Consider the following 93,098-nt stretch of genomic DNA (forward strand, 5'->3'; position numbering starts at 1 on the left):
TCGATTCGCGCACCACCGCCTGCCAGTAGCTGTACTCGCGTCTCTCCCCGTCGAGAATGGTCTTGTCCTTGGAAACGCTGGCGAAAGCCCGAGCGAAACCCGCCTGCAGCTCCTCCTTGCCGTAGTCGAGGCCATGGCGCTGCATCACCTCGCGATAGATCGCTCCTACCGAAGGGTGCGGATGGTAGAGGGTGTGGGCCGCGTCGAAGGTGACGGCTCGGATTTCGGAAGATGGCATGGCGAATCGCATCGGGACGGGCTTGCTTGTTTGCTCGCTTGCTCGTGTTCTGGTGGGCCGCTGTTCCGCGACCGGAGGCGCGTCTACTGGTCGCCTAGGCTCTTGAGCAGCTCGAAGCTGTACAGGCCGGTGGCGTGGCCGTCGGAGAAGCGGAACCGCAGGGCGTAGTTTCCCACCGGCTGCCAGTCCCGGATCTCCACCTGCGAGTAGTCCTTGCCGAACTCCCCGCCATGCTGCTTGCCGAAGATGTCACGCTCGCCCGCAGTCTCGGCGCTGGGCGAAGCGGCGCGCAGCTTGGCGCTGGAAATGTAGGTCTCGGCGCCGTCTTCCCAGAGGATTGCGAGTTCGGAGCCAATGAGCTGAATGGTCTTCGGTCGTGTCATGGTGGGTTGGTGGGGAAATGTGGGGGAGCGCCGAGACATGGCAAGTTTGGAAAACGAGCCAGCGATGGCGCGTTTCCGCCCACGGAAGCCCAAGTGGGGAGAAGTGGGGCGGGCTTGGGGCGAGCCTCCTTTATTCCGCTTATGCCCAAGTTATTCACAGGCGCGGGACCATGCGCGCCAATCGCGCGCTTTTCGGGCCCATAAGCATGGTCAATAACTACCAACTTGTTGCCCGTCTATTCCCATTTCGGCCCTCTTGGCGCGGCGTTTCTAGAGGGAAGTCCCCGGGATATGTAAATCCCGCGTAAACGAATGGCCTGTTAATAACTTGTGGATAGCCAAAATGGGCTCTTGTGGCGGAATTTAATTGCAAAGTGGGGGAAAGTGGGGAGTTTTGGGGAAGTTTTTCACAGCTTTTCCGGAAACAGTTTGAAATGAGCGCCCTTGGCAGACCGATTTTCGTTGGCAAGCACCAGCGAAACCTCGACTCGAAGAATCGTTTGACGATTCCTTCGAAGTGGCGCTTCGACGGAGACACGGAGGACGTGTTTCTGGCTCTCCCCGATCCCAGCGGATCGATTCTGGTGCTGCCGCCCAAGCAGGTGGACAAGCTCTTCGAGGAGATCGAGTCCCAGCGCATCAGCGACGAGGACGCCCAGCTTTTGCAGGACAAGCTGTTTTCTCAGGCCTATTCCTTCGGCTGCGACAAGCAGGGCCGCATGAACCTGACCGAAGAGCTGCTCGAGCACTCCGGCATCACCAAGGAAGCCATCGTGGTGGGCCGCATGACAACTTTCCGCATCTGGTCTCCAGAGCGTTGGCAAGGCATTGATCCGAAGTCGAACAACGACGACATCGGCAAGCTGATGAAACGTGTGAACCTCTAGGAAAACGAGAACAGGATGAAAAACCGCACGCAAAACTCGTCTTTAGTATCCGTGATCATGGAGGCCGTCGGCCTCTCGCCTCGCAAGAAGCTCGCTCCCAGCGGAGTGCGCTACTTGGGCATGGGAGGCGCCTTCGGCAAGGGGCAGGTGCGTCACTGCTCCACTTGGGATTTCGACTACAAGCTGCCCCGCGTGGCGGCTCGCTCGCACTACAGTGATTTCAACCATCGATAGTCTATTTGGCATCGCCCCCGAAATGGAAGGACATGTGCCAGTACTCGCCCAGGAAACGCTCGAGCACCTCGCTCCGCGTGACGGTGGCCTGTACCTGGACTGCACCTTTGGAGGCGGAGGCCACACCGAGCTGATCCTGCAGGCAGCGCATTGCTCGGTGGTCGCTATCGATCAGGACCCGTTCGCGGCCAAGCGAGCGGAGGAAGTGAAGGCCCGCTACGGCGAGCGCTTCATCTTCCATCGCATGAATTTCGAAACGCTCGACCAGCTGGAGGAAGGACCGTTCGACGGCATCCTATTCGACTTCGGCGTGTCATCCTATCAGTTGGACGAGATCGATCGAGGCTTCTCCTTTCGCGGGGAAGCCCCTCTGGACATGAGGATGAATCCCGAATCGGGAGTCTCAGCGTCGACATGGCTTGCCACGGCCAGTCGCCACCAGCTGATACGAGCGATTCGCGACTACGCGGAAGAAAAGAACTGGCGTCGAATCGTGGATGCGATTCTCCAGGCTCAGGGCAAAGACGAACTAAACACCACATCACAACTCGCCAATCTTATCCTATCCTGCACTCCGGCGAGGGTTCGTTTCAGCTCCAAACTGCATCCGGCTACCAAGGTCTTCCAAGGTATCCGCATCGCGGTGAACGACGAGCTTGGCGTCATCGAACGCGGACTTCCCGCAGCCTTCCAGCAGCTCAAGACCGGCGGCATTCTCTGCGCGATCAGCTTCCACTCCCTGGAAGATCGCATCGCGAAGAATCTCTTCCGCAAATGGGCCGGCCGACCGGAAGGAGCGCGAGACAACCGTCCGCAAGACATGAGAGAGGTGCTGGCTGAGCTCGTCAGCCGACGCCCCGTTTCGGCTAGTGACAAGGAAGTCGCCGAAAATCCGCGTAGCCGCTCCGCCAAGCTGCGCGTTATCAGAAAAGTGAAGTAACAAGAAGATGAATACGCTAACCAATAGGAGTTGCAGGAACATGAGAAATTCAACGACGCTAAAGTCTATCCTTAACCGCCAATGCGTCACGCTTGGCCTCGGCAATCCTCTTCAGGACGGATTGTTCGACTGCCGCCGGGAAACCGGTATCGGCACGACCACGCCTACCATTTCGTTCAAACCGTTCGAGCGCGTCTACAAGATCCCTTCATCCAGCAGGGGATTGACGCTGCAAGCATCATGAGCCGCAGAAAAAAGCCTAGTCCCTCCAAACTGCCTTCCATTCTGAATCGCTTGATCGGATACACCCTCTGCCTTATCCTGGTATTGGGAGCCTTCGGTTTGGGTACCATCTATCTGCGTCACCAGACTGCGCAAGCGGCGAACCAGCTCAAGAAGCTCGAATACCAGATCGCCGAGCGAAAGGTGCAGATCTCCGAGCAAGGCGCTCAGATCACCCGCCTGACCACTCGATCCTCGCTGAAGCAACTCAACGCCCTCTACGATCTCGGTCTGCAAATGCCGCGCGAGCGCCAGATCGTGCGTGTGCTAGAAGATCCTACCAAACGGCTGTACGAGAAAGCGTCCGACTCGATGCTGACCGTATCCAGCTTCTAGTCGCCAATGGCAAGTCGCCCAGGTACTACTAAATTCAGATTTTGGATACTCGCTCTCATTTTCTTTCTTGGCTATGGGGCGATCGGGTATCGCCTGGTCGAACTGCATGCCTTCAAGAGCAACGAGTTCGTAGACGAGCTGCAGAACAGCCGCTTTCGGCTCATCACTGAAGAGCCGCGCCGCGGGGAGATCCTCGATGCGAACGGGGAACTGCTGGCCACCAGCCAGACCTTTCTCGAGGTCGGCGTCGATCGGCATTCCATCCGGGGAGACGAGCTCGACAAGCTTCCCTACATCGCTCGGGCCCTGGATCTTCCTCTCTCTCAGGTTCATGAAGCGTTCGGCGTGAAAAACGGTCGGCTGCCGAGCGTTCCTGATCGTCTGTCTCCACGCTGGAAGCCGCTCAAGCGCATGGTCGAGCAGCCGGACTTCGCGCCGCTGGCAAAGATGAACCTCCGCTGCATCACCAGCACCGAGAGCTATCATCGAGTCTACCCGAAGAACCAGCTCGCGTCACATGTTGTTGGATACGTGCGCAAGGACGGCGTCGCCGCGATGGGTATCGAACGGGAATACGATTTTTATCTCAGCGGAGAGCGCGGGTGGAAGGAAAGCGAAGTCGGAGGCCGCAATGGAGAGATGGCCCAGTTCCGCCGCCGTCATGTCAGCTCGACGGATGGGCTGAACGTGGTGCTCACCATCGACTCCTACGTTCAGGACGCGGTGGAACTCGAGCTCCAGCACATCGCCGAAACGTTCGATCCGGTCGCTGCGACCATCATCGTTTCCGATCCCTACACTGGGGATATCCTCGGTCTGGGAAACTATCCAAGCTTCGACCCGAACCTGTACTGGGAAGCGGACGAGCCCTCGCAAAAGAATCGAGCCCTCACCGATATCCTCGAGCCTGGCTCGACCTTCAAGATCGTCGCCGCCACCGCAGCCTTGGAGGAGCGCCTGGTGGACACGGAGACCTTGATCGATTGCTCGCAGCCGATCGTGGTGATGCCTGATGGCTACCGCTTGAAACTGCCGAAGGACGACCACGCCATGGGTTTGATCTCGGTCGCGGAAGTGGTCTCCAAATCCTCAAATCGGGGAGCCGCCCACCTCGGGTTGCGTCTCGGCGAAGAGAATTTCTACCAGTGGGTGACTAAGTATGGATTTGGCGAATACAGTGGATTCGACCTTGGCGTGGAATCGAAAGGCATACTTTATCCGCCGCGAAAGTGGGACCGTTTGACGCTTTCGCGCATGACCATGGGGCACTCCATCGCCGCGACTCCGATGCAGGTGCATATGGCGACATCCACCCTGGCCAACGGCGGGGTGCTCATGAAGCCGCGCATCGTGTCGGGAATTACCAACTACGAAGGCGAGCAGATCGTGCGCTTCGGTCCGGTGCCGCGACGCAAGGTCATCTCGCGAAGCACGGCGAACGTGGTGACTCGACTGCTTGAGGATGCTGCTTCGGATCGTGGCACAGCTCGTCGCGCCGTGATCGAAGGCTACCGGGTCGCCGGCAAGACCGGTACCACTCAGAAAATCGTGGACGGACGATACTCCAGCTCGCAGCACGTTGGCTCGTTCACCGGCTTCTTCCCCGCCAACAATCCGCAAGTGGTGATCACGGTGATTGTCGATGGAGCGCAGAATCCGGGCGTCGCCTACGGCGGCGTGGTGGCGGCGCCATCCTTTCGCAACGTCGCTAAAAAGCTCATTCCGCACTACGCGATCACGCCCTCGGATGTCGCTCCAGGATTTGCGTACAGCGAAGATTCGAATTTATTAGGGAGGAACAGGTAGCGATGGGTATCGCCTCCACGCGTCCCAGATCTCGGGCTACGGCAGTCAAGCCCGTCGCTCCTCGCAAGCGCAGACACCCCATGTCGAGTAAAAGCAAGAAATTTAGTCAGCTCATCGAACCAGCCTTGGCCAGGAAGCTCAAGGGACAGCCCGATCCCGTGATTCAACGCATCGTGATCGACAGCCGTCGGGTCACTCCGGGCAGCCTGTTCTTCGCCTTGCCAGGACTGAAGAACGATGGAAACGCCTTCGTGGACGAGGCCATATCGCGTGGAGCGGTGGCAGTGGTTTCGCGGCAGCCGCGTCGCTTTCGAAGCGCCAAGCTCGCCTACATCGTGTGCGAGGATCCGCGCAAGGAGCTCGCCCATGCTTCGCGCCTTTTCTTCGACCAGCCGGACGAGGCCCTCTCTTTGGTCGGCATCACCGGCACCAATGGCAAGACGACTGTCTCCTTTCTCGCCAAACAGCTGCTGGCGGACCGGAAGCAAGCCTACGGCTGTATCGGCACCGTTGGATACGACCTCGTAAAGCGCACCGTTCCTTCGTTTCGCACCACCCCGGAATCGCACGAGCTTTGCGAATTGCTAAGTCAGATGCGGGCTTTCGAATGCCAAGGGACGGTGATGGAGGTGAGCTCCCATGGCATCGACCAGCAACGCGTGGCGGGCCTGCAGTTCGAGGTCGCGGTCTTTCTCAATTTGACGCGCGACCATCTGGACTATCATGGCGACATGGAAAGCTATTTCCAGGTGAAGCGACGCTTGTTCGTGGGCGAAATCGGACCCAAGCCGAAAGTCGCCATCATCAATGTCGACGACGCGTTCGGTCGCCGCCTCGCTCAGGAGTTGGATTCTGAAATGAAGGTGATCACTTTCGGGGTGGAGCAGCCTGCGGACCTGAAGGCCGCATCGGTGGCTCTGGACGCAGGCGGTACTCAGTTCACGCTTTCCTTCGAGGAAAGGGAAATCAAGGTCAACTCGTCGTTGATCGGTCACTACAATGTGAGCAACGCCTTGGCGGCGTTGGCGATCTGCCATGCCCTTGGTCAAGACCTGGAAGCGTGCGTTGGCAGTTTAGCGAATTTTTCCGGCATCCCAGGTCGTATGCAGAAAGTCGAGACGAGCAAGCCGTTCACGGTGCTCGTCGACTACGCCCATACCGAGGACGCTTTGCACAACGCTCTGAAAATGCTTCGGCAGGTGACGACTGGCAAACTGCGGGTGGTCTTTGGTTGCGGCGGAAATCGAGACCGGGGCAAGCGCCCGAATATGACTCGAGTTGCGAACGAACAAGCGGACGAGGCTTGGGCCACTTCTGACAACCCCCGCAATGAACGCATCGAATCGATCTTCGAGGATATGAAGGAAGGGGTGGTCGACGAGCGGCGCATCCGATTCGTGCCGGATCGTCGCCGAGCCATCGAGCTCGCCCTCAAGAGCTGTGGACCTGGAGATTGCCTGTTGATCGCGGGAAAAGGGCACGAGTCCTTTCAGGAGTACGGCGAAACGGTGGTGCCTTTTGACGATAGGAAGGTCGCTGCGGAGCTACTGGAGAACATGCGTCTCGGAGGTCAGGGATAAGTGGATACGATCGATCCAGCTCTTTTGGCGAAATGGTCCGGAGGAGAATGGCGCAATGGCGACTCGGAAGGGATCACTGGCCTTTCCATCGACACGCGAACCATAGCGGAAGGCGAGCTTTTCGCGGCGATCAGGACGGAGAAACGAGATGGTCATGAATTTTTGGGTACGGCTCTGGAAAACGGAGCCGCTGCCGCTTTGGTGGATCGGTTTCGCCCTGAGATCGCCATCCCGCAGCTGGTGGTGCAGAACGTTTCCGAGTCGTTGCTGGAAATCGCCAAGGCCTATCGATTGACCTGGAATATCCCGGTAGTCGGGGTCACGGGGAGCTGCGGCAAGACCAGCTGCAAGGAGTTGCTCGGATCCATGCTCGGGGAATCGACCTGTCTGCGCACCCGAGGAAACCTGAACAATCTGCTCGGCGTCCCATTGACCATCGTTCAGCCCTTCGCCCGCCAAGCTCGCCATGCCGTGCTCGAGGCGGGCATCAGCGAACCGGGTGAAATGAAACGCCTCGCGTACGCCATCGCTCCCGACTGGGTGATCGTCACCGCCATCGGTCCCGCTCATCTTGAAGACCTAGGCACGGAGTCCAACGTGGCCATGGAAAAGGGCCGGTTGACCAGCGGACCGCGAGTGAAAGGCGTGTTCCTAGGAGAAACTTGCGAGCGCTACGCCGGCTACCTCGGCGGATTGAAGGCGTCGCTGGTTCGACCTTCCTCCAGCCTGCAGGAGGATTGGTCGTATCGCGTTTCGGTCGAGGGTGGCAAGAGCGTGCTCCAGCAGCGGATCTACGGCGAGGTGGCTACCTTTCGCTATGCGGGTTACGGGCGCGGGCTGGCTTCCAACGTGGCCTTGGCGATCGCCATGGCGAAGACGCTTGGCATTTCCGATGGCGCGATCCGGGAGAGCTTGTCGGCATGGAGAAGCTCAGGCCTGAGAGGGGAGTGGCGTCTTCAGGGCAAGCGGGCCTTTTACGTAGACTGCTACAACGCGAACCCGCTTTCCATGAGGGATGCTTTGGATACGTTTGTGGAAAATACCCCTAACGATCGCCCGCGCCTGTTCGTGATCGGCTGCATGGAGGAGCTTGGGGAGAAGGCGCCGGGCTTTCACGAGCGGCTCGGCAGCGATTTTCCTTTCCGAAATCAGGATCAATTGCTTGTCATGGGCGACGAAGCTACGAGTGTGTTGCGCGGCATGGAGGGCGCAGGGCATGACCCCAGCCGCTACAGCGTTGTGAAGTCGATTGAAGAAGTGCGAGAAAAGCTAATGGAGTTTGAAGGCAGCGTCTTTCTGAAAGGAAGTCGCCGCTATCGTTTGGAGAAGGCGTTGGTCGGAATGGACGACGCCTCCAATCCGTCGGAGGGGAAGACGACGTGTTAAGCTACCTGGCTCAGTACGAGGAGATCTTCGGCCCGTTCCGGCTTCTGCGTTTCATAACGCTTCGCACCTTGCTGGCGTCCGGGACGTCGTTGCTTATCGGATACATGCTTGGCCCTTGGGTGATCGCCAAGCTGCGCCAGTTCAGCTTTCAGCAGAGTTTCCGCGACAGGAAGGAGGTCGGAAAGCTGGCCGACCTGCACGAGGGCAAGAAGAACACGCCCACCATGGGCGGATTGCTGATCTGCTTGAGCGTCACGCTTAGCAGTTTGCTCTGGGCCCAATGGAACGTATGGGTGCTGACCGCTCTGCTGGTTTACGTGAGCCTGACCGGGTTGGGCTTTATGGACGACTTTCTTAAGGTCTCCAAGCGAAACAGCAAGGGCGTGAGCTCGCGCTTCAAGCTGCTGTGGCAAAGCGTCACCACGGCGGTCGCCATGGCCATCCTGCTCACCCATCCGGAGAGCTCCCAGATCTGTCGCCAGCTTTGGCTGCCCTTTTTCAAGGAGGCGGTGCTGAGCGAGATGCCGATCTGGTTCATGTTCGTCTTTCTCTTCTTCGTTTTGGTGGGCTCCAGCAACGCCATCAATCTGACCGACGGCGTGGATGGGCTGGCCATCGGCTGCACCATCTCGGCAGCCCTCGTTTACGCCATCATGGCCTACGCGGCGGGCAATGCCATCATCGCGGAGTACTTGCTGATCTCCAACGTGCCCGGATCTGGCGAGCTGACCATCATCTGTGGCTGCCTGGTGGGAGCGGGGCTGGCGTTTCTCTGGTTCAACGCTCATCCTGCCGACGTCTTCATGGGGGATACGGGATCGCTTGCCTTGGGCGGCTTGATCGGTATCGTAGCGTTCATGGTCCATCAGCCAGTGACGCTGGTCATCGTCGGCGGCATCTTCGTCATGGAGGCGGTTTCGGTGATCCTTCAGGTGGCTTCCTTCAAGATGACTGGAAAACGGATTTTTCGCATGGCGCCCATCCATCACCACTTCGAGCTGAAGGGCTGGGCGGAGTCTAGGGTGGTGGTGCGCTTCTGGATCCTCTCGCTCATCTTCGCTATCGCCGGACTCGGCACCTTGAAACTGAGATGATCGCTGAACAGCAGGAACGTCCCACATGGCTCGAGCGAGCTCTCGAGCGTCCGATCGCCATTTTCGGCCAAGGCCAAAGCGGACAAGCCGCCGCGGCCCTGCTGCATGGTTTCGGAGCGACCTTCGAAGTCTTCGACCAGAAGCACGAGGACCCGGAGCGGCGTCAGTTCGATCTGGATACCGCGGAACGGTTCGGGCTGGCGATTTGCAGCCCCGGATTTCCGAAGGAGCATGCCTGGTGCGCGGTTTGCCGGCAGGCCGAGGTGGAGATCGTGCCCGAGTCCGATCTCGGAGCCTCGCTTTGGAAAGGGCCGATCGTGGTGGTCACGGGAACCAATGGGAAGACGACCTTGACGGAGTTTCTGACCGACGCCTTCAACAGCGCCGGCATGGAGGCCTACGCCTGCGGCAACATCGGCGTTCCCATGTCTCGCTTGCTGGCTCAGGACTGCAATCGGGAAGCGATCGCGGTGTGCGAAGTCAGCTCGTTTCAGGCGGAGATTTCCCGGCGCTTGCAAGGCGACTACGTGCTCTGGACCAATTTCGACGAGGATCACCTCGATCGCCATGGCACCCTGCGCCGGTATTTCGAGTGCAAGTATCGCATGGTGGAGAGCCTGCGCGGCGAAGGCGTCTTCTACGACGCCAGCGTCGAGGAGGCGGCCCGCGAATTCGGTTTTTCCTTGCCGTCGGAAGGCCTGGTTTCGATGGAACAGGACCCGGTGGAGCTCGGGGTTTCGGGCACCATTTTCGAATCGCCGCCCGAGCTGAACACCTACCTGATCGCCCGCGCCTTGTGGCTGCGCATGGGCCTGAGCGAAGACGAGCTGGTGGAGGCGGCCAACAACTTCAAGAAAAGCCCGCACCGCATGGAGCTGGTCTGCGTGCGCGATGGCGTTTCCTACTGGGACGATTCCAAGGCTACGAATTTCCACGCAGTTTATGCCGCCCTGAAGCGTTTCACCCTTCCTGTCGTCTGGATTGGGGGTGGAAAGGATAAAGGCGGCAATATCAAGCGCTTCGCCCAAAGGCTCGCTCCGCAGATCGCCTCCGCCCACCTGATCGGCGAAACCGCGGAAGCGCTGGCGATGGCTTTCTCGGAGCATGGCGTGAAAGCTCGTGTCTACGGGAACTTGGAAGACGCGACCGCAGGCGCCCGAGAGGCCGCCGGATCGGGTGTAAACATTTTATTGAGCCCAGGCTTTGCCAGTCTCGACATGTTCGAGGGCTATTCGCAGCGTGGGGAAGCATTCAAAAAAGCGATAAACAGTTTGGAAGAGCTATGAAACTATCAGTCTACGACGGTCTCGAAACCAACAAACGCTCGATGACCCTGTGGCGCATCGCCATCATCGGAGGAGCGCACGTGCTGATCATCGGCGGCATCTACTTGGTGACTCAATTCGGCAGCGATGGGGACGGTGGCAATACCGCCATGGCAGGCGCCGTCACTTGGTCCAGTCAAAGCGCGGACGCCCAGAAGCCATCGGTCGACGCGGCGTCGAACAGCGTTTTCGACCAAAGAGCGGGCAACCTGGCTGGCTACAACGATGGGGACGCATCGCCTACCTTGCTCGCCAGCGCCAGTCAGACGGATCCCTCCAAGGGCCGCTACGCTCCGCGTCGCCCCAGCGGAAGCGGATCCAATGCCACGCCTTCGACAGGCTCATCCGCGCCCAGTCGAGCGAACGACTCCGTCTTGAAGCCGATCAATAACAACTCCGACAGCGTCTTGTATCCCGCACGCACGCCATCGCGTCCGGATGAAGGCCTGTCGCAGACGATTGAATACAAGGTTCAAAATGGCGATAGCCTCTGGGGCATTTCCAAGCGTTTCAGCGTGACGGTCCCTGAGATCACGGCGGCCAATCCGGGCATCAAGGCCAACGCGATCCGCGTCGGACAGACCATCCAGATCCCGCGGACTAGCTCCAGCTCTTCGTTCGCTTCCACTCCGTCCAGCCCATCGCCGACGCCCTCCAAGCCGGTATCGGGACAGGTCTATACCGTGAAGAGTGGCGACGTCCTGTCGCGAATCGCCTCGCGACAGGGAGTGACCGTTTCCGAGCTCAAGGCGGCCAACGGCTTGTCGAGCGATATGATTCGAGTCGGACAGGAACTGATCATCCCTACGCGCCGCGACAGCAGCAAACTCGTTTCGCAGCAGCATCGAGGACCAAAGGTCACGGTCGAAGCCGGTGATACGCTGGATAAGATCGCCGCGGTGCATGGCGTTTCGGTCACGGAACTGATGAAGCTCAACGATATCGAGAATCCGAGACTGATCCGCATCGGCCAGGTTATCCTCATCCCTGAAAGCAGCGGAGCAGCCGCCCCGGCCCCGCGTCGTCAAACCGTGAATACGCCGCCGCAGCGCCAGCCAGCCCAGCAGACGCCTCCCCAGCGGCAGCCGACGCGCAGCCTCGATAGTCTGGAAGTCGAGGAGCCAGCGGGGCAGGATCTGCCGAGTCTGGACTCGTTTGGCGATAGTTTCTCGGAAGAAGATTTGGAAGAGCAACCTCTCATCCCCATTCAGGAATAAGCGCCTGGCAACCTCCTCAGTTTCCCTCAATCCCGCTAAATGCCAAAATCGAGCAAAGGACATGTAGGCTATTCTGGTGTACTCAATCCCGCGACTGTCGTCTTCATCTGCGCCGTCGCGCTTTCGATTCTGGGGATCACGGTGCTCTTCAGCGCCAGCCTTCCCTTGGACAAGAGCCAGCCCTACCGTTTCATCGAAAAGCAGGCCCTGTGGATGGGGCTCACATCCATCGTGGGGCTATGCCTGCTGAAGCTGAACCTGGAGTGGATGCGTCGCTTCATCTGGGTCGGCTACGTCCTTCTCGCGTTCGGCCTGGTGGCGGTGCTCGTCCCGGGCGTCGGTCATTGGGTGAATGGCAGTAGAAGCTGGATACGCTTCGGCCCCTTCGGCATTCAGGTCGCGGAGTTCGCCAAGATCGGTCTGATCTTCTTCGTAGCCCATTATTTCAGCTGCATCCGAAAGGAGAACGGGACCTTTCTGCGCGGCTTCATCTATCCGTGCTTGGGTATCGGGCTCTACGTGGGCTTGGTCATCCTGCAACCTGATTTGGGCACCGCTCTGGTCATGTCGATGGTGGCGATCTGCCTGCTCTATTTAGCCGGAGTGAAGCTCTATTATTTGATTCCATCGGTGACCGCTGGCTTCGCAGGCGTGGTGGCGCTCATCTACAACGATGCCGAGCGTTGGAGCCGCCTGACCGCATTCTGGAATATGGAAGCGGAAAAGGCGGGCGACGCCTATCAAGGGTGGCAGGCCCTGCTAGCCTTTGGGGCAGGGGGCATCGATGGGGTGGGCCTAGGAAATGGGCGCCAACAGCTGAGCTTTCTGCCGGAGGCCCACAACGACTTCATTTTCGCTATCGTGGGCGAGGAGCTGGGCTTGATCGCCACTTTGGCGGTCGTCACCATCTACGCGGTCATGTTCTTCGCTGGAGTGCTGCACATCCGGCGGGCGCCGAATACCTACCACTTTCTCCTCTCCTCTGGTTGCGTATTGGTTATTTCGGTACAGGCCTTGCTGAACCTAGGCGTGGTGACGGGAGTGCTGCCCACTACCGGACTGCCGCTGCCCTTCATCAGCTATGGAGGATCGAACTTTTTGACGATGGGCATCTGCGTGGCGATCCTGCTCAATACAAGCATCGCCTGGCGAAACCCGGCTTTGGAGGATTCGAAGCGTAAGCTAAAGGATATCTAGAGATGAAGAAGGTGTTCATCGCATGCGGAGGCACCGGCGGCCATCTTTCTCCTGGGATCGCGTTGGCGGAGGAGCTCGTCTCTCGGAACTGGAAATGCACGTTGCTGATCAGCAACAAGCAGGTGGATTCCCGTTTGGTGAGCAAGTATTCGCAATTTTCCTACGAGACGCTGTCCGGCAGCACCTTCAGCCTTGGGCCCGCTGGCTTTGCCCGCTTCGCGGTGAACCTGCTGAAGGGGACCCTGAGCTGCTACCGGCGGCTGGAGAAGGAGCGCCCAGATATCGTGATCGGATTTGGCGGATTTCTCACCATGCCCGCGATGCTGGCGGCGTTGTTGCGAGGGATCCCGACCGCGGTTCATGAAGCCAATCGCGTTCCCGGCAGAGTGACGCGCATCGTGAGTCTCTTCGCCCGGCGCATCTACTTGCCGAAGGGGGTGGGAATCAGGACCAAGCGGGCCAGCCGTATCCGTCATCTGGGCATGCCGGTTCGGCGTGAGATCCATCAGATCACCAAACTGCACGCCAAGCGGACTCTCGGCTTCGATCCTCAGCAGAAAACGCTTCTGGTTATGGGCGGCAGTCAAGGGGCGGAATCGCTCAACAATTGGGTGAAGAAAAGCCTCAACTCGTTGGCCGACCGCGAGATTCAGGTGCTCTGCCTGACTGGGGGCGCTGGCGCCAACAGCTCGCTCACGCTCAAGTCGCCCAAAGGCGCTGCAGTGAAGTTCATATTCCGTCGCTTTTGCGACGACATGGCGACTGCGTTGTCAGCTGCCGATCTGGTGGTGTCACGGTCGGGAGCGGGCAGCATTGCGGAAATGGTACGATGCCGAGCGCCGGGGATTCTCATCCCGTATCCGTTTTCTGCGGACGATCACCAGATCGCGAACGCCAAGAATTTCGAGATGCTTGGCTGTGGACTCTATATGATGCAGGATTACTTGTCCGACTTGCTCGATGAAGTGAAGGACGTGATGTATAACGATTGGCTGCTCCAGAAGTTTCGCAAGAACCTGGAGCTGGCGGATCGATCGGACGTATTGGCTTTTATGGCTCGAGATATCGAAGGGATCGTATCTGAAAATCGCACCAGTTTTCTTGGTAGCGCCAAGCCGGAGATGAGCTCATGATCGAGTCCCTGCCACAGCGTATTCATTGTTTGGGCGCGGGCGGAGCGGGCATGCTTCCGCTAGCCCTTTTTCTGGCCGAAGCCGGACACGAGCTGTCGGCCGAAGACGACGCGTTTTCCGATGCGGCCAAGGCCTTGCTGAGCAAACGAGGCGTTCGGCTGGCCCCGTTCGTGGAGGACGAGACGATGGGGCTCGTTTATTCCTCAGCGATTTCCGCTAACCACCCCGCTCGGGTGTTCGCTCGCAGAAAGGGGAGCATCGCATTGCGCCGAGGCGAGTGTCTCGCAGTGATCGCTCGAGAGAAAAGGCTCATCGCCGTCGCCGGCTCGCACGGAAAGACGACGACCTGCGGCATGTTGATCGATATTTTGGATACCTGCGGATTCGAGTGCGATTTCCTGCTTGGCGCTCAATTCGAGGACGGCTTGCCGTACCGTTTCGCTGGCAACGATTGGCTGGTGGCGGAAATCGACGAGAGCGATGGCACCATCGACCTGTTTTCGCCGGAAATCTCCGTTATCGTGAATGTGGACCATGACCACCACGCCCGTTACGAAACGGAGGCTGACTACTTCGCTGCCTTCGAGCGCTTGATCCAGCGGACCAGACGTTCGGTGGTGTTGGACGCATCGGTGCGCAAGCGCTTCGAGAAGGTTGTTGCGTTGAGCTCTGCCAGTCTGGTGACTTTCGGGGCGGATGGCGATTACCAGCTGGCCGGTCGTGGGGCGGGCCCTGGATGGAGTTCGATCGATTTGAAAGGCGACGACGAGCTCTTGAACATGACGATCGATCGACTCGGTGAAATGAACCAGGTCGACGCTGGCTTCGCTCTGCTGGCGTCGCGGGCCGCAGGAGCCAAGGTGGCGAGCGGCCAGGTGTTCGAGTTTCGTCCCATCAAGCGCCGGCAGCGGTGCCGCTACAACAGCCCGAGGTCTCAGGTCTTCGAAGACTATGCCCATCATCCGCGCGAGCTCGAAGCGGTGCTGGAGCAGTTTGGAAAGAAGGAAGGCTGGCGAAACGTGGTGGTTTTTCAGCCGCATCGCTATTCGCGAACTCGGATACTCAAGGAGGCATTCGCTCGCAGTCTAGCGGAATGCGAACGACTTATTCTACTGGACGTTTATGCTGCCAGCGAGGAACCGGTAGATGGGGGCAGGGCGGAAGACTTGCTAGCCTGTTGTCGGACCAGACGATCGGAAGTCGTTCTAGCGAAGTCGCCAGAGGAGCTCTGGACGCTGCTCGATAGCCAGAGCGATGATACTCCGTCGCGTATCATCTTTTTGGGCGCGGGCGCGGGCGATCGGTTGGCTGGGGCGTACGCGTCGAAGCTGAAGGCCAAGGATGGCGAGTGGGGAGAGGTTTTTGCCGCGTTGGCTGCGCGTTCCAACTTCAGCTCCGAGATCCGGAGTCAGGAGCCATTGGCGAATAAGACCACCATGCGGGTCGGGGGAGCGGCGGAGCTTTATTTCGAACCGGAAACGCTGAGCCAGCTGCGGGCGGTATTGTCGGCCGCTCACGCTTCTGGGAAGCAGGTCCGCATGCTTGGTCGCGGATCCAATCTGGTGGTTCCTGACGAAGGTGTCTCCGGTCTGGTGATACGTTTGAGCCATCCCGTTTGGAGTCGATTCGAGCCCCTAGGCGATGGGCGAGTACGCGTCGGGGCCGGACTGAGGATCAAGGTGCTCTGCGGGCAAGCGGCGCGTATCGGCTTGCAAGGGTTCGAGTTTTTGGAAGGCATCCCCGGTTGCGTGGGCGGGGTTTTGCGCATGAACGCTGGAGCCATGGGAGGCTGGGTGTTCGACGTGGTGAGATCGATCCGTTATCTGACCATGGATGGCGAGGTGGTGGAAGCCACGCGTGAGGAGTTGGAATTTGGATACCGCTACTGTCGAGAGCTGATCGACGCGGTCGCTATCGAAGCGGTCTTCGAGGCCAAACCGGAAAAGGTCGAACAGGAGAGCATTCGACGGACGATAGACACCTATCAGAGCAAGCGAAAGGAATCCCAGCCGCGCGAGCCGAGCGCCGGATGCATATTCAAAAATCCGGATGGCGATTCCGCGGGACGCTTGATCGATGAACTCGGTCTAAAGGGAGCTATGGTCGGAGGGGCCGAGGTCAGCGGCGTGCATGGAAATTTCATTGTCAACCGTGGTGGAGCCACCAGCGCGGATGTTATCGAATTGGTAAAAATGATCCGCAAGGTCGCGAAGGAGCGAAAGGGCGTTGACCTGCATCCCGAAGCGCAGTTGTTCGGTCGGTCATGGGAGGAGGTCTTGTAATGATGGATACGCCACGCATCGCCGTTTTGTACGGCGGCATTTCGAAGGAACGTGACGTTTCGCTGGGGTCGGGGCTGGCCGCAGCCGCCGCATTGGAGGCGAATTTCGAGGTCGATCGGTTCGACGTCAAGGATCGCGAATCCCTGCCCGAAGGGCTCGACCCTAAGCGGCATGTGGTCTTCTCCACCTTGCATGGATCCTTCGGCGAAGATGGAAGCATGCAGCAGCTGCTCGAAGATGCCGGAGTGGTGTATGCCGGCTGCGATGTCGCCTCCAGCGCATTGACCTTCGACAAGGCCGAAACCAAGCGCGTGATGAAGGAAGCGGGAGTGCCGGTTGCGGATGAAATCGTTTTCGAGCTGCCGCAGAAACCAACGGTCGAGAGGGTGCTCGGCGAGCTTGGCCCATCCATCGTGCTAAAGCCGGTGGCCCAAGGCAGCAGCGTGGGATTGGTCTTCGCTCAGGGCGAAACGGAAATCGCGGCCGCTCTGGAAAGTGTGGAGGAAGGCAAATGGCTCATCGAGCCGCGTATTCAAGGACGTGAGACCACGATCGGCATTTTACACGGAAAGCCCCTGGATATCGTGGAGATCCGTCCCCGCACTGGGCGTTTCGACTACGAGAGTAAGTACACCAAGGGGTTGACCGAATACATCGCCCCGGCTCCGTTGAACGAGAAGCTCGCCGAGCGCATCCGGAATTTGGCTACAATTGCTTTCGAAGCGTGTGGCTGTCGCGACTACGCTCGTATCGACATTATGATCGACGAGCATGAAAACCTCTATTTTCTGGAGATAAATACCCTGCCGGGCTTGAAGGAAACGAGCCTCCTACCGATGTCGGCAGCAGGATGTGGATACAATTTCGAAGAACTGCTTCAAAAGCTTGTCGAACCGGCAATCTTAAGGTATAAGCTGAAGTATTCAATTTGCTAATATGGCCGCCCGCAATCCCACAGCCTCGAGCCGCCGCCAAAAGGGTCACGCTCATTCATGGAAGGACATCAACCAAAGCGTAAAGCCGAAGGCGATGAGTTCCGCGTCGGAGCGGCGCATTTGGATCGGGCGTCTGAAGACCTTCGGCCTGCTGGTCTCCATCGTAGGCGTAGTGGTAGCGGCGCTACAGCTGGCCTCCTTCGTGGAAGCCGGTCCGGAATTGCTGACCAAGGCGGGTGAGTCCTTGCCCATCCGTTCCATCGCCATCGAAACCGACGGTTCGCTCGAGCGCGATTGGCTGACCGAACGCTTGGAGATTCCGGAAAACGAGAATCTGCTCAGCGTCGATCTGTCGGCTTTGAAGGCGAAGCTGGAGTCGGTCGGTCAGATCGAGAACGCGGAAGTGGAGCGCTTGTTTCCCGACACCTTGATCGTGACCGTAAAGGAGCGCCAGCCCATCGCCCGGCTGCTGGCCCAGCGGGCGAACGGCGAGCGCATGCTGCTGTTTGTGGACGAGTCCGGCCATGTTTTCGAAGCCGAGCGCATGGACAAGTCGCTTGTTAACTCGCTGCCGTTTCTGGATGGGGTGGCCTTGCGTCGAGAGGGCTCGGCCTTTTCGCGCATCGAGAACATCGCTCCGCTGGCGAGCTTGCTGCAGGAGGCCCGGGCCATCGCGCCGCACATCTACAAGCGCTGGCGCATCGTGTCCTTGGAGAAGCAGGACCGATTGATCGCTCGCGGCAAAGCGGCCAAGGAGGTCGTTTTCGACACGCGGCAGGACTTTCGCGATCAGCTTGGAAAGCTGGACTACATTTTGGATCACTATCGAAGCGCTCGGACGGGAATCATCGATCATGTCGATTTGACATTGGGCGACCAAGTCCCAGTTAGATCGTTGTAGGATTATTCCGTCCTGAGCGAACGAAGCGGTACGAGAGCGGGCCACGTGTACAGAACCAAAGTAATTGCAGGCGTAGACATTGGAACGAGCAAGGTGACCGTGCTCCTGGGCGAGATCGTCGAGGGCAGCAAGCTCAACGTGATCGGTCTTGGACAGTCCTCCAGCAAGGGCTTGGTCAAAGGGGAGATCGTCGATTTCCATGAGGCGAGCGACTGCGTTCACGCGGCCATTCTCGCGGCCGAACAGCAAGCGGGCGTGCAGATAGACGGAGTCTATCTGGCTCAGACTGGAGGCCACATCGAAGGTTTTCCCAGCGAGGCCTCGGTCAACATCACCGCCGAGGACGGACGCGTGCGCTCCGAGGATATCGAACGGGCCTCCGCCCTCGCTCAAGGGCGCGAGCTGCCGGAAAACCGTACTGTGATCCATCATCTGCGCCGTCCGTACAAGCTGGACGGGCGGGCGGTAGCTTCGCCCATTGGCATGGAAGGCGAGCACTTGGAGGTCAGCTACTGGACCATCCACGGCGACTCGCGCAAGATCAGCGATTCCATCCATATCATCAACGGCTTCAATCTGCATGTGGACGACATCGTGCTTTCCGGGCTCGCCACCAGCGCCGCGGTGGCTACGGAAGAGCAGAAGAACAACGGGACCTTGATCATCGACATCGGCCGTGGCACCACCGACTACGCCTTGTTCTGGAACGGTCGCTGCATGAAGGCGGGGTGTTTGCCGATCGGCGGCGACCACATCTCGAACGACTTGAGCATCGGGCTTCGCATGCGGCTGAAGCAGGCGGAAAGCCTCAAGCTGCGCTATGGGTCCGCGGTTTTGGAGCATCGCGACAAGAACGAGAAGGTGTGGCTGAACAACGACTTCGAGATTGGCGATCGTCCCATTCCGATCTGGAGCATCGAGAAGATCATCGAGCTGCGCGTCACCGAACTCTTCGAGGTGGTTCGCAAGAAGCTGGGCGCTCATTTCGTTCCGGAAAAGCTTAGCGGCGGCGTCATTCTAGCGGGCGGCACCTCCAAGCTAGCGAAGATCGCGGCTTGCGCCGAAAACGTCTATGGCATCCCGGTCCATATCGGAGACAATGCGTCCATGGCATCGGGCGAGCTCAAGGAGTCTCAATACAGCACCGCTCTGGGCTTGCTGCGCTACGGATTGCAGTACCAGAGCGAAAAGTCCTACCAGACCCATCGGCAGAGCGGAATCTTCAATCGGCTGAAGTCCTTGTTCCAAAAGGCCTAGCATAGCATTATGAGCGATCAGGAGAGAATGGAGGATTCGGAGGAGGGAACGATTCGCATGAAGGTCATCGGGGTCGGTGGCGCCGGCTCCAACATCGTGGATCGCTTGATGCTCTCGGATTTTCCCGGAGTCGACCTAGCGGTGGTGAACACCGATCAGCAGGCCCTTGCGGGATCGCCGGTCGCGGAAAAGCTCTGTATCGGAAAATCGATTACGGGTGGCTTGGGGACTGGGAGCGATGTGGAGGTGGGCCGCGAGGCCGCGCTCAAGGATATCGATGCCATCGACGATCTGGTGGCAGGCGTGGATCTGCTGTTTCTGGCCGCTGGTCTAGGCGGCGGAACCGGCACCGGAGCCGCTCCGGTGATCGCCGAACAGGCGCTGCGACAAGGCGCGGTGGTGATCGCCTTCGTGGCGTTGCCCTTCGCCATCGAGCGCTCCACCCGAGCGAACGTGGCCCAGGAGGGCTTGATCAAGCTGCGCGACTGCTGCAATGCGGTGGTGCCGCTGCCCAACGACTTGCTGATCCAGGAGTCCGACCAGGACGCTTCGTTGCTGGACGCCTTCTCCAAGGCCGATGCCTGGATCGAAAAGGCTATCAAATCGGTCTGGTTCATGATCAACCGCACCGGCCTGATCAACATCGACTTTTCGCAGCTGCGCCAGGCGTTTTCCCGCAAGGCTGGCAAGACGCTGTTTGGGATCGGGCAGGGAAGTGGAGAAAACGCCGCGGAGGACGCGGTGGCGGATCTCAAGCTTTGTCCCTTGCTGCACACTCCTGAGTTCTCGAAGCTGGCGGACAATCTCCTGGTAAACATCGTTGGCGGTCCGCGTATGGGAATCGCTGATACGCAAAAGATTCTGGAATCGGTGACGGATGCGTTTGGAGGCGATGCGAATGTGACCTTTGGCGCGGTGGTGGACGAGGATCGGGGCGACTCCTTGGAGATTTGCGTGCTGGGAACGAGCGAGGTGTCGAGCATCTCTTTGACCCGGGTCGTGCGGCGCCCTCGCTCCTCGAAGGAGTTCGCCGAGAAGAAGCTGTCTCCCGCGGCGAGCTCCGCCAAGGAGGACAGCAAGGGCGAATCGGCTTCGGGACGGAAGGGAAAACCGGAAACGCACGCCCGTCCGACCAAGGCGGAGCAGCACGAGTTCTCGTTTTCCGAAGGCGATCCAAAGGGGGAGTTCGAAAACACCAGTGGCACGCTTTTCGAAGGGCAGGACTTGGATTCGCCGACCTTTTTGCGCCGTGGCGTGAAGATCGCCCTATAGGCGTGATCAGTCGTTTTCGGGATCCGCTGGAGGGAGGCCTTTCGACGCGCTTGCCAAAACCTCAATGCCGCTCGCGAACCTGATGTTTGCTAAAATCGGGTTCTTAGCTTAGTTCATCCTATCCTGACCCCTTTCGTGTACGCCCTTATTTGCTAGGATTCCTGAAATGACGCCCACTTCTTCACGCGTGGCGAAGAGAAGCGTTTTGGATGCGAAGAAATCCAAGATCGTTTTGCTGACGCTTGCAGCGTTTCTGCTGGCGCTTTTCGCTTGGGCGTATTGGTACCTCGCCGTGGGGCGGGCTCTCGATTTGGCTAGGTCCCAGCCCATTCGCATTGGCTATCAGCAGTCGCCTCCCTATCAGATCATCGCGTCCGACGGGTCGCTGGGAGGGGTGGGACTGGACATCGTCGCGGAAGCGGCTCGCCGTCTTGGCATCGAGCTCGAGTGGGTTTACAGCCCGCTAGCTCCCGATGTGCACTTGCCGAGAGGTGACGTGGACATGTGGCCGATCGTGACCGACCTGCCGCATCGACGGGACGATTTCTACATCACCAAGCCGATCTACGAAAACGCCCTCGGGCTGCTCTACCTAGGAGAACGCTCCCTGCGGGATCCTCGGGAACTGAAAGGCAAACAGGTCGCGTATTACGATCGCGAGCCAGGCATCACTCTGGCGGCCAAGCTCCTGCCCGGCGTGGACTTGATGCCGCTGCCGAGTCACGAACAAGCCATCGATGCCGTCTTCAGCGGCGCAAGCTCAGCCGCGTTTCTTTGGAGCACCAAAACCAACTCCATCGATTTCAAGGCGGCGATCGATGAGTTCGGCAAGGGCGAAGCGTTCCAGTTCTACTATTTCCACGACGAGACCATCACCTGCGGCATCGCGGCCAGCTACCAGAGCCCAGCTGCCATGGCCGCCGCCGATCTGATCAGAGAGGAGATCGGCGACTTGGTGAAGGAGGGCTTCGTGCACGAGACCTATTTCAGGTACTTTCTGGATCCGGAAAACGAGATCAGCTCCTACTTCCTGGTGCACCAGCTCGAGCGACGCACCCTTGGTCAGAGCGTCGCGATAGGGGTGTTGTTCGTCGCTTTGGCGGCCTTGCTTGTCATGTCGATCAAGCTGAGGCGCTCACGCGAAGCGGCGCGGGCGGCGAGCGCCGCCAAGAGCGAGTTTCTCGCGGTGATGAGCCACGAGTTTCGCACTCCGCTCAATGGCATCATGGGCATGGCTCAAGTGGCCAAGCTGGGAGAGCTCGACCCGGAGCAGGAGGAGGTGTTCGACGTGATTCTGCAGTCATCCGAGTCCATGCTCACGCTGGTAAACGACGTGCTCGATCTCTCGAAGATCGAGGCAGGCAAGATTGAGCTGGAGCCGGTTCCCATGAACCTGCAGAGCTTGTTCAACACGACGGTAGGTTTTTTCGATTTCCTGGCTCGGCGCAAGGGCATCGAATTCAGCGCCGTCATCGATCCGAGCTGCCCGATCCACTTCATAGGCGACGAAGCCCGCCTGAGGCAGATCTTGTTCAACCTCGTGGGAAACGCAGTCAAGTTCACTTCGAAAGGCGGGGTTTATGTCACCGCGAGTTCGATACGAACGGAGAATGGAGAGTTGCTGGTGATCGAGGTGCGCGACACCGGCATCGGCATCGAAAAGACGCGCTACGAGGAGATCTTCGAAACCTTCACCCAAGGGGATAGTTCGCACTCGCGCAAGTTTGATGGCACTGGGCTTGGGTTGGCGATTTCGCGAAAGCTCGCTCGCTTGATGAGCGGCGACATTTTCGTGGAAAGCAGCCTTGGGGAAGGCTCCGTATTCAGCGTGGCCCTACCGCTTGCCCTTGATTCGAGGAGAGGTGAGGATAGCGCTCAGTCGGAATCGGAATCGGCGTTTTCTCGAAACCTCTCTTCGGAGGAGCGTCGCATTCCCTCGGTGCGAAAGGTCTTGGTGGTGGACGATAACCAAATCAACTTGAAGACCTGCTGCGCCATTTTGGAAAAGCTCGGCATCGAGACGGAGCGGGCTGCCGACGGGGTGGAAGCGGTGGAGCGCTACGAGGTTGGCCGCTTCGACGTGGTGCTCATGGATCTGCAAATGCCGCATATGGATGGATGGGAAGCTACCCGAGCGATTCGCCGAAAGGAGGACGGTCTGGGCCGCACGCCTATCATCGCCCTCACCGCGCATACTCTGCAGCGGCAGACCATCGACCGCCTAGAGCGGGAGATGGATGGCTACTTGACCAAGCCAATCGAGATCCGCCTCCTAGCGCGGACCTTGGAGAGCATTCGCTCCACCGAGCGTCTCGAGGAGCGCTAGGCCTTCGCTGAAACCGCCCCACGCTTCCGAAGGTGGCCACGGGCGTCACTCGCAATAGAGCTTACGCAAGGTGGCGATGATGGTTTCGATCTCTGGCGAATCGAGGCGATAGTAGATCGTCTGCTGCTCCCGGCGAGTGCTCACCAAAGCCTGCTCGCGCAGCTTCGCTAAATGTTGAGAGAGGGCGGACTGGCTGAGCTGCACCTCGGTCGCCAGCTCGTTCACGCTGACCTCTCCCTCGCCCAAGCGGCAAAGGATGGCGAGCCGTTTGGGGTTGGCCATGGCCTTTAGGGTATCTACCGCGGTCATTAGGGCCTCTATCTCTTGTTCCTTGGGCATGATATTTCTCGGTGTTCGGCTAAGCTTTCTCATTGGCTGTCGTTTGTCAATATTAGAGAAAACTAAAATAAAAACTTGCTAATTTAGAAAACACTAACATAAGGTTGTCGCCATGAACATTGATCGATTCGTATTCGCATTCGCTGGCACCATGATTCTGCTCGGCTTGAGCTTGGGCATTTGGGTGCATCAGTACTGGCTCATTCTCCCCGCGTTCGTGGGGCTAAACATGTTTCAGGCCGCGTTCACCCGCGTTTGTCCGTTGGCTATGATCCTGAAGCGTTTCGGCATGAAATCGGGCTGCGCTTTCCAGTGAGCGTTTCGAGGGGCATAGGGAAATAAGGGAGTACGCTCGAATGGCACGCTACTTAATCAGCATCGGCGTCGGGCTTCTTGCGGGAGGCGTCATGGGATACTTCGGGCAATGCAGCTCGGGAACCTGTCCGCTCACCTCGACCTGGTGGCGCGGCGCCCTTTACGGAGGCGTGTTAGGCACGCTTTTCGCCTTGAGCAGCGGCGACCTCGGATAGCCGTCGTTTCAGTTGAGAATCAATTTAGGGATCAGACTTGGACTTATGAAAAACGCTTTTATCGAAATCGCGCTGAAGCATCCGAAAGGGGCTTTCGGGGTCTCCATCGCAGTGGCCACGCTCTTGCTCGCTTTGGTGGCCTGGCCGACAGTGTTTCCCGACCGGGCCATGGGACTGAACCCTGCCACGGTGGACACCGATCCGGAGAATATGCTTTCTGCCGACGAGCCTGCTCGGGTGACGCATAATCAGCTCAAGGCTACCTTTGGCCTGAAGGATATGCTTGTGGTGGGAGTGACCGCAGACCAGGAGGAAAACGGAGTTTTCAATCCCCGCACGCTAGCGGATGTGCATGCCTTGGTCGAGGCGGCGGAGTCGCTGCAGTGGGAAACGGATAGCGGCGTGTCGGGCGTAGTGAGGGCGGACATCATCGCTCCTTCGACCGTCGACGCCATCGAGCAGGCTGGGCTGGGTTCGGTGAGCTTTCGCTGGCTCATGCCGGAACCGCCCCAGAGCGACGAAGAGGCTATCGCCGTGGCCAATGCGGCGGCTCGTCTCCCGATGTACGACGGCTCCATGGTCTCGGAAGACCGCAAGGCCCTGGCTCTGTATTTTCCGCTCACGGAGAAAAGCGCTAGCTACCGGGTAGCGGAGGAGCTGAAGTCGGTTATCGCCGGCTTCGGTGGGCAGGACCACTATTACATCGCGGGGCTTCCGGTCGCTCAGGATCAGTTTGGCAAGGAGATGTTCGTTCAGATGGCGATCTCCGCTCCCATGGCCATGGCGCTGATATTCGTGCTCATGTGGTTGTTCTTCCGCAACCTCACGCTGATCGTCTCGCCGATGATCGTAGCCATGCTTTCGGTGATCGTGTCGATGGGGCTGCTGGTGGCTACGGGCAATACCATCCATATCATGAGTTCCATGATCCCCATCTTCATCATGCCCATCGCGGTTTTGGACGCAGTGCACATCCTCTCGGACTTTTTCGACAAGTATCCAATTTATAAAGACAGGAGACGGGCGATCAAGGAGACGGTGGGCGAGCTGTGGAGCCCCATGCTTTTCACCTCGATCACTACGAGCGTAGGCTTTGCATCCCTCGCTCTGACGCCGATCCCACCGGTGCAAGTGTTTGGCTTGTTCGTAGCAGTCGGCGCCTTTGCCGCTTGGGTGTTCACCATCCTGCTGATGCCGGCCTACGTGATGTTGCTTCCCGAAAAAGCGCTGGAAAACTTCGGTTCCGCCGAGGCGGCCAGTGGCGAGGAAAACGGTATCCTTTCGCGCCTGCTTCGCTTCACCGGCCGTGTTTCCTTCGCCAAGGCGAAGCTGGTGGCGATCGTCGCCGCCGCGTTGGTGGTTTTTTCAGGCTTTGGCATCAGTCGAATCGTCATCAACGACAACCCGGTCAAGTGGTTCGAGCCGAGCCACGAGATCCGCATCGCGGATACGGTGATGAACGATCGTCTGGCAGGCACTTACATGGCGTATCTCGCTTTCGAAGCTCCGGCCCTTACGAAATCAGGTTTCGCCGAACCGGTACTGGCGGCGGCCACCGGCTTGCAGGATTCCGCCCGCTCCGCTCTCGAAGTACGGCTCGCTGAGATCGACTACGACAGCTTTGACGACGGAGCCTTCATCGACTTGCAGGACTGGCTTTACGATCAGCAGGATGCTGCCGAGAGCGATTCGGCCTGGGAGGCATGGGATCGCGTGGCCCAGACCATGGAGGAACGCTGGTCCGCAAGCGCCTATTTCAAGCAGCCGGAGGCTCTGCAAGCCATAGAGGCTTTAGAGGCGAACATTTTGAGCAACCCCCATGTGGGCAAGGTGGTTGGTCTTCCGGAAGTGACTAAGACTTTGCATCGCGAGCTCTTTGAAGGGGACGAGGAGCGTTACCGAATTCCGGATACATCCAATGCGGTCGCTCAAAGCTTGATGACTTACGAGAGCAGCCACCGCCCGCAGGACCTCTGGCATTTCGTGACACCCGACTATCGCCAGGCGGTCTTGTGGATACAGCTCAACAGCGGAGACAACGTCGACATGAGCGGATTGGTGGATCAGGTAAAAGCGTACCTCGCTGAAAATCCGCTGCCTGGCGAGGTATCCACGGATTGGTTTGGTCTGACCTACATCAACGTCATTTGGCAGGAGCAGATGGTAGCGGGTATGATGAACGCTTTCTTGGGAAGCTTTGTGACGGTGCTCATTCTGATGATCATCCTGTTCCGTTCCTTCTGGTGGGGCTTGCTTTCCATGGTGCCTTTAGCCCTGACCATTTTGGTCATGTACGGCATCATAGGGTGGATCGGAAAGGACTATGACATGCCGGTCGCGGTGCTTTCATCGCTTTCGCTGGGGCTCGCGGTCGACTATGCCATTCACTTCATCGCCCGTTCCCGTGAGGCCTATCGTCAAACGGGAGATTGGAAGGAAGCGATGGATATCGCCTTTGGCGATCCCGCCCGCGCCATCGCTCGAAATATCATCGTCATCGGCCTTGGCTTCTCGCCTCTGCTGCTGGCTCCGCTGGTGCCGTATCAGACGGTGGGCGTATTGATCTCTTCGATACTCATTCTCGCTGGCCTGACGACACTTGTCCTGCTGCCGGCCCTGATTCACCTGCTTCCCTTGGATAGAAAAGGATCTCCCAGCAAGCGTGAGGAGCCTGTGAAAGTGGCATCCTGACATCTTCGCCCGGCACGAGGCGCTTCGCTTCAACAACTAAATTCTCAAACAAGGAAATCCACATGAACTACCAAAAACAGATTCTTTCAGCAATCGCGGTCGTCTTCGCGCTCGCCTCTTCGCAGGCGATGGACGTGTCGGAAATCGTATCCAAAGCGAGTCAATCCGCGTATTACCAAGGCGAGGATGGAAAGGCGAAGTTGAGCATGACCATCACCGACGCTCAAGGACGTGAGCGGCAGCGAGAGCTGACGATTCTCCGTCGTAATGATGATACGGGAAACGGGGACCAGAAGTTCTACGTGTATTTCGAGCGTCCATCCGACGTGAAGGGAACCACCTTTCTGGTTTGGAAACAGGCTCAAGGCCCGGACGAGCGCTGGCTCTACCTGCCGGCTTTGGATTTGGTGAAGCGCATTGCCGCTTCCGACGAACGAACCAGTTTCGTAGGCTCGCACTACTTCTACGAAGACGTGTCCGGCCGATCACCGGTAGAGGATAATCACGAGCTCGTGGAGGAAACAGATGACTACTATGTAGTGAAAAGCGTTCCCAAAGACCCGAACTCGGTGGAATTCGCGTCCTACACATCATGGATACACAAAGGCACTTTTCTGGCGGTGAAGATCGAATACGCGGACAAGTCAGGTTCGGTCTATCGGACTTATGAGGCCTTGGACGTGCAGCAGATCGAAGGCTATTACACGGTGATGAAGGGTCGCATGACGGATCAGCGTATTGGAGGATTCACTACGCTGGAAGCGAAAGCGATCGACTACGACCTCGGCTTGGAGGACAGTTTGTTCCAGGAACGCAGTCTGCGCACACCCCCTCGTCGCGAATTGCGCTAGCTAAAGTGGGGATAGGATTTCGATATGAGTGAGACTGCGAAACAGATTGCTGCGGGAAAGTGGTTTCTCGTTCTCGGAACTCTGCTGGTCGCGAGCGGCAGCGTTTCCGCTGCGCCGCCTCCATTGCCGAGCGGTCTCGGAGGCGATGCGCCTCCTGCCTTGCCGTCAGGTTTGGGTGGGGAGGCCGCCTCCACCGCGGAAGTCGAGGAAAGCGACGACGAGGCGAATAAACTTCTTCCTTTCGAATTGCATGGTTTCGCGGAGCTTCGCGTTGGGGGGCGATTGCAGAACGCTCCCGGTTTTTCTGATTCGAGCCTTCGAGAGGCCAGACTGCAGCTTCAGATGGAAGAGTACCTGGGGGCTTCTTCCACTTTCAAGGCCGTGATGGATTTCGTGTATGACGATTTGGATCCGGATCGCGGCTTTGACTGGGAGGATGGAAGTGGTTGGCTAGATCCGCGAGAGCTGTGGCTAAGCACGAAGCCCGTTGACGCCGTCGACTTGAAGCTCGGTCGGCAAGTGGCGACCTGGGGAGTGGGGGATCTGCTCTTTATCAACGATCTCTTTCCCAAGGACTGGAACTCCTTTTTTCTCGGACGAGATCTGGAGTATTTGAAAGCGCCGCAGGATTCGCTCCGCGCCTCGTACTTTTCCGACTGGGTGAATCTCGATCTGGTCTACTCGCCTCGCTTTGAGCCGGACCGCTTCATCGATGGCCAGCGCCTCTCGTTTTGGAGCGAAGCGTCAGGCTCGCTCACGGAGCAAGCGGTACCGATGGACCCAGTGTATCCGGGAGGAACCTTCGACTCGGACGAGCTGCATCTCAGGCTTTCGCGCATCCTGGGTCGATTCGAGCTCGCCGCCTACGGCTACTGGGGCTATTGGAAGAGTCCTGCTGGAGTGGATACGGCCACGGGTAGAGCTCTTTTTCCGGAGCTGGAAGTATTTGGAGCTTCCGCTCGTGGGCCGATCGGCAGTGGTTTGCTGAGCGCGGAAATCGGGGCCTATGAAAGCGTCGATGATCCAGCGGGAGAGGATCCGTTCACGCGAAACAGCGAGTTGCGATTGCTGCTGGGATACGAGCGGGAATTGGGAAACGAGCTAACTGGCAGTGCGCAATACTATGTCGAACGCACGCGGGACTACGCCGCTGCGGATTCGGTCGCGGATCGCGATCGAGACCTCGTGACCCTTCGGCTTCGCAAGCAGCTTTGGCAGCAGACGCTCACGTTGAACGCTTTCGTCTTCTATAGTCCGTCACAAGAAGACCACTACACGCGCCTGTCCGCTAGCTGGAAGGCGAGCGACGAATGGCGTTGGGACGTGGGGGCGAATCTCTTCGGCGGCGAAGACTGGAGTTTCTTCGGTCAATTTGGACGAAACGAAAACCTGTACCTCGCTGCGCGCCGTTCCTTTTAAGGAGCGACAAACGCCCGCTATTCGATGGCGTCCAAAAAGGCTTGCAGCGGAGTGGCGCCAGTTTTTCTCCAGATCTCTTGGCCCTTATTCAGTATTACGAAAGTGGGTACAGGCGTTACTTCGTATTGGTCCATCAAGGCTTCGTTCGCGTCCGCGTCGATTTCCAGCACTTTGATTTGATCGGCGTGTTTCTCCTCAAGCTCTTGGATCACCGGTTTCATGCGGCGGCAGGGCGAGCACCATTTCGAATTGAAGTTGAGTAGAACGTAGGGGTTCGCTGCGATGGCAGTCTCGAACTCCTCTTGCGAAATGGGTTGAGGAGCATCCGAAGCGGCGACAGTGTCCGGCACTTCTATCGGCAACTTGGCGCGTTGCCAAGCGGTGATGCCGCCGTTTAGGTTGACGATATTGGCAAAGCCCATGCTGTTGAGCTGTTGGGCGGCTTGTGAGCTCCGAGCTCCAGATCTGCAGTAGAGAAGGATCGTTTTATCCTTCTGCAATCGCGATGCTTTGGCTGCGAAGTTCGGGTCGTAGAAATCGATTTCGCTAGCGTTGGGGACCTTCCCTTGAGCGATTTCCTGCGGGGTGCGCACATCCACCACGATAGCGTTTTCGTCCTGGGCCAACTCCGAGAAGCGTGGGGCGTCGACATTCTCGACTGCCGAATGGGCAGCGGTGGGGAGAAGGGCAGATAGGAATAATGATAAGCGGCGGAACATAAGCTGGCGGGCTGGAGCTGGTTTAGTTTGATTCGCGAAACCGACGTTTGGGGGCGATCGGGGCTGCTTTCGGAGACTTCGAAGTCACGGAAACGCGTTTAAGCCCGGTTTCAAAATGGAAATTGCATCGAAAAATTGCGATTCCGAATTTCCGGTAGAGGGATACGAGCAAGAAAAAGAGCGGAAAGGAGCCCTGGAGCCACGATTCGCTCAAGGCCGAGACGCCGCTTAGGTCGGGCTATTTTCGATTCTTAAACATGTTCGCCGCCATCTTAAGCTGGTTGAGCTGCAGTTCGCTCATTGCGGTCAAGCTTTCGACCAGGGCGGCGAGCTGCTCTTCTGTCAGTATGCCGCTGGCTTCCTGTTCAATCAACCGGTTGACGGCTTTTAGATCGTCGGCGTATCGGTCTATGTTTTCATCGCTGAAACGCTCCGGTCCCATGTCGTAGTTTTGCTGGTCGGCTAGGTCGCTTTGAAAATCATAGTTCGCTCGCTGGTCCGCCATGATTTCGATCAAGGCGCGCTCCGCTTCGCGGCTGAGGGAAGCTTCGCGCTGAGCAAGGCTCGCCTTCATGCTGGAGAGGGACATGCGCTCCTGCATGGTGCGTTCGTAAAACTCCCATTCGGCGAGGTCTTCGTCGTCGTTTAGGAAGTAGCCGATCTCCTCGCCGATGGTTTCGTCGTACTCCTGCATTTCCTCGGACAACAGGCGTCGCTCCTCGTCGGATACCCCGCCCATCATTTTCATGCTGGTTTCCACGCGAAACATTTGGCGTGCCATCAGTATATCCATAAAATGACTACGTTCCTCCGGAGTGAGGTCCAAGCTATTGAGGTAGTCCTTGTAGAGGACTTCGAGCGTGGCCCGCTGGCTTGCTTGCATGACTTCGTTCATTTGCGGATTCTCCATCATTTTGGAGATATCGCGCATCATGCGGGCGTTGCTGGAGTTGTCGTCCTCCTCTGTCTCGGAAACGGATTGCGCGACAGGGGCGGGCGCGTTCGCGGAACTCGCTTGGGGAGTGGCAGGAGCCGCTTGGGCGTTCGTCTTATTTGCATCGCTCTGCTCGCTGGGAGCTTCGGCCAGAGCGGCGATTTCGGCTTCGAGGGACGCGATGGTTTGGCGTTGCTTGAGGAGCAGGGCGCCCAGAACGATGGCGATGAGGGAGAGAAGGAAGCAGAGGGATTTCATGAGAGGCGCTTGAGTTGGAGTGGATTGATTGTGGGTTCTCTCGTAGAAGAACAGTCGAGTCGCTGGATTATTCAAGGCTTTCCCCTTTTCTGCTACTTTCTTTGCCATGAGAGGGTTGCGATACGGATTTATAAGCGGGATGGATTGATTGTATTAATAACGGCATGACGCGCCGGAGATATTGATCGATTCCGGATATGAAAAACGCTCGATCCGGCGGGCGGAATCGAGCGTTTGAAAGGGGGTTGGTTAGTCGACCTAGGGTCGTTTATCGAGCGAAGCGCGGGCGTTTTTTGATGTCCGGCTTGACGCGGCTCATGCGCATTTGCTGCCCGGCGACCCAAGACTTCTTGAGGATCTGGAGCACTTCGCGCGGCATGCCTTTCGGCAGGTCCACGAGGCTGTGATCGTCGTAGATGTCGATGCGACCGATGTAGCGCGCTTCGAGTCCCGCTTCGTTGGCGATGGCTCCCACGATATTGCCCGGCTTGACCTGATGGTTGTGGCCCACCTCGATGCGATAGCGATCGGCGTCGTCGGCGATCGGCTCGGGCTCGCGCGACCGTTCGCGGCGCGGTTCGTCGGAAAAGTCGTTGCGGGTTTCGCGACGTTCGGGGCGCGCTGGGCGATTTGAGGAAAACCCATCGCGGCTGTCATTGCGTCGATCCGAGCGCGAGTCGCGATCCCGACGCTCGGGCCGTTCGCGGTCGGAGCGCCCAGCGGGAGCGGCTGGAGGCAGGCTGACCGAGCGGCCGGACTGCATCTTCAACAGAATGGCAGCGAGGGTCTCGATATCGATTTCGAGGGCTTCCGCCGCGGCGAGAACGGATTCGCGTTCACGCTCGAACTTGCCCTCGGCCAGCGTTTCGGCGATGCGGGACTGAAGTTTCCTTTGTTTCGCTTCGGCCAGCGCGGCGCGAGTCGGAGGCGGCATGGGCTCCATCTTGTGACGCGTAACGTTCTCGATCTCGCGCAACTTGCGGAAGTCGCGGCGGGTGATGAGCAGAATGGCGTCGCCACTGCGCCCGGCCCGACCCGCCCGGCCAATGCGGTGGATGTAAGGCTCCACGTCTTCCGGTATGTCGAAATTGAATACATGCGAGATTCGATCGACGTCCAGGCCGCGAGCCGCCACGTCGGTGGCGACGAGGACATTGATTTCGCCGGACTTGAGCATGGATACCGAGCGTTCGCGGCGGCCTTGGGAAATGTCGCCATGGATGGCCTCAGCGGCGATGCCGTTTGCGATGAGCTCTTCGGCTACCATGCTGGCAGCGCTTTTGGTGCGAGTGAAGACGATCGCCGCGTCGAGCTCCTCTGTTTCCAGCAGGTTTTGCAGGACCTCCAGCTTCTGGCGCATGCCAGCGCATTGCACGAAGCGCTGGCGAACAGTGTCGACCGTGGCGGTGGCAGCCTTGATCTTGATGGTGACCGGATCGCGAAGCTGTTTTTCCGCGATGGTCTTGATGCGCGGCGGCATGGTGGCCGAGAAGAGAGCGGTCTGACGCTCGGCTGGCGTGTGCTCGAGGATCCATTCCACGTCGTCGATGAAGCCCATGCGCAGCATTTCGTCAGCTTCATCGAGGATGAAGTGGCTGATGCGGGAAAGGTCCAAGGTGCCGCGGCGCATGTGGTCCATGACGCGGCCAGGCGTGCCGACCACGATGGCTGGCTTGCGATCGAGCGCTTTGAACTGCTTGATGAAATCGGTGCCGCCGTAGATGGCTGCGACGGAAAGGCGACGGATCTTGTTTCCGTATTTCGAAATCGCTTCGGAGACCTGCAGGGCAAGTTCGCGGGTCGGTGCGAGGATGAGGGCTTGTGGGCCTTCCTTTTCCGGATCGAGAGTCGAGAGGAGCGGCAGGGCGAAGGCAGCGGTCTTGCCGGTGCCGGTCTGCGCCTGACCGATCATGTCGCGGCCGGAAAGCATCACTGGGATGGCTTTTGCTTGGATCGGAGAGGGTGTCTCGTATCCGATTTCTTCGAGTGCGGCGTGCACCGGCTCGCTGAGAGATAGGTCCGCAAAGCGGACAGATTGATTCTGTTCGGTATCTTGTTCAGACATGGTCTGCATATTCTGGCTTTGGTGCTCGTTTCCCACTTCGCGCCTTGCGAGGTGCCCGAAACGAGCGGTTCTAAGCCGGCAGCCTTCAATTGTCCCAACAAGTAGCCCCAGCTCGCGTAAAAAGTAGCGACGGGTGACAGGTTTCCGTCAGAGAGCAAGTAAAATAGTAGATGAGGACGGCGCCAGCGCCCAAATCCGACTCCGTTTTTCCGCCAATCTGCCGCTCAAGGCTGCGACGTTGTAGGCTTGCGCCGCAGGGCGGTTTGGGAGGGGCGTTCTAACGGGAAAGCGGAAAGGTTGTTGACCGGCGGACCGGAGAAGAGCGATGTGGGGAAATGCATTTGGATTATCAGGAATTGGACTATCGACCGACCCCGATGGGGGATTTGCTGCTCCGCCGACGTCGCATGCCTCAGTTCGGGGACACGGACATCTACGAGGTGAAGCTCGGCGAGTATTTTCTGATGTCTAGCATGTTCCACGAGGCGGAGTGGCAGCTGAGCAAGCTCGGACTTGGAGCGGTGGAAGGCGAGGGGCTTGACGTGGTGGTCGGCGGACTCGGTCTAGGCTACACCGCGGTGTCGGCTTTGGAGGACTCGAGGATTGCCTCCCTGGTGGTGGTGGAATATCTGGATGCGGTGATCGATTGGCACGAGCGAGAATTGGTGCCGCTGGGTGAAACGATGAACGCCGACCCGCGTTGCCGCTACGCCCACGCGGATTTCTTCGCTCTCTGCGCGGATGTCCGCAAGAGCCTCGATCCGCTGCAGCCCGATAAACGACACGACGCGATCCTGCTGGATATCGATCACACGCCCACCAACGTGCTGCGCCAGACCAATACGCGATTTTACACCGAGGAAGGTTTGGCGGAAGCGGGGCAGCATTTGAAAGAAAATGGCGTGTTCGCCCTGTGGTCGGATGGCGAGCCGGAGGACTACTTCACCGATCGGCTGGGAAACGTGTTTGGCGAAGCGAAGTCGCATCGGGTGGATTTCGCGAATCCGTTGACTGGGGGAAGCTCCTGCGGGACGGTTTACGTAGCTCGAAAGCTTCGCTCCTAAGCGGAGGGAGCGGTGTATTTGGAGATTGAATATGAAGGAGTTGACGAGAATGTGCGCTCGCGGAGTTCGGGCGAATCTGATTCCTGGGGTGGCCCTGCAAGCGATCGGTTTGGTGGTGGTGGGCGCCTATTACTTCGTGCCGGCGACTTCGGGCTTTTTCGAATTCGTGCGCGATGTGAAGCTGGAGTACGGCTATTGGTACTCGGCGGTTACAACGGCGGTATTCGGAGGGCTGATACCGTTTTTATACATTTACGCCACAGGGCGAGTGAAGAAGGGCTCAGCGCTCGCCATCGGAGCGTTTTTCGTATTCGCCTGGATGGAAAAGGGAATCGAAGTGGACTTTCTCTATCGCTTTCAGGCGGTGCTCTTCGGCGATGCGGCAAACGCGGCCACCGTAGCGAAGAAGGTGGCATTCGACCAGTTTGTCTACTGTCCGCTTTGGTCGGCCCCGGTGACGGCTATTCTATATCGCTGGAAGGACTGCGATTTTTCCTGGGCTCGCTTCAAGCGCTCCTTCGATCGCGAGTTGTTCACCTTGCACATTCCCAGCGTGCTCGTTTCCACTTGGATGGTGTGGATCCCCGGAACGGCCTTCGTCTACAGTATGCCCTCGGATCTGCAGCTGCCCTTGTTCACGCTGGTGCTTTGCTTTTTCGTGCTACTGGTCAGCGCCTTGGAAAAGGACGAGCCGCAGATCGAAGTCGGCAGAAACGCGTGATCAATGAATTTCCAACAATCTATACCATGAGCGAAAAACCAATTTCCGAGAAACGCAGCCTTACGCTCCGCGGAGAATTCGTGGAGCTAAACAAGCTGTTGAAATACGAAAACCTGGTGGCCAGCGGAGGCGAGGCCAAGGTAGCGATCAAATCCGGCGCGGTTTTGGTGAATGGGGAGGTGGAGTCGCGGGTTCGTCGCAAGCTCGTTCCAGGAGATAAGGTTTCATTGGGCAACACGGTGGTCGAGGTGGTGTCTTCTCAATCATGAGTTTCGAACCACCAGGCTATTGCCCGAACTGCGGCGAGTACGTGGAGAAGGGTGCCTCTTCCTGCGAGGAATGCGGCAGCTGTCCGGAAACCGGATGGAACGACGAGGGCTATCTCGATGGTGTGGAACTGCCGGGCGACGAGACGGAAAAGCCGGACGCTCGCGAAAGCAGCGCGGGCAAGTTCATCCTTATCGTCTGCTTGCTCGCCTTGCTTGTTTACGTATTCGTTCTACGGTGACAGGTCGCGTGGGTAAACGGGGTTCCCTCAAGACGAGCTCTCTACTGGCTGGCCCGGATGCGGATGAAAAAGCGATCGTAGTCGGCCCTGAGAGCGGTGGTCGTGAGCTCGAGCAGGTCTTCGCGGTCGATGGTGGCGATCGAGCCCAGTGTTTGCCAGTTTGAGAGGTCCGTCGAGTATTCCAGACTTAGCGTGACATCGGTCTTCGCCAGGCGGTAGATGTTGACGACGAACGCTCCCGATTCGTTGACCGAGATCTCAGGGGGCGCGGGCACGGAGCCGGAGTCGGTCGGGTCGCTGCCGAGAGCGTATTCCATGAAGTTTGGCGCCCAGTCGTCGTCAGGATTCGAATACGCGTACTGACTGTTGGAATCGGTCGTGAATCCTGCGATCCAGTTTTGATACTCGCTGTCGCTATAGGTTTCGAAGGTATCCGATTGGTGGATAACGCCGCCATCCGCGAGGGATATAAACGTATTCTGGAAGAAGATGCGATCGTTGTAGCTTATGCCTCCGGGCGGGGCGATGGATTCGAACCAGATGCGACCATCGAGCGAGACGAAGTTTTGCGACGCTTGTTCCTCATCGAAACCGTGGGCGTAGAAGAATCCGTTTCCGAAGGCGAAAGTCGTGGCCTCCAGTTCGCCTCGTTGGCCGAGCGAGTACCAGTTTTCTCCCCGGTCGAAGGAGTGTACGATGCCCAGCTTGAAGCCGCTGGCAACAAGGAGGCCGTCGAGGAGATCGAGTTCGCGAATCCCGTGCCAGTCTTCGATGCCGCTATTGGGCGCCAAGTCGGTGAAGGCCGCGAGGTCTTCGGTTTCCTTCAGGACCAGACGGCCCTCTTGCAAGTCGAGATTCACTTCGTAGGCGGCGTAGATGAAGGCGCCGTCCACAAACTCGATGCTCGGTGAGGAGCTCGCGTTCCAGCCTGTTTCGCTGAGATCGACGGAAGACCATTGAGCGAGGTCGGAGCTGTAGTAGATCTTGGAGTCGCTGCCCGCCACTGCTACGGTGGAGTCGTCCGGGCGCATCGCTAGCGCTGTGAATCCCCAGTCTCCCACGGCGCTATCGGTCACCAGAACCTTTTGCCACGAGATGGCGTCGCTGGATGCGAGCACGATGCCGACGCGCGACGAAATGCCGAAATCGTAGTCGCTGCCTGCCGCAAGGAACTGCTCCCCAGTCCAAATGATCTCTTCGATGCGCACGTTCTGGTTTCCGAATCCCAGCGAACTGGACGACCAGATCTGACCGGTGCTGGAGCGGAGAAACTCTCCTCCGACGGCCGCGACCACGGCGAGGCTTCCGTTTGAAGCGCCAGCGGTGAGGTCGGCGCTGGTGGTGGAATCGCGCAGGTTGATTTCCGTGATCGGGTCGCCGACCGTGATCTCCTGCTGGGCGCTGAAGGTGCCGCCTTTCATATCGCTCACCGTCAAGGTGAGCTGGAAAACGCCGCCCGTGGCGTAGGTATGATCGACGCTGTCGGAGTTGGTTTCCACGGTGCCGTCTCCAAAGTCCCAATGGAAGGCCAGATCGTCGCCATCGGGATCGGAGCCGTTGAAGCTGAAGCTAGCGGCGGTGCGCGCCTCCGCGGAGCTAGGGGCGGAAAGCGAGCCGGTCGGATTGAGGTTGTTGGAGAAATCGCCTTGGTTGATCGCCACTTCGATGTAGCTGCCGATCGAATCGGCGCCGGCGGCGACGGGCGTGATATGCAAGTTGGAGGCGGGATCCGAATAGGTCCTGCCGAGAGCGATGGCCGAATCCAGTTTGCCCAGATCGGAATTGGGAGTGGTGTCGACCAGCCAAGACTGGTTGTAGACCGCGCCGCTGCCTGCTCGCTCCCAAATGAGGTAGGCTCCGCGATCGAGGTAGGAGATGCCTGGATACTTTTTTCGATAGCCGAGCCAGTAGTGATCTCCGCTGGCCTGTTTCTCGAGGCGCAGTCCTTGTATCCCTTCGGCTGATACGTCATCGAACTGATAGATGCGATGGACGCCGTTTGGCGTGGCGGTGGTGACATCCAGCCATTGGTCCGGTTCGATCCAGCCCAGCGACTCCTTTGCCGCCATATGGAAATGACCCGCTTCCAATGGACCGGAACCCATGGTATCGAAAATGTCGCCGTACCCTTCATCCACGCCGTTGGGATCGATCGGGTTCTCGGAGCCGCTCGGCGTATCCAGATCTCCAATCTTTTCAAACGCCCAGTAGTTCGCGTGGAGCAAACCGTAGTTGTGTCCGAGCTCATGGAGAATGGTTTCCGCTCCGCAGCGTCCTTGCAGCCATTGTTCCGGCCCGCCGACAGAGGCCTTGCCCGCCCAGCCGGAAAACAGGATAGGAAAGCTCACGGCGACAAAGTCGTATTGAGAGAATGGATTCGGATTTCCGTCGCCCATGTAGGCTGCTACGGCGTCGTCGAGAATGCCGGTTTCGTTCGGGTAGTTGGATGTTTGCGACAGACGGTAGGAGCTTGGCGTGACCACCACGGAAACGCTGGTCTTGTTGTAGGAGTAGTCGGCCAAGGCGGGAGCGACGGAATGAGTGACCAATTGGACGAGTTCCTCCTCCGAGTAGGGGGTCCCGATCCGATCCGGAAAGTCGGCTCTAATGATCAGGTAGTCGAGCGTATCCGTGGTAGCTGCGAGGGATTGTAGATTCTGCTCGTCGGTGAACGCCTGCAAAGGAAAGGCGGTACCGGATTGCTTCGCCTCGATCAAGTCGAGGAACGCGGCGCTGCCAACCTGATCTCCCGGGCGCTGATCGAGGTCGAAGAGGGCCGCTTCCAGCTCCTGCAGTGAGGCTTCGTGCGCGAAATGAAATCGGAAGCCGCCGGAAATCGCGACGAGGGGAGCTCCAGAGATGGCCTCTCCCGTCAAGAAATCCGTCTGCGGGCTATGGTTGGCGAGAGGCAGATGGTTTTCCGCCCAAGCGAGATCGGATGTGGAGACTTGCTGGAAAACCGTGGTCCGCGCCACGGCGAGTCCATCCAGAGAGATGCCCTGAACCGGGATGTCCTTTTTGCTGTAGCCGACGCGCTCGGTGCCTTCGACCGAAAGCTGGTATCGCGAACCGTCCGCGAAACGCAGGCTGGCCTGCAGGTCGTTCGCGTGATCGTGGTCCAAGCCGCAGATGGCGATGACGTCGATGTCCGCGCGCTCGGAAAACGGGCGCTCCACGCGACTTTTCAGTTCGTCGGGCAAGGCGTGGTAGGCGCCATGGGACAGGGCTAGGTCCAAGGCGGCTTGAGGATCGTTTTCGATGAGGAAACGCATGGCCTCGCGGCGGCGCTCCGCCAGTCCGAAGGCTTTTTCCCAAAGATCTCGATCCTTGGCCTCCTCGAGCTGCGCGACGCGCCCTTCGGTGGCCCAATCCGCGAATGCGAGGGCCTCCGTCTGAGCGCGATGGAGGGGGTGGAGCGATCCGCTTCGCTCGGCGAAATCGGAATGGGGCGAGCCTCGGTCCTTGAGCAGCAGCAGGGCGAGGCCGAAGACGAAGAAACCGAAAAGGGCGAAAAGCGTGACGCGACGTTTGAGCATGAGAGGGAAGGGGACAGGCGAGTTTGACGGTACGGCGAAGCAGGCGCCCGAAGGCGTTGGTTTGATAAACGGCGCTCAGCGCCTTGGACTGAGCGGTTTCGCCTGATTTGCGCAACTGTTTGGCGTCCGTGAAAGAGGCGGAAAAGAATTAGCTTTTGCGCTAGGCGGCATGGCCTAGGGTGCTTGCATGGAGCCTAATCAGGAGAATGCGAAGCGGACCTATTTCTGGGATCGGGCGAGGGCAGGCTTCGCAGGGATCGCGGAGACGGGCTACGGCGGATTTGCGTTGATCATCGCTATACAGGTTTACCAGGCGCCCGACACGGTGAAGGGGCTGATCGCCGCGGCGGGTCCTCTGGGGCTCTTGGTGAACCCTTTGACCTTAAGCCTGTTTTCGCGGATTGGCCAGCCTTCGGCGCGAATCGCAGCCTGGATCGGGTTCTTGTCGGGCTTGCTAATGCTGGTCGCGGCGTTCTCCAGCAGTTTGTGGGGCTTTCTCGTTCCGGTGTGCCTCGCATTCGCTCTGGCTTCTCAGGCGATGCCCATGCTGGTGCATGTGTGGACGGAAAACTATCCTTCGAACAGGCGGGGAGCCTACCTGGCCGGCAGCATGATGTTTTCCATCGGGGCGACCTTGATCTTCAGCTTGGCGGGCGGGCGACTGCTCGACATCGACCTACGCTGGTATCGGGCGATCCTTCTGGTCCTTTCGTTCGCCTATTTTGGCACGGCCTGGGTCATGTCGCGCATACCGTCGACGCCGGTTAACAGCCAGGCTTCGCAGAATCCGTTGAGAAACCTCTGGTACGCCATCGAGGACTGGAAGTTCGGCATCATGCTGCTTGGCTGGATGTTTCTCGGTTTCGGAAATCTCATGGTGCTGCCGCTGCGCTTCGAATACCTGCTGCAGCCTCAATACGGAATCGAAGCCAGCAAGACGATGGTGACGCTGATGACCTTCGTGATCCCGGCGCTGTTTCGTCTGGCGACCTCCAAGTTCTGGGGAGCCCTGTTCGATCGCATCGACTTCATGCTGCTGCGCATGCTGCTCAACGGCATGATCATGGTTTCCATCATTTTGTTCCTGACCACGAAATCGCTTTGGGTGATCGGGATTTCAGCCGCCATACTGGGAACCGCCATGGCTGGAGCGAACATTTCCTGGAGCTTGTGGGTGACGAAATTCGCGGCCCCTCAACGCACTGCGGCCTACATGAGCGTGCATACCTTTCTGACCGGCATACGCGGCATTCTAGCCCCCTTTCTCGGGTTTTATCTGATCTCGGGCATTGGGGCCAGGGGTACGGCTTGGACAGGGTCGATCCTGGTCCTCATCTCGATCCTCATGGTGGCCTGCCTCTACGCGTCGCAAACAAAACGCCACGCTTAGGAACGCGAAAAAGCGCCTCTCGCTGGGAGAGACGCTTTCTTGAAAGTGTGAAGGTTCGAGAGGCGGCTTAGCCCTTGAACTTGAACGGCACGTTGATCTTGCAGGAGATCGCTTCGCCGCCCTTCTTGGCAGGTGTGAAGATCCACTGCTTGACAGCCGCGATGGTTGGACCGTCGAGATTTCCGTCGGTCGACTTGGCGATGGACGCGTCCGTGACGAAGCCCTTTTCGTCGATCACGATGGTCGCCATGACCATGCCTGTGAGGCCGTTGGGGTTGTCTGGCGCGACGCTCTTCTTTACGGCGGGCTGCTCGTCCCAGTCATTGGCTTGAGCTGCGGGAGCGGCTGCGAATGCGAATGCGGCGATCGCGATTAGAACGGTGGTGAATGCTCGGTTTACTGTCTTCATATTTCGAGTAGTAAGCGAAATAGTCGATGTGAATCGGGGTTGATTGATAAAGGTGATGGATGGAATTTGTCTGAGTTCTCCTCTGTCTTCGTCACCTTTGCCAGAAACCGAAGCGTTATTAATCTGTTTCATAGATTTTACAAACCGCTGACATTATTGTGATTCGTCGCGAATCCTTGCATCAACTAAATGTAAAACCCAAGGCGGGCGGGGCTTATCGAGACTGAGCGCTCGCCGTCATGGCCCCAGAGGAGAAGGCCTCAAGTCGCATAAGGCGCTTGGGGGCGAACTGCTGGGATAGACGTAGTGAGAACCGCTCAGCGCTACGGGGCGCGGCTTGCGGTTTTAGATGGAAACCCTAGGTCGAGCGGATCGCGGCGATTCGAACGCTCGGTCAAGGGGGTCGCGGAGGGGACGCGCCGATCGCCGAGGGGAGCCAAACGGGGCTGCGATTGACGCTTTGGAAAGGCGATTTCGATCAAGGAATAAAGGATGGTCGGGCTTGCTGAGAACGGTGTTCAGGCGTATCTTTGAGCAGCAGCGTCGCGAAGCTGGCGTTCGCTATCGTCGGAGAGGAAAGGAGGAGAATTGCAATGCTACGTAGTTTGAAGGATGTCATTGGGTACCCGCTCATGGCCACGGACGGAAAGGCGGGAAAGGTGAAGGACGTTTTATTTGGGGATCGCCATTGGCGAGTGCGCTATCTCGATGTGGATACGCGTTCGGGCTTCCATTTGAAGCTGAGGCGAATCTGGGATGACGAGGCGGATTCCGGCGGGACAAGCCGGGTTCTGGTCCCGTCGGAGCGCTTGGGCGAGCCGACCATGGGGCTGGATAGAAGGCAGTTTCCAGTCAACATGAGCAGCGAGGAGATCTCGTGCTGCCCGCATCATGAGGAGCTGCAGCCTGTCGAGGAGAAATACCAGTCGGAGTTTCGTCGCTTCTTTCGCAGGAACCTCTATCAGGAGCAGCCGTTCGCCACGCCCTTTACGGCCATGGGGAGCTATTTGCCGATGGGCTTCGAGTACGAGCCGACGGAAATCGAGTACCTCGAGCACCAGAAGCGTATGAAGGAGATCGCGGGAGAGCACCTGCACTCTGCGAAAGCGATATTTGGCTATCAGGTGCAGGGACAGGATGAGGAGGCGCTCGGCACGGTGAGCGACCTGATCATGGAAGTGGATCGATGGGTGGTCGCATACGCGGTGGTCACGCTCATGCACAGTTTTCCGCATCGCAAGTACCTGGTGAAGCTCTCGGAAGTGAGGGACCTCGATTGGGCCAGCTCCAGCATGAAGCTGGATTTGACGAAGGACCAGGTGATGGAAGGTCGTCGCTACTGGGCTTATGACTCCGTCAATTGCGATGAGGACGGCCATGAATACGACTATTTCGGCCGCCCCCGTCTGGGCGTGTTGATGGAGGAAACCTACTGAGCGAGGCGCTCTCCGCCGTCACTTCTCATCTTTGACCAGGCGCACGTCCCGTTGCGGGAATGGAATGGTGATGCCCACCTGTTTCAGAGATTTGAATACGGCGAGGTTCACCGCGTACTGGATGACGAAGTAGTTGCTGGTGGGTATCCAGTATCGATACGCGATCTCGATGGAGGAGTCGCCAAAGGCTTGGATCCCGACCTGAGGGGCTCGTTCGGTGGACACTTCGGCAATGCCCTCCACCGCAGTTCGCACCGCAGCGATGGCGCGTTCGGGATCGCAGGCGTAGTCCACGCCGACCACGCCTTCCACCACCATGAGCTGAAACGAATTGGTCAGGATCTCGCCCAGAACGCTGCGGTTGGGAATGGTGATTTCCTGACCGTCTTCGGTCAGGAGCTGAGTGTTTCCGAGATTGATCGTCTGCACGATGCCTGTCAGCCCGTGCAGCGTCAGGGTGTCCTTCACCTTGAACGGACGGGTGATGATCAGCACGATGCCCGCCCCGTAGTTGGATAGCGGACCTTGAACGGCAAGGCTCAGGCCGAAGGCGGAGGCGCCGAGCAAGGCGATGAATGGGGTGATCTCGATGCCAATCTTGTTGATGGCGAGAATCAGGAAGATCCCGATGATGATCAGGCGAATGGCGCTGGCGAAAAAGCGGGTGAGCGTGATGTCTAGGTTGCGCTTGGAACAGGTGCGGTCGACGAATTTGGATACGAGGCGTGCCGCGAGGAAGCCGAAGAAAACGATCGCTGCTGCGGCGATGATCTGTGGACTGTTGACCTTCAGGTATTCGACAAGGGTTTCGGAAAAGGTCTTCAGTTGCTCGATTTCTTGATCCATCGCTGCTAGATCCTGAGTTTCGTGGGCCCTCTGACAAGCGCGAAACCTTGCCTAGATGCAGTATTGCGCTGGCGCGTCGGAAGGGTTTGGCTCACTGATCATGAGCCCTCTCGACGCGCGATCAGATCTATCCGAAACCGTATCCTGCGATGCGGCGCCCGTGGACTGCTTGGCTCGCCCTTCCTCCAAGCTCCATCGCTTGCCAAACGGCTGCGACAGACCGCCGCAGCTTGCGGATCGCCAGCATTTCGTTCTCTGATGAGCCTGCAGCCGAGTTTTCGACGAGGAGTGTTTCTAGCGTTGCTGACCGCTACGTTGTGCTTTGGCTGGTGGCCTTTCAACTTCGTCGACAGCAACGATGTCTCGGTCGCTCCGGAAGGCGGCGCGGCGCGGTTCAACGCTGAATACGAGCGAGGCAGCGAGAGTTCGCGCGGCTTGCTGATGAGTAAGGGAATTCTGGATACTCGGGGCTGGAACGAGTTGAGCGTTCTGGTGGAACTCAAGGGCAGACCGAGAGGTGGGGGGCTAGGCGTCTTTCTGGAGCTGATCGAGGAGGAAGCGAAGGGAGAGCTCCCTCCCTTGCTACTTGCCCAATGGCAGGAGCATTTGGCGCTGCGAAGTCGGAGGCTAGGCGGCGCTGATGGAAACGAGTATTCCGAAATCGGATACAAAGGGTGTTTTTCCAGTGGAGAGTTTTTTCAGATCGCGCTTTCTTCCACCCCGGAACGTACCGGTGTGTATATCGATGGGGAACTGGTCGAAATGCGCCGGGATTTCGTCCTGGTGGACCCTATGAACGCCTTTGTTGGCCGCGTCGTCATTGGAAACAGCGCCGATGGCACGCGCCCCTTCACTGGGGAAATTCGTAGAGTAGCGTTCTTCGACGAAGCCTTGCGTTCCATCGGCGGTCGCATCGCGCAGGGCGTTCCGGAGCTTTCTTTCGACTTTTCGAATCTCGAACCAGGCGAACTCCAAAGCGGCTTGGAGGTTCAAGGGCTGCAGTCGGGCGCTCGGCTTTCCGTGGCCAAGCGCCGTTTTCTCAATCCCATCCAGACGGATAGATGGGAGCGACATGGCTACCGGCGCGATATCGTAGTCAACAGCCTAGGCTTCATTCCGATCGGGCTTTGTTTCGCTGCCATGGGGCGTCGTCGGATCAAGTCTTGGATCGGCGTCTTGGTGTTCGTAGGCTTTTGCTCGTTTGCCTTGAGCTTTGCCATCGAGTGGGCTCAGGGCTATCTGGTGCATCGAGATTCGAGCCAGCTCGATGTGTTGCTGAATACAGTGAGCGGCATGTTGGCGGTTCTTGTGCCCCGTCGCCTTGTTTTATTCCTTTGAAGAGCGATGCAAGGGAATTGGCGTGGGGCGAGCCAGACGCGTTTCAACGGTTTCCCCGCCTAGGTAGTAGCCTTCGATTGCCGCCTCGCCATCCAGAATACGGATACGCAGATAGTTTTCGAGCATTCGTCGGGCGTTTGCGTCCTCGTCTTGCTGAGGACTCAGTTCCTCCCTCGCGATTTCCTCCACCCGCTTCGCGTCGCTCTCGTTGAGATAGTAGCGATCGAAGGGAAGCGAAAACGCCCATAGGCCATCCAACCAAGAGTGAACGTTTTCGACGCGCAGGTAGAGTCCATCGGACGGAGGCGAAGCGGACAGGAAACCCGCGTCGGCGAAACCGTTGTCGTCGATTTGCAAGGAAAGGTAGGCGGCTCCTCGCGCTTCCAGGGGCGGGTCCTCCTCAGAGGCGGGAGCGCGATTCAAATCGAAGTTGAGCCAGATGTAGCGTCCTCGAAACGGGTCGTAGGGATCGACGGGGCGCAGCGAGAACTTGACGCTGACGCCGCGCTGCAGGATTTGGGTCTGTTTCCAGATTGTCGATACAGGGAAACCGAAGCATAGCGCGGCTCCTAGGGCGAGAAATAGCCAGGAAAGTCGGTTGGGCCTCATGCTTGGGCCTCCTTGCTACGTTTGATGAAATGAATATTCGTCGCCAGAAAGAGGATACCGATCACGATAAAGCCGATTCCTCTGGCGAGCATTCCCATGTCACCGTCGAAGAACCTCAATATCGCCAAGGTGATGACGATAAGCAATCCGTGGTTTAGCCGTGCGATGCTCGTGTTTCGGTACCCATCGAAGATGGCGAGGACTCCAAGGGACCCCATGTACGGGGTGAGGAAGAGGGCCGCATGGGAGAAGGAGACGAGCTCCGCGGCGGCGAGGGTCAGTCCGAGCGCTACGATAAGAGGGATGCTGGCCCACGGAAGATAATACCAATCCTTTTCGCGAATCTGTTTTATCAATACGAAAAGATAGGCGCCGCAGGCGAGGGCCACAATGATCCAGGTCAGAGAGCTGGAGGCCTCTCGATAGGTCGTGAGCTCCCAGGCGTCTTCGAAGGAGAGAATGAACCCACAGGCCGTCAGCGCCAGCTTGCTTAGCACGGCGGTCGGGTTGAGGGCGTCGCTTCGCTTTTCGTCGCTCGAACCAATCAGGTAGAAGAGGGCTAATCCGAGAGTGAGCCAGAGAAACGCGGTGGAAAAAGGGAACGCTCGGGTGGCTGCCATGGTGAAGGTCCAGCAAGTGGATACGGCGAAAAAGAGCAGAGAGGACTTGGAGAGCAGATGGCGTCTTTCCTGTGTCAGGTAGACGAGCAGAGCGCCTTGGGCCACCGCGAAATAGATCGGGAGCAAGTCGAATTGGTCGTAGCGAATGCTCGTAGCCCAGCAAAGCGAAAGGAAGCAGAGCAGGCAGTAGAGGGCGCGCGAGTGAAAGGCCCAGAGCAGTGGGAGGCAGCTAAGTTGCCAGAAAAAGTAGAACTGGCTGAGATTGCTTTGGACCTGCAGCGTTTGTCCCACCAACCCGATGCACGCGGCGCTGCAGAGACAGGTCGATACGCCTAATGATTCTCGCCAGGCTACGGAGTCGGGTCGCCGGCGCAGGGCGTAGATGGCGAGGGCGAAGCAAATCGAGAGAGGCGTGAAGGCCAGGCCCAGTTTCACCGTTTTGGCGATATGGTCCCAGTTGTAGGCGAAGATCAGGATGATGCCGAGCCCGATCAGGAGACTGCCGACGGTCGCCAGCGATCGAATCAAAAGGGTGGACTGGGCGTTTCGTTCCGGATCCTCAAGCGGGTAGGATGCCCGCAGCCGCTCGGCGGTGGCAGGATCGATGATACCTGCTCTCTGCCATTTGGGGATTTCCTTGTGAAGCCAAAGAGTTGGATCGGATCGAGACATGGTTCGCGAATCGGTCAGCTGCTAAAAAGAGCGTTTCACGCTTTTCAGGTCTGTGGGTTTTAGCATAGGAGTTGGGAGTGAGCCTTATATTGTCGATCGATCAGGGAACTACAAGTTCGCGAGCAATCCTTTTTGATTCCAAGGCCCGGATCGTGGCTTCGGATCAATACGAGTTCGAGCAGATATTTCCCAGAGCCGGTTGGGTCGAACACGACGCGGAAGCCATTTGGCAATGCCAGTGGCGGGCCATTCAAGGCGCGCTGGACAAGGCGGCCGTGGATTGGACCGACGTGCGAGCGATCGGCATAACGAACCAGCGCGAGACGGTGGTGGCTTGGCACGCCCGGACGGGAAAGCCGATCGGAAACGCCATCGTCTGGCAGGATCGCCGCACGGCGGAGTACTGCCAGTCGCTTCGCAGATCGGGTAGGGAAGAATGGATACAGAAACGAACGGGACTGCTTCTCGATCCCTATTTTTCCGCGTCCAAGATGCGTTGGATCTTGCGAAACCGAGAGGAGGCTCGAGAGCTGGCCGCCCAGGGACAGCTCCGATTTGGCACCATCGATTCCTGGTTGGTCTGGAAGTTGAGCGCGGGTCGCTCCCACATCACCGACGTCTCCAACGCTAGCCGTACCCAGTTGATGGATATGGAGAAGTGCGATTGGGACGAGACTCTGCTGGAACTCTTCGAGGTGCCCAGCTCAACCTTGCCCACCATTGTGGATTCCAGTGGCGAACTGGCTCGGACCGATGCGGGGTTGACGAATCGGGAGATACCCATCTCTGGCATCGCGGGCGATCAGCAAGCGGCCCTTTTCGGGCAATTGTGCTTCCAGCCCGGCATGGTCAAGAGCACCTATGGGACGGGTTGCTTCATATTGATGAATGTGGGCGAGTCGCCTGCTCGCTCGGAGAACCGGCTGCTGAGCACGGTGGCTTGGAGAGTGAATGGAAAAACTGAATACGCGCTAGAAGGCAGCGTATTCGTGGGCGGCGCGGCGGTGCAATGGCTGCGCGACCAGCTGAAGGTCATTTCCTCCGCCTCCGAGGTGGAGGATCTGGCTCGGCAGGTCGAGGATTCGGAGGGAGTGGTGGTGGTGCCAGCGTTTACCGGCTTAGGCGCCCCGTATTGGGACCCGTTTGCTCGCGGCTCCATCATGGGGCTGACTCGAGGCAGCAGCGTGGCCCATATCGCTCGGGCGACGCTGGACGGCATCGCCAATCAAGTCACCGACGTGATTCTCGCCATGGCTGAGGACAGCGGCCGCGAACTGCGGGAACTGAGGGCGGACGGCGGAGCGTCAGCCAATGGCCTGTTGATGCAAATACAGGCCGATGTGACGAATGTGGAAGTGAATTGTCCTAAGATTTTGGAGACGACCGCTATGGGCGCGGCATTTCTCGCTGGATTGGCGGTCGGATTCTGGCCGGACCGTTCAGCCCTTGAGAGTCTGGTGGAGCCGGATCGTGTGTATCATCCGCGCATGGATGCCCCGGCTCGCAGCGAACGCATGCGGCTTTGGCGGCAGGCGGTGGAGCGCTGCTGCGAGTGGGAAGCGAAGGAGTGAGCGGTGGAGTCGGTCAGCTCCTGCCGAGGGCGAAGCTTGGGGTTGGGAATCGCCGGTGAGGGCAGGTTTCCCGAATCCCGGAATCGGTCGGGCTGGCGAGCCCGAGGCTACTCCTGGTCGTCCAGAGATTTGGCTCTCACGAGGCTGGAGCGGTAGTGTACGACGATCGACTTGTTCGGCTCCAGGTTGGCGCCGGTGCTGCCTTTGCCTTTGTACTCGCAGCGTTTGAGCAAATAGCGCATGGCCTCCAGACGGGCGGTTCGCTTGTCGTTTCCGTTTACGATGACCCAGGGGCTTTTTCTGCTGTGGGTGCGCTCGAACATCTGCTCCTTGTAGTGCGTGAAATCGTCCCATCGCTCCTGAGCCAAGGCGTCCACGGTGCTGAGTTTCCATTGCTTGAGCACGTCCGCCTTGCGGGCTTCGAAGCGCTCCTTTTGCACCTGCCGCTTGATGGAGAACCAGAATTTCACGATCTCGATGCCATCGTCGATGAGCATCTTCTCGATGAGCGGCGTCTGTTTCATGAAGGCCTCGTACTGCTGCTTGGAGCAGAAGCCCATCACTGGCTCCACCACGGCTCGATTGTACCAGCTGCGGTCGAAGAAGATGATTTCGCCCGGATTGGGCAGGCCACGAAAGTAGCGCTGGTAGAACCACTGCCCTTGCTCCATCTCTGTCGGCTTGGGCAGGGCGATGATGCGGTAGCTGCGCGGATTGAGGTGTCGGGCGAAGCGTCGAATGGCGCCGCCTTTTCCTGCGGCGTCTCGCCCTTCGAAGATCACTAGAAGGCGCCTGCCGGCGCTGTTTATGTCTTGTTGAAGGAGCACGAGCTCGCGCTGCAGATTGGACAGTTCCTGGTCGTCGCGGTTGGGAGGCATAGTCGGATTGTTTGGGGGATGAGGACAGTGTTAATTGCGGATTGGTTCAACACTCTTGCGGCGGCGTTTGAAAAAAAACGGTGGCGGCATTGTGTTTGCAATGCCGGCTCCGGGGCGCATGGTGCGGGGTCATGTCGACACAACAAGTCATCAGCTTCAACTATACGTTGCGCAACAAAGCGGGCGAAATCCTTGATCAGTCCCCGGATGGGCGCCCTCTCGAGTTTCTCTCCGGAGCGGGCTTTCTGATCGAAGGCCTTGAGGAGAACCTGCTGGAAATGAACGCGGGGGATAAGGGAGAGGTGCTCGTGCGACCGGAAAAGGGGTATGGTTTTCGAGACGAGGCCCAGATCGACGTGGTTTCGCTTTCTCAGCTGCCAGTGGACGAGGTCAAGGTAGGCGACTACTTCCAGGCTGGTCCGGATCGCCACGCTCCGGTGGTGCGTGTGGTGAAGGTCGAAGGGGAGAACGTCACCCTCGACGCCAATCATCCGCTCGCTGGCGAGGATCTGTTTTTCACCGTGGACGTGGTTTCCAAGCGCGAAGCCAGCGAAGAGGAGCTCGCCCATGGGCATGCCCACAGTTCCGAAGGCTGCTGCGGAGGCGGCGGCGGTGGCGGTTGCGGCTGCAACCACTAGGAGACACGCTTTTTCACGAAAGGCCGACGCTGCCAGCGTCGGCCTTTTTTCGTTTGGAATGGCTTCGCCTCGGCTCGTCTACTTGAAGTCGAGCAGTTCGACGTCGAACACCAGAACGGAGTTCGATGGAATGGGGCCCATGCTGCGGGCTCCGTAGCCGAGCTTCGAGGGAATGATGAGGGTGCGTTTCTCGCCCTTTTTCATATCAAGGAAGGCTTCGTCCCATCCTTTGATGACGCGGCCCATGCCCACTTGGAACGAGAAGGGGCTGCCGCGCTCGATGGAGCTGTCGAAGGTCTCGCCGTTGAGGAGGGTGCCGTGGTAGTGCGCGGTGACCATGTCTCCTTTTTCAGGCGTCTCTTCGCCTTCGCCCTCTTCGGTGACGATGTAGTAGAGGCCGGAATCGGTGCGCTCGGCCTTCGGGTAGAGCTTGGCGATCTCCTCCTGCTGGTACTGGTCGGCGAATTTTGGATCTTTGCTCTCCAGGTAGCTCAAGCGGCTGTCCAGGTCGTCCAATCGCTGGTCGACGTCGGAGTCGGTTTTTGAACAAGCGGTAAAAAAGGCGGCCAGTCCGCAGAGGGCGGCTGAAAAAACGTGTTTCACGATAATCTGCATTTGATTTTGAAAGGTTGAGGGATTGAATGGCGACCGTATCCGAAATCCTCGGACCGTCTCAAGCAATATGTCACGCACGCCTGCCGCAGAGGCTTTCTACCAAACGGCTCCCCTGAGGGAGGAAGATGTTGTTTTCAAACGTCATGCTCGGGCGCGTCGCTACCTTGCTCGAATCGATAGTGACGGCGAGATAGCTCTCACGGTTCCCTCTGGGGGGAATAAACGCTCCGCCTTGGTGTTCGCCAACATGCATCGCGACTGGCTGCGCGAGGAGCAGCGCAAGGCTTTGAGCACGCGTGAAGTTACCCAGCGAAAGGCGGGCCTGCGCTTTGGCGACAGCATCATGTGGCGCGGGAAGCTGACTCCGATCGTTCTGGAGAAGGATTTGGGGCGTCCGGTGCTCTGCCTGGCGAGGGAGCGCGTCTACATCGCTGACGAAGCGATGGACCTGACGAGACCGTTGAAAGAGTACCTGAAGGAGAAGGCCAAGAAGGAGTTGACGCGACGCGTCGGCGAGCTGGCGGAACGATACGCGGTCAAGGTGGCCAAGGTCTCGATTCGCGATCCCAAGACCCGCTGGGGCTCGTGCTCGAACAGTCGCACCATCTCGCTCAGCTGGCGGCTGCTGCTGACGCCTCTGGCGACGCGGGACTACGTGATCATCCACGAGTTGATGCATTTGAAGCGCTTCGATCACTCGCCAGCCTTCTGGCGCTTGGTGGAAAAGGCGTGTCCCAATTTCCGAACGCACGAGCGCTGGCTGGACGAGAATCAGTCAGAGCTCACTTGGTGAGCGCTTCTGCAGGAGCAGAGGCCTGATGGCGGATCTGGCGTTTCGGCTGACCTGAAAGAGCGGGCAAAAGGAAAGCTCCGCTGCAGGCCTCGTGTTTGGGCGCCTGCGACGGAGCTCGGGTAAGAATTGAGTTCGGATTGACTGTATTCGCTAAGTAATTACGTCCTGTTACATAGTGCAGGTTTCACAATCCGACATCAGTAGCAAATATTCATCTAGGCTAACCATCGCCTCTGAGACTACGCGTGGCATGTAGTCTCCGCGGTGCAGGCGTCGCTTCGCGTGCAGAATGATGTCAAGAATTGGATCCATGCTGACGTGCTCGTAGCGAGGATCGTCTAGTTGGACCTTAATGTAGGTCTCTAGATCTCTCAATGTGAGTTGCGTGTCGATGCACAGTGTCATGGTTCCTCCTATCTTGATTTTGGTGTGGGAAGCCTCTTGCTTCGCTGCCCTTAATATCGTCCAAGAAAACGATCTTGTTAAGGCCTTGGACAGTGAAAGAAGCGTCAAGTTCTGTTTGTATCCAGATCCCACGACCGCTCTTACAATCCTTTTACGAGAAAACGGCCTGTATTGGTTTCCTCGGCACCTGGATTTGCGAAAAGTCTGTGAAGAGCCCTGCTCCTAGGCTGCGCCATGGGCGCCGAATCGATCCTGAGGCGTTTTGGAAACGGTCTTTAGGATAAACGTTCGAGGTAGCCTCAGCGACTGCGCGGAGTAGAGGGCGGATGGACTAGTTCAAGAGGCCTTGGGCGTCTAGCCACCTGGCGCAGCGATCGGTCCAGTCGTTTACGGGGCCTTTGCCGAGTCCGAACGCGAAGCCATGTCCGCCGTTCTGGTAAAGGTGCAGCTCCACTGGCTGGCCTGCCCCAAGCACGCTTTGATAGACGGATATGGCGTTTCCGGGAGGGGTGCGTTGATCGTCGCTCGCGGCGAAGACGATGGTGGGCGAAGCGTTTTGGGGAAACGCGTTCTGAAGGTCGATGTCATCGATGACTGGATACAGGACGACGAGAAAGTCCGGACACGTCTTATCGTTCGCGTTCGAGACCGTGTTGAGGAGAAGGTGTCCGCCAGCGGAAAAGCCCATCACGCCGAACTGGTCGGGCTGGATGCCAAAATCGTCGCTTCGGTGGCGGATCACTTCGATGGCTCGCGATGCGTCCTGAAGCGCTTCGTCTGGATCGAGCCGATACTTGAGCACGAAGGCGGTTATCCCGAGAGTGTTGAGCCAACTCGCGATGTGGTGCCCTTCCTTGTAGATGGTCACGTGGTGATAGCCACCGCCAGGGATGACGAGGACGGCGGTGCCGTTTGAAAGCTCTTGGGGCGGCGCGTGTAGCGTGAGCGAAGGCTGGAAGACGCGCTGGTAGCGCTCGTTGACGAGGAGCTCCTGGTTGGCTCGGTTCTCTGTCCCGGGCGCTGGGCCATCCCAGATGGGGAACTCGTTTTGAGCTAGGCAGAGGCGAGCGATCGCGAAGAAGGAGAGGAAGAGTAGGGAGCGCATTGATGTCGGGAGTAAATGAATACGGATGAGGTCTTCTTTTTCGGGGCTATTCCGGGTCGGCCTGCAAGTCGAGCTGATGCTGTTGCCATGTAGCGATGACGCGGATAGGGCGACAGCAGACCTCGCAATCGGTGACGAACTCGATGGGTTCGTCGCTCTCAGGCGGCTCTTCGATGGTGATGGACTGCCAGCAATAGGGGCAGGTGATCTGTGGTGGCTCGATCATTTTCTTGGTGGGGTGTTAGCATTTTACGATGGTGTCGGTGAGCGTTGCCGATCCGGCTTCGACAACTCGGGCGAGAACGCCCCGGAGGCGGTGCGGCTTGTTGCGTGGGAGGTTGATCCATTTCAGGGAATCGCTTCCGTAGCGTTCGTTCCATTTGGAGCAAGCGGTGTTGAAGACGTCGGAAACTTCGAGCGCTGCGGTTCCGATGCGGAGCCTCTGCCCGATGGGAAGATTCGTTTCTGAAAAATCGAGATCGGTGATGATGTTGTCGCCCGGGTAGATCGGATTTTGCGGGTCGCGTTGCACCAGCTGAAGAATCCGAGAGCCCAGCAGGCACACTTGGATGCGCGGATCCGGTTTTCCGTCGTCGGTATACATCCAAGTCTTGCGTATCCAACGATCGCCTACGACCCCCTGTTCGGGGTCGAACTCCATACGATCCACGTAGCGCCGCTCGCCTTCTGCTGGACGCACGCAGAGGGTGATGATGGGTGCGTGGTTCTTCGGGGCGTCGAGAACCCATTCGCGACGAGCGTCGAGAAAGTCCAGGCTGGCAAAGGAGGGCTGGGCGCTTTGCTTCATTCTGCTTGGCTTCCTAGCAAACTGGAGAGCCAATTGCCAGCGGATAGCACGGCGGTTGCGCTTGTTCGGGTATGGAAAAGGCGCCGCGGGGGAGCGGCGCCTGATCGCGTGAAACGTTTCGTTGGAAAGCTACTTGGTTTTTTCCAGGAAGCTCAAGCGGTAGAGCATGACGGCGTGCGGAGCGAGCATCTTGGAGACCTCCGCATGCTCGTCGGTGGTTCCGATATTCTGGGCGTCCCAGATGTCGCGAATCTCGTAGTTGGTATTCCAGGTGGAGAAGTGGTTTTGGAACTGTTCCCACTGCAGGCTGGTTTCGCGTGGTTCGTCGCTGGCGTTGAGCACGCACACCGCGAAGTCGTTGTTCTCGAGGTACTTGATCCAAATTTCCTTCTCGTCGTCCTGGTAGATGCGGGTGCCCTGCTTGCCGAGCGGATCCTGATTGATGGCGATGGCTTCGGCGTTGGTGAGGATGGCGGTCACTTCGGGCGTCATATCGCGCACGTCGTTTCCGGCGATGAGGGGAGCGGCCAGGATGCACCAGAGACTGAAGTGGGAACGGGATTCCTCCAAGCTGATGCCGTGATTGCCCACTTCCATCATGTCCGGATCGTTCCAGTGGCCGGGTCCGGCGTATTCCTCCAATCCCTTGAGACCGGGGTTGAGGCTCATCTGCAAATCGAGGATTTTCTTCCAGCCCATGGACCATTCCTGGGTGCAATCGTAGCAGGAGATGATGTCGCCAGTCGTGCGCCAGAGGTGCCCCACGTCCTGCGCCCAGAGCCAGGGTTCGGCGGTGCCCCATTCGCACATGCTGAAGACGACCGGGCGCCCCGCGGCGTAGAGGGCGTCGCGCATGGTGGTGTAGGCCTCCTTGGCGTTGCGTTCTCCGGTGTAGCACCAGTCGTACTTGAGATAGTCGACGCCCCATTCGGCGTATTTGCGAGCGTCCTGGTACTCGTGTCCCATGTTGCCGGGGTAGCCTGCGCAGGTCTTGGATCCCGCATCCCCGTAGACGCCGAATTTGAAGCCACGCTCGTGCAGGTAGTCGGCGAGGTGCTTGAGTCCGTTGGGGAACTTTTCGGGATCGGGCACGAGGTCGCCGTTTTCGTCGCGTTCCATCATCATCCAGCCATCGTCGAGATTGATGTGAACGTAGCCCGCGTCGCGCATGCCGTTTTCGATCATGGCGTCGGCGACTCCGATGATGAGTTCTTCGTTGATATTGGTGGCGAAGGTGTTCCATGAGTTCCAGCCCATGGGTGGAGTGAGGGCGAGGCCTTCGAACTTTTGGGCGAAGGAGCTTGAGGCGACGAAGAGCGCGAGCGCTGTCGTGAGCAGAGATTTGAACGACGAGGATTTCATAGGTGGTAGTCGGTTAAACGAGTGAGCTGCAGGGAAAGCGGAGGCCTGACCGGAGCGAACGTCCAACGATGGCAGTCGGCTTTCTGCGCTAGGGTAAATGTGGGCAGGAGCGTTTAAGAATCGCATCGCGAGGTCAACCGATAGTGGCGTCAGGCGGGGAAACTCGGTTTGTTTCCTCCCGAATCTAGGCTGTATCTACGCCATCGGTGACAAGGCGATGTTCGATATGTGATCAAAAGTCGCTTTGCGAGCTGACACGTAGCAGAAAGCGCCGAAAAAACGCATCTTTGGCCCCTGCGGAGGCCGCGAGGGCGCTGCTTGTAGGCAAATGATTGATACGCCGACCGAGGACCTCGGTTCGAGCTACGTTCAGCTTTGGCGAGTATAGAGGTAGCTTTTGAGAATTTCGGAGAGAGCGTCGACGGTCACCGGTTTGCTCAGGTAGGCGTCAAAGCCGTGGCCCATGATCTCGGCCCGTTCCGTCGTCGTCGCATAGGCGGTGCAGGCCACGATCGGCAGGTCGGGAAAATCGGCCTTCAAGGTCTGCGTCGCTAGTCGCCCATCCAGTTCCGGCATGCGGATGTCCATGAGGACTAGGGCGATCTCGTCGGGACGCTGGCGGCAGATATCGATCGCTTCCTGGCCGTTGTTGGCTCGAATGAGGTTGATGGGTTCCTGCTTGAGAAGCCTGGACATCACCAAGTAGTTGGAATCCTCGTCCTCGGCGATGACGACGGAGGAGCGAGGCGCATCGTCCGAGCGGGTCGGACGTTTGGCCGCAGGCTGGGCGGTGTCGGCGGACGAGGTTGCGGCTTTGTCTGACGAGTCAGGCGAAGCGTCGATCCAGGGGATGTGAAAGGTGAAGCGAGTGCCGACGCCGGAGGTGGACTCGGCTTCGATGTCTCCGCCCAGCAGCTGAACGAGGTTTTTGGTGATGGAGAGGCCGAGACCCGTGCCTCGGTAGAGCTGCTGCTTTTCGTCCTCGAGCTTGCGGAAGCGGTCCCAGATGACGGAGAGGTTCTCCACGTCGATGCCGATACCGGTGTCTTCCACCACGAAGTCGATGCGTTTCGCGTCCCTGTCGATCTGATAGTCCAGCGAAACATGGCCTTCGTCGGTGAACTTCAGGGCGTTTCCGATCAGATTGATTAGGATCTGCCGCAGGCGCACCGGGTCGGAAACGATGGAGCATGGTCCGTCCAGCTGGTTGGGAGCCACCTTGAACTGGAACGTTTCGAGGTTCTTCTTCTGTAGTTGAGCGTCGAATACGGTAGAGATTTCCTTGACCAGCTCGTGGAGGTCGAAGGGTTGCTTGTCGATCTTCATCTCGCCCGCTTCGATGCGGGAGATGTCCAGTATGTCGTCGATCAGGCTGAGCAGCGAGGAGCAGTTGCTCTTGATGAGCTTGGAGTATTCCTTTCGCTCCTCTTCGGTGACCGGCGTGTCGCAGATCACGGTGGAGAAGCCGATGATGGCGTTCATCGGGGTGCGTATCTCATGCGACATGTTCGCGAGGAAGGAGGACTTCAACCGGTCCGATTCTTCCGCGCGTCGCTTTTGCTCCTCTAGGGCGGCGGTGCGTTGCTGCACCATTTCCTCCAGATTGTCCCGGTGCGCTTCCAGTTCCAGATTCTGGGTTTTGATCTTCTCGCTCTGATCCATGAGCGTCTGATTGGCGTCGCGCAGTTCGGAGGTGCTTTGCTTGACGAGCGCCTCCAGTCGGTTGCGCTGCCAGCGTTGACGCTTGGTGAGGAAGAGGTAGACGCCAGCGAGCGTGAGCAAGGAGGCGAAAGTGGCGAAGACGACGAAGGCTGCGGTCTGCCAGAAGGGGGGGCGGATGGTGACGCTAAAGATTGCCGGCTGCTCGTTCCACTCCCCTGAGGGAAGGCGTCCTCGGGCGATGAATCGGTAGTTGCCTGGGTGAAGCGAGGTGTAGGAAGCGTAGTTGCGTCGTCCGCTGTAGATCCAGTCCGGATCGAGGCCTTCGAGCTTGTAGCTGAACTCGTTTTGGCCGGGAAGGCTATAGTCGGTGAGGGCGAAGGAGAATCCCAGGTAGTTCTGGTTGTGGCTGAGTTCGATGCCGTTCTGGTCGAGCTTGCTTTGGGAGATGTTTTGTCCAAGCACGCTGATCGACGAGAAGACGATGTCGGCGCTGTGCATCGTTTTTTTGATGGCTTCTGGTCTGAACTTGTTGAAGCCGCCGTCGCCGCCGACGTAGAAGCTGCCATCGGCGCCGATGCAAAAGGCGTTTGGCTCGAAGATGTTTCCCTGCAGCCCGTACGCTTCGGTGAAGGAGACGGATTCGCCTGTATTTGGAGTCAGAATACAGATCCCGGAATCGGTGGTGAGCCAGAGCCGGCTAAGCCTGTCTTCGCGTATGCCGAAGACGGTGCTGGAGGGCAAGCCGTTGTTTTCGTCGAAGGTCTGAATCGATCCGCGCTCGAGATCGAGCAGGTTCAGGCCTTTGAGACGGGTGCCGACCCAGATGCGGCCGCGCACGTCTTCGTAGACGCTGCGCACCATGTTTCCACTGAGGGGAAGGGCGTCTGGCGAGCCTGCGGCGTAGTGGGTGAGGGTTTCGCTTTTCGGGTCGAAACGGTACAGGCCGTTGTGGTGGGTGCCGATGTAGATGTTGTTCGCCGAATCGAGGAACAGGGTTTTGATTTCGATGGTGGACTCGGTGGAGAGGTCGATTCCGTCGATGATGGGGAAGGCCTGGAAGCGTTTCGTTTGCTTGTCGAAGATCTGCAGGCCGAAGTGGGTGCCGATGTAGAGCTGGCGCTCGTCGACGTCGAGCAGATCTCGAATGATGTAGGTTTCGAAGTTCTCGAAGCTGCCTGTTCGCTTGTCGAAGCGCGAAAGGCCTTTTTCCGTGCCAAGCCAAAGCACGCCGTCCTCTCCCTCCGCGATCGCTTCCACGCGGTTGTCGAAGATGGGGTTGGGATCATCGCTTTCCTGGTAGTGGGCTTCGAGGAATGTCTCGTCTCGAGGGTCGAAAGCGTTGATGCCGCCTCGTTTGGTGCCGATCCAAATGATGCCTTCCTGGTCGGAAACGATGGAGAGCACATGGCTGCCTCGCAGTCCGCTCTCGCTGTGCACACCGCCGGAGAATCGAGTGAAGGTCTCGACGTCGCTGTTGTAGATTTGGATACCGGCGAACTTGGTGCCGATCCAGATCAGGCCGTTTCGATCCTCGAAGAGCGAGCGGATGCTGCTGCTTTTCAGCCCTTCCACGTTGAAGGGATCGGGTCGGTAGGTCTTTATTTTTCTCGTATTGGAATCGATGATACGAATCCCGTCGGAGAAGGTGGCGACCCAGATGTTGCCGCGTCGATCGACTAGGATGGAGTTGACGTTGGTTTCCTCGGGGTCCTGTCCTTCTTCCACCAGATGCACCGCCTCGTAGCGTCCGGTCTGAGGATCGTAATGGGATAGGCCGGTATTGTGTCCGAACCACAGCGAGCCGTGCCCGTCCTCCTGGATGTCGAAGAACTCCAGCGTCATGTGGTTGAGCTCGGTGAAGTCGATTTCCGGAGGCGGTTCGAATTGCTCGGTGGCTTTGTTGTAGCGGAAGATGCCCGACCGGGTGGCGACCCAGATGCGATCGTGGGAGTCTCGAAAAAGGGCGTTGCACAAGGCGGACGAGTCTGTGGGCCGACCTTGGAAGGGGATGCTCGGCTCCACTTCGTAGCTTGCGAGGTCGATTCTCGAGACGCCTCTCTCCGTGGCCACCCAGAGGTGTTTGCGCTCGTCCTCCAGGATGTCGAAAACGATGCTACCGATCAGACCCTGCTGGCCCCCGATCCGGTCGAAGCTGCTGCGCGAACTGTCCAACCGGTCCAGTCCGTTCTGGGTGCCTACCCAGATGCTCCCAGCGCTGTCTTGGAACAGCACGTTGACATAGTCGCTGGAAAGGGAGGCCGGGTCGTCAGGCTCGTTTTGGAAGACCTTGAATTCGTTTCCGTTGTATTTGGAGAGTCCACCGCCTTCCAAGCCGATCCAAATGACCCCCCGATTGTCCTGGGTGATGGTCTTGACCGTGTTGCCAGGAAGACCGAGATCGCTCGAAAGGTGCTTTAGCGTAAGCTTTTCTTGGAAGCAGTGACCGAGCGGGGGGAAAAGGGAGGCGAGAAAGGTCGCCAAGAGGAATGCGCTCGAAGGTTTCCAGTTCATGCAATTACGACTTATCGGCTTCTGGGGTGGGAAACTGTCAGGGAAAGGGGATGTATTTCCTCGGTTAGCGGCCAAGCATCGATCGGTCCCCTCGATTTCGGGTGAACACGTAGGCGCCGCGTATTCGGAAGTGTCTCACGTTTCGCCGTTTGTGCAATATGAGAATTCGTTTTCGCAGGTTTTCGTAAAAACGACAAGATCGCAGGAATCTGCGAGATTCGACGCCTGTTCGCGGGGCGAGATAGCTCGCCTCGCTAGACGGAGGCGATGTGCAAGGCCACGCTGCCAAAGGTCATGGGGATGGCTGCGACCGTGCGATAGCCGGCCTTTTCCAATTCGTCGCAGACGCCTTGCCGATCGGGGAAGGCTTCGATGGAGTCGCTCAGGTATTGGTACGCGGGCACGTCACCGGTGAGCAGACCGGCGATGTTTGGCAGCAGCGTTTTCAGATAGAAATAGTAGAAGGGGCGGACCAGCGGGTGGGGCTGGGAGAACTCCAGGATGAAAAGGTGACCGCCTGGACGCAGGATGCGTTTCATCTCCAGCAGTCCCGCGTGGCGATCGGCCAGATTTCGATAGCCGAAGGCGATGGTGATGGCGTCGGTGGAGGCGTCCGCCAGTGGCAGTTTCAAGATGTCGCCCACCTCGAAGCCCATGTTCCGGAACCCTGCTTTGGCCTGCTTGCGTCGAGCTTCGTCCAGCATGGGCTCGCAGAAATCCAATCCTTCCACGCGAACCGATTCGGGGAACTCCTTGCGCAGCTCGAAGGCCACGTCTCCGCTGCCGGTGGCCAGGTCGGTGACGTGTTTCGGGTTGCGTATCCAAACTTCGTCTACAAGCCGATCGCGCCAAAGCGTGTCGATGCCGAAGCTCAGGGCGCGATTTGCGAGGTCGTACTTGGCCGCGATGCGGCTGAACATGGAGTTGACTTTGTCTGGATCTGGCACGGTCGGTTGTCGCTGTGTATCCGCCCACGAATTGCGCGAATGGGCGCGAATGCGAGACTAGAATCAAGAATCCGGAGTTCGGTTGTAGCTGGCTACCACCCAGGCGGAAAGGGCCTTTTCCGCGTCGGCGATCACTTCGGCGTCGATGGTGAAGGTGGTTTGGCCGGTGTTGCGGCTGATCAGGGTGAGACCGTGGTTGAAGTCGTGAAACTTGCGCTCGCAAAGGGCCCGGATGGTCTTGTCCTTTTCGAGACTCTCCTCGACCAGGGCGGTGACGGCCTCATCGGTAAACTCCAGGGTGAAGCCGTACTGCTCGCTGAAACGCTGGCAGAAGGCGTCGATCTCCGCCCTCAAGACCTCGTGCTGATCGGAAAGGTTTTCGCGCAGCAGGACTTTGAGTTCCGCCTCCGGATTTTCGATGGTGGAGCGTCCCACGCTGAGGGTTTTGATGCTGGTGGAGGGCAGCTCGAACTTGAAGCTGCGGAAGACGCGTTCCAGCACGGTCATGAGTCCGCGGGCTCCGGTTTTTTCCTTGTAGGCCCGTTCGGCGACTTCCTCCATGGCCTCGCGGGCCATCTCCAGCGTGATGCCGTAGCCTTCGAAATCGGAAATGTACTGCCGCAGCACGCTGCCTTCGGAGCTGCTCATGATTTCCAGAAGGTCCTTCGGCTTGAGCGGCTGGCAAGCGACGCGAACGGGCAGGCGGCCGATGAATTCCGGCTCGAAGCCGTAGTCGATGAAGTCGCGCGTCTCCACCTCGTTGAGGAAGGTGTCTTGCTCCTCCTGGTCCGCGGCAGGCTGCGAGCCGAAGCCCATCGAGGTGTTGCGAAGGCGTTTTTCGATGGACTTGTCCATCTGGTCGAAGGCGCCGCTGACGATGAAGAGAATGTGTTTGGTGGAGAGGCTGCGCTTGCGCGGTTTGCCGCCGCGCTGCATCTCCATCATGGCCTGCATCTGACCCATCATGTCGGTCTGGCTCTGCAGAGCGACTTCGGTGTCCTCCATCAGCTTGAGCAGATTGATCTGCACGCCGCGGCCGGAAACGTCGCGCCCGCCGCTCTCCATCTTGTTGGCTATCTTATCGATCTCATCAATATATATAATGCCGTACTGGGCGAGATCGGTGTCGCCATTGGCGTTTTTCACCAGATCGCGCACCAAATCCTCCACATCGCCGCCCACGTAGCCGGTTTCGGAGAACTTGGTGGCGTCCGCCTTGACGAACGGCACGCCGATCAGCTTTGCCACGTTGCGCATCAGGTAGGTTTTGCCCACGCCGGTTGGGCCGAGCAGGATGATGTTTTGCTTGGCGTAGTCCTGTTCCAGCAGTTCCGGACGTTCGATGCAGCGTCGCACGTGGTTGTAGTGGTCGCAGATGGAAACGGAGATGACCTTCTTCGCCTCGTTCTGCTGGATGACGAAGCGGTCGAGATAGTCGCGGATCTCCCGGGGTTTGAGGTTGAATTCCTGAATGCGTTTGAGGGCTTCGGCCCGCTCTTGATCTTCCTCCTCCTGCTTGGGGGAGGTGGGGCCGCTGGAACCGGGACTGGCCACGCCGCTCGCTCCCCCCATGGGGCCGCCGAAGGGCATGAAAGCCTTTCCCTGCTTGAAGAGATCCTGCAGATTTTTCTGCAGCTCTTCCATCGGATCTTTCGGTTCGTCGTCTTTGCTCATTGTTGGCGGATATTTGATGGCTTTGAGGTTGACGCAACCCAAAGCGTGGAAGTAGTTTACCCTCAACTATGTAACGAGTTTCCAACTCCAACGCCGCCATGTCTAACAACCTTACCAAACGCGATATCGTTCTTCGAATCTTCGAAAAGACGAAGGACATCCCCCAGAGCAAGATCCAAGACACCGTCCAGATGACCTTGGACATTATTTTGGACGCTCTCGCGGAGGGCCGTAATGTGGAGCTGCGAAACTTCGGAGTTTTCGAGGTGCAGAAGCGCAAAGCTCGCGTGGGCCGCAATCCGAATCGTCCTGAGACCGATGTGGTCATCCCGACGCGCGCCGTGGTCAAATTCAAGGCGGGCAAGGTGCTCAAGGCGAAGATCAAGGATATCGACCTGGAGAAGCTCGACTAGGAGCTGAGACCTTGACCTTTTCCTAAGGCGGCGTATGCCGCCTTTTTTTATATCTACACGAGATGGCCACTTTTAGCTCACTGCCCGGTTTTCGCGAATTCTACCCTGAGGACTACGCTCAGCGTAAGCACATCTTCCAGATCTGGAGGCAGGTGGCGCGTCGTTTCAACTTCGCCGAATACGATGGCCCGGTGCTGGAGTCGCTGGAGCTGTTCACCACCAAGTCCGGTCCGGAGATCGAGAGCCAGCTCTTCTGTTTCGAGGACAAGGGCGGCCGCCAGGTCTCCCTGCGCCCCGAGCTGACGCCCTCGCTGGCTCGCATGGTGGCGGCGCGGGCCAACGGTCTGAAGCGACCGATCAAATGGTTCAGCATCGGCGACAACTTCCGTTACGAGCGCATGCAGAAGGGGCGGTTGCGCTGCTTCACCCAGCTCAACGTGGACATTCTTGGCGAAGCGGGCCCGTCTGCGGAAGTGGAGCTGATCGCCTTGATGATCTTCTCGTTGACCGGTTTTGGCCTGAATGAAGAGGACTTTTACGTGCGCCTGAGCGATCGCGATCTTTGGATGCTTTATTTGCGAGCGCTCGGCTACGAAGGCGATGCCATCGCGGCGGTCCTCGGGGTGGTCGACAAATGGGAGCGCATGCCGGAAGAAAAACTCGTGGCCATGCTGCAGGAGATCGCTGGCGACAAGGCGAACGAGCTGAAGGCGCAGATCGACGCGTTTCTGAAGATCGATTCGGTCGACGCCATTCGGGAGCGTTTCGCTTCTTTGCAGCTTTCGGAGGAAATCCAAGCGACGCTGGACCAGCGTCTGGCGGATTGGCGTCAGGTGCTCGATGGCTTGGCGGCCATGGGCTTGGGAGGGTTTGTGAAACTCGACCTGAGCATCGTGCGCGGATTGGCGTACTATACCGGTTTCGTCTTCGAGGCCTTCGACAAGAAGGGGGAGTTTCGGGCCCTGGCCGGTGGCGGACGCTACGACGCCTTGGTCAGAAAAATGGGTGGTCCGGACATGCCAGCGGTTGGTTTCGGCATGGGCGACGTGGTGCTTGGCGAGCTGTTGAAAGCTCGCGGCAAGATGCCGGATTTCATCGATGCGATCGATTTTTTCGCGGTGGTCGGAGGCGACGCGGAAATGCAGGCGGCCCTGGCGGATGTGGCCTTGCTGCGCAGCGCTGGCTACAGCGTGGAGTATCAGCTCAAGCCGCAGGCGTTCGGCAAGCAGTTCAAAGCAGCTGCCAGCGCGGGTGCCCGTTTCGCCCTGATCTACGGTTCGGAGGAGCTGGAAAAGGGCGTGGTCAAGCTGCGAAATCTGGCGGATCGCTCCGAAACCGACGTGCCGCACGCCCAGCTGCTCGAGGCGGCTCGGGATCTGATCTAGGACGCCCATGAGAGAACGCGAGCAACGCAATCCCTTGAACGGCTTGCTCGTGCTGATCGCGGTCAGCGTGCTGTTTTTCTACCTGTTCGCTCACCAGATCACCAACAAAGCGCTCTTCCAGCCGCGACCGACGAGCTATGAACTTTCCGAGACCGACGACTCGATCCGCCTGATCGAAGCCGAAGATGGCACGCAGCTCGCGGTTTTCTGGGCGCCGTCGCCTGGAGCGCGACGCACGGTTTTCTATTTCCACGGAAACGCTGAGGATCTGGGCGACATCGCTTTCATCCTCAACAACTACCGCCTGCAAGGGGTGAATGTGCTCGCCTACGACTATCGCGACTATGGATTGTCCGAAGGCAAGCCCAGCGAGAAGCTGACCTACCGAGACGCGGAGACGGTGCTGGATTATGCGGTGAGCGCCTTGGGCGTCGATCCGCAGTCGGTCGTTTTCCACGGCCGGTCGCTGGGCGGAGGGATAGCGATGGAAATGGCGGTCCGGCGCCCAGCAGCGGGCCTGATTCTAGAATCCACATTTCTGAGCGCCTACCGTATTTACCTGCCGCTCAAGTGGATGCCGGGAGACAAGTATGTGAACGCCTCCAAGGCGAAGAAGCTCAGCTGTCCCACGCTGATCATTCATGGCCGGGAGGATCAAGTGGTACCCTTCGCTCATGGCGAGGAGCTGGCCAGGCTGCTGCCGGACGGACTCGGACGCACGCTTTGGATCGAGGAGGCTGGACACAACGATGTCGCGACCCGAAAAGGGGCGACGTTTTGGGCGGGAATCAGAGGGTTTCTGATGTCTCTGAACGAGAGTGAAAAATAGGTAGCGAGCGTCGTCTCGACGGTCAGTTTTCCGACCGCGAACGCCTGCGCGAGACCGCTGGCGCGCCCTCCCGTATTTGGGAATGACTCGCCTCTGGAAAACGAGTCCGCAAGTACCCCATTCTATATTTGCTTTTTGGAAGGCATCACTTTTGATGGGCACTCTTTTTTTCCGATGAAAATCCTAGTAGCAGACAAAATATCGTCCATTGGGGTAGACTTCCTAAAACAGCAGGAAGGATTCGAAGTCGTAGAAGCCTACGGCACCTATAAGGACGATTACTCGAAATTTCTGGAGCTCGCCAAGGGTGCCGCTGCGATCATCGTTCGTAGCGATTCCAAGGTGACCCGCGAAGTCATCGAGACGGCTGGCTCCTCCCTCAAGGCCATCGGCCGCGCGGGGGTAGGTGTGGATAACATCGATTCCGAAGCCGCGACCGACTATGGCGTCGTGGTCATGAACACTCCGGGCGGAAACACCATCGCCACCGCGGAGCTCACCTTTACGCACATGCTTTGCGGAGCTCGTCCTCTCGCCCAGGCCGCCCAGTCCATGCGCGAAGGGCGTTGGGACCGAAAGATCTACGGCGGTAGCGAGCTTTTTCGCAAGACCCTCGGCATCTGCGGCATGGGCCGCATCGGGGCCGAAGTGGCCAAGCGGGCCAAGGCCTTTGGCATGACCGTGCTCGGCTACGATCCTTATCTGACCGCCGCCAAGGCGGAGGCGCTCGGCGTGAAGCAAGTGGATCTCGAGGAGCTGTTCCGCCAGGCCGACTACATCACCGTGCACATGCCGTTGACCGATGCCACCCGCGACATGATCGACGACAAGGCCATCGCGATGATGAAGGACGGAGTGCGTCTCTTCAATTGCGCCCGTGGCGGTATCATCAACGAAGACGCCTTGCTCAAGGGACTGGAAAGCGGCAAGGTCGCCGCAGCGGGTCTCGACGTTTATGTCAGCGAACCGCCAGCGGAAGATCATCCGTTTCGCGCTCAGAAAAATCTCAACCTCACGCCTCACCTCGGAGCTTCGACCGAAGAAGCTCAGGAAAGCGTGGGACTGGAAATCGCGGAGTGCGTGACCAGCGTCCTGACCGGTGGCGGCATCAGCAACGCTATCAACATGCCCTCGCTCGACGCTCAGACGCTCAAGACCGTCGGACCGTACCTCGAGCTCTGCTCGGCCCTCGGTTCCTTGGTGCAGCAGCTTGCCCTCGACAAGGTGGAGAAGGTGAAGATCACCTACTCCGGCAAGATCGTCGATCTGGACGCCAACTCGCTAACGCGCGGTATCCTCAAGGGCTACCTCAAGGAGGTGAGCAGCAATGTGAACTTCGTAAACGCCCTCGTCATCATGGAGCGCCTCGGGCTGCAGGTGGATGTCCTGAAGTCCTCGGAAGAAGTGGACTACACCGAGCTCATCAAGGTCGAGGCGGTGTGCGGAAATGGAGAGAGCGTATCCGCGGAGGGCACCCTCATCGGCAAGGGCAATTCCCCGCGAATCGTGTCCGTCAATGGCCGCGAAGTGGAAGTCGAGCCGCATGGCTGCATGCTGGTCATCGCCAATAGCGACGAGCTCGGCATCGTGGGCAAGATCGGCAGCATCATGGGCAAGGACGGTGTAAACATCGCCGGCATGTCTCTCAGCCGCAACGAAGTGGGCGGAATCGCCCTCAACATCGCCACCTTGGACAGCGATCCAAGCGATGCGGCGATGGAGGAGATCCGATCCATCGCTGCGATCAAGCAGGCGAAGATCGTCCACTTGTAGTGGTCGGTTCGATACACGAATGTCCATCGACGCGATAGATGCCATTTCGGCCGCAGGAGCAGGGTACCTCATCGGTTCCCTGCCTTTTGGCTTTTGGGTAGCGAAGGCGAACGGGGTCGACATCTTTTCTGTCGGCAGCCGAAATCCCGGAGCGACCAACGTCAAGCGCTGCGTGGGCAAGCGGGCGGGAAACCTCGTGTTCCTGTTGGATGCGTTGAAGGGCTTTCTCGCCACCGCATGGCCTATCGTTATCCTGTCTGCCCATTTTGGATACGGACTGGTCGGACTGGTCTTCGCGGTCCTTGGTCATTCCTTTTCCCTCTTTACCCGGTTTCGGGGCGGCAAGGGCGTGGCGACCATGCTTGGCGGCGTGGTAGCCTTGATGCCTTGGGCGGCCCTAGTGGGCGTGGCAGTTTGGCTAGCGGTTTTCTATGGCTCTCGCTACGTCTCGCTGGCCTCGATCTGCTTGGCGATCAGCCTGCCGATTACCAATCTCGTGATGAATGCCCCAGCAACCATCACCTGGGTGTCGCTCGCGCTCGCGGCGTTGGTGATTGTTCGTCACAAGGAAAACATCGTTCGTCTGATGAAGGGCGAAGAAAATCGATTTGAAAAGAAGTCCTCCAAGAAGACGGCGACGTCTTCGGTGATTGGAGGCAAGCAAAGCTAAATGAGCGAACGTGTGATAAAAGTAGGACTCTGTGGTTTCGGGGTCGTAGGGCAGGGCGTTTTCAACTACCTGCGAAGTCGTCAGGACCTATTGTCCGACAGAATTGGTGCTCGCTTGGAGGTTTCTCGTATTGCGGTTCGTGATACGAAGAAGAAGCGGGACTTCGACTACGACGAGAGCATGCTGACCACCGATCCTCTCTCGATCGCGACGGACCCTGAAGTGGACGTCGTCTGTGAACTGATGGGCGGAACGGGCGTCGCTCTCGATGTCAGCATCGCTGCTTTGGAAGCTGGCAAAATCCTGGTCACCGCCAACAAAGCTCTCCTGTGCGACCACGGCGAAGCGGTTTTCGCTGCGGCGAAGCGTGGCGGTGGACAGCTGTTTTTCGAGGCCAGCGTCGCGGGTGGCATCCCGGTGATCAAGGCTCTCAAGGACAGTCTGGTCGTCAACCGTTTCAGCAGCATATACGGGATTCTCAACGGAACCTCTAACTACATCCTCACTCGCATGACCAACGAGGGCGCCACGTATCAGGAAATCCTGACGGAAGCCAAGGCCTTAGGCTATGCGGAAGCTGACGAGTCGCTCGATGTCGATGGCATCGACGCCGCTCACAAGGCGGTGGTCCTGGCCTATCTAGCCCACGGTCGCTGGGTGCCGTTCAAGGATTTGCTGGTGGAAGGCGTCTCCGAGGTGACGCAGGATGATATCCAGTTTGCCAAGGACAACGGCTATGCGGTCAAGCTGCTGGCGGTGATCGATGTCGCTCACGCTTCCGGCAAACTCTACATTTCCATCCTGCCGACGCTCGTATCCAAAAAGACTTCGCTAGGGTCGGTCGATGGCGTGTTCAACGCGGTGTCGATTCATGGCGACGTGGTGGGCGAAACCGTTTACATCGGGCCGGGCGCCGGTCGTGACGCGACCGCAAGCTCCGTGATCGCTGACATCGTCGATGGGGCCAAGCTGCTGGTCAATGGTGGAGCCGAGACCTTCGTGGATCCGGCGCCTCGGGGCGGCGACGCCATCGAGCTGGCGGAACCGGAGGAAATCGAATCCCGCTACTATGTCCGCCTGCAGGTTTTGGACAAGCCAGGCGTCATGGCCGAGGTCGCTTCCTTGTTGGCCAGCCACAAGGTCAGTCTCGCCAGCGTCACGCAAAAGGAGGTCGGAGAAGGGGCGGAGTCCGCGACTTTGATCGTCACCACCCACATGACCAATGAAAAAGCGATTTTGGACTCCGTAAAAAGCTTGGCCGAAAGTCCGAGCGTGACCGCTAAACCGTTTTGCATGCCGATCAGCGGCATCGAGAAATAGCCCGTATCCAACCGTTAGAGACGCTAGACAATGGCTCGTATCGTAAAGAAATTTGGTGGCACCTCGGTGGGTGATGTCGATCGCATCAAGAATGTGGCGAACATCATTCGCGAGGATGTCGAACAAGGGCATCAGGTTGCGGTGGTCGTGTCCGCTCGATCGGGCGTGACCAACGAATTGATCGCTCGCGCGAAAGCGATCAACGAAAACCCGAACGACCGCGAGATGGACGTGCTGCTAGCGGTGGGCGAGCAGGAGACCATCGCTCTCGCTGCCATGGCCTTGCACGCGTTGGGCATCGAAGCCATCTCCATGACCGGAGCGCAAGCTGGCATCAAGACCGACCCGTTCCACACTCGGGCTCGCATCGTCAGCATGGATTGCGAGAAGATCGAAGCCCACCTCAACTCCGGGAGCGTGGTCATCGTGGCCGGTTTCCAAGGGGTGAACGAAGAGGGCACCACCACCACGCTCGGCCGCGGCGGTTCGGACCTTTCGGCGGTGGCGCTCGCCAGTGGCTTGAATGCCGATCTCTGCCAGATCTACACCGACGTCGATGGCGTCTACACTGCCGATCCGCGCATCGTGCCGCTCGCTAAGAAAATTCCGGAAATCAGCTACGAGGAAATGCTCGAGCTCGCCAGTCTCGGAACCAAGGTCATGCAGGCCCGTTCCGTAGAGTTCGCAAACAAGTATAACGTCGTATTCGAAGTACGCAGCAGTTTTGACACCTCAATCCCAGGGACAATCGTGAAACAAGAAGTAAGCTCAATGGAAGACGTCGTGGTACGCGGCGTGGCGCTCGACCGCAACCAGGCCAAGATCATGGTGACGAACATTCCGGACAAGCCTGGATCGGCAGCCCAGATTTTCGAGGCCTTGGGCAAGGCGAACGTCATCGTCGACATGATCGTGCAGAACTTGGGTAGAAATGGGGTGGCCAATCTCACCTTCACGGTGCCTCGCGACGATTCGAAACGCTCGCTCGACGCGGTCGAGCACGTGCTCAAGAAGCTGGGTGGCGGCGAAGTCGCGGTATTTGGCGACATCGTCAAGCTTTCTGTAGTGGGAATTGGGATGCGCAGCCATTCCGGCGTGGCCAGCAAGCTTTTCTCCGCTCTGGCGGAGGCCAAGGCGAATATCCAGATTATCAGCACGTCCGAGATCAAGATCTCCGTGGTGATCGATGAAGATGGGGCGGAAGACGCCACGCGAATCGTTCATTCCGCTTTCGGTTTGGACAAGGAGTAAGATGAACGCTGGGCGCCGGTCGGCGATTTAGCGTCAATGATATCGGAAAATGAAGTTCGTTAGCACACGAGGACAGACGGAGCCGCACAGCTTTTCGGAAGCGGTGCGCATCGGCTTGGCGCCGGACAAGGGATTGTTCGTTCCGGAAGAGCTTCCGGATCTGGGTCAGGAAATGCTGAGCTGGCAAGGAAAGACGTATCCGGAACTTTGCTACGAGTTTTTCAAGCATTTCGCCACCGACATCCCGAGCGACGAGCTCAAAGCCCTCGTCGAAACCGCCTACAGCCGCTTCGATCATCCGGACCACGCTCCGCTGGTGAAACTTTCCGATAAGCTCTACGTGCTGGAGCTCTTTCATGGGCCAACGCTAGCGTTCAAGGATTTCGCTTTGCAGCTGCTCGGTTGCCTCTACGAGCGTCAGGTCGCTCAGTCGGGCCAAGGTATCAACGTGCTGGGGGCGACCTCAGGCGACACTGGAGCTGCGGCGATCAATGGACTGCTCGGCAAGAAAGGCGTGAACATTTTCATCCTGTATCCAGACGGGCGTGTTTCGCCGCTGCAGGAACGGCAGATGACCTGCTTGGAGGAGGAAAACGTTTTTCCGCTGGCGATCAAAGGGAGTTTCGACGACGCCCAGGCTGCCTTGAAGGAGGTTTTCGGAGACAAGGACTTCAGCCGGGAGGTGCATCTGTCGGCCGTGAACTCCATCAACCTCGCCCGCATCCTCGCCCAGTGCGTCTACTACATCTACGCTTGGCTGAAGCTGCCTGCGGAATCCCGCGATCGAGCGACCTTCGTCGTGCCGACCGGAAACTTCGGAAACGTGCTCGCTGGCTGGCTGGCGTCACGCATGGGTATGGTGGTCGACGGCTTTCGGGTGGCGACCAACCAGAACGACATTTTGCACCGATTCTTTTCCGCTGGAGACTATTCGCTGGGCGCTGTGCAGCCTAGCCACGCTCCTTCGATGGACATCCAAGTCGCGTCGAACTTCGAGCGCTTTCTCTACTTTTCGCTGGGCGGCAATGCCGAGATGACTCGTGAGATCATGGAAGGCTTCAAAAAGGATGGCGCCTTTCAGGTCGGTGGCATGGCCATCACGGAGTTTATGACCAGCTCGCGCATGGACGACGCTGAAATCGCGGAGACCATAACACGCGTGTATAAGGAATTTGGTTACGTTTCCGATCCTCATACCGCCTGCGGCTTCAAGGACATCGATCATCTGGAGCCGGCGATCGTTCTTTCCACGGCCCACCCGGCCAAGTTTCCCGACGTGGTGGAGGCATGCACGGGAATCTCTCCCACCCACGCTAGCCTCGAGGCTCTGAAAGCGAAGGACGTGCAGAAGTACTCCGTCGAGCCCACCGAACAGGCGATCAAGGCGTTCATTCGCAATCACCAAGCTTAGCTTTTTACCAAGAAACTCCTCACAGACCATCATGAGCAAACCGACCATCTTAATGTACGATACAACCCTTCGCGACGGGACTCAGGGCGAAGGCGTCTCCTTTTCCGTGACGGACAAGCTCCGTATCGCGGAGAAGTTCGATCAGTTCGGTATCGACTACATCGAAGGCGGTTGGCCGGGGTCGAATCCGCGCGACATGGCGTTCTTCGAGGAAGCGAAGAGGCTCAAGCTCAAGCACTCGAAGATCGCAGCCTTCGGCTCGACTCGACGGGCGAATCTGAAGGCCGAAGAGGATCCTCAGCTCAAAACGCTGATCGATGCCGGCACGCCGGTGGTGACGATTTTCGGCAAGACCTGGCTGCTGCATGTGACCGAAGTCATTCGCGTCGAGCCGGAAGAGAATCTTGCCATGATCGAAGACAGCGTGCGCTTCCTCAAGGGGAACGGGCGCGAGGTTATCTATGACGCGGAGCACTTCTACGACGGCTATGTGGATAGTCCTGACTACGCCATGAAGACGTTGGAGGCGGCGGTGCGCGGCGGAGCGGATTGTCTGACTCTCTGCGACACCAACGGAGGAAAGCTGGTCAAGGAACTCGAAGAAATCACGGCTGCGGTGGTGAAACGCTTCCCGGAAGTCCGAGTCGGTGTGCACTGCCACAACGATTCGGGTCTGGGCGTAGCAGTGTCGTTGGCCGGTGTGGATGCGGGCGCGACTTTGGTCCAAGGGACCTTCAACGGATACGGCGAGCGTGTGGGTAATGCTAATCTCACTACGATCATCCCCAACGTGCGTCTGAAAATGGAGTATCCGGTGAACTGCGAGAAGCACCTTAAACGTTTGCGGGAGCTTTCGATGTTCATCGCGGATCTGGCTAACTTGCCCCACGACGCGAAAGCGCCTTTCGTCGGACTCTCCGCGTTCACCCACAAGGGCGGAGCGCATGCGGACGCGACCAAGAAGGTGAGCTACAGCTACGAGCATGTCGATCCGACCGACGTAGGCAACAAGCAGCGTGTGCTTGTATCCGATATGGCAGGACGCAGCAGCTTGCTGATGAAAGCTCAAGAGCTCGGCTTCGATCTTGATCGCGACTCTCCGGATACGAAGGTTATCATCGAAAAGCTCAAGGAGCTGGAGTACAACGGATACGAGTTTGAATCGGCTGATGGCTCGCTGCGGCTGCTGCTTGACAAGTTGACCAACAAGTTCACTTCACACTTCGAATTCGAGGGCTACCGCGTCATTGTAGAAAAGCGTTCCAAGGACGAGGATCCGGTCTCCGAGGCTACGATTAAGGTCAAGGTGGACGGAGCGCCCCGCTACGTGGTGGCAGAGGATTCGGGGCCGGTCGGCGCCTTGGACAAGGCCCTGAGAGTCGCCCTCGGCGACGCGTTTCCGAATCTCAAGGAGCTTACGCTCAAGGATTACAAGGTGCGCATTCTCGATTCCAAGCAAGGAGTGGAAGCCAAGACGCGCGTGCTCATCGAGTCCTCCGACGGCGAGGAGCTTTGGGGTACGGTAGGGGCCAGCGACAATATCATCGAAGCGAGCTGGCAGGCGATCCGCGATGCGGTGGACTACAAGATTCTGATCGACGACAGAAAGTAACCATCGACTGGGTACGGATAGGATCGCCGCGCTACAGAAGCGGGGCGATCAATTGAGAAAGGTCTTCCGCGATCCCTTTGAGCCGCTTCTTGTGAGCGAGTTCGTCAGCCCCGAGGGGTGTGCAGTTTTCTTCGAGGCTTTGTATCCACTCAGCCATGGCGCTTGTTTCGGGGCGAGAGTAGAGGAAAGCGGCGACCTCGTAGTTCATGAAAAGGCTGCGAAGGTCCATGTTCGCGGATCCTGTCATGGCGATCTTGTCGTCGATGAGGAGAGCTTTAGCATGCATCATCACCTCTTCGTAGGCGAGAATCTTGACGCCCGCCTGATAGAGCTCGCGAAGGAAGTGGATTCGAGCCAGGTCGGCTAGGCGATGGTTCGATTTTCGGGGAACGATGAGCGTCACCTGCTTCCCGGTGCGCGCTTTGACGATGAGCGAGCGCAGCAGCACGTCGTCCAGGATGAAGTAGGGTGTGACGATCTTGATGCTTTCTTCCGCCTCTTGAATCGATGAAAGGACCTTTTCGTAGAGCGGATCCCCTGTGGTATCGGGGCCGCTGGCCATGATTTCGATGGTGCTCTCCGCGTCCTCCAAGGGAGCGATGAAGGTAGGTTCTCGACTTACGTATCCACGTTTTCGCGACGCAAATTTCCAGTCCTGCTCGAAGATCGCGTTGAGGGCGGTGACTGCTGGACCCTCGATGCTGATTCCTAGGTCTACCCAGCGACCCTTGGAAATGGTTGGCCCCATGTAGTCGCGGCCGATATTTCTTCCGCCCACGATCGCTTTGGACTGGTCGAAGATCGCGATCTTTCGGTGGTTTCTCAAATTGGTGGCGCCGGGAAAGGCAAAGGGAAAGACGGGCATGAAACGCTCGATGCGTCCGCCAGCCTTTTCCAGATCGAGCATGTAGAGGGTTTTCTTGCCCCAGGAACCGATGGCATCGATCAGAAGCCTGACTTCAACGCCTTCACGGGCCTTATTGGAAAGCTCTTTTACGACGCGTCGTCCAACGGCGTCGTGGCTGAGGATGAAGGTGGTGATGTCTATGGAATGTTTGGCATCTTTGATCGAATCGATGAGAGCCTCGTAGGCCTCGATGCCGGTAGGAATGAATTGGGTACGGTTCCCTGTCGCGATTAGCCCGAACGGCGAGGGCGTGACAGCCGAGTTTTGGCTTAGGTTGGATGGGATTCTCAGGGAATCCTTGTCGCGGGAGAGTTTCGCGATCTTGCGGCCACCAAAGAGCAGGAACAACGGTACGCCTACATAGGGGACTAAAATGATTATGAGCAGCCAGGCGAAGGTGTTGCTCGGCCGCCGTTTTTCCCGCATCAGACGAGCGATCAAGATGAAGCCGAGTCCGAAGCCGATGATGGCGCCTAGGTGGGGCAGGACGGTATCGATGAGGAGAGTCGGTGACATCGAGGCAGTGGACGTCAGGATCCTCTGGCTCGGCGGCCGATTTTTCAAGCTGCCTTTTCCCGAAACGAAACTGCGCGTTCGAGCTTATTCAGGGTGAAACAGGGTTCACCTCGGGCGGAGCTGTCGCTGCTTGGTCCTGGCGGTCTAGTACGCGCTCTTCGGCGGGAAGACGATCGCTTTCGCCGTGAGCAGCATGATCTTCAGGTCGAGCATGAAGGACCATGTATTGATATACTTGATATCGTACTCGATGCGTCGCTTGAGATGCTCCGGTTCGTTGATCTCGCCGCGCAGGCCCATGGATTGGGCCAGCCCAGTGATGCCCGGTTTCACGAAGTGGCGGGTATAATAGACGCGCATTTTCTCCGAAAACTCCTTGTCGTGGTCGATCAGGTGAGGTCGGGGACCGGAAACGCTCATTTCACCAAGGAGCACGTTGATAAACTGAGGCAGCTCGTCCAGAGAGGTCTTGCGGAGGATCTGACCGAACCGATAGATGCGCGAGTCGCCTTTTGTCGCTTGTTTGGCCACGTTGCGAGCGTTGTCGTCGGTCGCGTGCATGGTGCGGTACTTTATGATGTGGAAGGTCCGCTTGGTCATGCCGGTTCGCGGTTGAGCGTAGAAGATGGGTCCGGGTGACTGCCTGCGCTGCACCGCCCATACGAGAAGGGTGAGCGGAGGAAGGATGAAGGCGACGATGGGCAGGGAGACCGCGACGTCGAACGTTCGTTTGACCATGCGGTTGATCGGATTCTCTAACGGCTCGTTTTCGTAGGTGAGGAAGGTGTAGTCGCCCTCGTGCTCGATCGCCATGCGTTGCTGAATGTCCTCCTGCCAGTTGTTGTAGATGCGCAAGCGGCAGCCCGCTCTCTGCGCGATCTCCATGGCCGCCTTGGAGTCCTTTTGAGAAAGGGCGTTGGGCACGATGACCACCTGGGCGATGCGGTGCCTCTCGATGGCTTTTCCTAAGTCGTCGACCGAACCGATGCAGGGGATGGGGCGATCTTCGACCGGAGGGCAGCCTTCGCCTGGCACGTAGCCGATGATCTCAATGCCGTAGTCCGCCTTGTTCGTAATCCAGTCCTGGAGGCTGCTGAGCGATTCGGTGGAGCCTACGATCAGGGTGGGGATGGTCTGGGTCTTGAAGCTGAGTCGGCAGAGGTGTCGCGGGAGGATCTTGTTCATGGCGAACAAGGTGAGGAAGCTCGCGGTCAGGTAGGTCGTCAGGAAGAGCCGGCTGATTTCCGTATCCTTCATAACGAAAACGATCGCGAGCTGGAGCAGCATGATGCGAATGATCTGCTGAAAGCTCAGGCGAAAGGTTCTGTACCAGCCGAGTTCGTTGAAATCGTTCGCATAGTCGCGAAGCAGCCTGATGTTTACCAACGACCCGAGTGCGACCGCCAGCATGTAAAGGTTGAGGTAGCCGATGCGAAGCGAGTACCCGAACAGGGTGAAGACCTCTTTCACGAGGAGAAAGAGAAACAGCAAAGCCGCCATGGACCAAAGTCCGTGGAGGTTGAGGATTCCTTCTTGGCGATTCTTGAGCATCGAGCGAGCTGGTGATTGGCGTTACCTATGGATCAGCCTTGCTGTATAGAGTCTAAACACAACTTCAAATCGTGACGTTGCCTATACGAGCGTGGGTAGTCTGACGCCAAGATCAGAGTCGCCCCTATTCGAGCGACCTAGTGGACTACCTAAGGGTGAAAGGTCCCTAGCGAAACCTGCTGCGTTCGCGTTGGGGTATAGTGGGCAAGGCGCCGGCCGCTCGCTCGCGCCCAGAGCGGAGCGTCGGACGAGCTTGTGAATAGCCGGCGAAGCGACCGTCTAGAGCGGCTTTGCGTAGCGGTTTCCCGCTCGGTCTTCGAAGATGAGGGACGTGTCGTTGAAGCCTCGCAGCACGAGGTCATACTCGATATCCACCACGTCGCCGATTCGCTTTATCTTTCCGTTCAGAAAAACGCGACTGGCCGCCCCGGACTTGCGAATGCCCTGGATGGTGAAGCTATCCACTTTCTCCTGAATCTGGATTCGCTCCTCGATCGAGATCTGAGGTTTGGCTGGTTCGGCCTCTCGAGCTTGATTCTCTAGCAGCATCTTCTGCACGGTGGAAATCTGCTCTTCCGACAGGGCGCCCAAGAGGGCTTGCACGACCTGTTCCTTTTCGGGAGGGACCGTTTGCTTCTCGACGCTAGACGTCGGAACGGGGTCCGCCCGCTCGGAAATGGGCTCGTCTTTGGCGCCTACGTCCGCGGCGAGCGTTTTGTCAGACCCTTCCAGATACTGTGATCCAAAATAGAAAAACGCTCCCGCCCCGATCGCCAGCGCCACTCCTAAGCCGGTGAATCCAACCAGCGCCGCGGTTAGATTGCCGCCGCGGCCTCTCCGGGCCATGGCTCGGCTGACCATAGGCGCGACGGGACGCGCATCGACATGTCGGCGCTGTTGTTCGAGTTTTAGGGCCTGGTTGATGAGGCTCATGTTCGCTGCTCTTAGTGGGTTCGTTGGCGAATGCGCGTAGCATTCCAGAATCTCTTACAACGGACAAAATCGCCCGCGGTTAAGGGGAGGGCGGCGATATGCGCCGAACCAGGCGCCGGGGATAGCGGACGGAAGCTGGACTCGAACCCGGTCCCGCTACTTGAAGTCCAGAGTCTTGATCTCCTTCAACGCCGCTCGCACGTCTCGCCAGGTCACGACCTCGCTGTTGCGGATATAGGAGGAAAGCAGGGACTTGTCGCAAATATTGTTCACGATGCGGGGGATTCCGCCGGATTTCCAGCTGATCCATCGAACGGCCCAGCTGGTGAAAAAGGGAATGCCTTGTCCGCCGGCCATGGCGATGCGGTGGTGAATGTATTGCTCGATCTGGATGCGGTTCAGAGGCTTGAGCTCCGTATGCACCAGAATGCGTTGGCGAAGCTGGCGCAAGCGCTCCTCGGCCAGGATCTCCTTGAATTCCGGCTGGCCCATCAGGATGATTTGCAGGAGCTTCTGCTTGTCGGTCTCTAGGTTGGAGAGCAGACGGAGCTGCTCCAGCAGCTCGAAGGTCAGGTTCTGAGCCTCGTCGATGATCAGCAGGATGTCCTTGCCCGCTTGAATCTTCTCCAAGAGCAGGTCGTTCACCTGCTGCACCAGACCGCTTCGGCTGCGGCTCATCGATCCCTCAGCTCCCAGTTCCTTCAGAATGGTCTTGAGAAGCTGCGTCTCCGTGATGCGGGGATTGAGGATGAGCGCGGTCTCGTATTTCTCGTCGTCGATCTCGTTGATGAAATGGCGACACAAGGTGGTTTTTCCGCAACCGACCTCGCCGGTCAGCACGATGAAGCCTTTCTTTTCCGCCACTCCGTATTTCAGGTGTTGGAGCGCTTCTTGGTGGGTGGGACTTAGGTAGAGAAAGTTCGGATCAGGAGTGATGTTGAAAGGCATCTCTCTGAGGCCGTAGAAACTTTGGTACATTGCCGCGAAATGTCGGGGAATTACCCGAGGCTTACAATTATTTTTTTGCAATACTTGCCGGGGTGACCGTAGATGAGCACGCTACCAATGAAGTCCACCCGGTTCGTAAACCTCTTATTCTCCATCGTCTTTCTGGCGGTCGCCGTTTTCGCTTCGGTATTCCTGTATCGGGATTATCAGCACTACGACAATTTGCGCACGCAGCAGACTCTTCTGGAGAAGCGCTTGGATAGCCTTGATGCCGAGCATGAGGAGCGTGAACAGCAGCTGCAAATGCTGAAGGGCGATACTGAATACATCGAAAGCGTGATTCGGGCGAAGCTCAAGTACGCCAAGGAGGACGAGACGATCTTTCGTTTCGAGAAATAGGCCTTTCCCCCTTTCGAGGGAGTATTGTGAAAGGTGTTCGACATTCGACATTTTTGTTGGAGCAATGAGGCGTCCTTTGCTTAGGCTTGCAGGAAAATCTTCGCACCCGACTTCACATCATGGAAATTCAGCAGCTATTCGAATCTCACGGTCAGAATCAGGTCTTTCGCTTCTGGAAAGAGCTATCCGAACAAGAGCGGTCCCAGCTCGTCTCTCAAGCCGAGGAGATCGATTTGCGCGAGCTGGACAATCTGGTCGATACCTTGGTGAAACGAAAAGGCGAGACCGCTCACCTCGACTACTCCAAGCTGCAGCCGGCTCCGTACCTCCCTATTCCCGAGGACCGATCGAAGGACGCTCAATGGCAGGAGGCGAAACGGATCGGAGAGGAGGCTCTGCGCGCGGGCAAGGTGGCGGCCTTCACCGTGGCAGGCGGACAAGGCACCCGTCTCGGATACGATGGGCCGAAAGGCACCTTCCCGGTGACGCCGGTGAAGTCCAAATCGCTTTTTCAGGTATTCGCGGAAAAGATACAGGCAGCTCGGGTTTGCTACCAGAGCTCTATCCCTTGGTTCATCATGACCAGCGATATCAACCACCAGGCGACGGTTTCGTTTTTCGAGGAGAACGACTATTTTGGCCTTGAGGCGGGTTCGGTTTCCTTCTTCCGCCAAGGACGAATGCCGGCGGTCGATTTCGAAGGAAAGATCATATTGGATGGAAAGGGCTCGATCGCCATGAGTCCGGATGGGCATGGCGGCGCTCTGCGGGCTTTGGATCGTAGTGGATCGCTGGATGCGATGCAAAAGGCGGGCATTGAAGCGATCAGCTATTTCCAGGTGGACAATCCGCTGGTGCAACCGGTCGACCCGTACTTCATCGGTTTCCACCTCAAGACTGGCTCTACCATGTCGAGCAAGATGCTGCCCAAGGCTTACGAGAAGGAAAAGCTTGGTCATTTCTGCGTATTGGACGGCACGACTCAGATTGTTGAATACAGCGATATGCCGGACGAGCTCTGCGCTTTGCGCGATGAGGATGGACAGCTTTCCTTCCGTGCGGGAAGTATCGCGATCCACGTTATCTCGCTCAGTTTCGCTCGTGATTTGGCCACGGGTGGCAGCGACCTCTCCTTGCCGTTTCACCGAGCGGACAAAAAGATTCCTTTCGTCGACGAGGCAGGGGAGATCCAAAAGCCGGATACGCCGAATGGAGTGAAGTTTGAAATGTTCGTTTTCGATGCGATCCCCTTCGCGAACAACCCGCTTATCATCGAGACCACCCGTCTCAACGACTTCAGCCCGGTGAAGAACGCCGAAGGCGTCGATTCGCCGGAAAGCTGCAAGGCGGACCAGGTCGCTCTATACAAGTCTTGGTTGGAGGCGGTCGGCGTTTCCGTGCCAGACGACTTCGCCCACAGCATCGAGATCTCGCCCCTGTTCGCGACCGACTCAGACAGTTTCGTGATGGCTTGGAGCCGGAAACCGCAGCGACTCGACTTCTCAGGCGATATTTACATATCCGGCTGATTCTGCGGGATTTGGGGGCTCTTTGCTGCCTTTGATGTATACCCTGAACGCCTGTTTAGGGGTAACTTCTTAGTCGAAAATAGGTAAAAGCTCAAGTGGTCTCACCGTGTGAATACTAGTTCATGCTCTTCCGCTTGCGATGGGGTATGACTTGCGGTCTAGTTTGCCGGTATCCTCCCTTCCTCCCAAGCAATGGCTTCCTCCCCGATTACCAGTCTGGTAGTTGAATCCGACCTACATCGAGCGAACCAGATTCTGTGCTCGTTGAGCGAATCGCAGGACCCTGTGTTCCACTGCGTTCATGTGCGGTCGCTCGCGGACGCGGAGCGCGTCTTTGAGGAGCGCGCGATCGACCTGATCGTTTCCCGAGTTTTCCTGCCCGGCTTTGAAGATGGCTCAGCGTTGGCGGCGTATCGATCGCGAATGCCTGGCGCCTTGCTCATCGCTCTCATCGAGGATGAGGAAAAGGGCGCGATGCTCGACGCGACACAGCAGCTCTCCGACGAGTGTCTCTTCTATCGAGACTTGGACAAACCCAGTTTGATGGAGGCGATCCGTCTCGCTTGGGAAAGGCGCGATTTGCTCGACGAGCTGAAGCTGCGGCAAACGAATCAGACAAGCGGTAAGGCGACTTACAAGGCTCTGCTGAACTGCATGGACGAGGCCCTGTTTCTGGTGTCGCGACCGGAAGGGGAATTGCTGTTCACCAACGATGTTGCGGAAACTTGGTATCCGAATAGCAAAGACAGCATTCTGAAAGAGCTCTTCGAGTACGGAGTGCTTGATTCCGAGTCGATAGAGCTCGAGATCGCTACCACGAACCCCATCATCCCCAACGCCGAATTGAGATCGGTAGCCCTTGACTGGCGAGGTCAGGACTGCTGCATGATCACGCTGCGCAACATTTCGAAACGCAAGCGAGCCGAGGAAGCGTACAAAACAAGCCAACGACGCTTGGAGCTCGCTTTGAAGACCTCCAACATCGGCATGTGGTCCTGGGATCTTCGCAGCAATCAGCTCCAGTTTAGCGAACGCTGGAAGAAGCAGCTCGGATTCGGAAGTCACGAGTTTTCGAATACGCTCGCAGCCTTTCGGGAAGCCTTGCACCCGGAGGATCGCGACCATGTGGTCGGCGAACTGCGTCGAGCTCTGAAGGGCGAGATCAAAGAGTTGGAATTCGAGTATCGCATGATTCACCGCGACGGTTCCTATCGGCATATTCTCTCGCGAGCGGAGGTTTTCCCTGACAGTCAAGGCAGGCTGTCAGCTCTGCTCGGCACCCATATCGACGTGACGGAGCGCGTGGCGAAAGCGGAACAGGCGCAAGCGGATGAGAATCGGAGCGCGACCCGATTGATAGAGGAGCGCATTTCGAAGCGGTTGCGAAGCGTAGCCGGTCGGCTTGAGAAAAGCGCTTCTTGGATTCGCTCCCATTTTCGAAGCGACTCGGAGATATCCAACAGTATTCAGGAAATGGAGCGACTTTCCCGTCGGATGGCTTGCTTGAACGAGGTGCTTGCTTCCGGACTCCCGGAAAGGGGAAATCCCGAGGAGCCACTGGATCTGGGCTTCTGGCTGGAGATCAGGCTCGAGGAGCTTTCCTGTTTGCTGCCTTCCAAGGTGGTGGTGGAAATCGACGCGAGCGAGATTGTCGAGCTGGCGGACTATCGGCAAGGGGTTTTGGACTTGGCCATTTCGGAGGCGCTCTCGAGCATTGGCGAAAAGGTTTCTCCAGAATTCAAGAGCCGATTGCTGATTCGAGTTTTCGAAGAGGAGGCCGAAGATGGAGTGAACCGGTATCCAAATGTTGAATTCGTCTATGCGGGCGAAGAGCTGGATAGCGAGTGCGCCCGCTGCCTATCTGATCTTTCGGGTGTGCTTGTATCCACTTATTCGAACAATGGCTTGTCCATATTGAAGCTACGCTTCGGTGGCGATAGGGCCAAGCAAGCTTCGACGCAGTCGCTCGAAGCGAGTCCCGAACGTATCGAAAGCAGAAAGGTACTGCTGGCGGAGGACGAAGGGGTCTTGCGCATGGCGATCCAAGCCATGCTGGAGTCGTTGGATTTCGAGGTGGTGATCGCTCGAAACGGCGCGGAGGCTTTGGATAAGTTCTTTCAGCATCGCGACGAGTTGTCGGCGGCCTTGGTGGATCGCTACATGCCGGAGATCGACGGATTGGGAGTGCTGAAGTCGATCCGAAGCAGCAGCCCCGATCTGCCAGTGGTCATGATGAGCGGCGACGACCGTGCTTGGGTGTCCGAGGACGGAGAGGAAATCGAAGAGGGAAGCAGCCGTTTCCTATGCAAGCCCTTCGGCACGTCGGCTTTGCGGGCGACGCTTTCCGCCATGCTGTGTCTCGACGACAGCCGCGTCTAGAGGATCGAGGAACTTCGGGCCGATCGCGGAAAAAAGGAAAACGTCCCCGCTCGAAGCGTGAGACGTTTCCTGAAAAACGGGTTTGGAGTGGTCTGGCTAGATCAGCGACAGAGCTGGGGTTTCCAGCAAGGTCTTGAGCGCTTGCAGGTACTCCGCGCCGACCGCTCCGTCCACCACGCGGTGGTCGCAGCTGAGTCCGATGGTCATGATCTGGCCGGCCACGATTTCTCCGGCGTCGTTGACGATCGGCTTATTGACGGTAGCGCCGACCGACAGGATGCCCGCGTCTGGCGTGTTGATGATGCCGTAGAAGCTGCTGATGCCGTACATGCCCAAGTTGGTCACGGTGAAGGTGCTGCCGGTCATTTCGTTTGGCCCGAGCTTCTTGCTGCGCGCCTTGCCGATCAGTTCCTTGGCTTCGATGGCGATTTGCTTGAGGGTCTTGCTTTCCGCGTTGCGGATGACCGGCGTGAGCAGTCCATCTTCGATAGCCACGCCGAACGCGAGATTCACGCTGCCGTTTTGGCGGATGGTATTGCCTTGCCAGGCGCGATTCATGGCGGGCACCCGGCGCAGAGCCTCCGCTGAGGCCTTCAGGATGAAGTCGTTTACAGTGAGCTTGATGCCGCCGCCGTGTTCCGCTGGCACGTTGGCCAGGTCGGCGTTGATCTTGGCTCGCGTGGCTAGGAGGTTGGCCACGTTGACGTCGATCTGCAGGTAGAAGTGAGGGGCGCTGACCTTGGAATCCACCAGGCGCTTGGCGATGACGCCCCGCATGTTGGAAACGGGCAGTTCCGCGTCTTCAGCGATGGCCAGCCCGGGCAGGGTGACCGGGGCGGCGGATTTGGACTTGGAAGCGGAGGAAGCCTTGGACGAATCGCTGGATTTCTTGCCGCCTCCGGAGGCTTTGGCGTCGAGCACGTCCTGCTTGACGATGCGACCGTTGGGGCCGGTGCCGCTGATGGAGGCGAGATCGATGCCTTCCGCGGCCGCGAGCTTTTTGGCCAGAGGGGAAGCTTTGATGCGGCCTTCGGGCGTGGTGGAGTCGGAGCTCTTCTTTGAGGAGGAATCGCTTTCGGATTTCTCTTCCTTGGCCGGGGCTTCGTCCTTCTTTTCCGGCTCATCGTCCTTTTTGTCGGAGGAGTCGGAGGTTTTGGGAGCGGACGGGGCGTCCGGCACCTCGACCTCTTCGCCCTCCTCGCCGATGGCTGCGATCGGGGCGCCGATGGCGACCTGCTCGCCGGCTTTGGCGATTTGCTTGAGGAGAATGCCGTCTTCGAAGGCCTCCAACTCCATGGTCGCCTTGTCGGTTTCGATTTCGGCGATGACATCGCCGGACTCTATGGCGTCGCCTTCGTTTTTGAGCCAGTTGGCGACGGTGCCGACAGTCATGGTGTCGGACAGTTTCGGCATATCGATGAAAGTAGCCATTGTCTGAAAGTTAGAAGTAAGGATTTAGAAGGAAGAGATTACATGATCGCGAGGACCTTATCGACGACGTTGGCCGCTTTCGGCAGCTGTTCCGGCTCGAGCGCTGGGCTGTAGATTGCGGGGGCGTCGATGGTGGAAACGCGCTGCACCGGGGCGTCGAGGTAGTCGAAGGCCTTGTTCTGAATCAGGTAGGCGATCTGGGCGTCGACGCCGCAGAAGGGACGGTTTTCCTCGACCAGCACGGCCCGGTTGGTCTTCTTGACCGACTCGATGATCGTTTCCTCGTCGAGCGGACGGATGGAGCGTAGGTCGACGACTTCGGCGCTGATGTTGTGCTCGCTGGAGAGAATGGTCGCGGCGGTGATGGCTACGCCCACGGATGGGCCGTGGCAGACGATGGTGACGTCGGTGCCCTCACGCTTGATGTCGGCCTTGCCCAGCGGGATGATGTATTCCTCTTCGGGCACTTCGCCTTTGTTGCCGTAGAGCAGGGTGGATTCCATGACGTAGACCGGGTCGTTGTCGCGGATGGCGGACTTCATGAGGCCTTTGGCGTCGTAGGGAGTCGCAGGGCAGACCACCTTCAGGCCTGGCATGTTGGCGATAAGGTTTTCCGGGGTGTGCGAATGGGTGGCGCCTACGTTGGTGCCGCCGTTGGCGGGTCCGCGGATGACGATGGGCACGTTGATCAGGCCGCCGGACATGTAGCGCACGCAGCCGGCGTTGTTGATCATCTGGTCCCACGCCACGTAGGCGAAGCTCCAGAACATCAGCTCCATCACGGGGCGGACGCCCAGCATGGAGGCGCCGATGCCCATGCCGATGAATCCGGCCTCGGAGATGGGCGCGTCCACGATGCGCTTGGGACCGTATCGGTCGAGCAAGCCCTCGGTGACCTTGTAGGCTCCGTTGTACTGGGCCACTTCTTCGCCGATGATGACCACGTTTTCGTCTCGCTCGATTTCCTCGGCGAGAGCGTCTTTGATCGCTTGTCTGTAAGAGATCTCTGGCATGTTAGCTGTCCGTTCTGGTGAAAATTAGTCGTTGAAGAAGAGGCGGCCTTGGGAGGCCCGCTGGTCGGGGTTGTCCGCTTCCCAGTAGACGTCCTCGGTGATGGACTCCACGGATGGGAAATCGCTTTCGTCGGCGAACTTCGCCGCGTCTTCCGCCTCTTTCTTGGCCGCGTTGTCGATTTCCTTCATCTCGTCCTCGCTCATGATCTTCTGGTCGAGCAGGTAGAGGCGATAGACGTTGAGCGGATCGTGGTTCTTGCGGTAGTCGTCGATCTCTTCCTTGGTGCGGTACTTCTTGGCGTTGGCGTCGGCCACGGAATGGCCTTGGTAGCGGTAGGTATGGATCTCCAGCAGAGTCGGCTTGGATTCCTTGTGAGCCCGCTCGATGGCTCGTCCCACGCCGTCGCGGATGGCGAATATGGATTCGCCGTTCACGTGCTCCCACGCCATGTTGTAGCCCTCGGCTCGGGCGGCGAGACCATGCTCGGGGTGCGAGGAGGAGCGTTCCTGGGAAGTTCCCATGGAATAGCCGTTGTTCTCGATGATGAAGATGGCGGGAAGATCCCAGAGAGCGGCCAGGTTGTAGGCTTCGTGCACGGCGCCCTGGTTGATGGCTCCGTCTCCCATGAAGGTCATGCAGGAACCGGTGAGGCCCTTGTACTTGAGGGCGTAGGCGATGCCGGTTCCGAGGGGAACCTGGCCGCCCACGATGCCGTGGCCGCCCCAGTAGTTCTTGTCCGGCGCGAAGTAGTGCATGGAGCCGCCTTTGCCCTTGGAGCAGCCGGTAGCCTTTCCGAGCAGCTCGGCCATGCATTCGTTCATGCCCATGCCCACCGCGAGGCCGTGTCCGTGGTTGCGGTAGGCGGTGATCATGTGGTCGTGTTCGCCCATGAGAGACGCGCAGCCCACCGCGATCGACTCCTGGCCGATGTAGAGGTGGAGGAAGCCTCCGATCTTGCCTTGCTGGTAGACGCGAAGGGATCGCTCCTCGAATCGGCGGATGCGGACCATGTCGCGGTAGAATGCCAGCTGGTCTTCTTTTGAGAGCCCCTTGTTGATAGGCAGTTTCGCTTCTTTAGCCAGATTCGCTTTTTCCGGCTTAACGCGTTTCTTTGGCGTAGTTTTTGCGCTCACGTGTCTCTTTTCTGGTGTTCTCTGATTTTGAGAAGGAAATTCTTTCGAAAGGGTGGATTGAAGGTCTTGCTGGTCGGGACACAACAACAAAGCGGTATCGCGTTGAGGTGACGAACCCGCTTAGGGAGAGAATGCGTTATTCGCTGGGTATCAATCCTTCAATTTCGAACTCCAGCGGTTTTCCGGGCTGACAGTCGACTTTCAGGGCCACGAATCGGTCGTGGTAGCGGTCGTAGATGTCCCAAAGGCCCTGGCGGTCGGTGTCGGGAATCGGGAGAGAGTCGATCTCCTCGCGAGAGAAAAAGGCGAATTTTCCCTCATCGATGGAGGCGGGCAGGACGTCCAGCGGCTTGGAGCAGTCGAAAAGAAACATTAGCCAGTGCCCCTTGCCCTCGTAGGCCTTTTCGGCGGCCATGCAGAACAGGTGCAGGTCCTTCTCGCTGATGGCATGGCCTGTCTCTTCGCGGGTTTCGCGGATGGCGCATTCGAAGGGGGACTCGCCGAGCGGCATTTCCAGTTTGCCCCCGACCGGGCTCCATAGCCCGTCGTTCGGGGCTTTGGTTCGCTCGATGAGCAGGAATTGCCCCTGCGAGTTCTTTAGGAATACTAGGACGCTGATTTTGTATTGCATGGATGCGGACGGGGTCCGAGTAGGGGGCATGGAAAATGCCGGGGCAAGCGCATTCAGGAGATGGCAGGGATTCGCTTGCCCTCCGCGGGCGCGCGCTGGATGGTGTGCGGATGCCTCGCTTCGCTCCTACGCTCTGGCTCTTTCTGTTCGCGGGATTGGCGGTTCCATCGTCCGCTGGGCTGCTGGAAGTCGGCCGACTGCAGTTCGATCTGACAGAGGAACCCCGCAGCGGAGAGCTCTGGTACGAGATTGCCGTCACGGTGGAAGCGCGTCGAGGGGAAGGGGATCTGCTGGGAAAACGATTCACCGACAGCGTCGAGGTGGCCTGCTCGCTGGCGTTCGAGGTGGAACGGGAGGGCGAGAGGGGCTTCGCGTTCTATCGGGCTGAGCTGGAGTGGGTGACGATCGACGAGGGTCGTCACGTGGCCCGTTTCTATCTGCCGCCGGAGGTGGTGGAGCGGGACAGGCTTCGGGGCGCTCCCCACAGCTTTCAGATTCGCCTGCAGGCCGAAGGGCAGGATCCGGTCTGGTTCTGGTCGGACTCGCTGGAGCGGGAGGCGAGCAGGGAACGGTTTCTGACCCTGCTCGAGGTGGAAGCTTCTCGAAACGCGGGAATCCTGAGAAGCCAGCGGCTCACTCCGTTCGCCTGGCTCTATCCCGAATCCACTCCCACGGAGCGCTTCACGTCGATTCGCTGAGAGGACGGCGCCCTGTCCGCGGAGGCTGGGCCTCCCCCCGCGTAAGTCCAAGCTGCAGATGGTTTTATCTTGTAATAGGCACTTGTTAAAAAAGAATGAAGCCCTGTCTTCGGTATGCCTTCCTCCAACTTTCTAGCCATTAGCTGTGGCGCTCGCCATCTGTGTTCGGTTCATCTGAAGATGAATCCCAGCGGGCGATGCGAGCTACTGGATTATCAGGTGGACCTGGTCGATTTCTCCTCGAACGATCCGCTGCTGTGGTTGAAAGCCACATCGTCCCACTTGGATTCGGTGGCCTTGCGCTTTGGCAACGACATGCCGGCTGGGTTCGTCATCCCGGGACATGTGGCCTTGTCGAAATACCTGAAGATTCCCCAGGTCGCGTCTGGCAAGCGTGACAAGATCGTGGCTTTCGAAGCCCGGCAAAACATCCCTTATCCCATCGCGGAAGTGACCTGGAACCACGCTGTGGTGGAGGAGGACAGCCTGGATTTCGAAGTGTTGATCGGGGCGACTCGTACTGAGATCGTCGATACGATCGCTCGCTACGCCAGGGACTCCGAAATCGATCTCCGGTGCATCGAGCCATCCAACGCGGCCCTGATAAACGGGTTTCGCTACAACTACGCGGATCAAGACGGGTGTTCGATGCTGCTCTCGATCGGTGCCAAGTCCACCGACATCATCTTCGTGGAAAAAGGGCGCTACCATTCGCGCAACGTGCCCTTCGGCGGGCAAGGCTTGAGCGTCGATATCGCGGAATCGCTGAACGTGCCGATGAGCGAGGGGGAACGCGTCAAGCTTTCCGCGATCGCGGGAGAGGCGCTTTCGACCGAGGAATTCTCCGCCTTCGAGGCGGCTCAGCGAGGTTTTTTCAATCGGCTGGTCACGGAGATCACGCGCACCTCTGCGGTGGTGAGACGCCAGGGGTTCGCCTTCGAGCCGAGCTCCTGCTTTCTGACCGGTGGCGGAGCCCAGCTCCCGGAGCTGATGAATCTGCTCGAAGCTCGATTGCGATATCCAGTTCGCAACTACGAACCGTTTCGCAAAATAGATGTATCCGATGAAAGAATACAAGGAACGCTTGAGTCGGATGCTCATTTTCTATCCGACGTCGTGGGGTTGGGCGTGGGGCGCTTTCTTCCCGATTCCATCAGCCTGGATCTGACACCTCGCAGCATCGTCTGGCAGCGAAAGTTCCGCCGGCAGCAGCCGTTTTTTCTACTGGCCGGACTGGTCGCTTGCGGAGCCATCGGACTGCCCATATTCAACGCAGCCTTGGAGATCCGGACCTACGAGCAGGAGCTTCAGAATCTGGACGTTCAAGTGAGTCCGTTGAGCCGCCTCAATCAGCAGATCTTCGAGCGCTCCGCTGAGATCAGGCGTTTGAAGGAAGCGATCGAGAAGTCGGCCACGCTCGCTGAAACCCGCCTGAGCTGGATGGTGTTGCTGAACGACTTGCAGGATCGCCTGCTGCAGGTGGAGGATGTCTGGCTGGATAAGCTGCGGCTCGATCGGCCGGAGCCGCTCGCCCCGACCGGCAACGGTCGTGTCCGTGTCCAGTCGACGGATACAAAGACGCGACTGCGACTCCAAGGGCGATTGATCGACGTCTACAATCCGGTTTCCAGCGTCAGTCCGGACTCCTACGAGCGGGTGAAGGCGCTGCTGGAGAACTTTCGCGGTTCGGAGTTTGTGGAAAGCTTGGAGGACGAGCGCTTCGACTACTCCGTTCCGGGCATTCTGGCGTTCGATTTCACGCTGGTGATCGATGAGGAGGTGTCGCTATAGCGGTCGCGATGGAGTTCTTTAAACGAAATCCCGTGTTCTACACTGCCTTGTTCATCTTGCTCGCCATCGCTGTAGCGGGGCTTTGGATACTGGCTCGATTGGACGGGAGGCTGAGGGAGCTGAAGGCTGACTATCGAACGATGTCGGAAAAGTACGATCGCTACCTGGCGGCTCGTCCTTCGCCGACGCGCTCGAATCTCCAGGCTCTCAAGGAAAACTACGAGGAGCTCTACGATGCCTACCAGAAGACCCTTCGCTCCCTGAATCTGAACACCTACGACCGGGAGGAGTTTTTCGGCCGCACGCCCGTCTCCCGCGCCGATTGGTCATTCGAGCTGCACAAGTTCAAGGAGAACGCCCGCTACGCCGCGTTGAGCAACGGGGTGGAATTGCCGGCTAGCGTGCACTTCGGATTCGAGGACTATGCGGACGGGGGGCCTCCGCCTAAGGACAAGGAGTTGGTGCATCGACAGGTCATGATCATGTCGGATCTGCTCGCTACCCTGTTCAGCTCCGGAATCGAGTCGTTCGTCAAGATTCAGCGCGGCGTCAAAAAGGGCACGTCGAGCGCCGGTCGGGTGACGGTCAGGACCGATGAAAGGATCTACAACGAGGGAGACGAGTTTCTGGTGACGGAGGAGATGAGCGCATCGATTCCCGAGGTGATCGGCGCCCAGGCGTTTCGGGTGGTTTTCAGAGGGCAATCGATCGCTCTGAGAAACTTCCTCAATCGTCTCGCGGACTCCTCTCTGCCCTATGTGATACGGGGGGTGGAGGTCGATCTCGCCAGTGAAGGAGGAGTCAAGAAGGGCTTGAACTCCGTGATGGAAGGGGTCCGGGGCTTGGGCGAAAGTCGCTACGCGGCGGCGGATACCAGCGTGCCGATCATCGCCGACAACACCTCGCTGTACGTTGTCACGATCGAGTTCATGGAATCGCTGGTGGACTTCGAGGCGCCGGAGGAACAGCAATCCGCAGTGGAAAGCGAGGCTGACGATGCGTAAGCTGCGCGTATCCGAATTTCTTGACAAACTGCTCCTGCTGGTGGCCATGCTGCTGTTCGCGTGGGTCGGCATCAGCGCCATTTTCGAGGTGAGGCGCCTGGACACGCTCTCGTCGCAAGGTCGCCCCTTGCTCTCTGAGATGGAGGTGAACGCTCCCCGATACGAGGCGACGCCCCCTGACGAGGAGCTGGTCATTTGGGATGCCCCAAAAAGTCAAAGTCGGGGCGAGGAGTGGGTGTTCGACGTTTTCACTCCGCCAGTGATCTACTACGATCCGTCGTCGCGCGAGTTCGCGGTTACGCCGCCAAACCTGCGCTCGAACGACGATGGACTCAGTCTGTGGACCCAGTTCGACCTGGAGCTGCTGGAAGTCAGGCTGCGGCCCTATCGGTTGCAGCTGGTCGGCTACGCGGGCGAACCCGGTAGCTACGTCGCCTATTTCGAACGCGTCAGCACGAGTGAAATCGTCTTGCTCAGGGAAGGGGAGGAGAACTTGGAGATCGGAGTGAGGCTGGATTCCTTCCAGGAGGAGAGAATCGAAACCATGGGCGAGGAGGAGGAAACGCCGGTGACGCAGTCCATCGGGGTGGCCCGCCTGTACGACTTCAACGATGGCAAGCAGGTCAGTTTGACCAACAAGGAAACCAAGATGTTTTCCGACTTCGAGGCCAAGATCCGGGATTTGGGAAATGGATACGTCCATTTGGTCAAGATTGGGGATCGCATCGAGCTGGAAAACTGGGATTACCTCATCGAAGACTTGTCTGTGCAGCCGGAAGGAGCCACTGTAGTAAAGGTTTCCAAGGATGGAAGCCGCCGAATTTCCCGCACCCTCATACCTGCCGTCAAAACGGATCCCAATGCCCGTCGTTCGCGAGCGTCCGATCCCGCCTCCTCCAGCCCTTTCTCCCCTCGCCCCGATAGAAGCGCCCGTCCCTGACGGATTTCCGCTCTCCTAGGTTCGAACAACTCCCACCGTCATGATGAAACCAAATCGCCTCCTCCGCCGAACCCTTTGCCTCCTGTTCTCGTTCGCCGCCTTGCTCGCGACCGTCGAGACTCTCGCCCAGAGCGACACGGAAACCAAGATCAAGCTGATGACCGAGGCCCTGCAGGCCCGAGATTCCGGAAACCTGGTCCTGGCCAAGGAGAAGCTCGAAGCGCTGCTGGTCATCGCTCCCAACGACGCCTCGGTCAAACGCATTCTCGGCGGGGTTGAGCGCATGATCGAGAGGCAGAGCGACGCGGGCGCGGATTCCCGGCCTGCGGAGGTGGATCGGCTGGCGGCTCTCAGAAGCGAAGCGGAATACTTGGCCCAGCTGGAGACTGAGCGCATCGAAAAAGCCATGCAGGAGGCCCGCAACACCCGGGAGGCGGCGCGTCGCCAAGCGAATCGCGGCGAATACGATGCAGCTTTGGCCACCATCAACCGCGCGATCTCATCGCTCGAGCCCAATCCCATGACTCAGGTGCTGATCGAAGAGATGAAGCGTGACGAGCGAGAGTTCCTGCGTCAGCGCTCTCAGTACGCGGTCGATGCCATGAGCGGTTCTCCAGGCTCCCTTTCCATCCACGAGGCGAGCCCCGACTTCGTGAAACTGCAGCAGCAGATCGACGTGCTTCATCTCCGCGGTCGCAGCCAGTTCTTCGCAGGGGATCTCGAGGGCGCCGAGGCGACCTTCAAGCAGATCGAGGCCCTGGACCCCAACAATGCGATGGCTAAGAATTTCCTCATTCGCATCGCCCGCGAGCGCCAGTCCGTAGGGCACCTGAACAAGATGAAGACGCGCGAGCAGCTGCTGCAGGAGGTTTCGAACGCCTGGCAGCGCCCCGGCATCTACGAAGAGCGACCCGGTATTGAAACGGTGGATGCGAAGTCGATTCCACTCAACGAGAAGTTGAACCGAATCCAGATTCCCAGTGTGAACTTCACCGAAGTGGAGCTTAGCAAGGTGGTGAACACGCTCAGCGCCATTTCCGAACAGTTCGATACCACGAACATTGGAACGAAGGGAGTGAACCTCGTGCTGATCGATCCGGATCGCGCGAACCCGACGGTGAACATCACCCTGCGCAACCTTTCCCTGAAGCGCATCCTGGACTTCATTGTCGACTCCGTCGGCTATCAATACGAGGTCGACGCTGACGCCGTGGTGGTTCGCCCAGGAGGGGATCATTCAAATCTGGATACGGAGTTCTTTCCCATCTCCCGCTCGACGGTCATTCGCATGACGGGGGGCTTGACCGGTACCTCCGGCGGACTCTTCAACGATCCGTTCTACTCCGACGACGGTTCGCGCATTCGCGATGGTGGCGTGGCCAGCGAAGCTCAGGCCATACGGAATTTCCTGCAGCAAGCGGGGGTCGATTTCGCGGGCATCGAGGGAAGCACGCTGGCCTACGACGGATCGGCAATGATCGTGACGCAAACCTCCCGCAACATCGATCGTATCCGAAATATACTGAACCGCTACACCGATGTGAAGCAGGTCGAGATCGAAGCCAAGTTTCTCGAAGTGCAGGAAGGCTCCTTGGAGGAGCTCGGATTCGATTGGATCGTGAACGAGCAAGGCTCGGGCGGCGACGAACGATGGGAGACCGGCGAGGTGTATCGCTCTTCTCTGCGACGATTGGCTCAGGCGGCCGCTCCCACCAGCGTGAGCAGCGCCATCATCGTGGACGGCGAGGAGGTTGACAGCATTTCCGCCCCCGATCTGCCTGGAGCAAATCTCCTCGGTCTGGGCGCAGATCCGTTCACCAACGTGATCGGCAGCATCGACGGAGTGGACCTGAACGTCGCGATTCGCGCTTTGTCGCAGAAGTCCGGTTCCGATCTGCTCAGCGCCCCGAAGGTCACCGTGCTATCAGGCAATCGGGCGAATATAAACGTCAGCCAGGAGTTCCGCTATCCGACGCGCTATTCAGATACGGAAAGCGATGTGGGCAGCACCAGCGGATCGCTCAATGGCGGCAGCGCTGGGGTGACCATCACCCCGGGCACTCCGGAGGATTTCGTCACCAGAAACGTGGGCGTGGAGCTCGCGGTCACTCCGATCGTGGAGGAAGACGACTACAGCATCACGCTGGATCTGAATCCGCGGGTTACGGAGTTCGAAGGTTTCGTGGAATACGGAGGGCCCAGCATCGCGATCTCTGGCGGCCGCACCGTGAAGACCCCTTCCGGATTCTATCAACCGATCTTCGCGGTCCGCGAGGTGGAAACCAAGGTGACGATCTGGGATGGAGCGACCGTAGTCATGGGTGGCATGACTCGCGAAGACGTGGTCTCGGTGGACGACAAGGTGCCGTTCCTGGGCGACATCCCCTTTGTCGGACGGCTATTCCGTTCCGAGGGAGAAAGCTCCGCCAAGCGCAACCTGCTCATCTTCGTGACCGCGAATCTGGTCAGCCCAGGCGGCTCGCCGAAGCGCCAGACCCTGCGCGGCGTGCAGCCGGGCTCGCTTTTCCAGAATCCGACTCTGGTCACGCCCAGCGGCTCGGAGTCCAGAGCGCACTGAGGTCTCGATCCTCGTCGGCGTTCGTGACAGAGCCGGACCCTTCCTCGCTCAGGCTCTTGAGAGCTGCGGTGCGGTGGGGCCGCTTTGGGTTTGAAACCAAGGCCTCGCTCCGTTGAGCTGCGTCATGGCTAACTATCTCCTCATCGACGGTTACAATATGGCGTTTCGAGCGTTTTACGCAGTCAAGGAACTGAAGCGCTCGGACGGGTTTCCGACCAACGCCCTGTACGGCTGGGTGCGCTCGATGTGGAAGCTACTCGATGATCAGAAACCGGACTTTGTCACGGTGTTTTTCGATCTCGGCGGCGCTCAGGACAAGCTGGCATTGCTGCCTGAATACAAAGCGAACCGGGCGGAAACACCGGCGGAATTTGAACAGCAGGTGCCGATCATCAAGCAGCTGACGCGGGCCATGGGTTTCGGTCTGATCGAGGAAAATGGAGTGGAGTCCGACGACCTGCTGGCAGCTTACGCCACGCGATTGACCGAGGGTGACGCTGCGGCGGTGGTGAAGATCGTGAGTGCGGACAAGGACTTCGCTCAATCGGTCACGGAGCGCATCCACCTGCTGCTCCCGCCTCCGACAGCCAATCCGCGCCTGGGCTGGCGGGAGCTTGACCCAGCTGGAGTGGAGGAGAAATGGGGTCTCCCTCCCGAGCGCATGGTCGACTACCTTTCACTGATCGGCGACACCTCAGACAACATTCCCGGGGTGCCGGGTTGCGGTCCTAAGACGGCGGTGAAGTGGTTGCTCGAATACGGATCGGTGGAAGGCGTGCTCGAGCATGCGGACTCGATTCGCCCGCCGCGTTTTCAGGCGATCTTGCCCGAGCTGGAGGAACGCTTGAAGATCAATCGGAAGATCATCGGGTTCGATCTGTCGCACCATGGTACCAGCGAACTGGATACGGGCAGCATGGACCTGCCCGCCCTATGTTCGATCCTAGAGGAAATGGAAATGAAAACCCATCTGGAAGAGGCGAAGAAGCGCTACGCTCAGGCTGAGCTGTTTTAGAAGGCCTTTTGGCGCATTGGTACGGCGATATCTCTTTAGGATTTCATTGGTAGGGCGCGACGGCCCGGCGCGCCGCATTGCAGGATCCGTTCTTGTCGGCGC

At 58.4% G+C, this 93,098-nt stretch carries 80 protein-coding genes (1 of these 80 cut by a window edge); 52 read left to right on the forward strand and 28 right to left on the reverse strand.

Features of this window, described 5'->3' with window-relative positions:
• Both QEH54_RS15315 and QEH54_RS15320 read right to left on the reverse strand, forming a co-directional pair.
• On the reverse strand, window positions 1–238 hold the beginning of the coding sequence (locus QEH54_RS15315; protein WP_309019579.1) for an HAD-IA family hydrolase. It extends 464 nt beyond the left edge of the window; 238 of the gene's 702 nt are visible here — the first part of the coding sequence; its start codon is at window positions 236–238; the stop codon falls past the left edge of the window.
• An 83-nt stretch (window positions 239–321) separates the two neighbouring features.
• The gene (locus tag QEH54_RS15320) at window positions 322–621 is read right to left on the reverse strand and encodes a DUF971 domain-containing protein (RefSeq protein ID WP_309019580.1); all 300 of its coding nucleotides are present in this window, start codon (window positions 619–621) and stop codon (window positions 322–324) included.
• 434 nt (window positions 622–1,055) lie between these two features.
• Between QEH54_RS15320 and QEH54_RS15325 the strand changes: the two genes are divergently transcribed.
• The 19 genes from QEH54_RS15325 to QEH54_RS15415 all read left to right on the forward strand — a co-directional run bounded on the left by QEH54_RS15325 (window position 1,056) and on the right by QEH54_RS15415 (window position 23,011).
• On the forward strand, window positions 1,056–1,508 hold the full coding sequence (locus QEH54_RS15325) for a hypothetical protein (RefSeq protein WP_309019581.1): 453 nt from the start codon (window positions 1,056–1,058) through the stop codon (window positions 1,506–1,508).
• Window positions 1,509–1,523: 15 nt separating this feature from the next.
• Entirely contained in the window at window positions 1,524–1,742 is a 219-nt protein-coding gene (locus QEH54_RS15330) for a hypothetical protein (protein WP_309019582.1), read from the forward strand.
• Window positions 1,723–2,682 (forward strand): 16S rRNA (cytosine(1402)-N(4))-methyltransferase RsmH, encoded by a 960-nt coding sequence (gene rsmH / locus QEH54_RS15335; RefSeq protein ID WP_309019583.1) that lies wholly within the window; start codon window positions 1,723–1,725, stop codon window positions 2,680–2,682. The genes QEH54_RS15330 and rsmH overlap by 20 nt, the downstream gene beginning before the upstream one ends.
• A 40-nt stretch (window positions 2,683–2,722) precedes the next feature.
• Window positions 2,723–2,926, forward strand: a complete 204-nt coding sequence (locus QEH54_RS15340) for a hypothetical protein (RefSeq protein WP_309019584.1) — start codon at window positions 2,723–2,725, stop codon at window positions 2,924–2,926.
• Window positions 2,923–3,300 (forward strand): hypothetical protein, encoded by a 378-nt coding sequence (locus tag QEH54_RS15345; protein WP_309019585.1) that lies wholly within the window; start codon window positions 2,923–2,925, stop codon window positions 3,298–3,300. The genes QEH54_RS15340 and QEH54_RS15345 overlap by 4 nt, the downstream gene beginning before the upstream one ends.
• Before the next feature lie 6 nt (window positions 3,301–3,306).
• Entirely contained in the window at window positions 3,307–5,106 is a 1,800-nt protein-coding gene (locus tag QEH54_RS15350) for a penicillin-binding protein 2 (protein ID WP_309019586.1), read from the forward strand.
• 80 nt (window positions 5,107–5,186) lie between these two features.
• Window positions 5,187–6,686 carry a UDP-N-acetylmuramoyl-L-alanyl-D-glutamate--2,6-diaminopimelate ligase gene (locus QEH54_RS15355; protein ID WP_309019587.1) on the forward strand — a complete coding sequence of 500 codons (1,500 nt, stop codon included), beginning with the start codon at window positions 5,187–5,189 and terminating at the stop codon, window positions 6,684–6,686.
• Complete coding sequence (gene murF, locus QEH54_RS15360; RefSeq protein WP_309019588.1) at window positions 6,687–8,072, forward strand: UDP-N-acetylmuramoyl-tripeptide--D-alanyl-D-alanine ligase; 1,386 nt, start codon at window positions 6,687–6,689, stop codon at window positions 8,070–8,072. It begins immediately after the preceding gene.
• The gene (gene mraY, locus QEH54_RS15365) at window positions 8,066–9,166 is read left to right on the forward strand and encodes a phospho-N-acetylmuramoyl-pentapeptide-transferase (protein ID WP_309019589.1); all 1,101 of its coding nucleotides are present in this window, start codon (window positions 8,066–8,068) and stop codon (window positions 9,164–9,166) included. The genes murF and mraY overlap by 7 nt, the downstream gene beginning before the upstream one ends.
• Window positions 9,163–10,452, forward strand: a complete 1,290-nt coding sequence (murD, locus tag QEH54_RS15370) for a UDP-N-acetylmuramoyl-L-alanine--D-glutamate ligase (RefSeq protein WP_309019590.1) — start codon at window positions 9,163–9,165, stop codon at window positions 10,450–10,452. The genes mraY and murD overlap by 4 nt, the downstream gene beginning before the upstream one ends.
• Window positions 10,449–11,708, forward strand: a complete 1,260-nt coding sequence (locus QEH54_RS15375; protein WP_309019591.1) for a LysM peptidoglycan-binding domain-containing protein — start codon at window positions 10,449–10,451, stop codon at window positions 11,706–11,708. The genes murD and QEH54_RS15375 overlap by 4 nt, the downstream gene beginning before the upstream one ends.
• Before the next feature lie 39 nt (window positions 11,709–11,747).
• A complete protein-coding gene (locus QEH54_RS15380; RefSeq protein WP_309019592.1) occupies window positions 11,748–12,905 on the forward strand; it encodes a putative peptidoglycan glycosyltransferase FtsW in 1,158 nt (385 codons plus the stop codon).
• 2 nt (window positions 12,906–12,907) lie between these two features.
• Entirely contained in the window at window positions 12,908–14,038 is a 1,131-nt protein-coding gene (locus QEH54_RS15385; RefSeq protein ID WP_309019593.1) for a UDP-N-acetylglucosamine--N-acetylmuramyl-(pentapeptide) pyrophosphoryl-undecaprenol N-acetylglucosamine transferase, read from the forward strand.
• Window positions 14,035–16,320: a UDP-N-acetylmuramate dehydrogenase gene (gene murB / locus QEH54_RS15390; protein ID WP_309019594.1), complete on the forward strand. Its 2,286-nt coding sequence runs from the start codon at window positions 14,035–14,037 to the stop codon at window positions 16,318–16,320. The genes QEH54_RS15385 and murB overlap by 4 nt, the downstream gene beginning before the upstream one ends.
• The gene (locus QEH54_RS15395; protein WP_309019595.1) at window positions 16,320–17,255 is read left to right on the forward strand and encodes a D-alanine--D-alanine ligase; all 936 of its coding nucleotides are present in this window, start codon (window positions 16,320–16,322) and stop codon (window positions 17,253–17,255) included. The genes murB and QEH54_RS15395 overlap by 1 nt, the downstream gene beginning before the upstream one ends.
• Before the next feature lie 94 nt (window positions 17,256–17,349).
• Entirely contained in the window at window positions 17,350–18,156 is an 807-nt protein-coding gene (locus QEH54_RS15400; RefSeq protein ID WP_309019596.1) for an FtsQ-type POTRA domain-containing protein, read from the forward strand.
• Between the two features lie 45 nt (window positions 18,157–18,201).
• Window positions 18,202–19,413 carry a cell division protein FtsA gene (gene ftsA / locus QEH54_RS15405; protein WP_309019597.1) on the forward strand — a complete coding sequence of 404 codons (1,212 nt, stop codon included), beginning with the start codon at window positions 18,202–18,204 and terminating at the stop codon, window positions 19,411–19,413.
• A 9-nt stretch (window positions 19,414–19,422) separates the two neighbouring features.
• Window positions 19,423–20,685 carry a cell division protein FtsZ gene (locus QEH54_RS15410; RefSeq protein WP_309019598.1) on the forward strand — a complete coding sequence of 421 codons (1,263 nt, stop codon included), beginning with the start codon at window positions 19,423–19,425 and terminating at the stop codon, window positions 20,683–20,685.
• 166 nt (window positions 20,686–20,851) lie between these two features.
• Window positions 20,852–23,011 carry an ATP-binding protein gene (locus tag QEH54_RS15415; RefSeq protein WP_309019599.1) on the forward strand — a complete coding sequence of 720 codons (2,160 nt, stop codon included), beginning with the start codon at window positions 20,852–20,854 and terminating at the stop codon, window positions 23,009–23,011.
• 45 nt (window positions 23,012–23,056) lie between these two features.
• Here QEH54_RS15415 and QEH54_RS15420 read toward each other — a convergent pair whose 3' ends face one another.
• Complete coding sequence (locus tag QEH54_RS15420; protein WP_309019600.1) at window positions 23,057–23,350, reverse strand: metalloregulator ArsR/SmtB family transcription factor; 294 nt, start codon at window positions 23,348–23,350, stop codon at window positions 23,057–23,059.
• A gap of 112 nt (window positions 23,351–23,462) precedes the next feature.
• On the opposite strand from QEH54_RS15420, the gene QEH54_RS15425 reads away from it, so the two are divergent.
• From QEH54_RS15425 to QEH54_RS15445, 5 genes are all read left to right on the forward strand, one after another.
• Complete coding sequence (locus QEH54_RS15425; RefSeq protein ID WP_309019601.1) at window positions 23,463–23,666, forward strand: DUF2892 domain-containing protein; 204 nt, start codon at window positions 23,463–23,465, stop codon at window positions 23,664–23,666.
• A gap of 40 nt (window positions 23,667–23,706) precedes the next feature.
• Entirely contained in the window at window positions 23,707–23,880 is a 174-nt protein-coding gene (locus tag QEH54_RS15430) for a DUF6132 family protein (RefSeq protein WP_309019602.1), read from the forward strand.
• A 45-nt stretch (window positions 23,881–23,925) separates the two neighbouring features.
• Window positions 23,926–26,571, forward strand: coding sequence for an MMPL family transporter (locus QEH54_RS15435; RefSeq protein WP_309019603.1), 2,646 nt, complete (start codon window positions 23,926–23,928; stop codon window positions 26,569–26,571).
• A 62-nt stretch (window positions 26,572–26,633) separates the two neighbouring features.
• Window positions 26,634–27,422 (forward strand): outer membrane lipoprotein-sorting protein, encoded by a 789-nt coding sequence (locus QEH54_RS15440; protein WP_309019604.1) that lies wholly within the window; start codon window positions 26,634–26,636, stop codon window positions 27,420–27,422.
• Window positions 27,423–27,446: 24 nt separating this feature from the next.
• Window positions 27,447–28,841, forward strand: coding sequence for a hypothetical protein (locus QEH54_RS15445; protein ID WP_309019605.1), 1,395 nt, complete (start codon window positions 27,447–27,449; stop codon window positions 28,839–28,841).
• 17 nt (window positions 28,842–28,858) lie between these two features.
• Here QEH54_RS15445 and QEH54_RS15450 read toward each other — a convergent pair whose 3' ends face one another.
• The 3 genes from QEH54_RS15450 to QEH54_RS15460 form a co-directional block, all read right to left on the reverse strand.
• Window positions 28,859–29,560 (reverse strand): thioredoxin domain-containing protein, encoded by a 702-nt coding sequence (locus tag QEH54_RS15450; protein WP_309019606.1) that lies wholly within the window; start codon window positions 29,558–29,560, stop codon window positions 28,859–28,861.
• 238 nt (window positions 29,561–29,798) lie between these two features.
• Window positions 29,799–30,752, reverse strand: a complete 954-nt coding sequence (locus QEH54_RS15455) for a hypothetical protein (RefSeq protein ID WP_309019607.1) — start codon at window positions 30,750–30,752, stop codon at window positions 29,799–29,801.
• A gap of 268 nt (window positions 30,753–31,020) precedes the next feature.
• Window positions 31,021–32,817, reverse strand: a complete 1,797-nt coding sequence (locus QEH54_RS15460; protein WP_309019608.1) for a DEAD/DEAH box helicase — start codon at window positions 32,815–32,817, stop codon at window positions 31,021–31,023.
• Window positions 32,818–33,152: 335 nt separating this feature from the next.
• On the opposite strand from QEH54_RS15460, the gene QEH54_RS15465 reads away from it, so the two are divergent.
• From QEH54_RS15465 to QEH54_RS15480, 4 genes are read left to right on the forward strand one after another with little or no spacing between them, the layout of a single operon-like run.
• Window positions 33,153–33,881: a hypothetical protein gene (locus QEH54_RS15465; RefSeq protein ID WP_309019609.1), complete on the forward strand. Its 729-nt coding sequence runs from the start codon at window positions 33,153–33,155 to the stop codon at window positions 33,879–33,881.
• Window positions 33,882–33,912: 31 nt separating this feature from the next.
• Window positions 33,913–34,602, forward strand: coding sequence for a hypothetical protein (locus QEH54_RS15470; RefSeq protein ID WP_309019610.1), 690 nt, complete (start codon window positions 33,913–33,915; stop codon window positions 34,600–34,602).
• 26 nt (window positions 34,603–34,628) lie between these two features.
• Window positions 34,629–34,871: an RNA-binding S4 domain-containing protein gene (locus QEH54_RS15475; protein ID WP_309019611.1), complete on the forward strand. Its 243-nt coding sequence runs from the start codon at window positions 34,629–34,631 to the stop codon at window positions 34,869–34,871.
• Window positions 34,868–35,110, forward strand: coding sequence for a zinc ribbon domain-containing protein (locus QEH54_RS15480; RefSeq protein WP_309019612.1), 243 nt, complete (start codon window positions 34,868–34,870; stop codon window positions 35,108–35,110). The genes QEH54_RS15475 and QEH54_RS15480 overlap by 4 nt, the downstream gene beginning before the upstream one ends.
• Window positions 35,111–35,151: 41 nt before the next feature.
• Here the strand turns inward: QEH54_RS15480 and QEH54_RS15485 are convergent, their stop codons facing one another.
• Window positions 35,152–38,646 (reverse strand): PKD domain-containing protein, encoded by a 3,495-nt coding sequence (locus tag QEH54_RS15485; protein WP_309019613.1) that lies wholly within the window; start codon window positions 38,644–38,646, stop codon window positions 35,152–35,154.
• Window positions 38,647–38,833: 187 nt separating this feature from the next.
• Between QEH54_RS15485 and QEH54_RS15490 the strand changes: the two genes are divergently transcribed.
• Entirely contained in the window at window positions 38,834–40,036 is a 1,203-nt protein-coding gene (locus QEH54_RS15490) for an MFS transporter (protein ID WP_309019614.1), read from the forward strand.
• Between the two features lie 67 nt (window positions 40,037–40,103).
• Here QEH54_RS15490 and QEH54_RS15495 read toward each other — a convergent pair whose 3' ends face one another.
• Window positions 40,104–40,445 carry an energy transducer TonB gene (locus QEH54_RS15495; protein ID WP_309019615.1) on the reverse strand — a complete coding sequence of 114 codons (342 nt, stop codon included), beginning with the start codon at window positions 40,443–40,445 and terminating at the stop codon, window positions 40,104–40,106.
• 593 nt (window positions 40,446–41,038) lie between these two features.
• Between QEH54_RS15495 and QEH54_RS15500 the strand changes: the two genes are divergently transcribed.
• Entirely contained in the window at window positions 41,039–41,881 is an 843-nt protein-coding gene (locus QEH54_RS15500) for a PRC-barrel domain-containing protein (protein WP_309019616.1), read from the forward strand.
• Between the two features lie 18 nt (window positions 41,882–41,899).
• On the opposite strand, the gene QEH54_RS15505 is transcribed toward QEH54_RS15500, so the two are convergent.
• The gene (locus QEH54_RS15505; RefSeq protein WP_309019617.1) at window positions 41,900–42,727 is read right to left on the reverse strand and encodes a mechanosensitive ion channel family protein; all 828 of its coding nucleotides are present in this window, start codon (window positions 42,725–42,727) and stop codon (window positions 41,900–41,902) included.
• A 258-nt stretch (window positions 42,728–42,985) separates the two neighbouring features.
• On the opposite strand from QEH54_RS15505, the gene QEH54_RS15510 reads away from it, so the two are divergent.
• The gene (locus tag QEH54_RS15510; protein ID WP_309019618.1) at window positions 42,986–44,065 is read left to right on the forward strand and encodes a VanZ family protein; all 1,080 of its coding nucleotides are present in this window, start codon (window positions 42,986–42,988) and stop codon (window positions 44,063–44,065) included.
• On the opposite strand, the gene QEH54_RS15515 is transcribed toward QEH54_RS15510, so the two are convergent.
• Both QEH54_RS15515 and QEH54_RS15520 read right to left on the reverse strand, forming a co-directional pair.
• Complete coding sequence (locus QEH54_RS15515) at window positions 44,054–44,674, reverse strand: GDYXXLXY domain-containing protein (protein ID WP_309019619.1); 621 nt, start codon at window positions 44,672–44,674, stop codon at window positions 44,054–44,056. The two genes, QEH54_RS15510 and QEH54_RS15515, sit on opposite strands and share 12 nt — an antisense overlap.
• The gene (locus QEH54_RS15520) at window positions 44,671–45,966 is read right to left on the reverse strand and encodes a DUF2157 domain-containing protein (RefSeq protein WP_309019620.1); all 1,296 of its coding nucleotides are present in this window, start codon (window positions 45,964–45,966) and stop codon (window positions 44,671–44,673) included. Before QEH54_RS15520 ends, QEH54_RS15515 begins: the two co-directional genes overlap by 4 nt.
• A 77-nt stretch (window positions 45,967–46,043) precedes the next feature.
• Between QEH54_RS15520 and glpK the strand changes: the two genes are divergently transcribed.
• Window positions 46,044–47,537, forward strand: coding sequence for a glycerol kinase GlpK (gene glpK, locus QEH54_RS15525; protein WP_309019621.1), 1,494 nt, complete (start codon window positions 46,044–46,046; stop codon window positions 47,535–47,537).
• A 107-nt stretch (window positions 47,538–47,644) separates the two neighbouring features.
• Here the strand turns inward: glpK and ppk2 are convergent, their stop codons facing one another.
• Complete coding sequence (gene ppk2, locus QEH54_RS15530) at window positions 47,645–48,415, reverse strand: polyphosphate kinase 2 (protein WP_309019622.1); 771 nt, start codon at window positions 48,413–48,415, stop codon at window positions 47,645–47,647.
• 131 nt (window positions 48,416–48,546) lie between these two features.
• On the opposite strand from ppk2, the gene QEH54_RS15535 reads away from it, so the two are divergent.
• Window positions 48,547–49,053 carry a peptidylprolyl isomerase gene (locus QEH54_RS15535; protein ID WP_309019623.1) on the forward strand — a complete coding sequence of 169 codons (507 nt, stop codon included), beginning with the start codon at window positions 48,547–48,549 and terminating at the stop codon, window positions 49,051–49,053.
• A 78-nt stretch (window positions 49,054–49,131) separates the two neighbouring features.
• Here the strand turns inward: QEH54_RS15535 and QEH54_RS15540 are convergent, their stop codons facing one another.
• On the reverse strand, window positions 49,132–49,668 hold the full coding sequence (locus QEH54_RS15540) for an FKBP-type peptidyl-prolyl cis-trans isomerase (protein ID WP_309019624.1): 537 nt from the start codon (window positions 49,666–49,668) through the stop codon (window positions 49,132–49,134).
• A 67-nt stretch (window positions 49,669–49,735) separates the two neighbouring features.
• On the opposite strand from QEH54_RS15540, the gene QEH54_RS15545 reads away from it, so the two are divergent.
• Window positions 49,736–50,461 carry a SprT family zinc-dependent metalloprotease gene (locus QEH54_RS15545; RefSeq protein ID WP_309019625.1) on the forward strand — a complete coding sequence of 242 codons (726 nt, stop codon included), beginning with the start codon at window positions 49,736–49,738 and terminating at the stop codon, window positions 50,459–50,461.
• Between the two features lie 736 nt (window positions 50,462–51,197).
• Here the strand turns inward: QEH54_RS15545 and QEH54_RS15550 are convergent.
• From QEH54_RS15550 to QEH54_RS15580, 7 genes are all read right to left on the reverse strand, one after another.
• A complete protein-coding gene (locus QEH54_RS15550) occupies window positions 51,198–51,971 on the reverse strand; it encodes an alpha/beta hydrolase (protein WP_309019626.1) in 774 nt (257 codons plus the stop codon).
• Window positions 51,972–52,017: 46 nt separating this feature from the next.
• Complete coding sequence (locus tag QEH54_RS15555; protein ID WP_309019627.1) at window positions 52,018–52,197, reverse strand: CPXCG motif-containing cysteine-rich protein; 180 nt, start codon at window positions 52,195–52,197, stop codon at window positions 52,018–52,020.
• Window positions 52,198–52,212: 15 nt separating this feature from the next.
• Window positions 52,213–52,779: a hypothetical protein gene (locus QEH54_RS15560; protein WP_309019628.1), complete on the reverse strand. Its 567-nt coding sequence runs from the start codon at window positions 52,777–52,779 to the stop codon at window positions 52,213–52,215.
• Window positions 52,780–52,908: 129 nt separating this feature from the next.
• Complete coding sequence (locus tag QEH54_RS15565; protein ID WP_309019629.1) at window positions 52,909–54,141, reverse strand: glycoside hydrolase family 27 protein; 1,233 nt, start codon at window positions 54,139–54,141, stop codon at window positions 52,909–52,911.
• Between the two features lie 369 nt (window positions 54,142–54,510).
• Entirely contained in the window at window positions 54,511–58,314 is a 3,804-nt protein-coding gene (locus tag QEH54_RS15570) for a two-component regulator propeller domain-containing protein (protein ID WP_309019630.1), read from the reverse strand.
• A gap of 254 nt (window positions 58,315–58,568) precedes the next feature.
• On the reverse strand, window positions 58,569–59,261 hold the full coding sequence (ubiE, locus tag QEH54_RS15575) for a bifunctional demethylmenaquinone methyltransferase/2-methoxy-6-polyprenyl-1,4-benzoquinol methylase UbiE (protein WP_309019631.1): 693 nt from the start codon (window positions 59,259–59,261) through the stop codon (window positions 58,569–58,571).
• Between the two features lie 63 nt (window positions 59,262–59,324).
• Window positions 59,325–60,935, reverse strand: coding sequence for an AAA family ATPase (locus QEH54_RS15580; RefSeq protein WP_309019632.1), 1,611 nt, complete (start codon window positions 60,933–60,935; stop codon window positions 59,325–59,327).
• Between the two features lie 98 nt (window positions 60,936–61,033).
• Between QEH54_RS15580 and QEH54_RS15585 the strand changes: the two genes are divergently transcribed.
• The 9 genes from QEH54_RS15585 to cimA all read left to right on the forward strand — a co-directional run bounded on the left by QEH54_RS15585 (window position 61,034) and on the right by cimA (window position 71,599).
• Entirely contained in the window at window positions 61,034–61,348 is a 315-nt protein-coding gene (locus QEH54_RS15585) for an HU family DNA-binding protein (protein WP_309019633.1), read from the forward strand.
• Between the two features lie 62 nt (window positions 61,349–61,410).
• Window positions 61,411–62,733 (forward strand): histidine--tRNA ligase, encoded by a 1,323-nt coding sequence (gene hisS / locus QEH54_RS15590; protein ID WP_309019634.1) that lies wholly within the window; start codon window positions 61,411–61,413, stop codon window positions 62,731–62,733.
• Between the two features lie 7 nt (window positions 62,734–62,740).
• Entirely contained in the window at window positions 62,741–63,562 is an 822-nt protein-coding gene (locus tag QEH54_RS15595) for an alpha/beta hydrolase (protein ID WP_309019635.1), read from the forward strand.
• Window positions 63,563–63,736: 174 nt separating this feature from the next.
• Window positions 63,737–65,335 carry a phosphoglycerate dehydrogenase gene (serA, locus tag QEH54_RS15600; RefSeq protein WP_309019636.1) on the forward strand — a complete coding sequence of 533 codons (1,599 nt, stop codon included), beginning with the start codon at window positions 63,737–63,739 and terminating at the stop codon, window positions 65,333–65,335.
• Between the two features lie 19 nt (window positions 65,336–65,354).
• On the forward strand, window positions 65,355–66,005 hold the full coding sequence (plsY, locus tag QEH54_RS15605) for a glycerol-3-phosphate 1-O-acyltransferase PlsY (RefSeq protein WP_309019637.1): 651 nt from the start codon (window positions 65,355–65,357) through the stop codon (window positions 66,003–66,005).
• A complete protein-coding gene (locus QEH54_RS15610; RefSeq protein WP_309019638.1) occupies window positions 66,006–67,325 on the forward strand; it encodes a homoserine dehydrogenase in 1,320 nt (439 codons plus the stop codon). It abuts the gene before it with no gap.
• Window positions 67,326–67,355: 30 nt separating this feature from the next.
• The gene (locus tag QEH54_RS15615) at window positions 67,356–68,576 is read left to right on the forward strand and encodes an aspartate kinase (protein ID WP_309019639.1); all 1,221 of its coding nucleotides are present in this window, start codon (window positions 67,356–67,358) and stop codon (window positions 68,574–68,576) included.
• A gap of 49 nt (window positions 68,577–68,625) precedes the next feature.
• Window positions 68,626–69,987 (forward strand): threonine synthase, encoded by a 1,362-nt coding sequence (gene thrC / locus QEH54_RS15620; RefSeq protein ID WP_309019640.1) that lies wholly within the window; start codon window positions 68,626–68,628, stop codon window positions 69,985–69,987.
• A gap of 31 nt (window positions 69,988–70,018) precedes the next feature.
• The gene (gene cimA / locus QEH54_RS15625; protein ID WP_309019641.1) at window positions 70,019–71,599 is read left to right on the forward strand and encodes a citramalate synthase; all 1,581 of its coding nucleotides are present in this window, start codon (window positions 70,019–70,021) and stop codon (window positions 71,597–71,599) included.
• A 31-nt stretch (window positions 71,600–71,630) separates the two neighbouring features.
• Here the strand turns inward: cimA and QEH54_RS15630 are convergent, their stop codons facing one another.
• The 4 genes from QEH54_RS15630 to QEH54_RS15645 all read right to left on the reverse strand — a co-directional run bounded on the left by QEH54_RS15630 (window position 71,631) and on the right by QEH54_RS15645 (window position 76,484).
• Window positions 71,631–73,022 (reverse strand): phospholipase D-like domain-containing protein, encoded by a 1,392-nt coding sequence (locus QEH54_RS15630; RefSeq protein ID WP_309019642.1) that lies wholly within the window; start codon window positions 73,020–73,022, stop codon window positions 71,631–71,633.
• Between the two features lie 144 nt (window positions 73,023–73,166).
• Window positions 73,167–74,573, reverse strand: coding sequence for a sugar transferase (locus tag QEH54_RS15635; RefSeq protein ID WP_309019643.1), 1,407 nt, complete (start codon window positions 74,571–74,573; stop codon window positions 73,167–73,169).
• Window positions 74,574–74,852: 279 nt separating this feature from the next.
• The gene (locus QEH54_RS15640; protein ID WP_309019644.1) at window positions 74,853–75,506 is read right to left on the reverse strand and encodes a hypothetical protein; all 654 of its coding nucleotides are present in this window, start codon (window positions 75,504–75,506) and stop codon (window positions 74,853–74,855) included.
• A 156-nt stretch (window positions 75,507–75,662) separates the two neighbouring features.
• Window positions 75,663–76,484, reverse strand: coding sequence for an AAA family ATPase (locus QEH54_RS15645; protein WP_309019645.1), 822 nt, complete (start codon window positions 76,482–76,484; stop codon window positions 75,663–75,665).
• Window positions 76,485–76,556: 72 nt separating this feature from the next.
• Between QEH54_RS15645 and QEH54_RS15650 the strand changes: the two genes are divergently transcribed.
• The 3 genes from QEH54_RS15650 (at window position 76,557) to QEH54_RS15660 (ending at window position 80,761) form a co-directional block, all read left to right on the forward strand.
• Window positions 76,557–76,853: a septum formation initiator family protein gene (locus QEH54_RS15650; protein ID WP_309019646.1), complete on the forward strand. Its 297-nt coding sequence runs from the start codon at window positions 76,557–76,559 to the stop codon at window positions 76,851–76,853.
• 119 nt (window positions 76,854–76,972) lie between these two features.
• Window positions 76,973–78,382, forward strand: coding sequence for a UDPGP type 1 family protein (locus QEH54_RS15655; RefSeq protein WP_309019647.1), 1,410 nt, complete (start codon window positions 76,973–76,975; stop codon window positions 78,380–78,382).
• Between the two features lie 192 nt (window positions 78,383–78,574).
• Window positions 78,575–80,761, forward strand: a complete 2,187-nt coding sequence (locus QEH54_RS15660) for a response regulator (RefSeq protein ID WP_309019648.1) — start codon at window positions 78,575–78,577, stop codon at window positions 80,759–80,761.
• A 96-nt stretch (window positions 80,762–80,857) separates the two neighbouring features.
• Here QEH54_RS15660 and QEH54_RS15665 read toward each other — a convergent pair whose 3' ends face one another.
• From QEH54_RS15665 to QEH54_RS15680, 4 genes are all read right to left on the reverse strand, one after another.
• Window positions 80,858–82,192, reverse strand: a complete 1,335-nt coding sequence (locus QEH54_RS15665; RefSeq protein ID WP_309019649.1) for a dihydrolipoamide acetyltransferase family protein — start codon at window positions 82,190–82,192, stop codon at window positions 80,858–80,860.
• Window positions 82,193–82,230: 38 nt separating this feature from the next.
• Window positions 82,231–83,205, reverse strand: coding sequence for an alpha-ketoacid dehydrogenase subunit beta (locus QEH54_RS15670; protein ID WP_309019650.1), 975 nt, complete (start codon window positions 83,203–83,205; stop codon window positions 82,231–82,233).
• Between the two features lie 24 nt (window positions 83,206–83,229).
• Complete coding sequence (gene pdhA / locus QEH54_RS15675) at window positions 83,230–84,288, reverse strand: pyruvate dehydrogenase (acetyl-transferring) E1 component subunit alpha (protein ID WP_345785665.1); 1,059 nt, start codon at window positions 84,286–84,288, stop codon at window positions 83,230–83,232.
• Window positions 84,289–84,475: 187 nt separating this feature from the next.
• Window positions 84,476–84,970: an NUDIX hydrolase gene (locus tag QEH54_RS15680; protein WP_309019652.1), complete on the reverse strand. Its 495-nt coding sequence runs from the start codon at window positions 84,968–84,970 to the stop codon at window positions 84,476–84,478.
• Window positions 84,971–85,080: 110 nt separating this feature from the next.
• On the opposite strand from QEH54_RS15680, the gene QEH54_RS15685 reads away from it, so the two are divergent.
• The 6 genes from QEH54_RS15685 (at window position 85,081) to QEH54_RS15710 (ending at window position 92,996) form a co-directional block, all read left to right on the forward strand.
• A complete protein-coding gene (locus QEH54_RS15685) occupies window positions 85,081–85,668 on the forward strand; it encodes a hypothetical protein (RefSeq protein ID WP_309019653.1) in 588 nt (195 codons plus the stop codon).
• A 114-nt stretch (window positions 85,669–85,782) separates the two neighbouring features.
• Window positions 85,783–87,459, forward strand: coding sequence for a pilus assembly protein PilM (gene pilM / locus QEH54_RS15690; protein ID WP_309019654.1), 1,677 nt, complete (start codon window positions 85,783–85,785; stop codon window positions 87,457–87,459).
• 8 nt (window positions 87,460–87,467) lie between these two features.
• Window positions 87,468–88,463, forward strand: a complete 996-nt coding sequence (locus QEH54_RS15695) for an Amuc_1100 family pilus-like protein (protein ID WP_309019655.1) — start codon at window positions 87,468–87,470, stop codon at window positions 88,461–88,463.
• Complete coding sequence (locus QEH54_RS15700; RefSeq protein WP_309019656.1) at window positions 88,456–89,403, forward strand: hypothetical protein; 948 nt, start codon at window positions 88,456–88,458, stop codon at window positions 89,401–89,403. The genes QEH54_RS15695 and QEH54_RS15700 overlap by 8 nt, the downstream gene beginning before the upstream one ends.
• A gap of 40 nt (window positions 89,404–89,443) precedes the next feature.
• Window positions 89,444–91,981 (forward strand): hypothetical protein, encoded by a 2,538-nt coding sequence (locus QEH54_RS15705; protein WP_309019657.1) that lies wholly within the window; start codon window positions 89,444–89,446, stop codon window positions 91,979–91,981.
• Window positions 91,982–92,105: 124 nt separating this feature from the next.
• The gene (locus QEH54_RS15710) at window positions 92,106–92,996 is read left to right on the forward strand and encodes a 5'-3' exonuclease H3TH domain-containing protein (protein WP_309019658.1); all 891 of its coding nucleotides are present in this window, start codon (window positions 92,106–92,108) and stop codon (window positions 92,994–92,996) included.
• The last annotated feature ends 102 nt before the right edge of the window (window positions 92,997–93,098 follow it).

This window comes from Pelagicoccus sp. SDUM812003 (assembly GCF_031127815.1).
Lineage (GTDB): Bacteria > Verrucomicrobiota > Verrucomicrobiia > Opitutales > Opitutaceae > Pelagicoccus.

Bases quoted from the DNA above. Each gene is read 5' to 3' on its own strand.
- QEH54_RS15515 (WP_309019619.1), bottom strand. From the start codon at position 44,674: ATGAGGCCCAACCGACTTTCCTGGCTATTTCTCGCCCTAGGAGCCGCG.
- murB (WP_309019594.1), top strand. From the start codon at position 14,035: ATGATCGAGTCCCTGCCACAGCGTATTCATTGTTTGGGCGCGGGCGGA.
- QEH54_RS15385 (WP_309019593.1), top strand. From the start codon at position 12,908: ATGAAGAAGGTGTTCATCGCATGCGGAGGCACCGGCGGCCATCTTTCT.
- QEH54_RS15670 (WP_309019650.1), bottom strand. From the start codon at position 83,205: ATGCCAGAGATCTCTTACAGACAAGCGATCAAAGACGCTCTCGCCGAG.
- QEH54_RS15570 (WP_309019630.1), bottom strand. From the start codon at position 58,314: ATGAACTGGAAACCTTCGAGCGCATTCCTCTTGGCGACCTTTCTCGCC.
- QEH54_RS15470 (WP_309019610.1), top strand. From the start codon at position 33,913: ATGAAGGAGTTGACGAGAATGTGCGCTCGCGGAGTTCGGGCGAATCTG.
- QEH54_RS15560 (WP_309019628.1), bottom strand. From the start codon at position 52,779: ATGAAGCAAAGCGCCCAGCCCTCCTTTGCCAGCCTGGACTTTCTCGAC.
- QEH54_RS15535 (WP_309019623.1), top strand. From the start codon at position 48,547: ATGTCGACACAACAAGTCATCAGCTTCAACTATACGTTGCGCAACAAA.
- QEH54_RS15680 (WP_309019652.1), bottom strand. From the start codon at position 84,970: ATGCAATACAAAATCAGCGTCCTAGTATTCCTAAAGAACTCGCAGGGG.
- QEH54_RS15705 (WP_309019657.1), top strand. From the start codon at position 89,444: ATGATGAAACCAAATCGCCTCCTCCGCCGAACCCTTTGCCTCCTGTTC.
- QEH54_RS15495 (WP_309019615.1), bottom strand. From the start codon at position 40,445: ATGAAGACAGTAAACCGAGCATTCACCACCGTTCTAATCGCGATCGCC.
- QEH54_RS15445 (WP_309019605.1), top strand. From the start codon at position 27,447: ATGAGTGAGACTGCGAAACAGATTGCTGCGGGAAAGTGGTTTCTCGTT.
- QEH54_RS15415 (WP_309019599.1), top strand. From the start codon at position 20,852: ATGACGCCCACTTCTTCACGCGTGGCGAAGAGAAGCGTTTTGGATGCG.
- cimA (WP_309019641.1), top strand. From the start codon at position 70,019: ATGAGCAAACCGACCATCTTAATGTACGATACAACCCTTCGCGACGGG.
- QEH54_RS15475 (WP_309019611.1), top strand. From the start codon at position 34,629: ATGAGCGAAAAACCAATTTCCGAGAAACGCAGCCTTACGCTCCGCGGA.
- QEH54_RS15695 (WP_309019655.1), top strand. From the start codon at position 87,468: ATGGAGTTCTTTAAACGAAATCCCGTGTTCTACACTGCCTTGTTCATC.
- hisS (WP_309019634.1), top strand. From the start codon at position 61,411: ATGGCCACTTTTAGCTCACTGCCCGGTTTTCGCGAATTCTACCCTGAG.
- QEH54_RS15565 (WP_309019629.1), bottom strand. From the start codon at position 54,141: ATGAAATCCTCGTCGTTCAAATCTCTGCTCACGACAGCGCTCGCGCTC.
- QEH54_RS15400 (WP_309019596.1), top strand. From the start codon at position 17,350: ATGAGTTCCGCGTCGGAGCGGCGCATTTGGATCGGGCGTCTGAAGACC.
- QEH54_RS15325 (WP_309019581.1), top strand. From the start codon at position 1,056: ATGAGCGCCCTTGGCAGACCGATTTTCGTTGGCAAGCACCAGCGAAAC.
- QEH54_RS15410 (WP_309019598.1), top strand. From the start codon at position 19,423: ATGAGCGATCAGGAGAGAATGGAGGATTCGGAGGAGGGAACGATTCGC.
- murD (WP_309019590.1), top strand. From the start codon at position 9,163: ATGATCGCTGAACAGCAGGAACGTCCCACATGGCTCGAGCGAGCTCTC.
- QEH54_RS15375 (WP_309019591.1), top strand. From the start codon at position 10,449: ATGAAACTATCAGTCTACGACGGTCTCGAAACCAACAAACGCTCGATG.
- QEH54_RS15550 (WP_309019626.1), bottom strand. From the start codon at position 51,971: ATGCGCTCCCTACTCTTCCTCTCCTTCTTCGCGATCGCTCGCCTCTGC.
- QEH54_RS15455 (WP_309019607.1), bottom strand. From the start codon at position 30,752: ATGAAATCCCTCTGCTTCCTTCTCTCCCTCATCGCCATCGTTCTGGGC.
- QEH54_RS15635 (WP_309019643.1), bottom strand. From the start codon at position 74,573: ATGCTCAAGAATCGCCAAGAAGGAATCCTCAACCTCCACGGACTTTGG.
- ppk2 (WP_309019622.1), bottom strand. From the start codon at position 48,415: ATGCCTCCCAACCGCGACGACCAGGAACTGTCCAATCTGCAGCGCGAG.
- QEH54_RS15425 (WP_309019601.1), top strand. From the start codon at position 23,463: ATGAACATTGATCGATTCGTATTCGCATTCGCTGGCACCATGATTCTG.
- QEH54_RS15650 (WP_309019646.1), top strand. From the start codon at position 76,557: ATGAGCACGCTACCAATGAAGTCCACCCGGTTCGTAAACCTCTTATTC.
- QEH54_RS15500 (WP_309019616.1), top strand. From the start codon at position 41,039: ATGCTACGTAGTTTGAAGGATGTCATTGGGTACCCGCTCATGGCCACG.
- QEH54_RS15420 (WP_309019600.1), bottom strand. From the start codon at position 23,350: ATGCCCAAGGAACAAGAGATAGAGGCCCTAATGACCGCGGTAGATACC.
- QEH54_RS15615 (WP_309019639.1), top strand. From the start codon at position 67,356: ATGGCTCGTATCGTAAAGAAATTTGGTGGCACCTCGGTGGGTGATGTC.
- QEH54_RS15465 (WP_309019609.1), top strand. From the start codon at position 33,153: ATGCATTTGGATTATCAGGAATTGGACTATCGACCGACCCCGATGGGG.
- QEH54_RS15660 (WP_309019648.1), top strand. From the start codon at position 78,575: ATGGCTTCCTCCCCGATTACCAGTCTGGTAGTTGAATCCGACCTACAT.
- QEH54_RS15645 (WP_309019645.1), bottom strand. From the start codon at position 76,484: ATGTACCAAAGTTTCTACGGCCTCAGAGAGATGCCTTTCAACATCACT.
- QEH54_RS15700 (WP_309019656.1), top strand. From the start codon at position 88,456: ATGCGTAAGCTGCGCGTATCCGAATTTCTTGACAAACTGCTCCTGCTG.
- QEH54_RS15630 (WP_309019642.1), bottom strand. From the start codon at position 73,022: ATGTCACCGACTCTCCTCATCGATACCGTCCTGCCCCACCTAGGCGCC.
- QEH54_RS15355 (WP_309019587.1), top strand. From the start codon at position 5,187: ATGTCGAGTAAAAGCAAGAAATTTAGTCAGCTCATCGAACCAGCCTTG.
- QEH54_RS15395 (WP_309019595.1), top strand. From the start codon at position 16,320: ATGATGGATACGCCACGCATCGCCGTTTTGTACGGCGGCATTTCGAAG.
- QEH54_RS15610 (WP_309019638.1), top strand. From the start codon at position 66,006: ATGAGCGAACGTGTGATAAAAGTAGGACTCTGTGGTTTCGGGGTCGTA.
- QEH54_RS15540 (WP_309019624.1), bottom strand. From the start codon at position 49,668: ATGCAGATTATCGTGAAACACGTTTTTTCAGCCGCCCTCTGCGGACTG.
- QEH54_RS15345 (WP_309019585.1), top strand. From the start codon at position 2,923: ATGAGCCGCAGAAAAAAGCCTAGTCCCTCCAAACTGCCTTCCATTCTG.
- QEH54_RS15430 (WP_309019602.1), top strand. From the start codon at position 23,707: ATGGCACGCTACTTAATCAGCATCGGCGTCGGGCTTCTTGCGGGAGGC.
- QEH54_RS15505 (WP_309019617.1), bottom strand. From the start codon at position 42,727: ATGGATCAAGAAATCGAGCAACTGAAGACCTTTTCCGAAACCCTTGTC.
- QEH54_RS15490 (WP_309019614.1), top strand. From the start codon at position 38,834: ATGGAGCCTAATCAGGAGAATGCGAAGCGGACCTATTTCTGGGATCGG.
- plsY (WP_309019637.1), top strand. From the start codon at position 65,355: ATGTCCATCGACGCGATAGATGCCATTTCGGCCGCAGGAGCAGGGTAC.
- QEH54_RS15340 (WP_309019584.1), top strand. From the start codon at position 2,723: ATGAGAAATTCAACGACGCTAAAGTCTATCCTTAACCGCCAATGCGTC.
- QEH54_RS15510 (WP_309019618.1), top strand. From the start codon at position 42,986: ATGAGCCTGCAGCCGAGTTTTCGACGAGGAGTGTTTCTAGCGTTGCTG.
- QEH54_RS15710 (WP_309019658.1), top strand. From the start codon at position 92,106: ATGGCTAACTATCTCCTCATCGACGGTTACAATATGGCGTTTCGAGCG.
- QEH54_RS15655 (WP_309019647.1), top strand. From the start codon at position 76,973: ATGGAAATTCAGCAGCTATTCGAATCTCACGGTCAGAATCAGGTCTTT.
- QEH54_RS15440 (WP_309019604.1), top strand. From the start codon at position 26,634: ATGAACTACCAAAAACAGATTCTTTCAGCAATCGCGGTCGTCTTCGCG.
- thrC (WP_309019640.1), top strand. From the start codon at position 68,626: ATGAAGTTCGTTAGCACACGAGGACAGACGGAGCCGCACAGCTTTTCG.
- QEH54_RS15350 (WP_309019586.1), top strand. From the start codon at position 3,307: ATGGCAAGTCGCCCAGGTACTACTAAATTCAGATTTTGGATACTCGCT.
- pilM (WP_309019654.1), top strand. From the start codon at position 85,783: ATGCCTTCCTCCAACTTTCTAGCCATTAGCTGTGGCGCTCGCCATCTG.
- QEH54_RS15320 (WP_309019580.1), bottom strand. From the start codon at position 621: ATGACACGACCGAAGACCATTCAGCTCATTGGCTCCGAACTCGCAATC.
- QEH54_RS15545 (WP_309019625.1), top strand. From the start codon at position 49,736: ATGTCACGCACGCCTGCCGCAGAGGCTTTCTACCAAACGGCTCCCCTG.
- QEH54_RS15640 (WP_309019644.1), bottom strand. From the start codon at position 75,506: ATGAGCCTCATCAACCAGGCCCTAAAACTCGAACAACAGCGCCGACAT.
- QEH54_RS15330 (WP_309019582.1), top strand. From the start codon at position 1,524: ATGAAAAACCGCACGCAAAACTCGTCTTTAGTATCCGTGATCATGGAG.
- QEH54_RS15580 (WP_309019632.1), bottom strand. From the start codon at position 60,935: ATGAGCAAAGACGACGAACCGAAAGATCCGATGGAAGAGCTGCAGAAA.
- QEH54_RS15665 (WP_309019649.1), bottom strand. From the start codon at position 82,192: ATGGCTACTTTCATCGATATGCCGAAACTGTCCGACACCATGACTGTC.
- QEH54_RS15520 (WP_309019620.1), bottom strand. From the start codon at position 45,966: ATGTCTCGATCCGATCCAACTCTTTGGCTTCACAAGGAAATCCCCAAA.
- QEH54_RS15380 (WP_309019592.1), top strand. From the start codon at position 11,748: ATGCCAAAATCGAGCAAAGGACATGTAGGCTATTCTGGTGTACTCAAT.
- QEH54_RS15485 (WP_309019613.1), bottom strand. From the start codon at position 38,646: ATGCTCAAACGTCGCGTCACGCTTTTCGCCCTTTTCGGTTTCTTCGTC.
- QEH54_RS15460 (WP_309019608.1), bottom strand. From the start codon at position 32,817: ATGTCTGAACAAGATACCGAACAGAATCAATCTGTCCGCTTTGCGGAC.
- QEH54_RS15480 (WP_309019612.1), top strand. From the start codon at position 34,868: ATGAGTTTCGAACCACCAGGCTATTGCCCGAACTGCGGCGAGTACGTG.
- QEH54_RS15450 (WP_309019606.1), bottom strand. From the start codon at position 29,560: ATGTTCCGCCGCTTATCATTATTCCTATCTGCCCTTCTCCCCACCGCT.
- QEH54_RS15555 (WP_309019627.1), bottom strand. From the start codon at position 52,197: ATGATCGAGCCACCACAGATCACCTGCCCCTATTGCTGGCAGTCCATC.
- QEH54_RS15685 (WP_309019653.1), top strand. From the start codon at position 85,081: ATGCCTCGCTTCGCTCCTACGCTCTGGCTCTTTCTGTTCGCGGGATTG.
- QEH54_RS15585 (WP_309019633.1), top strand. From the start codon at position 61,034: ATGTCTAACAACCTTACCAAACGCGATATCGTTCTTCGAATCTTCGAA.
- QEH54_RS15435 (WP_309019603.1), top strand. From the start codon at position 23,926: ATGAAAAACGCTTTTATCGAAATCGCGCTGAAGCATCCGAAAGGGGCT.
- serA (WP_309019636.1), top strand. From the start codon at position 63,737: ATGAAAATCCTAGTAGCAGACAAAATATCGTCCATTGGGGTAGACTTC.
- QEH54_RS15595 (WP_309019635.1), top strand. From the start codon at position 62,741: ATGAGAGAACGCGAGCAACGCAATCCCTTGAACGGCTTGCTCGTGCTG.